The sequence below is a fragment of the Salinicola sp. MIT1003 genome (genome assembly GCF_001858555.1).
Taxonomy (GTDB): Bacteria; Pseudomonadota; Gammaproteobacteria; order Pseudomonadales; family Halomonadaceae; genus Salinicola; species Salinicola salarius.
The window spans coordinates 1-97,828 of sequence record NZ_MCAP01000009.1; the positions used below are offsets into that span (position 1 = coordinate 1).

77 protein-coding genes, 4 tRNA genes and 1 pseudogene are annotated in these 97,828 nt (G+C 63.2%); 56 read left to right on the forward strand and 26 right to left on the reverse strand.

All coding sequences use genetic code 11. From position 1 onward, the window contains the following. A pseudogene (locus BC443_RS19035) lies at positions 1-105 on the forward strand (IS481 family transposase); the annotation flags it as partial. Here BC443_RS19035 and BC443_RS04280 read toward each other — a convergent pair. Continuing rightward, entirely contained in the window at positions 84-365 is a 282-nt protein-coding gene (locus BC443_RS04280) for a DUF1153 domain-containing protein (protein ID WP_071230618.1), read from the reverse strand. The pseudogene BC443_RS19035 and the gene BC443_RS04280 sit on opposite strands and share 22 nt — an antisense overlap. Before the next feature lie 421 nt (positions 366-786). On the opposite strand from BC443_RS04280, the gene BC443_RS04285 reads away from it, so the two are divergent. The 4 genes from BC443_RS04285 to BC443_RS04300 all read left to right on the forward strand — a co-directional run bounded on the left by BC443_RS04285 (position 787) and on the right by BC443_RS04300 (position 6,117). After that, positions 787-2,250: an NAD-dependent succinate-semialdehyde dehydrogenase gene (locus tag BC443_RS04285; RefSeq protein WP_071230619.1), complete on the forward strand. Its 1,464-nt coding sequence runs from the start codon at positions 787-789 to the stop codon at positions 2,248-2,250. Positions 2,251-2,591: 341 nt separating this feature from the next. After that, a complete protein-coding gene (locus BC443_RS04290; protein ID WP_071230620.1) occupies positions 2,592-3,992 on the forward strand; it encodes an aminotransferase in 1,401 nt (466 codons plus the stop codon). A gap of 140 nt (positions 3,993-4,132) precedes the next feature. Continuing rightward, the gene (gene eutB / locus BC443_RS04295) at positions 4,133-5,119 is read left to right on the forward strand and encodes a hydroxyectoine utilization dehydratase EutB (protein ID WP_071230621.1); all 987 of its coding nucleotides are present in this window, start codon (positions 4,133-4,135) and stop codon (positions 5,117-5,119) included. A 50-nt stretch (positions 5,120-5,169) separates the two neighbouring features. Next, the gene (locus BC443_RS04300; protein ID WP_071230622.1) at positions 5,170-6,117 is read left to right on the forward strand and encodes a cyclodeaminase; all 948 of its coding nucleotides are present in this window, start codon (positions 5,170-5,172) and stop codon (positions 6,115-6,117) included. Positions 6,118-6,168: 51 nt separating this feature from the next. Here the strand turns inward: BC443_RS04300 and zwf are convergent, their stop codons facing one another. Beyond that, a complete protein-coding gene (zwf, locus tag BC443_RS04305; RefSeq protein WP_210766245.1) occupies positions 6,169-7,770 on the reverse strand; it encodes a glucose-6-phosphate dehydrogenase in 1,602 nt (533 codons plus the stop codon). A 173-nt stretch (positions 7,771-7,943) separates the two neighbouring features. On the opposite strand from zwf, the gene BC443_RS04310 reads away from it, so the two are divergent. The 6 genes from BC443_RS04310 (at position 7,944) to BC443_RS04335 (ending at position 15,458) form a co-directional block, all read left to right on the forward strand. Further along, entirely contained in the window at positions 7,944-8,267 is a 324-nt protein-coding gene (locus BC443_RS04310) for a YrhK family protein (protein WP_071230624.1), read from the forward strand. Positions 8,268-8,372: 105 nt separating this feature from the next. Next, on the forward strand, positions 8,373-9,788 hold the full coding sequence (locus BC443_RS04315) for an amidase (protein WP_071230625.1): 1,416 nt from the start codon (positions 8,373-8,375) through the stop codon (positions 9,786-9,788). Positions 9,789-9,904: 116 nt separating this feature from the next. Beyond that, positions 9,905-11,032 carry a lactonase family protein gene (locus BC443_RS04320; RefSeq protein ID WP_071230626.1) on the forward strand — a complete coding sequence of 376 codons (1,128 nt, stop codon included), beginning with the start codon at positions 9,905-9,907 and terminating at the stop codon, positions 11,030-11,032. A 784-nt stretch (positions 11,033-11,816) separates the two neighbouring features. Continuing rightward, entirely contained in the window at positions 11,817-13,529 is a 1,713-nt protein-coding gene (locus tag BC443_RS04325) for a thiamine pyrophosphate-dependent enzyme (RefSeq protein WP_071230627.1), read from the forward strand. 93 nt (positions 13,530-13,622) lie between these two features. After that, positions 13,623-14,558, forward strand: a complete 936-nt coding sequence (locus tag BC443_RS04330) for a DNA/RNA non-specific endonuclease (RefSeq protein WP_210766246.1) — start codon at positions 13,623-13,625, stop codon at positions 14,556-14,558. An 84-nt stretch (positions 14,559-14,642) separates the two neighbouring features. Then, the gene (locus tag BC443_RS04335; protein ID WP_071230629.1) at positions 14,643-15,458 is read left to right on the forward strand and encodes an MBL fold metallo-hydrolase; all 816 of its coding nucleotides are present in this window, start codon (positions 14,643-14,645) and stop codon (positions 15,456-15,458) included. On the opposite strand, the gene BC443_RS04340 is transcribed toward BC443_RS04335, so the two are convergent. Both BC443_RS04340 and BC443_RS04345 read right to left on the reverse strand, forming a co-directional pair. Then, positions 15,459-16,646, reverse strand: coding sequence for an HlyD family secretion protein (locus BC443_RS04340; RefSeq protein WP_071230630.1), 1,188 nt, complete (start codon positions 16,644-16,646; stop codon positions 15,459-15,461). Between the two features lie 37 nt (positions 16,647-16,683). Next, entirely contained in the window at positions 16,684-18,237 is a 1,554-nt protein-coding gene (locus BC443_RS04345; RefSeq protein ID WP_071230631.1) for a DHA2 family efflux MFS transporter permease subunit, read from the reverse strand. 434 nt (positions 18,238-18,671) lie between these two features. Here BC443_RS04345 and BC443_RS04350 point away from each other — a divergent pair, with 434 nt between their 5' ends. Then, entirely contained in the window at positions 18,672-19,520 is an 849-nt protein-coding gene (locus BC443_RS04350) for an oxidoreductase (RefSeq protein WP_071230632.1), read from the forward strand. Positions 19,521-19,612: 92 nt separating this feature from the next. Here BC443_RS04350 and fucP read toward each other — a convergent pair whose 3' ends face one another. Then, positions 19,613-20,911: an L-fucose:H+ symporter permease gene (gene fucP / locus BC443_RS04355; protein ID WP_071230633.1), complete on the reverse strand. Its 1,299-nt coding sequence runs from the start codon at positions 20,909-20,911 to the stop codon at positions 19,613-19,615. A 507-nt stretch (positions 20,912-21,418) separates the two neighbouring features. Between fucP and BC443_RS04360 the strand changes: the two genes are divergently transcribed. The 3 genes from BC443_RS04360 to BC443_RS04370 all read left to right on the forward strand — a co-directional run bounded on the left by BC443_RS04360 (position 21,419) and on the right by BC443_RS04370 (position 24,187). Further along, positions 21,419-22,663: an MFS transporter gene (locus tag BC443_RS04360; protein WP_071230634.1), complete on the forward strand. Its 1,245-nt coding sequence runs from the start codon at positions 21,419-21,421 to the stop codon at positions 22,661-22,663. A 57-nt stretch (positions 22,664-22,720) separates the two neighbouring features. Next, complete coding sequence (locus BC443_RS04365) at positions 22,721-23,227, forward strand: cupin domain-containing protein (protein WP_071230635.1); 507 nt, start codon at positions 22,721-22,723, stop codon at positions 23,225-23,227. Positions 23,228-23,299: 72 nt separating this feature from the next. Next, complete coding sequence (locus BC443_RS04370) at positions 23,300-24,187, forward strand: NAD(P)-dependent oxidoreductase (protein ID WP_071230636.1); 888 nt, start codon at positions 23,300-23,302, stop codon at positions 24,185-24,187. 111 nt (positions 24,188-24,298) lie between these two features. Here the strand turns inward: BC443_RS04370 and argC are convergent, their stop codons facing one another. Together argC and BC443_RS04380 are read right to left on the reverse strand one after the other, a co-directional pair. Continuing rightward, on the reverse strand, positions 24,299-25,300 hold the full coding sequence (gene argC / locus BC443_RS04375; RefSeq protein WP_071230637.1) for an N-acetyl-gamma-glutamyl-phosphate reductase: 1,002 nt from the start codon (positions 25,298-25,300) through the stop codon (positions 24,299-24,301). A gap of 62 nt (positions 25,301-25,362) precedes the next feature. Beyond that, entirely contained in the window at positions 25,363-26,583 is a 1,221-nt protein-coding gene (locus BC443_RS04380) for a pyridoxal phosphate-dependent aminotransferase (protein WP_071230638.1), read from the reverse strand. Between the two features lie 280 nt (positions 26,584-26,863). Here BC443_RS04380 and BC443_RS04385 point away from each other — a divergent pair, with 280 nt between their 5' ends. From BC443_RS04385 to BC443_RS04395, 3 genes are all read left to right on the forward strand, one after another. Next, on the forward strand, positions 26,864-27,745 hold the full coding sequence (locus BC443_RS04385) for a 3-keto-5-aminohexanoate cleavage protein (RefSeq protein WP_071230639.1): 882 nt from the start codon (positions 26,864-26,866) through the stop codon (positions 27,743-27,745). 97 nt (positions 27,746-27,842) lie between these two features. Next, positions 27,843-28,814, forward strand: coding sequence for an L-carnitine dehydrogenase (locus tag BC443_RS04390; protein WP_071230640.1), 972 nt, complete (start codon positions 27,843-27,845; stop codon positions 28,812-28,814). 17 nt (positions 28,815-28,831) lie between these two features. After that, the gene (locus BC443_RS04395) at positions 28,832-29,302 is read left to right on the forward strand and encodes a thioesterase family protein (protein WP_071230641.1); all 471 of its coding nucleotides are present in this window, start codon (positions 28,832-28,834) and stop codon (positions 29,300-29,302) included. Between the two features lie 155 nt (positions 29,303-29,457). Here the strand turns inward: BC443_RS04395 and BC443_RS04400 are convergent, their stop codons facing one another. Beyond that, positions 29,458-30,456: a GlxA family transcriptional regulator gene (locus tag BC443_RS04400; RefSeq protein WP_071230642.1), complete on the reverse strand. Its 999-nt coding sequence runs from the start codon at positions 30,454-30,456 to the stop codon at positions 29,458-29,460. A gap of 215 nt (positions 30,457-30,671) precedes the next feature. On the opposite strand from BC443_RS04400, the gene BC443_RS04405 reads away from it, so the two are divergent. From BC443_RS04405 to BC443_RS04435, 7 genes are all read left to right on the forward strand, one after another. After that, positions 30,672-32,042 (forward strand): nodulation protein NfeD, encoded by a 1,371-nt coding sequence (locus BC443_RS04405; RefSeq protein ID WP_071230643.1) that lies wholly within the window; start codon positions 30,672-30,674, stop codon positions 32,040-32,042. A 71-nt stretch (positions 32,043-32,113) separates the two neighbouring features. Next, positions 32,114-32,902, forward strand: a complete 789-nt coding sequence (locus BC443_RS04410; RefSeq protein ID WP_071230644.1) for a slipin family protein — start codon at positions 32,114-32,116, stop codon at positions 32,900-32,902. Positions 32,903-32,973: 71 nt separating this feature from the next. Next, complete coding sequence (locus tag BC443_RS04415) at positions 32,974-33,678, forward strand: HAD-IB family hydrolase (RefSeq protein WP_071230645.1); 705 nt, start codon at positions 32,974-32,976, stop codon at positions 33,676-33,678. Between the two features lie 231 nt (positions 33,679-33,909). After that, complete coding sequence (locus tag BC443_RS04420) at positions 33,910-35,187, forward strand: Nramp family divalent metal transporter (protein ID WP_247643222.1); 1,278 nt, start codon at positions 33,910-33,912, stop codon at positions 35,185-35,187. Between the two features lie 80 nt (positions 35,188-35,267). Next, positions 35,268-35,690 carry a manganese-binding transcriptional regulator MntR gene (mntR, locus tag BC443_RS04425; protein ID WP_071230646.1) on the forward strand — a complete coding sequence of 141 codons (423 nt, stop codon included), beginning with the start codon at positions 35,268-35,270 and terminating at the stop codon, positions 35,688-35,690. Between the two features lie 432 nt (positions 35,691-36,122). Further along, the gene (locus BC443_RS04430) at positions 36,123-37,610 is read left to right on the forward strand and encodes a SulP family inorganic anion transporter (protein ID WP_071230647.1); all 1,488 of its coding nucleotides are present in this window, start codon (positions 36,123-36,125) and stop codon (positions 37,608-37,610) included. Positions 37,611-37,677: 67 nt separating this feature from the next. Then, a complete protein-coding gene (locus BC443_RS04435; RefSeq protein WP_071230648.1) occupies positions 37,678-38,538 on the forward strand; it encodes a universal stress protein in 861 nt (286 codons plus the stop codon). 68 nt (positions 38,539-38,606) lie between these two features. On the opposite strand, the gene BC443_RS04440 is transcribed toward BC443_RS04435, so the two are convergent. After that, positions 38,607-39,212, reverse strand: coding sequence for a hypothetical protein (locus BC443_RS04440; protein ID WP_071230649.1), 606 nt, complete (start codon positions 39,210-39,212; stop codon positions 38,607-38,609). Positions 39,213-39,592: 380 nt separating this feature from the next. Between BC443_RS04440 and BC443_RS04445 the strand changes: the two genes are divergently transcribed. The 10 genes from BC443_RS04445 to BC443_RS04490 all read left to right on the forward strand — a co-directional run bounded on the left by BC443_RS04445 (position 39,593) and on the right by BC443_RS04490 (position 47,377). After that, positions 39,593-40,123, forward strand: coding sequence for a CinA family protein (locus tag BC443_RS04445; RefSeq protein ID WP_071230650.1), 531 nt, complete (start codon positions 39,593-39,595; stop codon positions 40,121-40,123). A 179-nt stretch (positions 40,124-40,302) separates the two neighbouring features. Continuing rightward, positions 40,303-41,367, forward strand: a complete 1,065-nt coding sequence (recA, locus tag BC443_RS04450; protein ID WP_071230651.1) for a recombinase RecA — start codon at positions 40,303-40,305, stop codon at positions 41,365-41,367. Positions 41,368-41,386: 19 nt separating this feature from the next. Next, a complete protein-coding gene (locus BC443_RS04455; RefSeq protein WP_071230652.1) occupies positions 41,387-41,881 on the forward strand; it encodes a regulatory protein RecX in 495 nt (164 codons plus the stop codon). Between the two features lie 435 nt (positions 41,882-42,316). Beyond that, a complete protein-coding gene (alaS, locus tag BC443_RS04460) occupies positions 42,317-44,920 on the forward strand; it encodes an alanine--tRNA ligase (RefSeq protein WP_071230653.1) in 2,604 nt (867 codons plus the stop codon). Between the two features lie 74 nt (positions 44,921-44,994). Further along, a complete protein-coding gene (locus BC443_RS04465; protein WP_071230654.1) occupies positions 44,995-46,239 on the forward strand; it encodes an aspartate kinase in 1,245 nt (414 codons plus the stop codon). 234 nt (positions 46,240-46,473) lie between these two features. Then, on the forward strand, positions 46,474-46,671 hold the full coding sequence (csrA, locus tag BC443_RS04470; protein WP_071230655.1) for a carbon storage regulator CsrA: 198 nt from the start codon (positions 46,474-46,476) through the stop codon (positions 46,669-46,671). A 217-nt stretch (positions 46,672-46,888) separates the two neighbouring features. Beyond that, positions 46,889-46,981: transfer RNA gene (locus tag BC443_RS04475), tRNA-Ser, on the forward strand. Between the two features lie 71 nt (positions 46,982-47,052). Then, positions 47,053-47,129, forward strand: a tRNA-Arg gene (locus BC443_RS04480). Between the two features lie 47 nt (positions 47,130-47,176). After that, positions 47,177-47,253, forward strand: a tRNA-Arg gene (locus BC443_RS04485). A gap of 47 nt (positions 47,254-47,300) precedes the next feature. Further along, positions 47,301-47,377: transfer RNA gene (locus BC443_RS04490), tRNA-Arg, on the forward strand. A 167-nt stretch (positions 47,378-47,544) separates the two neighbouring features. On the opposite strand, the gene BC443_RS04495 is transcribed toward BC443_RS04490, so the two are convergent. The 7 genes from BC443_RS04495 to BC443_RS04525 all read right to left on the reverse strand — a co-directional run bounded on the left by BC443_RS04495 (position 47,545) and on the right by BC443_RS04525 (position 54,816). Then, positions 47,545-48,537: a tRNA-dihydrouridine synthase family protein gene (locus tag BC443_RS04495; RefSeq protein ID WP_071230687.1), complete on the reverse strand. Its 993-nt coding sequence runs from the start codon at positions 48,535-48,537 to the stop codon at positions 47,545-47,547. Between the two features lie 278 nt (positions 48,538-48,815). Next, entirely contained in the window at positions 48,816-50,321 is a 1,506-nt protein-coding gene (locus tag BC443_RS04500) for a tripartite tricarboxylate transporter permease (protein ID WP_247643223.1), read from the reverse strand. Positions 50,322-50,403: 82 nt separating this feature from the next. Then, positions 50,404-50,952, reverse strand: coding sequence for a tripartite tricarboxylate transporter TctB family protein (locus tag BC443_RS04505; RefSeq protein ID WP_071230656.1), 549 nt, complete (start codon positions 50,950-50,952; stop codon positions 50,404-50,406). Next, a complete protein-coding gene (locus BC443_RS04510) occupies positions 50,949-51,962 on the reverse strand; it encodes a tripartite tricarboxylate transporter substrate binding protein (RefSeq protein WP_210766247.1) in 1,014 nt (337 codons plus the stop codon). The genes BC443_RS04505 and BC443_RS04510 overlap by 4 nt, the downstream gene beginning before the upstream one ends. A 113-nt stretch (positions 51,963-52,075) precedes the next feature. Next, complete coding sequence (locus tag BC443_RS04515; protein WP_071230657.1) at positions 52,076-52,606, reverse strand: chromate transporter; 531 nt, start codon at positions 52,604-52,606, stop codon at positions 52,076-52,078. Beyond that, positions 52,603-53,181, reverse strand: a complete 579-nt coding sequence (locus tag BC443_RS04520) for a chromate transporter (RefSeq protein ID WP_071230658.1) — start codon at positions 53,179-53,181, stop codon at positions 52,603-52,605. The genes BC443_RS04515 and BC443_RS04520 overlap by 4 nt, the downstream gene beginning before the upstream one ends. Positions 53,182-53,184: 3 nt before the next feature. Continuing rightward, on the reverse strand, positions 53,185-54,816 hold the full coding sequence (locus BC443_RS04525) for a gamma-glutamyltransferase family protein (protein WP_071230659.1): 1,632 nt from the start codon (positions 54,814-54,816) through the stop codon (positions 53,185-53,187). A 194-nt stretch (positions 54,817-55,010) separates the two neighbouring features. Between BC443_RS04525 and BC443_RS04530 the strand changes: the two genes are divergently transcribed. Further along, complete coding sequence (locus BC443_RS04530; RefSeq protein ID WP_083387217.1) at positions 55,011-55,748, forward strand: FCD domain-containing protein; 738 nt, start codon at positions 55,011-55,013, stop codon at positions 55,746-55,748. 20 nt (positions 55,749-55,768) lie between these two features. On the opposite strand, the gene BC443_RS04535 is transcribed toward BC443_RS04530, so the two are convergent. Together BC443_RS04535 and BC443_RS04540 are read right to left on the reverse strand one after the other, a co-directional pair. After that, positions 55,769-56,380 carry a YigZ family protein gene (locus BC443_RS04535; protein ID WP_071230660.1) on the reverse strand — a complete coding sequence of 204 codons (612 nt, stop codon included), beginning with the start codon at positions 56,378-56,380 and terminating at the stop codon, positions 55,769-55,771. 89 nt (positions 56,381-56,469) lie between these two features. Further along, entirely contained in the window at positions 56,470-56,943 is a 474-nt protein-coding gene (locus BC443_RS04540) for a LexA family transcriptional regulator (protein WP_071230661.1), read from the reverse strand. 261 nt (positions 56,944-57,204) lie between these two features. Here BC443_RS04540 and smc point away from each other — a divergent pair, with 261 nt between their 5' ends. From smc to BC443_RS04560, 4 genes are all read left to right on the forward strand, one after another. Then, positions 57,205-60,708, forward strand: coding sequence for a chromosome segregation protein SMC (gene smc, locus BC443_RS04545; RefSeq protein WP_071230662.1), 3,504 nt, complete (start codon positions 57,205-57,207; stop codon positions 60,706-60,708). A 207-nt stretch (positions 60,709-60,915) separates the two neighbouring features. Beyond that, entirely contained in the window at positions 60,916-62,223 is a 1,308-nt protein-coding gene (gene zipA, locus BC443_RS04550; protein ID WP_071230663.1) for a cell division protein ZipA, read from the forward strand. Positions 62,224-62,383: 160 nt separating this feature from the next. Then, complete coding sequence (ligA, locus tag BC443_RS04555; protein WP_071230664.1) at positions 62,384-64,420, forward strand: NAD-dependent DNA ligase LigA; 2,037 nt, start codon at positions 62,384-62,386, stop codon at positions 64,418-64,420. Continuing rightward, on the forward strand, positions 64,417-64,686 hold the full coding sequence (locus tag BC443_RS04560; RefSeq protein ID WP_071230665.1) for a YheU family protein: 270 nt from the start codon (positions 64,417-64,419) through the stop codon (positions 64,684-64,686). Before ligA ends, BC443_RS04560 begins: the two co-directional genes overlap by 4 nt. Positions 64,687-65,050: 364 nt before the next feature. Here BC443_RS04560 and BC443_RS04565 read toward each other — a convergent pair whose 3' ends face one another. Beyond that, a complete protein-coding gene (locus BC443_RS04565) occupies positions 65,051-66,364 on the reverse strand; it encodes a 2-hydroxycarboxylate transporter family protein (RefSeq protein WP_083387218.1) in 1,314 nt (437 codons plus the stop codon). 344 nt (positions 66,365-66,708) lie between these two features. Here BC443_RS04565 and BC443_RS04570 point away from each other — a divergent pair, with 344 nt between their 5' ends. Further along, positions 66,709-68,310, forward strand: coding sequence for an ATP-binding protein (locus BC443_RS04570; RefSeq protein WP_244179748.1), 1,602 nt, complete (start codon positions 66,709-66,711; stop codon positions 68,308-68,310). Between the two features lie 3 nt (positions 68,311-68,313). Then, positions 68,314-69,045 carry a response regulator gene (locus tag BC443_RS04575; RefSeq protein WP_071230666.1) on the forward strand — a complete coding sequence of 244 codons (732 nt, stop codon included), beginning with the start codon at positions 68,314-68,316 and terminating at the stop codon, positions 69,043-69,045. A 76-nt stretch (positions 69,046-69,121) separates the two neighbouring features. Here BC443_RS04575 and mnmC read toward each other — a convergent pair whose 3' ends face one another. From mnmC to BC443_RS04590, 3 genes are all read right to left on the reverse strand, one after another. After that, on the reverse strand, positions 69,122-71,176 hold the full coding sequence (mnmC, locus tag BC443_RS04580; protein WP_071230667.1) for a bifunctional tRNA (5-methylaminomethyl-2-thiouridine)(34)-methyltransferase MnmD/FAD-dependent 5-carboxymethylaminomethyl-2-thiouridine(34) oxidoreductase MnmC: 2,055 nt from the start codon (positions 71,174-71,176) through the stop codon (positions 69,122-69,124). A gap of 203 nt (positions 71,177-71,379) precedes the next feature. Further along, positions 71,380-71,679: a YciI family protein gene (locus BC443_RS04585; RefSeq protein ID WP_071230668.1), complete on the reverse strand. Its 300-nt coding sequence runs from the start codon at positions 71,677-71,679 to the stop codon at positions 71,380-71,382. Continuing rightward, positions 71,679-72,230, reverse strand: coding sequence for a septation protein A (locus tag BC443_RS04590; RefSeq protein WP_071230669.1), 552 nt, complete (start codon positions 72,228-72,230; stop codon positions 71,679-71,681). The genes BC443_RS04585 and BC443_RS04590 overlap by 1 nt, the downstream gene beginning before the upstream one ends. A 110-nt stretch (positions 72,231-72,340) precedes the next feature. Here BC443_RS04590 and BC443_RS04595 point away from each other — a divergent pair, with 110 nt between their 5' ends. Both BC443_RS04595 and BC443_RS04600 read left to right on the forward strand, forming a co-directional pair. Next, positions 72,341-73,264, forward strand: coding sequence for a PHP domain-containing protein (locus BC443_RS04595; RefSeq protein ID WP_071230670.1), 924 nt, complete (start codon positions 72,341-72,343; stop codon positions 73,262-73,264). A gap of 117 nt (positions 73,265-73,381) precedes the next feature. Continuing rightward, positions 73,382-74,002, forward strand: a complete 621-nt coding sequence (locus BC443_RS04600; protein ID WP_071230671.1) for an L-threonylcarbamoyladenylate synthase — start codon at positions 73,382-73,384, stop codon at positions 74,000-74,002. 12 nt (positions 74,003-74,014) lie between these two features. On the opposite strand, the gene BC443_RS04605 is transcribed toward BC443_RS04600, so the two are convergent. Then, positions 74,015-75,709, reverse strand: a complete 1,695-nt coding sequence (locus BC443_RS04605; protein WP_071230672.1) for a methyl-accepting chemotaxis protein — start codon at positions 75,707-75,709, stop codon at positions 74,015-74,017. A gap of 131 nt (positions 75,710-75,840) precedes the next feature. Further along, positions 75,841-76,728, reverse strand: a complete 888-nt coding sequence (locus BC443_RS04610) for an ion transporter (protein ID WP_071230673.1) — start codon at positions 76,726-76,728, stop codon at positions 75,841-75,843. Positions 76,729-77,045: 317 nt separating this feature from the next. On the opposite strand from BC443_RS04610, the gene BC443_RS04615 reads away from it, so the two are divergent. Next, positions 77,046-77,612 carry a heme NO-binding domain-containing protein gene (locus BC443_RS04615; protein ID WP_071230674.1) on the forward strand — a complete coding sequence of 189 codons (567 nt, stop codon included), beginning with the start codon at positions 77,046-77,048 and terminating at the stop codon, positions 77,610-77,612. 41 nt (positions 77,613-77,653) lie between these two features. Beyond that, on the forward strand, positions 77,654-79,537 hold the full coding sequence (locus BC443_RS04620) for a GGDEF domain-containing phosphodiesterase (RefSeq protein WP_071230675.1): 1,884 nt from the start codon (positions 77,654-77,656) through the stop codon (positions 79,535-79,537). 253 nt (positions 79,538-79,790) lie between these two features. On the opposite strand, the gene BC443_RS04625 is transcribed toward BC443_RS04620, so the two are convergent. Further along, on the reverse strand, positions 79,791-80,681 hold the full coding sequence (locus BC443_RS04625; protein WP_071230676.1) for a CYTH domain-containing protein: 891 nt from the start codon (positions 80,679-80,681) through the stop codon (positions 79,791-79,793). 188 nt (positions 80,682-80,869) lie between these two features. On the opposite strand from BC443_RS04625, the gene BC443_RS04630 reads away from it, so the two are divergent. The 6 genes from BC443_RS04630 to glrR all read left to right on the forward strand — a co-directional run bounded on the left by BC443_RS04630 (position 80,870) and on the right by glrR (position 88,826). Then, positions 80,870-81,550: a TIGR00153 family protein gene (locus tag BC443_RS04630; protein ID WP_071230677.1), complete on the forward strand. Its 681-nt coding sequence runs from the start codon at positions 80,870-80,872 to the stop codon at positions 81,548-81,550. A 55-nt stretch (positions 81,551-81,605) separates the two neighbouring features. After that, positions 81,606-82,874, forward strand: a complete 1,269-nt coding sequence (locus BC443_RS04635; RefSeq protein WP_071230678.1) for an inorganic phosphate transporter — start codon at positions 81,606-81,608, stop codon at positions 82,872-82,874. A 127-nt stretch (positions 82,875-83,001) separates the two neighbouring features. Next, complete coding sequence (gene argA, locus BC443_RS04640; RefSeq protein ID WP_071230679.1) at positions 83,002-84,312, forward strand: amino-acid N-acetyltransferase; 1,311 nt, start codon at positions 83,002-83,004, stop codon at positions 84,310-84,312. A gap of 824 nt (positions 84,313-85,136) precedes the next feature. Beyond that, a complete protein-coding gene (locus BC443_RS04645; protein WP_247643224.1) occupies positions 85,137-86,693 on the forward strand; it encodes a HAMP domain-containing sensor histidine kinase in 1,557 nt (518 codons plus the stop codon). Then, a complete protein-coding gene (locus tag BC443_RS04650; protein ID WP_139284240.1) occupies positions 86,678-87,214 on the forward strand; it encodes a hypothetical protein in 537 nt (178 codons plus the stop codon). The genes BC443_RS04645 and BC443_RS04650 overlap by 16 nt, the downstream gene beginning before the upstream one ends. A gap of 232 nt (positions 87,215-87,446) precedes the next feature. After that, complete coding sequence (gene glrR / locus BC443_RS04655) at positions 87,447-88,826, forward strand: two-component system response regulator GlrR (RefSeq protein ID WP_071230692.1); 1,380 nt, start codon at positions 87,447-87,449, stop codon at positions 88,824-88,826. Positions 88,827-88,954: 128 nt separating this feature from the next. Here the strand turns inward: glrR and xseA are convergent, their stop codons facing one another. Next, positions 88,955-90,337, reverse strand: a complete 1,383-nt coding sequence (gene xseA, locus BC443_RS04660) for an exodeoxyribonuclease VII large subunit (protein ID WP_071230682.1) — start codon at positions 90,335-90,337, stop codon at positions 88,955-88,957. Positions 90,338-90,629: 292 nt separating this feature from the next. Between xseA and guaB the strand changes: the two genes are divergently transcribed. The 4 genes from guaB (at position 90,630) to BC443_RS04680 (ending at position 97,755) form a co-directional block, all read left to right on the forward strand. Beyond that, positions 90,630-92,099: an IMP dehydrogenase gene (guaB, locus tag BC443_RS04665; protein WP_071230683.1), complete on the forward strand. Its 1,470-nt coding sequence runs from the start codon at positions 90,630-90,632 to the stop codon at positions 92,097-92,099. Positions 92,100-92,344: 245 nt separating this feature from the next. Beyond that, on the forward strand, positions 92,345-93,919 hold the full coding sequence (gene guaA / locus BC443_RS04670) for a glutamine-hydrolyzing GMP synthase (protein WP_071230684.1): 1,575 nt from the start codon (positions 92,345-92,347) through the stop codon (positions 93,917-93,919). A gap of 128 nt (positions 93,920-94,047) precedes the next feature. After that, positions 94,048-96,453, forward strand: coding sequence for a DEAD/DEAH box helicase family protein (locus BC443_RS04675; protein ID WP_071230685.1), 2,406 nt, complete (start codon positions 94,048-94,050; stop codon positions 96,451-96,453). A 45-nt stretch (positions 96,454-96,498) separates the two neighbouring features. After that, positions 96,499-97,755 (forward strand): class I SAM-dependent DNA methyltransferase, encoded by a 1,257-nt coding sequence (locus BC443_RS04680; RefSeq protein ID WP_247643225.1) that lies wholly within the window; start codon positions 96,499-96,501, stop codon positions 97,753-97,755. Positions 97,756-97,828: the final 73 nt, after the last annotated feature.

A 97,828-nucleotide genomic window follows, 5' to 3' on the forward strand; every position in this document is an offset into this window, starting at 1 on the left:
GCACTGCACCATCAATCACCCATTGCGATGATGAAAGAATGGCAGACTAAACGGCCTGACTTATTTACCAAGCGGGTGGTTAATCACACGGGACCCGACACATAGATCTGCAGATGGGCTTCGCCCAGTGCCTCCTTGGTCTCTCGGAGCTCGGACTCGTACTGCTCACGGATGTCCTTGGGGCGGGCCTTGAACCCGTTTTCCATGCTGCGCTGGGCTTCATCGATCCAGCCCTCGACCTCGGAGACAGTGAGATCGTACTGGCGAGCCACCTCAGCAGCCGTGGTCTTGCCCTTGAAGATATCCATGACCACGGTGGCCTTGCGCTTCGCGGTCCATCGCTTGATGGGGTTGTCGTCGCTCATCCTGTCCTCCTTGGCTGCACTATACCCTGTGCAGTTCTGGAGGGGGTCACTTCAAGGCAGCCGACGGCTCGGGCGTCATCGCTGGGCGATCGTACCTTCAAGTGGCTGAGTGGTTCCAGAGAGCTGGTAACACGATACGAGCGCCGGGTCGATATCCACTATGCACTGAGCTTGAAACGCGCTCTTTAATCTCATCTGAGACTCATCAACTGTCAAATGACGAGGTTTTCGGGCGCTATGCTCGGATACCAAAAAAACCGCAACTCCTGACCGAGCTTTCGAAAGAAAGCGTGCCGCTGATCAGTCGAGACAAAAAAATTCCGCGTCGCCGAATCGATACCATGATCGTACTCGCAGGATAGGCCACTTGTTCTGCCCCACCGCCGATAGCCTTTTTTGTCCAGAGCCAGCAGGAGGCGATATGAAACTCAACGATCCCCGGCTTTTCCGCCAGTATGCCTACGTCGATGGCAAATGGACCCACGGTAGCGAGGGCCGCGAGGAAGCGGTCGTCGATCCCGCCACCGGAGAAACCCTGGGCCATTGCGCCCTGCTCGAAGCGGCACAGATCACCGACACGGTGACGGCGGCCGAGAACGCCTTCGCCGAATGGCGGGCGATCAACGTCCACGAGCGGGCCGAGAAGCTCAACGCCTGGTATCGCCTGCTGCACGAACACAAGGAGGACCTGGCGCTGCTGATGACCCGCGAACAGGGCAAGCCGCTCGCCGATGCCCGCGGTGAAGTGGATTACGGCGCCAGCTTCATTCAGTGGTTCGCCGAGGAGGCCAAGCGCGCCTACGGCGTGACCATTCCCAGCCATATCCCCAACGCGGCGCTGGGCACGATCAAGGAGCCGGTGGGCGTCTCCGCGATGTTCACGCCGTGGAACTTCCCGCTGGCGATGATCACCCGCAAGGCCGGTGCCGCGCTGGCGGCGGGCTGCCCGGTCATCGTCAAGCCGGCCAACGAGACGCCATACTCCGCGCTGGCACTGGCCGAGCTGGCCGAACGGGCCGGGATCCCGGCGGGCGTGTTCAACGTCGTCACCGGCGATCCGGCGACCGTGTCCGAAGTGCTGTGCAACGACAACCGCATCCGCAACATCTCGTTCACCGGCTCGACCCGCGTCGGCAAGCTGCTGATGCGCCAGAGCTCGTCCAGCGTCAAGCGCATGTCGCTGGAGCTGGGCGGCAATGCGCCGTTCATCGTCTGCGACGACATGGACCCGGACGCCGCGGCGAAGGAAGCGGTCGCCGCCAAGTTTCAGACCGCCGGCCAGGATTGTCTCGCCGCCAACCGCATCTTCGTTCAACGTGGCATCTACGACGCCTTCATCGAGCGATTCGTGGCGCACATGGAGGCACTGAAAGTCGGCAACGGTCTCGAGGAGAACGATATCGGGCCACTGATCCACAAGCGGGCGGTGGACATGGCCAAGGGCATCGTCGAGGACGGTATCAGCAAGGGTGCGCGTCAACTGGGCGGCGCAGGCCAGGCCCCCGGCGAGAACTTCTTCATGCCGACGCTGCTGGCCGACATCACGCCGGAGATGCGCGTGTTCCGCGAGGAGACCTTCTCGCCGGTCGCAGGCGTCTGTGCGTTCGGCGATGACGACGAAGTCATCCGGCTCGCCAACGATACCGAGTACGGGCTGGCCGCCTATGTCTACACCCATGACGTGCGCCGGATCTGGAAGCTGATGCGCGGACTCGAGTACGGCATGGTCAGCGTCAACAGCGTCAAGATGACCGGCGCGCCGATTCCGTTCGGCGGCGTCAAGCAGTCCGGCCTCGGCCGTGAGGGCGGTGCGGCGGGGCTCGACGAGTATCTCGATACGAAGTATTACTGTCTGGGCAATATGCCGTCGGCCAGCTCTTCTTGAGCCAGCGCGGAATCGCTGACTGCGCGAGCGAATCGCCGCGTTGCCCGATACTCGAAGTCCTCACCTATAACCCATAGGCTCCGGCTTCTGCGTGTCGTGCGCCTTGCGCTTCGCCCGCTCGCCTAGCGCTTACGCGCTGTCTCGTGAACGGCGGCGTGGTGCCTGACGGTGTCGCGCCCACGCGTCGCTGACGTTGATGATGACCGGCTGGACGTCGCTGGCCGGTCCAGAGATAACATTCTACAAGCGGGTATTACACAAGGATCGCTCCGATCGCTGCGCCCGCCCCTGAAACGCCGTCCAGACAGATGGCGGCGTTTCGTTCTGGTTAAGGAAAGGTTATGACCGACACTCGTGCTCTGATCGAAAACGATCGCCGCCACGTTTTCCATGCGTCCACCCATCTGCGCGATTACGCTCAGGGCGATGCGCCGGGGCGCGTCATCACCGGTGGCAAGGGAATCTCCATCGTCGATCGCGATGGCCGCGAGATGATCGATGCCTTCGCCGGGCTCTATTGCGTCAACATCGGCTACGGGCGCACCGAGATCGCCGAGGCGATCTACGCCCAGGCCAAGGAACTGGCGTACTACCACACCTATGTCGGCCACTCCAACGAGCCGCTGATCGCGCTCTCAGAGCGCATTGCCAAGCTCGCCGGCAACGGCTTGAACAAGGTCTACTACGGCCTCTCCGGCAGCGACGCCAACGAGACTCAGATCAAGCTGGTTCGCTACTACCACAACGTCATCGGCCAGCCGAAGAAGAAAAAGATCATCGCGCGCCAGCGTGGCTATCACGGCTCCAGCATCGCTGCCGGTTCGCTCACCGGCCTGCCGGCGTTTCACCAGCATTTCGATCTGCCGATCGACGGTGTGCTGCATACCAAGGCGCCTTATTACTATCGGCGCGAGCGCGGCGACATGAGCGAGCGCGAATTCTCCGCCTACTGCGCCGAGCAGCTCGAAGCGATGATCCAGCGCGAAGGGCCGGACACCATCGGCGCCTTCATCGGCGAGCCGGTGCTGGGAACCGGTGGCATCATTCCGCCGCCGGAAGGCTACTGGGACGAGATTCAGGCCGTGCTCAAGCGCCACGACATCCTGCTGATCTGTGATGAAGTGGTCAGTGGCTTCGGCCGTCTGGGCAGCGAATTCGGCTTCCAGCACTACGGCATTCAGCCGGATCTGGTGACCATCGCCAAGGGGCTGACCAGCGCCTACCAGCCGCTTTCCGGCGTGATCGTCGGCGAAAGAGTATGGAAAGCGCTGGAAGACGGCACCGGCGAATACGGCCCGATCGGCCACGGCTGGACCTACTCCGGCCACCCGCTGGGCGCCGCCGCCGCGATGGCCAACCTGGACATCATCGAACGCGAGAATCTGGTGGGCAACGCCGCCGAAACCGGTGCCTACTTCAACGCCCAACTCAAGAAGACCTTCGGCGAGCATCCGCTGGTCGGTGATGTCCGCGGCGAAGGGCTGATGGCCGCGCTGGAATTCGCGCCCACCAAGGGCGAGTACACGCCGTTCGAGCCGTCGCTCAAGGTCGGCGCGCGCGTTGCCGCCGCAGCGCTGGAAGAGAACCTGATCGCTCGCGCCATGCCCAACGGCGACATCCTCGGCTTCGCGCCGCCGCTGGTGATCGACCGCGGCCAGGTCGACGAAGTGATCGCCCGCGCCAAGCGTGCCATCGACAAGGTGACCGACGAGCTGGCGCGAAGCGGTGATCTCAAGGGCTAAGTCGAAGCCATCGCCACATCGTCTTGCCATAGCCACATCGTCTTGCCATAGCCATATCATCTTGATGACACGACAAGCCTGCGGCAGGGTGGAGAGATCCACTCTGCCGCACTTGTCTTACCAACCGGGATTCCCCAACGATGTCCGACCCCGTCACGCTTCATGACATCTACCTGGCCCGAAGCCGCATCGCCGGCCAGGCAATGCGCACGCCGCTGATTCTCTCCCAGAGCCTGTCGGCGAGATTCGATGCCGAAGTCTATCTGAAACTCGAGACGCTACAGCCGAGCGGGGCGTTCAAGCTCAGGGGCGCGCTCAACAATATCGCGTCGCTGTCGCCCGCGCAGCTCGAGCGCGGCGTGACCACGGCCTCCACCGGCAATCACGGTCGCGCGGTGGCGTGGGCCGCGAAGCGTCTCGGTGCCCGCGCGATCATCTGCGTCTCCGAACTGGTGCCGGCCAACAAGGTGGCCGCCATCGAGGCGCTGGGTGCCGAAGCCCGCGTGATCGGCCGTTCCCAGGACGATGCTTTCGTCGAGGCACGACGGCTGGTGAGCGAGGAGGGCATGGCGCTGATCGAGCCCTTCGACGATCCGTTGATCGCGGCTGGCCAGGGCACCATCGGGCTCGAGTTGATGGAAGATCTTCCCGAATTGGACCGGGTGCTGATCGGACTCTCCGGCGGCGGTCTGCTGGGCGGCATCGGTCGCGCGGTGAAGGGGATCAACCCTAAGGTACGAGTCACCGGCGTGAGCATGCTCGAGGGCGCGGCTATGATCGAGAGCCTGGCCGCCGGCAAGCCCGTCGAGGTCGAGGAGGAAGCATCGCTGGCGGACTCGCTCGGTGGCGGGATCGGTCTCGACAACCGCTGCACCTTCGAGCTGGTCCGCGAGGTGATGGACGATCACCACCAGGTCTCGGAAGCGGCCATTGCCCGCGCCATGCTTCATTTCTTCGAGCAGGAGAAGATGCTGGTCGAAGGCGCTGCGGTGGTCGGGCTCGCCGCGATCGAGGAGCACGCCATCGATATCCGTGGCGAAAAGGTGGCGCTAATCGTCTCGGGCAATGGTGTGGATGCCGAGACGTTGATGCGGGCGAGGACACTGATCGACTATCCGGAACGCTGAAGGTCCGGACAACAAACGAATTCGAACGAATGGAATCAGGAGTCACTGCGATGGAACTCTACAACCGCGAACAGATTCAGAACGTCGTCACGCTCGATCATGCCGCTCTTGAAGCCGTCGAAGCCGGCTTTCGCGCGCTGGGCGAGGGCAATGTCGTCCAGCCGCCAATTCTGTCGATGGCAATCGAGGAGGCCAACGGCGAGGTCGACGTCAAGACTGCACATATCAAGGGCAACTCGCGCTTCGCGATCAAGGTCAGCCCGGGCTTCTTCGACAATCCGAAACTGGGGCTGCCGAGCCTCAACGGCCTGATGATTGTGTTCTCGGCGAAGACCGGGCTGGTCGAGGCGGTGCTGTTCGACGAAGGCTATCTCACCGATATTCGCACCGCGCTGGCCGGGGCCATCGCCGCGAAGCATCTTTCCCGCGCCGACAGCAAGCGCGTCACCGTGCTGGGGGCCGGGTTGCAGGCGGAACTGCAGGTCGCCGCGCTCAAGCTGGTACGAGACATCGACACGCTGGATGTCTGGGCGCGGGACGTGAAGAAGGCCGAAGCCTACGCGGCACGGATGCAGGAAACGTACGGGCTGACCGTGGCGGTGCATACCGATATCGCCGACGCCTGCCGCGAGGCGGACATCATCGTCACTACCACGCCGTCGCGGGAGCCCCTGTTGAGCGGCGAGCATCTGCGCGCGGGCGTCCATGTCACCGCCATGGGCTCCGATAGCCCGGAGAAGCGCGAACTCGATAGTTCGGTGCTGGAGCGGGCCGATCATTTCGTCGCCGATACCCGCACCCAGAGCGAGAGCAACGGTGAGCTCAAGGCCTACGCCGGCCACCAGCCGCCGTTCACTGTCAACGAGCTGGGCAAGGTGATCGCGTCCGGCAAGAGTCTGCGCGCGACGGATTCGCAGATCACCGTCTGCGATCTCACCGGTACCGGCGTGCAGGACACCGCCATCGCCGGATTCGCACTGGGCCGGCTGGTGTCGTGAGACGTTCGAAAGACGTATGAAGCGCTCGGCGGTCTCGCCGAGCGCCGAATCTCATGAAGGCGACTTCTCGCCACGTTTCGGTACCGGCGCCACGCCGGGGCCGGTGGGTTCGCCGACCTTGTGCCACAGGCGGCCGTCACGCTGGATCAGTTCATGGGCGCCGGTGGGGCCGTCGGTGCCGGCGGAGTAGCCTTCGATCCCGGACCTGCCGGACTCCGCTTCGCGGGACCAGGCTTCCAGAAACGGCTGCACGGCTCGCCAGCCGTTCTCGATGGTGTCGGCGCGCTGGAACAGCATCTGGTCTCCGGTCAGGCAGTCGTAGATCAACGTCTCGTAGCCGGTGACGGCAGGCAGGTCGAAGAAGTCCTTGTAGGCAAAGCCCATCTTGACGGTGTCCATTTCCAGCTCGGGGCCGGGCCGTTTGGCCTGGAAGTCGAACCACATGCCTTCGTTGGGCTGGATCTGGATGATCAGCCAGTTGGAGGCCATCCGCTCCACGTCGGTGTTGCGAAACTGCGCGTAGGGCGCTGGCTTGAAGCAGATCGCGATTTCGGTGTCCCGCGCGCTCATGCGCTTGCCGGTACGCAGATAGAACGGCACGCCGATCCAGCGCCAGTTGTCGACCATCACTTTCATGGCGACGAAGGTTTCGGTCTGGCTATCGGCGTCGACGCCTTTCTCCTCGAGATAACCGGGCACCTGGCGGTCGCCGAGCGTGCCTGACTCGTAGCGTCCGCGCGCCGAGTTGTGGGCGGCCTCATCCGTCGTCCAGGGGCGAATGGCGCCCAGCACCTTCGATTTTTCGCTGCGCAGGGCATCCGCGCCAAACGCGGCTGGCGGCTCGATGGCGACCATGGCGAGTAGCTGGAACAGGTGATTGGGCACCATGTCGCGCATGGCCCCGGCCTTGTCGTAGAAGGCGGCCCGCTCCTCGACGCCGACCGTTTCCGCGGCGGTGATCTGGATGTGATCGATGTAGTGGTTGTTCCAGAACGGCTCGAACAGCACGTTGGCGAAACGGGCGACGAGGATGTTCTGAACCGTCTCCTTGCCGAGGAAATGGTCGATCCGGTAGATCTGATCTTCCCGCATGACCTTGAGCAATTCGGCATTCAATTCCCGGGCTGACTCGAGATCATGGCCGAACGGCTTTTCGACGATGACCCGGCGATAGTTCCCGCCTTGCTCCGTCAGTAATCCGGCCTGACCCAATTGCCTTGCAATCTCGCCAAAGAAGCGGGATGCGGTCGCGCAATAGAAGATTGCATTGCCGCTGTCGGATGACGCAATCGCGTCCTCGATCTGGCGGTAAATCGCCTCGTCGGTGAAGTCGCCCTGCAGATAATGGAGCCGCTGCTCGAATTCGCGCCAGCGCGATTCGTCCAGTGCGCTGCCGCGGCCTTCCGAGTGGTGATCGGCGGCCTTGTCGGCAATGAACTGCTTGAGATGGGCGCGAAATCCCGCGTCGTCATGCTCGGCGAGATCGACGCCGACGATCCGCATGTTGGGATCGATCAGCTGATCCCGGTCCAGATTGTAGAGCGAAGGAATCAGCAGCCGTTTCACCAGATCGCCGCCGGCACCGAAGACGAACATCGTGGTGTTGTCGGCCGCTGGCGTCTGCTCGTACTGCGCTTGCATCGAATGGGACACGGACTTTCACCTCTTCATGTCGGTTGCCGGAGCAGGTCGTCTCGTTCGACTTCATCATGGAAGACAATCCGCACGGGAGCCAGTGAATCCGCTTCGAGCCGGGCGCTGCCTTTGCGGAGCACGGTGGGCTGAACCAGAATGTCGTGATCAATCTCGAAGGGAGCGAAAGTGACATGAACGAGAGGACACGACAGCGTGACGCCCATTCAAACAGCGCCAATGAACCACTGACTCTTCACTTCGGCCGGGATGAGCTGGTCATTCGCCAGCGCTATGAAGTCGTGAGCATCGTCAACGATATTCTGATCGGCATCTGGTTCGTGATCGGCAGCATTTTCTTCTTCTACGACTCCCTGACGTATGCCGGTACCTGGCTGTTCGTGATCGGCAGTATCGAGATGCTGATTCGTCCGGTCATCCGCCTGCTTCGGCGCCTGCACCTGCAGCGCATGAACGCCACCTCGTCCTCTCCGTCCGAGGCCGAGCACGATTTCTGAGGTGCTGAAAGTCATCACATCCTTCCGGTAGCGACGTTGCGCGCTTTTCAGAACGCCGACTAACCTTGGTGACATGAAACTCGTACCACAGGACGTGGAGGAATCGTGAGCGACACTGACCTTGGCAATCTGGACGCGGGAAAGCTGGAGCAACTCTATCGGTCCGGCGAGGCCTCGCCGCTGGAGGCGACGCGGGCGGCGCTCGATCGCATCGACCGCTTCAACGACGCCGTGAACGCCTACGTTCATGTCGACCGCGAGGGGGCCGAAAAGGCCGCCAAGGCGTCGGCAAGGCGCTGGGGGCAGGGCAAGCCGTTGAGCGCCATCGATGGCATTCCCGTATCGATGAAGGATCTGGCCGAGGTGGCCGGCATGCCGGCGCGCGGCGGTTCGCTGACCACGTCTGAAGCGCCGTGCGAGGAGGACTGCCCGCCGGCCCGAATGCTTCGCGAAGCCGGGGCGGTGATTCTCGGCAAGACCAATACGCCGGAATTCGGCTGGAAAGCGGTGACCGACAATCGGGTGTTCGGTGCCAGCTACAATCCCTGGGATACGCGCCTGACGCCGGGCGGGTCTTCCGGCGGGGCCGCTGCCGCTGCCGCGCTCAACATGGGCGTGCTGCATCAGGGGGGCGACTCCGGCGGCTCGATCCGCATTCCCGCCGCGTTCACCGGCGTCTTCGGCTTCAAGCCCACCTACGGCTGGACACCACAATGGCCGCCGGCGACAGAACCTTCGCTCTCTCATATCGGCCCGTTGACCCGCAGCGTCGAGGACGCGGTACGCATGCTCAACGTGATCGGGCGCTACGACTATCGTGACCCTTACGCCACGCGGGGCCAGCCGAAGGATTGGGGGGCCGATCTCGGCAAGGATCTGCGCGGGCTGCGCATCGCCTACTCGCCGACCTTGGGCTATGCCGAGGTCGATGACCAGGTCGCCGCTCGCGTGCGCGAAGCGGCTCGCAATCTCGAGCAGCTTGGCGCCGAGGTCGAGGAGATTCACCCGGGGTTCGAGTCGCCGATCGATATCTTCCAGAAGCTCTGGTTTACCGCGTCGCTGGATTTCTGGTCGAAATGCAGCGACCGGCAGCGCGAACAGCTCGATCCGGGCCTCGTTGCCAATGCGCGTACCGCGCAGCAGTGGAGCGCGCTCGACCTGTTCCAGGCGCTGGGTCGCCGAGCCAATTTCACCGAGGGCCTGGAGCGCTTCAATCAGGATTATCATCTGTTGATGACGCCGACCGTACCGATCGAGCCGTTCGAGGCGGGTCACGAAGTCCCGCCCGGCAGCGGCATGCGCGACTGGGAAGAGTGGGCGCCATTCTCCTATCCGTTCAACCTGAGCCAGCAGCCGGCGGCGTCCGTTCCCTGCGGTTTCACCGAATCCGGCCTGCCGGTGGGGTTCCAGCTCGCCGGTGGCAAGCACGATGATGTCCGCGTCCTGCGAGCCTGTCACGCCTACATGAAAGCCCATCCGCCGCGGTTTCCGCGCGTGCCCGATCCCGCGCAGAAGTTGTAGCGACACGATTGCAAGTTGGCTCGACTCGCTTGTCTCAACCAAAGGGGCATAGGGTTTGTATGACAATTGAGCTTGAATGAATAGACGAAACATTCAACCCGAACGGATGGAACCCAATGACTCGGACGACGCTCGCTGCACTAACTGCCGGATTTTGTTTGACGCTGCATGGGGTTGCCGCTCAGGCGGCGACTTACGTCTATGTCTCGAACGCGGGCGATGGCGTCATCTCCAGCTACTCCCTGGATCGCGACCGGGGAGCGCTGGAGCCGCTGGCGAAGACACCGACAGGTGGCGAGGTCATGCCGTTGGCGTTGAGTCCCGATCATCTTCATCTCTATGCGACGCTGCGCAATGAACCTCCCCAGGTAGTGAGCTTTCGTCTCGACCCCACCAACGGCGAGTTGAGCCGTCAGGGCGCGGGTTCTCTGCCGGCCAGCATGGCGAACGTGGACGTCGACCCCAGCGGTCGCTACCTGTTTGCCGCCTCCTATAGCGATGATCTGCTCAGCGTCAGTCCTGTCGATGCACAGGGCGTGATCGGTGATGCTCAGGCGACGCTGCCGACGGGCCAGCGCGCGCACGCCATGCACGCCTCGCCTGACGGTCGTTTCGCCTACGCCACCAACCTGGGCGAGGACCAGCTCGTGCAGTACCGCTTCGATGGCGCAAGCGGAAAGCTGTCCCCGTTGTCGTCGGCCGCGGTGTCGACCCCGTCTCAGACCGGGCCGCGTCACTTCGTGTTCTCGCCCGATGGACGCTTCGTCTATGTATTGGGGGAATTTTCCGGTGCAGTCACGACTTACGCCTACGACGAGCAGAGCGGTCAGCTCACCGCACTGGGCACGGCAACGGGCGTTCCAGCGTCCTCGAAGCTGATTCGCGGCATGGCCCGCGAGGACATTCCCGCCGGTGACGACACGCCACGTATCTGGGCGGCGGACATCCACACGACGCCGGACGGCCGCTTCGTCTATATCAGCGAGCGTACGCGCAGCCGCATCAGTGCCTTCGAGGCTGATCCGGATAGCGGCAAATTGACGTTCCTGCGCACCACCGAGGTAGAGAAACAGCCGCGCGGTTTCAACATCGACCCGAGCGGGCGCTTCATGGTCGTCTCAGGACAGCTCGACGATGAGGTGGGCCTCTACCGAATTGCACCGCAGACAGGAGAGCTGACCCGGGTCGACGAAGCGCCAACCGGCAAAAACGCCAACTGGGTCGAGATCGTCACCTTTGACTGAGCACAGGCCGTGGCGTAAACGCCGGTATTCCGTGAAGCCGCGCCATCCCGTGGCGAAGTCACACCACTGACCCGAACAGGCATCGCCACCTCGAGTAGAGAGTTCGTGCCAAGGAATCCCCGGTCGAATGATTCGATCGGGGATTTTGCGTTTGTTGCCCTGGTCGTCAGGCGCCACTGATGGCACAGGGCAAAAGGCGCTCCGTCACTGACGAATATCTCGAAGCGGGATGAATCCGGCCCATATCCTGCGTTTGCCATCGAAGGTCATGGCGGTCTGCATCGTGTCGATCTGCATATCGACGCGTTCTTCGCTCTGTATTCATTGAGCCCTGTAACCCAGGTTGTCCCGTCCGGCCATGCGAGGATGTCGCAAGGTCGCCGTCGCCTGTTCCCTCATGGCTCGATAGGTATCGTGCCTGCCTTCAAGCGCGGGAACGATGGAGCCCTGTACGTAGTGCGTGATCAGACCAGGCGCGTGGCAATGTCCGCTACGACTCTGGGTCCGCTACGACTCTGGTGACGAGAAACCGCTGGAGGCCTTCGATGGCTCTTTGAGCGACGGATGCACTCGATTGGCAAACTCGATCCGCCTGTCAATTCGATCGGACGGTAAAATCCGAGCGGCCAGCTACGCTTGAGGAGAGCGCCGCGAGAGTGAGTCGTCGTTCAGTTGTCTTTCATCCCCAGTTCATCGGGCCGCTATGGCATCGACTGCCGGAGACCATGCACCGAACCGTGAGTATGGCGCTGCTGGCTTTCGTTGCCGCGAAAGGAGTCGCATCATGAGCCATCAGAATGTTGCCGAGATCATCGTCGAAACCCTGGCCGAAGCCGGCGCCAAGCGCTGCTATGGCGTGGTTGGCGACACCATCAATCATTTTACCGACGCGATCCGGCGCAGCGATCTCGAATGGGTGCATGTTCGCCACGAGGAGGTCGGCGGTTTCGCCGCCGGTGGCGAAGCCTACATGACCCGGGAGCTGGCGCTGTGCGCCGGTACCTGCGGTCCGGGCACGCTGCACTTCGTCAACGGGCTGTTCGAAGCCCATCGCAGCGGTTCGCCGGTAGTGTTGATCGCTTCTCAGGTCGGCACCGCCGATACCGGCATCGGCTTCCCGCAGGATGTCGACCCCAAGCCGATCTACGAGCAGTACAGCGTCTTCTGCGAGACGATCATCAACCCCGACCAGGCGCGTAGGATGACAGCGTTGGCAGCACAGGCGGCGTTGTCGAAGAACGGCGTGGCGGTGCTGATCGTGCATGGGGACCTGTTCACGCAGAAACCGAGCCAGGATCTGCCCTATCGGGTGCATCGTTTCGATCCGATCGCTCGTCCGAGCGCCGAGGAACTGGTGCCGGCCATCAAGGCGCTCAACGCCGGCGGCAAGATATCCATTTTCGCGGGCTCCGGCTGTCAGCACGCGCGCAATGAGGTGATGGCGCTGGCGGCCAAGCTGAAGGCGCCCGTGGCGTGGACCTCGAGGGCCAAGGATTTCATCGAGCCAGACAACCCGTTCGAGGTCGGCATGACCGGCGTCTTCGGGCTGGCCGGCGGTTACCATGCCGTTGCCGAGTGCGACACCTTGCTGCTGCTGGGCTGCAGCTTCGCCTGGACCCAGTTCTACCCGGAGAAAGCGACGATCATTCAGGTCGATATCGATCCGCAGCAGATCGGCAAGCGACATCCCGTCGACGTCGGCCTGCTCGGCAGCGTGCGCGATACCTGTGCTGCGCTCGCCCAGATCGTCGACGAGCATAGCGACACGAAATGGCTGGAGCGGTGCCGCAAGAGCTATCACAAGGCACTGGAGCGCGATGCGCACGAGTCCAGCGACGACGGGCTGATCCATCCGCAGGAACTGACGCTGGCGCTCGACGAAGCCGCCCACGACGATGCCATCTTCACCGCCGATGCCGGCAGCCCGATGGTTTGGATGCTTCGGCACATTCGTACCAACGGGAAGCGCCGCACGCTGTCGAGCCTCGTCCACGGCACCATGGCCAATGCCTATCCCCAGGCGATCGGCATACAGAAGGCGTTCCCCGGGCGTCAGGTCATCGCCATGTGCGGCGATGGCGGCATGACCATGCTGATGGGCGATCTGCTGACGCTGAAGCAGGAGAAGATTCCGCTCAAGATCGTCGTCTTCAATAACAGCTCGCTGGGCTTCGTCGAGCTGGAGCAGAAGGTCGACGGCCTGCTCGACAGCTACACCGATCTGGAGAATCCGGACTTCGGGCTGCTGGCTCACTCCATCGGTCTGTGGGGTCGGCGGGTCGAGCAGGAGCACGAACTCAAGCACGCCATTGCCGAATGGCTGGCCCATCCGGGGCCGGCGATTCTCGATGTCAAGGTCAATCGCATGGAGCTGGTGATGCCGCCCAAGGTCGAGCCGGGGCAGGTGACCTCCACCGCGCTCTACTCGGGCAAGGCGGTGCTCAACGGTCGCATGAGCGATGTGGTCGATCTGATGAAGAGCAATTTCTGGAAGTAGGTCATGTTCCCCGGGCCTGTCAGCGTGTGGTAACGATCCGCTGACAGGCTGACGGCAATGCCCGATGAATTGTGGTTGGCCAGGAGAACCCGAATGAGCCAAGTCAATGATCGTCCCCGGTTGCGCGACATGCGTCGGCTGGTCGATAAGCGACCTTTCACGCCGACGGCGGCATTTGACCACCCGCGAGCGCAGGCGACATCCCTCGAGGAATTGGCTAATCGTCAGGGCTACGACAAAAACTTTCTGAGCAAGATCGTCGTTCCCCTGCCAGCGCCCGTGGGCGATCTCTTCGAGGATGTAACGCCAGTGGCCGGTAGCGAGGAAGGCAGCCTCGATTACACCCACTTCTCCATCGTGATGTCTCGCTCGCGAAGGCTGGCGATTTTCACTGCGCTCAATCTCGACGGACGTGAGCTGGTCGACGTGCCGCGAGAGAATGACGACTGGCGGTTCGATCCGCGGCTGGCGGAAGATCGGCAAGTTGGCGAATCGCTTTATGCCCGCAATCCACTGGATCGCGGGCATCTGGTGCGCCGGACCTCGGCCAACTGGGGCAGCGACGCCGAGCAGGCCAATGCCGATACCTTCCACTTCACCAACTGCACGCCGCAGATGGCTGGCTTCAATCAGCAGACGTGGCTGGGACTGGAGGATTATCTGCTCGAGCACGCCAGAGCGGACCGTCAGCGCATCAGCGTCTTCACCGGGCCGGTGTTTAGAGAAGGCGACCGCCGATATCGCGGCGTCCAGATCCCCGAAGCCTACTGGAAAGTGGTGGCGTTCATGGGTGAGGACGAGCGGCCCTCGGCCACGGCCTACATGATCGAACAGGCCGATGACCTGGACCAGCTAGGCTTCATGTTCGGGCAGTACAAGACCTACCAGCGCAGCGTGGCACGTATCGAGACGCTGACGCAGCTCGATTTCGGCGAGCTGGCGAATTTCGACGGCTTTTCCAACGAAGAGCGAGAGACCGGCACGCGTATCGAAGCCGAGATCCGCGGACCTTCGGACATCCGAATCTGATTCGCGGAGGCGAGCGGCGGGTGCCGTTCACTTCCAGCCACGTTGAACAGGGACGAGGGAGCGTCTTTCATCAAGGAGGTCGAAATGCGTAATCACGGTTTTATCTGCGCCACCTGCGGTGTGCAATATCCTTCTAGCGAGTCACCGCCGGAGCACTGCGCGATCTGCGAGGACGAACGCCAGTACGTGCCCATCGAGGGGCAGCAGTGGACGACGCCGAGTGAGCTGGCGGCCGGTCACAGCAACCTGTTCCGTCATATGGCGCCGGGCTTGACCGCCATCGGCACGGTTCCCCATTTCGCCATCGGCCAGCGCGCCTTTTTGTTGCGCACGCCAGCCGGCAATGTGCTGTGGGACTGCCTGACGCTGCTCGACGAGGCCACCATCGAAATCATCGAAGGGCTCGGCGGGCTCGATGCCATCGTGCTGTCGCATCCACACTACTTCAGTACCATGGCAGAGTGGGGGCAGGCGTTCGACTGCCCCGTTTACGTTCACGCGGCGGATCGTGACTGGGTCACCGTGCCGGATGCGCGCATCGAGTTCTGGGAAGGGGAGTCACGCGAGATACTGCCCGGTATCGACGTATATCGACTGGGCGGTCATTTCCCCGGTGCCAGCGTGCTGCACTGGCCCGAGCACGAAATACTACTGACCGGCGATACGCTACTGATCACGCCGGACCGCATGGCATCGTTCATGTGGTCCTATCCCAACAACATTCCGCTGGACGCGGGAACGGTCGAGAGCATTGCACAGCGTCTCAGGCCGATAGCGTTCGACAGCGCTTACTCCGCTTTCTGGGGTCGCGAAATTCTGATCGATGCCAAGCATGTCATCGAGGAATCGGCGCAGCGCCACTGTCGGGCGCTGCGGGGCCAGCCCAACGTCTCGACGTGATCAGCTCGCCGAATCGGTATCGGGTCGAGAAGTCGGCCGGGATTCGCCGTCACCGCTGATATCGATGTCTACCTCGACCATCATGCCGGGGCCAATGAGATCGATGGGGCCATCGTCGAAACGGATGCGCACGGGAATTCGCTGGGTGATCTTGGTGAAGTTGCCTGAGGGGTTGGGGTCCGGTAACAGCGCGAACTGGCTGGTGGCGGCACGACCGATGACGGCGACATGACCGCTGAAGGTCTGATCGGGAAAGGCGTCGACGGTGATAGCGACGGGCTGGCCGACGCGTAGCGCGCCGATGTCGGTTTCCTTGACGTTGGCCTCCACCCACAGCTTCGAGGGGTCGTGCATCATCAGGATCGGCTGGCCGGCACTGACGTACTCGCCCTGATCGATCAGCGTCTTGTTGATCACGCCGTCGATCGGGCTGTCGATCTGCAGATCGGCGATGCGAAGCTGCTCCTGCTCCAGTTTCGCCTCGGCTTCGGCCAGCTCCTGGCGGGCAATCTGCACCTGCTGGCGCAGTACGTTCGGATTGGGCAGCGGCATCTGCGAGCCATTGATGAAGCCGACCTGAGCATTGTCGGCTAGTGCCTGGCTGACCTGAACCTCCTGCTGGGCCTGGGCATGTTCGGCGAGCGCTGCCTGGTAAGCGTAGTAGTCCTGATCACGGCGCTGTTCGGAAACGGAGTGCTTCTTATACAGCGTATCGGAACGCCGGAAGTCCCGCTCGGCCTGGGTCAGCCGTGCTTGAGAGGCCTTCTCGGCGGCCTTGCTGGCCTCGAGCTGGCGGTGCGTCAGGTTCATGCCACCTTTGAGCTGCTTCTCGGCCATCGACAGCCGCGCTCTCTCGTAATCCAGCCGCGCCTGTTGCGTGGCCACGTTGGCCGTCAACGCCTCAAGCTTGCGCTGATCCGGCTTGTCGTAGAGGGTCGCCACGGCATCACCGCGATGCAGCGTATCGCCCTCGGTCAACTCGAACGTCGTTACCCAGCCGCCCAACCGGCTGCTGACGGTCACCTGATCGGCCATCACGCGCGCATCCTGGGCGCTGACGTGCGACAGGCGATGGGCGATGGCCAGGCCGATCCAGATCAGACACAGCACCACGACGATGGCGAGTATCAACAGTTTGCCGCTGCGTGGCAGGCGGCGCTTGGCGGGTCGAGCTGAGTCAGCGGTCATGGCGCAAACGGGTCCTTCGATGATCGAGTGAACGGAATCAGGTGCGAGGCAGGCCCCGCCAACGGCTGAGCAACAGCGAGGGCACGACGACGAGAAACAGGCTACCGATCAGAATCCAGAAGCCATCCTGATAGGCGAGGATCGAGGCCCAGATCGACTCGATGCGACCCATCAGATAACCGGCCATCGCCTGCTGCTGGGTATCGGGCACTCCCAGGCGGCCGACCAGTTCGGATAACTGGCCCAACTGCTGCCGAGCGATGGCGTTGTCGGCATTGACGCCGGCGTTCAGGTATTGGCCGTGAAAGGCGGTCTGTCGATCCAGAAGAATGACCAGGCCTGCCGTGCCCAGAGCGCCGCCCAGTTGCAGAGCGAAGTTGATCGCACCCGAGCCATGGCCGGTGAGATGGCCGGGCAAGCCCGCGATGGCGTTGGACAACGTCGGCGGCGGGAACGCGGCCATGCCGACCGATAGCACGGCCATGGCCATGGCGAGATAGAAAAACGAGGTGTTCCAGTCCATCTGCGCCATCAACCACACCGAGAGCAGCGCACAGGCCAGCCCCGGCAGGGTGATCCAGTGCGGTGGATAGCGGTCGCTTAGCCAGCCGACCAGGGGTACCAGCACGGCGAGGACCAGCGTCGAGGGCAGGAATATCTTGCCTGCGGTAATGGGACTGTAGTGCAGCACCGCCTGCACGAACTGGGGCAGCAGGTACATGATGCCGTAGAAGGTACCGCCGAACAGGCCCATCGCCAGCGTGCCGACGACGAAGGTGCGGTGGCCGAAGATCGCGAGATCCAGAAGCGGATGAGAGATCCGGTTCTGCCAGGCGACGAAGCCGGCGCCGCAGAGCGTGGCCAGCAGAACCAGTTCCGACACGCGCGGGTCGTACCAGCCCCAGCGTTGACCGTTGGAGAGCGCCGCCAGCAGCGAGAAGACGGCGACGAACAGCAGCACGACACCGGCCCAGTCGAACGGCGGGCGCGGTCCTTTGTGTTCCCGCGATGGCAGGAAGAAGAAGCCCATCACAATGGCCGCCGCGCAGATCGGCAGGGTCACGAAGAAGACGTAGCGCCAGGTGAAATGCTCCACCAGCCAGCCGCCGATTACGGTGGCCAGCGTCAACGGCAAACCCAGACACATGCCGTACATGGCGGTCGCCATGCCGCGACCTTCGGGCGGATAGGCCGCGAACAGCGCCTGCATCGCCACCGGCCGGATCAGCCCGGTCATGCCGCCTTGAACGATCCTGGCAGCGACCAGCGCGGCCATGCCCTGACCCAATCCCCCCAGGATCGAGGCGGCGATGAAGGCCAGCAGCAACCCGATGAAAGTCGCTCGTTGGCCGACGGCGGCAACCAGCCATGGCGCCACCAGCAGCGATACGGTCGTCGACGCCAGAAATCCAGTGGAAAGCCACTGGACCTGGGAGTCGCTCATGCCGAACGCCCCCTTGATGTAAGGGATGGCCACGTTGACGATGGTGATCGACATGCCCAGAGCTACCAGGCCCAGCATGACGGTAAGCGTGACCCAGAGCTTGTAGCGCGGGCCGTAGCGCTCGAAGAACTGCTCGACCTGCGTCATGCGTCGTCATCCCGGCTATCGATGGTGGAGGCCGTCCGGCGGGTGAAAGGCAATGGTTGTCCTTGTTCGTTTCGTTGACGCGATACCGTCCAAGGCCACGCGGGTAGACGAGGCAGTGAGCATCCAACCTGGGCAGGAAAATCGATCCGGAAGCCCCTGACAGGGCGTGGAGTCCGGCGTCTAAGAAAGCAGGCGAATCGATAACGCGTCTATTTTTTGCTCGCTAATCGATTATCCCGATTCAGTTGTCTGACTTTCAAGGTGCTTGCGACTAAGGTCGCGGAACGTGCTGATGCTTCGACATCGGCGCGGATGGCAGCGCGCAGGCGCCAATCGCTGCGGTATCGTCTACGCTGGGAATTCACGTTCATCGACGACGCCGTTCTGTCAGTGGCGTTTTCATTCTTCGGCGTCGTGTCTAAAGGAGGTGTTTCATGTCCATGCCCAATTCTCCCGTGTGGCTTATCACCGGGTGTTCCACCGGCTTCGGCCGCGAATTGGCGAAACTGATTATCGAACAGGGCGGGAAAGTCATCGTGACGGCGCGTTCCCGGGAGCGCGTGGCCGATCTGGTCGAAGGCGTCGAAGATCGCGCACTTGCGCAGGCATTGGATGTCACCGACGACGCGCAGATTCGCAAGGCCGTCGATGCCGCCGAGGCCAAGTTCGGGCGGATTGATGTACTGGTCAACAATGCCGGCTACGGTTATCAGGCTTCCTGCGAGGAGGGCGAGGATTCGGCCATTCGCGATCAGTTCGAGGCCAACGTCTTTGGCCTGTTCGCGATGACGCGAGCGGTATTGCCCGGCATGCGCGAACGCCGCGCTGGTCACGTCATCAACATCAGTTCGGTGGCGGGCTTCATCGGCTTTCCGGGTTCGGGCTATTACGCCGCCAGCAAACATGCGGTGGAAGGATGGTCCGACTCGCTCAAGACAGAGGTCGAGCCGCTGGGTATTCGTGTCACCTGTGTCGAGCCGGGGCCGTTTCGCACCGACTGGGCCGGCCGCTCCCTGCAGCAGACGCCGAGCCGGATCGACGACTACGCCGATACGGTCAAGGCGCGTATGGAAGGTACCAGCGGCAATAGCGGCAAGCAGCCGGGTGATCCGGTGCGCGCCGCCCAGGCGATGATCGATCTGGTGGCGCATCCCCAGCCGCCACGCCACCTGGTGCTGGGCGCTTGGGGCGTCGACAAGGTGATCGAAAACCTTGAGGAGACACTGGCGGAAATTCGCGAGTGGCGCGCGGTAGGCGAAGCGACCGATTATCCGGAAAGCTGAGCGGGAAATACCGACGGCAGTAGCGTGTCGGTAGACTGAGTGACCAGAAACGCCCCTCCATGGAGGGGCGTTTCTGGTTTACTGCCGAAGCGTTACGAAGCGGTCTTGGCTTCAGCCTGGACCGAGGGGTGCGGGTTGATGACCCGGGAGCCGCGGAAGCCGTAGAAGGCGATGAACAGGTAGCAGATCAGCGGCAGCACGAAGGCGTGATGGATACCGACCGTGTCGGCGATCGCGCCCTGGGCGACCGGGAGAATGGCACCGCCGACGATGGCCATGATCAAAAGGCTCGATGCCTTGCTGGTCAGCGGGCCGAGCTTGGCGATCCCCAGCGTGAAGATGGTCGGGAACATGATCGAGTTGAACAGCCCGATGGCGACGATGCTCCACATCGCGATGTGTCCAGAGGTCAGCATGGTGGTCAGCACCAGCAGCGCCGCGACGATCGCGAACAGGCCCAGCAGCAGGCTGGGACGGAATCTCTGCATCAGTACCGAGCCGATGAAACGTCCAATCATGGCGCCGCCCCAGTAGTAGGCGACATAGCTGGCCGCGCTGCTTTCACTCATGTTGCCGATTTCCGGCAGCGACAGATAGTTGATCATGAAGCTGCCGATGGAGACCTCGGCGCCGACATAGGCAAAGATGCCGATAACGCCGAATAGCACGTGAGGATGACGCAAGGCCTGGGCGGCGGTGACGTTCTCGGTCGGGCTGTCGTCGCTGGCCTGCTCCTTGAAGTTGGGCAGCTTCCACAGATAGACCACCACCGCGAGGATCGCGAGCACGGCAGCCAGCAGCAGATAAGGAAGCTGCACGCTTTGTGCCTGCTCGACCTTGTAGGCCATCCGGTCAGCGGCAGACATGTCGGCCAGCTCGCTGGCGCCCAGTACCGTCGCACCCAAAATCAGCATCCCGCCGAAATAGGGGGCCAGCGTCGTGCCCAGCGAATTGAACGCCTGCGCCAGATTGAGCCGGCTGGAAGCGGAGCCCTCCGGCCCTAGCAGGCTGACGTAGGGGTTGGCGGCGACCTGCAGCATGGTGACGCCGCTGGCCAGCACGAACAGTGCGGTCAGAAACAGCGGATAGGAAGGCGCTCTGGCGGCAGGGTAGAACATCACCGCGCCGATGGCGGCGATCAGAAGTCCGAGACTGATGGCGTTCTTGTAACCGACCTTGGCCAGCACCTTGCCCATCGGCAGCGACATGATGAAATAGGCACCGAAGAAGGTGAACTGGATCAGCATGGTCTGGGTGTAGTTCAGCGAGAAGACCGCTTTCAGGTGAGGAATCAGAATATCGTTGAGACAGGTGATGAAACCCCACATGAAAAAGATCGTCGTGACGACGACCAGCGCACTGCGATAGTTCGGCCGTTGCGTTTCGGGCATGATCGAAATCCTGTTGATGAGGCGTCCAGAGAACGGGCTGTCGACCCGAGGTTGATCGTGTCAGCACGCGTGCTGGAGCGAAATGATGCATTAAGGAAGCCAGCTTATAAAGCATGCGTTCATTATTAGGACGTTAATATGGAGAACGCCAGTCGGTGACTTATCGGCGATGACGAATGCCAATAACGGCATCGAGAGGTCGAGTTTCGTATTGTTTTTTCTTCTACTGGCGTCCGTTGGCCAAAAATCTCGGATGGCGTGATTATTGTCGTAAATTAACCACATCGTTTCGTTGCAATATGGGCTTTTTAGACGGGCGCGTTTGCGCGATCTTTGTGCCGTGCGTCGCTCATGAGAGACGCTCGGCCTGGCTGTCGCCGGAAGCGGGCTGAAAGACTGAACGGAGGGCGCGGTTCTGTTATTTTCAAGCGCTTGTTCATTGCGCTAGTCGTGGCGCTCATTTCACGGCGCCAGCCTCGCGGCGGCGCTCGTTCATCAGGTGGCGTCATGGCCCAGCGCTCGCGTGTGCAATCTTCTTTTCTCTCATCGATTTTTTCTTCGAACCTGCCTTGGGGCGCCTTGACGCTGCTGTGGCTGGTCGGTCTCTACATGCGGTTGCCGATTTTGATCGCGCCGCCGCTGGCCGGGGAGATTGCCGAATCGCTGTCGTTGGGCAGTGCCGCCGTCGGCGCCCTGACGACAGTGCCGTACGTGGTACTGGCGTTGAGCATGATGCTGGCGGTGCGATTCGCCCGGCGTATCGGCATGCTGCGCGCCCTGGCGTTGGCGCTGGCGGTCGTGGCAATTGGCTCCGGCGCGCGCGGGATCACGCTTTCCGCGCCCTTGCTGTTCGGCGCCTCGGTGGTCATGGGGCTCGGGCTGGCGGTCATGCAGGTGACGATACCGGCGCTGCTGCGGGACTGGACACCGGCCCATCTGGCCCTGGGCAGTTCGGTCTATCTCAACGGCATGACGGTCGGCGAGCTGATCGGCGCCGGGGGCACGCGGCCCGTCGTGCTGGCGCTGGCCGGGGGGAGCTGGCAGGTGGCGATGCTGCTGTGGTCGCTGCCGGCACTGGTGATCGTCGCGCTGCTGGTGTGGCGCCTGCGGCGGCGTCCGCAGCGCCCTGACGAAACCGCGATACCCGAAGACGCGCCGCGCCGCTCGATCTCGTTGCGCACCGCCCGTGTCTGGCTGATGGGCGTGCCGCTGGCAGCCTCGGTGGGGCTTTTCATGGCAACCAACGCCTACATGAGCAGCATTCTCGATGCCCGCGGGGAGGCGGATCTGTTGGCGCTGGCGTTGCTGCTCTACAACGCGAGCCCGCTGGCGGCCTCGCTCTCCATGCTGTGGCGGGGGCGACGCTGGGTCTCCCGCCGCTGGCCGCTGGGGCTGTTCGCCACGCTCGGCGTGCTGGGTCTGGCTGCCTTTCTGGCGCTGGAGGGATGGCCGGCGCTGGTCGCGCTGGTGATTTCCGGCTTCGGCATCACTCTCGAACTCACGCTGATCATGGCGCTGCCTCCGTGCCTGGAGCGAGGTGACGCAGTGGCCTCGCTGACCGCCGGCATGTCCTTCGTCGGCTACTGCCTGGCTTTCGTCATGCCGATGATCGGCGGCTGGCTGGCGGAACGGTTCGCCGACGCGAACCTGGCGCTCTGGCCAATGCTGCTGTTTGCCGCGCTGAGCCTCTGCGCGATCCCGCGCATGCCGATGTCGGCGAAGGGGGCTGGCGATTCCGCGGCTATCGCCTAGGTTCTAGGTGTCGAGCCTGGAGCTTGAAACCTGGAATCGAGAATCGAGGAGGAAACCATGACGATGCCCCAACCCGAGATGCGGGTTCTAAAACCGGATGCGGCCAGCGGCTTTCCCAACTCGCCGCTGCCGGTGCTGCTCTATCGCCAGATCCTCGATGGCTCCGAGGAGAACCCGGCGGCGCGATTCGAAGCGCTGTTCGACCGTAACCAGTGGCCGCCGCAGTGGCGGTACGGTCTCTACGATTTCGATCATTTCCACTCCACCGCCCACGAGGCGCTGGGCGTCTTTCGCGGCCGCGCGCATATCCGTCTCGGTGGCCCCAACGGTAGCGAGCACGATATCGCTGCCGGCGACGTGCTGGTACTGCCGGCGGGCGTCGGTCACGCCTGTCTCGACGCCAGCGAGGATTTCACCATGGTGGGCGCCTATCCGCCGGGGCAGTCATGGGAAGTGGAGCGCGGCGATCCCGGCGAGATCGAGGCCGCCTGCCGTCGGGTTGCCGCTGTCGCGCTGCCGGACGCCGACCCTGTCGGCGGGTCGCTACTGTCGCTATGGCAGTGAAACGGCCCCGCGCTTGAACAACGGCGGTATCGTCTATAGTTAGGAGCCTACATTTTTCCAAGGATCAACCCGATGTCCGATTCTCGTTCCGTCGCCGTGCTGGGCCTGGGGGCCATGGGGCATGCCTTCGCGGCCAATCTGCTGAAAGCCGATTTCGATGTCACCGTCTGGAACCGTTCTGCCGCCAAGGCTACGGATCTGGTCGAAGCGGGCGCGCGGCTGGCCGAGTCGCCGGCCGACGCCGTCGCGCACGCCCAGGCAATGGTCCTGATGCTGCCGGATTTCGCCGTGACGCGTGACGTACTGCTGGGCGGCGGCGGTGCGCTGGCCGCCATGCCCGCAGGTGCGACATTGATCCAGATGGGCACCCTCGGCGTGGCCGAGACCGACCGGCTGATCGCCGAGGCCGGCGAAGCGCGTGACGACGTCGTCTTCATTGATGCGCCGGTTTCCGGCACCAAGGCGCCGGCGGAGCAGGGCAAGATCGCCATCCTCGCCAGCGGTGATCGCGAGCGTGCCGGCGCCGTGGTCGAGCCGATCTTCGACGTGCTGGGCAAGCAGACCCACTGGCTGGGCCAGGCCGGCCAGGGCGCACGGATGAAGGTCGTCATCAACGCCTGGCTGATCTCGATGATGCAGGGAATCGCCGAAACCGCTCATCTTGCCGACACGCTCGGCGTCGCGGGCGACGACCTGTGGCAGGTGTTGGATGGCGGGCCGCTGGCCACGCCCTACATGAAGCTCAAGCTGGACATGATCGACAGCGGCGACTTCGATCCGCAGATGGCGATGCAGTGGGGGCTGAAGGACGCAGGACTGGCGTTGGAAGCGGGCGACGACAAGGCGCTGCCATCGCTGGCGCAGATCCGCAATCTCTGGTCCGATGCCGTCAGCGCCGGATACGGCGAGCAGGATATCGCGGCGATCCACGCCTATCTGGAGAAGTATCGGCGCCGTTAAAGCGGTGTCCTCAACTTCGGCGAGGCGCTGAACCGGCGGGCCGGACCTGCTCGAGTCCGGACCGGCGGTTTTCGTTTCAGACCTCGGACCTCGATCCTCGGATCTCGGACCTCAGACGCTCAAGCCCGTCGTCTCGTCCACGCCCAGGTGAACGTTCATGTTCTGCACCGCGGAGCCGGCGGCACCCTTGCCGAGGTTGTCGAGCCGCGATACCAGGCAGACCCGCTCTTCGTTGCCGAACACGAACAGGTCGACGCGGTTGGTCTCGTTGGCGCCCCGAACGTCGAAGAAGCCGTTGTCCAGGTTGTCGATCTCCTCGAAAGGCCTGACCTGGACGAACGGCTCGCCGGCGTAATGGGCGCGATAGGCGTCGAGCAGATCTTCCGCCCGCACCCCGGCCGGCAGATGGGAAAGCTGCAGCGGTACGTTGACCATCAAGCCTTTCAGAAAGGGGCCGACGATCGGCGAGAACACCGGCGGCCGGGCCAGGCGACCGTGCTGCTGCATTTCCGGCAGGTGCTTGTGGCCGAGCGCCATGGCATAGGGGCGCGGCGCGTCGAGACGGCCTTCGCTGCTGGATCTTTCTTCGATAGCGGCTTCGTAGTCCGCGATCATCTTCTTGCCGCCGCCGCTGTAGCCGGTCAGCGAGAAGGCGGAGAGCGGGTAGTCCGCCGGCAGCAACCCGGCATCCACCAGCGGACGTACCAGCAGAATGAACGCGCTGGCGTGACAGCCGACATTGGCGATGCGCTTGCTGGCGCGAATCCGCTCCCGCTGGCCGTCGCTCAGTTCGGGCAGCCCGTAGACCCAGTCGGGATCGGTGCGGAACGCCGTGCTGGCATCGATCAGGCAGGTCTCCGGATTCTCGACCATCGCCGCTGCCTCGCGGGAGGCCGCGTCCGGCAGGCACAGGAAGGCGACGTCGGCGGCGTTCAGCAGCCGTGCCCGCTCGGCCGGGTCCTTGCGCTTGTCGCTGTCGATGCGCAGCAGCTCGATGTCGTCGCGAGCCTGGAGATAGTCGAACAGCCGCAGGCCGGTGGTGCCTTCCTGTCCGTCGACATAGACCTTGAAAGAGCCCTTGGATGGGCGCTTGAATGAGTCCGGAGATGCCATGGGCGTTGTCCTGCCGTTGATCTTTGACGAGGTCGTGGTCGCGGTATTGTGCGGATTCGGGCTCAGCTTGTCATGCCGTTGAGCGGTCTGGCCGCCAGTCGGGATTCTCCCTGGCACTCCTGGGCGCAGCGCTCGATCCGCCGGCAGGCCTCGCGCAGACGCTCGGCATCCACGGTCAGGCTCAGGCGCACGAAGCCCGCGGCGGAGGCGCCGAAGGCCTCGCCTGCGAGTACCGAAACGCCGTGCTCGTCGAGCAGCCGGTCGGCGAAGGCGTGCGTGCCGAGCCCGGTGGCGCGGATATCGATCATCATGAACATGCCCGCGGCGGGCGGCAGCGTGGCGACGGTCTCGCTGTCGCGCAGCATCTCGACCACGGCATCGCGGCGTTCCCGGTAGGTATCACGCATCGCGGCCAGCGCTGCCGGCGGTTCGTCCAGCGCGGCGATGGCGGCGTCCTGAATGAACGGCTGGCATCCGTAGAGCATGCACAGGGCGAGATTGACCAGGTGCGACATCAGCTCTCGGGGGCCGACGACCCAGCCGAGCCGCCAGCCGGTCATGGCGTGGGACTTCGACAGGCTGCTGATGACCACGGTGCGCTCGCGCATGCCTGGCAGGCTGTCGGGGCTTACGTGTTCGCCGTCGAAGATCAGATCGGCATAGACCGCATCGACGATCAGCCACAGATCGTGTTCGCGACAGAGCGTGGCGATCGACTCCCACATCGCCGGGGACAGGCACTGGCCGGTGGGGTTGTGCGGGCTGTTGAGCAGAATCGCCTTCGTGCGCGGCGTGATCGACGCCTCGATGGCGGCTACCCGCGGCTGGAAACCGTCGTCGGCGGACAGCGGCACCCACACCGGCACGGCGCCGGTGGCCTGCACCACGGCCTCGTAGGTGACGTAGGCCGGCTCGGGAATGATGACTTCGTCACCGGGATCGAGCAGGCACTGGGCCGTGGCGTAGAGACCGCACTGCGCCCCCGCGAGCACGGCGACGTGGTCTGCGTCGGTCTCGGCATGGCCACCGTGGCTGCGGTGGAAGGCGGCGATGCGCTCGCGCAGGGCGTGCTTCCCCTGCACGTCCGCGTAATGGGTCGCGCCACTGCGCAGGCTGGTGACGGCGGCCTCGACGATGGAAGGCGGCGTGTCGAAATCGGGATCGCCGACCGACAGGATGATGACATCTTCGCCGCGGGCCTGACGCGCCTTGGCGCGGAAGTGGATGTTCCAGGCGCTGGCGCCTTCGCCGGCGATGCGCTGTGTCAGTGCGGAATAGGACATGGCGGTTCCGTGTTGCGGACAAGGATATCTTGGCAGCCTAACGGTTCGTCGGCTTGGCGAACAGAGCGTCCAGCCCATGCAGTGGCGGTAGCGTTATGCAACGAAAGTTTTACAGGATACGAATTGCCGGTTGTCGCTTCCGGTCAATGTTGCGGCGTCTCATGACAAAACGTGGGCCCGCTCGGCACCCACAATGAGAGCCATCGCAACGCACCTGCCGGTGCGCTCATACACTGCCCCGTGCCGGGATCGGCTCGGGGCCGGACCGAGAGGCTCCTCCATGAATCGCGACGTCATCCTCACCTGTGCTGTCACCGGTGCCGGCGATACTGCCGGCAAGCATCCGGATCTTCCGATCACCCCCAAGCAGATCGCCGACAGCGCGCTGGACGCCGCCCGTGCCGGGGCCAGCATCGTTCATCTGCACGTTCGCGATCCGGAAACCGGCGGCGTCAGCCACTCCACCGATCATTTCCGCGAAGTCGTCGAGCGCATCCGCGAATCCGATGTCGATGCGGTGATCAACATCACCGCCGGCGGCGGCGGCGACCTGTTCCCCGAGATTCGCGACGGCGTGATTCATGGTCTCGAAGGGACCGACCTGCAGACAGCGGCCGAGCGCCACGAGCCGGTGGGCCAGCTGCTGCCGGAGCTGTGCACGCTGGACTGCGGCAGCTTGAACTTCGGTGACATGGTCTACCTCAACAGCGCCGATTGGCTGCGCGAGCATGCGCGTCTGATCCAGCAGGCCGGGGTCAAGCCGGAGCTCGAGTGCTTCGACCTGGGCCACGTCTGGTTCGCGCGGCAGCTGGTCGACGAAGGACTGATCGATGGCGATCCGCTGTTCCAGCTCTGCCTGGGCATTCCCTGGGGCGCCGAAGCGGACACCGAGACCATGCTGGCGATGCGCAACAAGCTGCCGGAGAACGCGATCTGGTCGGCGTTCGGGATCGGCCGCCAGCAGTTCCCGATGGTGGCGCAGTCGGTGCTGCTCGACGGTCACGTGCGGGTCGGCCTGGAAGACAACCTCTATCTGAACAAGGGCGTGTTTGCGACCAACGCGCAACTGGTCGAGCGGGCCGCGACCCTCGTCGAGAATCTCGGTGGCAAGGTGCAGACGCCGCAGCAGACCCGTGAGTCGCTGGCACTGCGCAAGCCCTGATCCCTACTGATGGTCCCCAGGGTTCGCGCCCACGGAACCGGCCGTCGGCATCGTCCGGCGGCCGCTACCTTTTCCCTACCCGATTTCGAGAAATGTGATGAACGCTACCACGCTTCCCAAGACCGTCGCCGTGATCGGCACCGGCGTGATCGGCAACGGCTGGATCGCCCGCGCCCTGGCTGCCGGCTGCCGTGTGACCGCCTTCGATCCCGATCCCGCTGCCGCCGCGCGCACTCGCGCTTTCGTCGAGCGCGCCTGGCCGTCGCTCGAGCGGCTCGGGCTTGCCGATGACGCCGATTCGAAGGCGCTGACCTTCGTCGATTCGCTGGAAACCGCGGTGAAGGGCGCCGAGCTGATCCAGGAGAACGTCCCCGAGCGACTGGCGCTCAAGCACGACGTGCTGAGCCAGCTCGACGCGCTGGCCGAGCCGGACGTGGTGATCGGCTCCTCGACCTCCGGCATCAAGCCGAGCGATCTGCAGTCCGCCTGCCAGAAGGCCCCGGGCCGCGTGATCGTGGCGCATCCGTTCAATCCGGTCTATCTGCTGCCGCTGGTGGAACTGGTCGGTGGCGAGCACACCGCGCCGGTGGTGATCGAGCGCGCTCAGGCGCAGTACGCCGCGCTGGGCATGCGTCCGCTAGTGGTGCGTCGCGAGATCGAAGGTCATGTCGCCGATCGTCTGATGGAGGCTCTGTGGCGCGAGGCGCTGCATCTGGTCAACGACGGCGTCGCCACTACCGAGGAGATCGACGCGGCCGTGGTCTACGGCTGTGGTCTGCGCTGGTCGCTGATGGGGACGTTCCTCACCTTCCACCTGGCCGGTGGCGATGGCGGCATGCGCCACATGCTGCACCAGTTCGGGCCGGCGCTGAAACTGCCGTGGACCAAGCTGGAAGCACCCGAGCTGACCGACGAACTGATCGAGAAGGTAGCCGATGGCTGCGAGCATCAGGCGGCCGGACGCAGCGTTGCCGAGCTCGAGACACGCCGCGATGCGTTTCTCACCGAGTTGCTCGAGCTGACCCAGAAATATTGGCCGGAAGCCGAAGGGCTCCAGGGTCGAATCTGATCAACGAGGCGTATCCGATGAGCGAGACGACGACCGAACCGCTGTTCAAGACCCGGGTGCAGGACGCCTGGGTCGATTACAACGGCCACATGAACGATGCCGAATACGCCAGGGTCTTCTCGCTGGCGGTGGAGGCGCTGATGGATCGCGTCGGTCTCGACGAGGCCGGCCGTGCCGAGCACGGCTACACGATCTACACCCTCGAGACGCATCTCTGCTACCGCCAGGAAGCGCATCGTGGCGAGGCGCTGGCGGTGGCGCTGACGCTGCTGGACAGCGACGCCAAGCGTCTGCACCTGCTGTTCACGCTGACCAATGTCGATGGCGATACGCTGGCGACCAGCGAACAGATGCTGATGGGGATCGACGTGGCCAGCGGCCGCCCGGCACCGTTTCCCGAGCCGGTGGCCGCGAGCGTCGAGATGCTACCGAAAGCCGGAGACGAATGGCCGAAGGCCGCCGGCCGCAGAATCGGGATCCGACGCTGATTGGTCACCAGCCGTTGGAAGCACCATCGACCCCGCTGGAAACCGCGGGGTCGATGCGTTCCAGATAGCATCCCTGCAGCCAGCGGCGTGAGATCGGCACCAGCGTGGCGGATGCCCCGGCGCGAAGGTTGCTCTAAAACGCCATTTTCTTGCGGTTATTGGTCGCGATCGATCGTGGATGAAGGCGCCGCGGCGGGGCGGCGAGTATCGCTCGGCGCTTGGGCATAGCGCTGGCGATAGGCGCGGGAGAAGCTCGAGGCCGAACTGAAACCGCAGGCCAGGCCGATGCTCAGGATGTCGCGGTCGGTTTCTTCGAGCAGATGACGGGCGCGGTCCAGGCGCAGTTCGAGATAGTAATCCCGCGGGCGCTTGCCGAGTTCCTCGAGAAACAGGCGCTGAAGCTGACGCAGCGACAGGCCGATGCGTTCGCTGAGCGCCGTCATCGACAGCGGCTGCTCGAGATGCTGCTCCATCAGCGCAACGGCATCGACCAGCGGGCGGCGGTGCGTGCCCAAGCGTTTCGCCAACGGCAGGCGTTGATGGTCCTGGCGCGGGCGCAGGCGGGCGTGGATCAGCTGTTCGGAAATAGCGTCGGCCAGGTCCTGGCCGTGGCGACTGGCGATAATGCTCAATGTCATGTCCATGGCGGCGGCACCCCCGGCGCAGGTGAAGCGGCGGTTGTCGATCTCGAACAGCGATTCCACCGCGTCAAGCCCCGGGAAGCGCTCGCGAAAGGCGGGCAGGCTTTCCCAGTGCAGCGTCAGGCGATGGCCGTCGAGCAAGCCGACTTCGGCGAGGATCAGCGGGCCGGTATCGATGCCGCCCAGCAGACAGCCTTCGCTGGCCTGGCGATGCAGCCATTGCGACAGGCGACGCGACAGGTCGCGCTCCGGCTCGAAACCGGCACACACCGCCAGGGTCGGCAGGGAAGGGGCATCGGCCAGGCCGCAATCGACGAGCAGGGTCATGTCGTTGCTGGCGGTGACCGGCTGGCCGTCTTCGCTGATCAGCAGCCACCGGTAGAGCTCGCGGCCAGCCAGTCGATTGGCGATTCGCAGCGGCTCCACCGCGGAGAAGAACGCCATCATCGAAAAGCGCGGGACGAGGAGAAAGCCCACGGGCTCGGGGAAGGGGCCTGCGTAGTCCAGGCGCATGATTCGTTACTCCGAAGCGGCGGAACACAGCGGTGGACTTGGGGGATCCGTACGACTGCTGCGCTCATGATGGCAAAAAAACCAAGGGGAAACACGAGGAGCGGGAGCCGCGCCGCCGATACCGGCGCTTGTCCTGGATACGCTCGGACGTCGGCGAGCCGATACGACACCATGATCCAGCGGCACGAACACGGGAAACTGGCTACGCTGCGAACATGATCGATTCCACGAGCCACTCTCGCAGATTCCTGACGCGCCGACAGCGCTGCGCCTGTTGGCTCGTCTGTCTCTTGTTGGGCGGCATCCTGGCAATGACGGCGCTGGCCCAGTCGCCGGCCGCGAATCGGGCGCTGGTGCTCACCCTCGACGACAGCATCAATCCGGCGACGCGGGATTACGTCGAACGCGGCATCCGTCGCGCCGAGTCGATGGACGCCGAACTCCTCGTCGTCGAACTCGACACGCCCGGCGGTCAGGTCGAGTCGATGCGTCGGCTGGCGCAGACGATCCTCGCCGCCAGGGTGCCGATCGCGACCTATGTCACTCCGAGCGGGGCGCGGGCAGCCAGCGCCGGCACCTATCTGCTCTATGCCAGCCCCATCGCGGCGATGACGCCGGGCACCCATCTCGGTTCGGCCACGCCGGTGACCCTGGGCGGAGAGACGCCCGAGGACGCCAACAGCCAGGCGATGCGCCAGAAGATGATCGAGGATGCCGTGGCCACGATTCGTGGCTACGCCGAACGTCACGGCCGCAACGCCGACTGGGCCGAGCAGGCGGTCCGCGAGGCGGCCAATCTCGGCGCGAAGGAGGCGCTCGAGCGCAATGTCATCGACGTGGTGGCCGTGGATCTCGATGATCTGATGGCGCAGTTGGATGGCCGGCAGGTCGAGCTGGAAGACGGGATGCGAACGCTCTCGACTGCACAGATCGAACTCGTTCGCGAAGCGCCGGACTGGCGCACGTCGCTGCTGTCGCTGATCGCCAACCCCACCGTGGCCTACGGCCTGCTGCTGATCGGCTTTTACGGGCTGGTGTTCGAACTCGCCAGCCCCGGCACGCTGGTGCCGGGCGTCATTGGCGGCATCAGCCTGATGCTGGGGCTGTTTGCCTTTCAGGTGCTGTCGATCGATCTGGCCGGCCTGGGGCTGGTGCTGCTGGGGCTGGCCATGATTGTCGGCGAGGCCTTCCTGCCCAGTTTCGGCGCGCTCGGCGCGGGCGGTATCGCCGCATTCGTGATCGGTTCCATTCTGCTGATGGACGAGGCCAACAGTGCCGTGGCGTGGCCGCTGATCGGCGGCACGGCGCTGGTGGCGGCCGGCTTCCTGCTGTGGGGCGTGATGCGCCTGATGGGAGTACGGCGACGCATGCCCTTGACCGGCCGCGAGGAGTTGATCGGTGCCGAGGCCGTGGCGCTGGGGGATTTTACCGCCGGACGCGGCAAGGTGCTGCTGCACGGAGAGCGCTGGCAGGCGCGTGGCAAGGGGCCTATCCGGAAAGGCGACAGGCTGCGCGTCATGGCGCTGGACGGCTTGACCGTCAGCGTGGAACCCACGAGCGTCGAGCGTTCCCCGACGTCGATTTGAAACCGATATGCCGAAGCCTTTCGATATCAGGCTGAAGAAGCGGCAATCGGTTTTCCCATGGAGGAGACGAGATGATGTTCGCCTATCTGGTACCTGTGGTACTGCTGATTCTGCTGTTGCTGGCCTCGATCCGGATTCTGCCGGAGTACCGTCGCGGCGTGGTGTTTTTTCTGGGCCGCTTTCAGGACGTCAAGGGTCCGGGGCTGTTCTTTCTGATTCCGGTGGTGCAGAAAATGGAGGTCGTGGATCTGCGCGTCATCACCATGGACGTGCCGGAACAGGATGTCATTTCCCAGGACAACGTCACCGTTCGCGTCAACGCGGTGCTCTATTTTCGCGTCGTCGATCCGCAGAAGGCGATCATCCAGGTCGAGCATTTCGTCAATGCCACCAGCCAGTTGGCCCAGACCACGCTGCGTTCGGTACTGGGCAAGCACGATCTCGACGAGATGCTCTCCGAGCGCGACAAGCTCAACGACGACATTCAGGAGATCATCGACGCCCAGACGGAGGCGTGGGGCATCAAGGTGGCCAATGTCGAGATCAAGCACGTCGATCTCGACGAGAGCATGATTCGCGCCATCGCCCGTCAGGCCGAGGCCGAACGCGAACGCCGGGCCAAGGTGATCCACGCCGAGGGCGAACAGCAGGCGGCCGAGAAGCTGGTCGAGGCGGCCGATATCATGTCGCGCAACCCGGCGGCGCTGCAGCTGCGCTATCTGCAGACCATGAGCGACATGAGCAACAAGAACGCCTCGACCATCGTCTTTCCGCTGCCGATGGACATCATGGAGGCGTTCAAGACCATGGCGGGATTCGATCCCCGAAAGTCCGACTCCAGGCCGCCGGAAGAGATCTGACTCCGGGTCACCGTGTCGGCGGGAGCGTGTATGCTTGAGATTCATTCCGCCGATAGAACAGGGAGTCCCGCTTGGCCACGTCACAACCTCCTTCGCCACACCGGCCATCCGCGCTCGCCATCTTCGATCTCGACGACACGCTGCTCGACGGCGACTGCACGCATCTGTGGCTCGAGTGGATCATCGATTGCGGCTGGGTCGAGGATGGCGAGGCGCTGCTGGCACGGATGCGCGAGCACGACAGACAGTACCACGCCGGTACGCTGAACATGACCGACCATCTGCGTTTCACGCTAGCGCCGCTGGTCGGCCGTTCCCGTCAGGTCGTGCGGGAACAGGTCGAGGCGTTCGTCGATGCCAGGGTGCGTCCGCGCCTGATGCGGGAAGGGGTGGAACGGCTCCAGACACACAGCCGGGATGGACACGCCACGCTGGTGATTTCCGCCTCGATGCACCATCTGGTCGAGCCCATCGCGCACGCCGTCGGCGCAGACGGTGCGCTAGCCTCGCTGCCCGAGTTCGATACCGACGACCGCTTCACCGGCGAGCCGACCGGCATCCAGACCTACCAGCGCGGCAAGCTCGAGGCGTTTGCCCAGTGGCTCGACGCTCACGACACCGGCTTCGCCGAAGGCTGGGAGACCTGGGGCTACAGCGATTCCTTCAACGATCTGCCGTTGCTCGAGTTCGTCGATCATCCGCATGCCACGCAGCCGGACGAGCGTCTGCAGGCAACCGCCGAGGCGCGGGGGTGGCCGATCCTGCGGTGGCGCTAGTTTTCTTGCGACTCCAGATTGCGGCTGGAAGCCGCCTGGGCCTGCCCGTTGTCGCGACGCAGGGTCATCGGGCTTGGGTGAGATAACCATGGGAATCAATCGTCCTGATTGAAATAACTCATGACGGGACACCGTTGCGTCGTTGGTAACTGGGGTATATTTTGTCAACCAAGGTTTAACTTGATAACCAGGGGATCATCACCTTGGCGTTGACCATCTCCAGAGGCAATCGTGTCCAACTCCTTGACCCAAGCCCGTGACGAACATCTGACGGCGCCAGCAGCTTCCCGGCGTCGTTCGACGCTGTCGCGCTTTCTGCCGTTCTTCGGGCCGGCAATGATCGCGGCGGTGGCCTATATCGATCCGGGCAACTTCGCCACCAACATCGAAGCCGGCTCGCGCTATGGCTACGTGCTGCTGTGGGTCGTGCTGTGGGCCAACCTGATGGCGATGGTGATCCAGACGCTGTCGGTGCGGCTGGGGCTGGCAACCGGCAAGAATCTGGCGGAGATGATTCGGGAGCGCTATCCGCGGCCGCTGGTCTGGTTCTACTGGGTCCAGGCCGAACTGGTGGCGATCGCTACCGATCTGGCCGAATTCCTCGGTGCCGCGCTGGCGTTCAACCTGCTGTTCGGCATGACGATGCTCGAAGGGGCGCTGCTGACCGGGGCGATCACCTACGCGGCGCTCTACATGCAGCGTTTCGGCTTTCGCCTGCTCGAGATCATCATCGGCAGCATGCTGCTGGCGGTGGCTGCCGGGTTCGTCATCCAGATCGTCATGGGGCGCCCCGAGGCCGCGCCGGCGCTCGAGGGCTTGCTGCTGCCCGGGTTTCCGGATGGCTATGCGGTATTTCTCGCCGCCGGCATTCTGGGCGCGACGGTGATGCCGCACGTCATCTATCTCCACTCGTCGCTGTCGCAGCGACGCGTCGCGACCCATACCGACGAGCAGCGTCGCCGTGCCATGCGCTACTACCGGTGGGACGTGGTGATCGGAATGGGAATCGCCGGTGTCATCAACCTTTCGATGCTGGCACTGGCCGCTTCGGTCTTCTTCGGCAACGGGCGTACCGGCGTCGCCACGATCGAGCAGAGCTACCAGTTGCTGGCGCCGCTGATGAACCAGGAGCTGGCGAGCACCCTGTTCGGCTTCACGCTGCTGATGGCCGGGTTGTCCTCGTCGATCGTCGGCACCCTGGCGGGGCAGGTGGTGATGCAGGGCTTCGTCGGTTTCACCATCCCGCTGTGGCTGCGGCGCCTGATGACCATGCTGCCGGCGATCGTGGTGATCATGCTGGGATTCCCCGAGCAGCAGGTTCTCGTCGCCAGCCAGGTGGTGCTGAGCTTCGGGATCCCCTTCGCGCTGATCCCGCTGATCCACTTCACTGCCCAGCACCGTCTGATGGGCAATCTGACCAGTCGCCCCTGGGTGACCGGGCTGGGATGCGTCATTGCGGCAGTCATCATCTTGCTGAATGGTTATGTGTTGGCCTTCGAGTTGCTGTAGGCTCTCTAGGTAGGACGCGCGCGGGCGGACTCCTGAACGACCCCCGCCGCCCATCATTTCTGCCCGTCGACGAGAACACCATGTCAGCAACGCCACGCCCACGTTATGCCCGCTTCGAGCGCACGCGTCTCGATCACCAGCAGGAGCTGGTGGAAGATTACGTGGAGGAGATCGCGCAGCTGCACCGCGACCACGGCGAGGCCCGGGCCAGCGATCTGGCCGAACGGTTCGGCGTCAGTGCCGCTGCGGTCTCCAAGGTGATCGCCCGGCTCAAGCGTGACGGTCTGGCCGAGGCGCGCCCGTATCGCGGCGTCTTTCTGACCGAGAAGGGCAGCGAACTGGCCGAGAAGGTCGAGGCGCGCCACCAGCTGGTGCTGTCGACACTGCTGGCGCTCGGTGTACCGCCCCATGTGGCCGAAGCCGATTCCGAAGGGATCGAGCACCACTGCAGCGATGCCACCGTCGAAGCCATGCAGCGCTTTCTCGAAGTGCATGATCGCTGATACGCCGATACTTTCCTGATCTGCCGATAGCCGTTCCCGGGAATTCCGTCTGGGAACCTTTCGACGTTGGTGGTAGACTCCTGCGCGCTGAAACTTTGATCATTCCACGACGCGCTCGACAGGTCGCTCCCATGCAAGACCGCATCGACAACACCATCGCTGGCATGACGCCACCCTAGCGTAACGCCCCACCCCGGCGTGCCTCTTGCGCGCGCTTCGCTGTCTCCGATACCCCTGTATCTGCACGACGGCATGTTCTTGTTCGACCCATTCAAATCAAACTCTTGCCGCGACTGCGTGGCCGTCGTTCGACTGCACGCTGTATCGATCCCGTCGACGACCGGGCGATACCGGTGGCCATTCCGCTTTGGCTGACGGGCGGATCGGCGCGATCGGCAACGGCCTATCGCGGCTCATGACAGGGAACTGCCCATGTTAGAAACGATAAAACAGCACTGGTTTTCCAATATTCGCGCCGATGTGCTGGCCGGCACCGTCGTCGCGATGGCGCTGATCCCCGAGGCGATCGCCTTCTCGATTATCGCCGGCGTCGATCCCAAGATTGGTCTCTATGCATCGTTTTCCATGGCGGTGGTGATCGCTTTTGCCGGCGGTCGGCCGGGGATGATCTCTGCCGCCACCGGCGCCACGGCGCTGTTGATGGTGACCCTGGTGCGCGATCACGGTCTGGAGTACCTGCTGGCGGCAACGCTGCTGACGGGGGTGCTCCAGATCGTGTTCGGCTATCTCAGGCTGGGCGAGCTGATGCGCTTTGTGTCGCGCTCGGTGGTCACCGGTTTCGTCAATGCCCTGGCCATCCTGATCTTCATGGCGCAGCTGCCGGAGCTGACCGGCGTGACCTGGCATGTCTACGCGATGACGGCGGCCGGGCTCGGCATCATCTACCTGTTTCCGTACCTGCCGGTGGTCGGCAAGATGTTGCCATCGCCGCTGGTATGCATCGTGGTGCTGACGATCGTCTACATGGTCAGCGGCATGGATATCCGTACTGTGGGCGACATGGGCGAGCTGCCGGATTCCCTGCCGGTGTTCCTGTGGCCCGACGTGCCGCTCAATCTCGATACGCTGATGATCATCCTGCCGTATTCGCTGGGTATCGCCGTCGTCGGCCTGCTCGAGTCGATGATGACTGCAACGATCGTCGATGAACTGACCGATACCTCGAGCGACAAGAACCGCGAGTGCAAGGGGCAGGGCATCGCCAACATCTTCTCCGGCCTGCTCGGCGGCATGGCGGGCTGCGCGATGATCGGCCAGTCGGTGATCAACGTGAAATCCGGTGGACGCACGCGTCTCTCCACGCTGGTGGCCGGTGTCTTTCTGCTGATTCTCGTCGTCTTCCTGGGCGACTGGGTCTCGCAGATTCCGATGGCCGCCCTGGTCGCGGTGATGATCATGGTTTCGATCGGGACGTTCAGTTGGGAGTCGATCGTCAACCTGCGCCGCCACCCGATGTCGACGAACATCGTCATGATCGCCACCGTCGCCGTCGTCGTTACCACTCACAACCTGGCGATCGGTGTGCTGGTCGGCGTGCTGCTGGCGTCGCTGTTCTTCGCCAACAAGGTGGGGCAGATTCTCTACATCGGGAGTCGCATGGACGATGACGGCAAGACGCGCAACTATGAGGTCGTGGGACAGGTGTTCTTCGCATCATCGACCCGCTTCAATGCCGGCTTCGATTTCAAGGAGGCGGTCGAGCGCGTCACGATCGACGTTTCCCGCGCCCACTTCTGGGATATCACGGCGGTCGAGGCGTTGGACAACGTGGTGATCAAGTTCCGCCGCGAAGGCGCCGAGGTCGAAGTGGTGGGCATGAATCAGGCCAGTGCCACTCTGGTCGATCGTTTCGGGGTGCATGACAAGCCGGATGCCGTAGAGAAGCTCATGGGTCACTGACCCCGATTATCGGGCCGAGCTGGCCCGCTTTCGATCATCAACCAAGAACGGCTGAAAGGAGAATCCCATGAGTGAACGTCAGGTTCTGGCCTGCATCGACGATTCGCGTCACGCTTTCGCGGTGTGCGCCGCGGCTTCCTGGGCCGCCGAACGGATCGGCGCCCCGCTCGAGCTGATGCACGTGCTGAGCAAGGCGCCATGTCTCGGCGCTACCGATGCCAGCGGGCAGATCGGACTCGGAAGCCGCGAGCACCTGCGCGAACAGCTGACCGAGCTCGACGAGCAGCGTGCCAGGCTGGCTCAGCAGCACGGTCGCGAATTGCTGGAAGCCGCCCGCGGCCAGGCCGAGCGCCTGGCCCCGAATACCACGGTCTCCACTGCGCTGCGTCACGGCAATCTGATCGAATCCCTGGTCGAGCGTGAGCCTCAGGCACGCCTGGTCGTGCTGGGCAAGCGCGGCGAGTCGGAGGATGAAACGCTAGAACATCTCGGCGGCAATCTGGAGCGGGTCGTGCGCACGCTGCATACCCCGATTCTGGTGACGCCTCCGGAATTCCAGCCGCCCTCGAGACTGCTGCTGGCTTTCGACGGTGGCCGGACGACCCGCAAGGGCGTCGAGATGATCGCCGAGAGCCCGCTGCTCAACGGTCTGATCTGTCACGTGATCATGGTCGGGGCCGGTACCGACGATCAGCGAGCCCAGCTCGAGTGGGCGCTGAATCGGCTTCGCGAGGGGGAAGTCGACGCCCAGGGCACGATTCTGGCCGGCGACGTCGACGAGATGCTCGCCGACTACGCCGACCAGCATCGGATCGACCTGATGATCATGGGAGCCTACGGCCACTCGCGGATTCGCCACCTGCTGGTCGGCAGCACCACGACGGCCATGCTGCGCCATGCGCGGACGGCAACGCTCATTCTGCGTTGATATTGGTACCGCACTGACTGGGGTACCTGTAACCGACCGATCGCCACGACGCTCGTCGTGGCTTCCGATCAGACGTCGTGGCGGGAGGGCGGCGCCGGCTGATGTTGCAGAAAGCGCGACAGCCGCTCCGCCTGACTCTCGCCGACCTGACACAGCTGCCAGGCGATTTCGGCGTACTGCATGAGTGTCGGCAGCATTAGCTGCAGGCGATGTGCGTCGTTCTCGTGGCGCTGTGCCTCGGCGTCCAGCCATTCGAAGAGTTGCGCCAGGCGAGTGTAATTCACGTCACCCCGGCCGCTGTTGCCGCGCAGGGCATCGACCGCCAGACAGCGCATGACGCTGCGCTTGTTGGGATCGAGACCCTCCTTGTCCAGCAACGCTTCGGCATGCTGTACGAACTGGCTCATCAACTGGGACAGTTCGGCCGCTTCCAGCTGGCGGCGCACCGCATCCTGGCTTTCGATCAGCGCCTGCTGCTGGCGCGTCAGCCCTCTCACCAGAATCACCAGTTGCACGCAGAGCCAGCCGGCCAGTACCAGCGTCAGTAGATACAGGCCCAACGGTGCCAGCGCATCGGCCGGCAGCGGCCAGCGCAGGTCGCTGGCGAGCACGCCGCCAGCGGCCAGCGCCAGCAGCATGATGATGATCAGAGCGATGGAAATGCCAGATTTCATGCGATGTCCATAAAAGAGGGGCGTCTAGAAGAGGGCGCCTAGAAGAGAGACGTCGTCTCCATGACGCTTTATCGGCGCTGGATGGCGATCCTTGAGCATTGTCTAAAATGGGTCTTCATGCGTCCCGTACAGGGAGGCATTGCACACGTGGCCAATTCGAATGTGGGTCCATCCTCTGCATTGCACGAATGCCGATTCTCCGCATACTGAATGGCAGTCGGCTTCCTGCGGTCATTCGGCGCTTTCATTCAGATACGATCATCCGGAGAGCGTTTCGAGAATCGTGCCGCCGATAGGACAACCATTGTCATTGACAGAAGCGTGTCGGGATTAGAAGAAGCGTGTCGGGATTAGAATCGGGATTAGAAGAAGGAGAGGTCATGTCACTGGAATCCACGGTGCCTTCCGAGGTCCAACTGGGATGCGACGAGCTGTCCCGGCGTCTGGGCGAAGCCTGTCTGGCACGAGGCGTTCGGGTGACAACGGCGGAATCCTGCACCGGGGGCGGCGTCGCCAGCGCCATCACCGCGATCGCCGGTAGTTCCGCTTATTTCGAAACCGGTTACGTGACCTATTCCAATGCCGCCAAGCAGCGCCTGCTGGGAGTCTCGAACGTGACGCTGGAGACGCACGGCGCCGTCAGCGAGGCGACCGTGCGCGAAATGGTCGCTGGCGCCTGCCGTGACAGCGGCGCGGAGCTTGGCGTTGCGGTCAGCGGCATTGCCGGCCCGGAGGGTGGCAGCGCCGAGAAGCCGGTGGGTACGGTGTGGTTCGCCTGGGGCGATGAAAGAGACCAGCATGTACGCTGCCTTCGCTTGCCCGGCGATCGCCAGGGCGTGCGTGAGCTGGCCGTGTCGGTGGCACTGGCCGGGTTGATAGAATTGCTGTCGCAAAGTGGCCCTGAGGCATGATCCGCATCGGCGACGACGCTGACGTCGCGACCGTTATCAGAACTTGATCGAAAAACTTCGAACGGGGATAGGCGCGCGACGGTTTTTTCGCCATACTACTGTCTAATCATACAGTATGTGAGCCGAGCGCCGTGACCGGCGTTGCCCCGTCTCACCCTGCGCATTCATAGGAGACGTTCATGGCACAGGACGAAAACCGCAGCAAGGCACTCAATGCGGCTCTGTCACAGATCGATCGCCAATTCGGCAAAGGCACCGTGATGCGCCTGGGTGACACCCCGCGTACCGCGATCCCGGTAGTCTCGACGGGCTCTCTGGGGCTGGATATCGCACTGGGTGTCGGCGGCCTGCCTTACGGCCGTGTCGTCGAGATCTTCGGCCCGGAATCTTCGGGCAAGACGACGCTGACGCTGTCGGTCATCGCCCAGGCGCAGAAGGACGGCAAGACCTGCGCCTTCATCGATGCCGAGCACGCACTCGATCCCAGCTACGCCGAGAAGCTGGGCGTCAATCTCGACGACCTGCTGGTATCGCAGCCCGATACGGGCGAGCAGGCGCTGGAAATCTGCGACATGCTGGTGCGCTCGGGTGGTGTCGACGTCATCATCATCGACTCCGTGGCGGCCCTGACGCCGCGTGCCGAGATCGAAGGGGAAATGGGCGACTCCCACGTTGGTCTGCAGGCGCGTCTGATGTCACAGGCGCTGCGCAAGATCACCGGCAACATCAAGAACGCCAACTGCATGGTGGTGTTCATCAACCAGATCCGCATGAAGATCGGTGTCATGTTCGGCAGCCCGGAGACCACCACCGGTGGTAACGCGCTGAAGTTCTACTCCAGCGTGCGCCTCGATATTCGTCGCATCGGCTCGGTCAAGCAGGGCGACGAGGTCACCGGCAACGAGACCCGGGTCAAGGTGGTCAAGAACAAGGTGGCGCCCCCGTTCCGGCAGTCCGAGTTCCAGATCCTGTACGGCAAAGGCATCTACCACGCTGGCGAGGTCATCGATCTCGGCGTCCAGTGCAATCTGGTGGACAAGGCCGGTGCCTGGTACAGCTACAAGGGCAGCAAGATCGGTCAGGGCAAGGCCAATGCCGCGCAGTATCTCGAGGAGCATCCCGAGACGATGACCGAGATCGAAGACCAGATCCGGGCCCAGCTGCTCGCCACGCCGACGACGCAGGAAAAGGCGCCCGAGGCTGCCGCTGCCGAAAGCGACGACGCCAACGATTCGTTGCTGTAAGGCTTTCCGGGAGCTACGGATGTTCGGTAACGGCGGCGGCGAGCCCTCAGGCGGCGCCAGGTCCCGCGAGGTCTCCCCCCGGGACATGGCTATCCAGTATCTGGCCCGGCGCGAGTACTCTCGCGCCGAGCTGGTGAGCCGGCTGAGCGCCAAAGGCGTCGACGGCGACGATATCCATCGCGTGCTGGGTGATCTGGCCGATGAAGGTCTGCAGTCCGATGCACGCTTTGCCGAAATCTTCGTGCGCTCGCGTATCGCGCGGGGGCAGGGGCCGGTCAGGATTCGCGTCGACATGGGCCAGCGCGGCATCGCCGAATCGCTGATGATGTTGGCTCTTGAGGCGGAGTCCCCCGATTGGCGGAGCCTGGCTTGCGAAGCACTGGCCAAGCGTTTCGACGGCCCTGGCGCAACGCCACGGGAACGCGCCAAGCGCGAGCGCTTTCTGGCCGGGCGCGGCTTCGAATTCGATCAGGTTCGCCACGCCATGAGGCATGCCTGGAACGACGGAGCGTGATCTTCGGTTCCTGAAGTTCGGCCTTCTGGATCTCTTTCGCGGGGTCGCTCACAGCCTCGTGCCACTGGTTCAAAGCGGCACGATATCTCGAACGTTCCACCGCTTCTCTTCCCGCATCTGCTCTCCTCCCCACGCCATCTTCGGATGCCTCGTCTTCCGGTTTCCCGTCAGGCCGGCGAACCGTCTCCGGTACGTCTGATATCGCTTTTCCCGGCGAAACGCATCCGGTTTCTTCGGCGACTGGCAGCGAAGAGGCCGAGTTGTCGAATCCCGCCGACAGTGGCGTCGCACTCGACAGACTATCGGCCCTCCACGTTATACTAATGCGCTTTGCGATGGCCGGAGAGGTGTTGATAGCGCCTTTCCGTTGCCGGATTTTGCGTCGCCACGTGGTCTGCTAGCCGCCGTGGACGCGCCTATCGCCACGGATTGTTTATGAAAAGTGCAGATATCAGACAGGCTTTCCTGAGCTTCTTCGAGGAGCGCGGACACACCATCGTGCCTTCCGCCTCCCTGGTGCCGGAAAACGACCCGACGCTTCTCTTCACCAACGCTGGCATGGTGCCGTTCAAGGATGTGTTCCTTGGTCGGGATCCGCGTCCTTACGTGCGTGCCACGTCGGCACAGCGCTGCGTGCGCGCCGGCGGCAAGCACAACGACCTGGACAACGTCGGCTACACTGCCCGCCATCACACCTTCTTCGAGATGATGGGCAACTTCAGCTTCGGCGACTATTTCAAGGCCGATGCCATCCGTTATGCCTGGACGTTCATCACCGAAGTGCTGGGTTTGCCCCAGGACAAGCTCTGGGTCACCGTCCATATCAGCGACGATGAAGCGGCCAGAATCTGGATCGAAGACATCGGCGTCGATCCGGCGCGTCTGTCGCGTCTGGACGAAGACAACTTCTGGCAGATGGGCGACACCGGCCCTTGCGGACCCTGCTCGGAAATCTTCTACGATCACGGTCCCGAAGTCTGGGGTGGCCCGCCGGGCAGCCCGGAAGAGGACGGCGATCGCTATATCGAAGTGTGGAACCTGGTTTTCATGCAGTTCGACCGTGACGCCTCCGGCAAGATGACGCCGCTACCCAAGCCGTCGATCGATACCGGCATGGGCCTGGAGCGCATGGCGGCGGTGATGCAGGGCGTGCACTCCAACTACGAAATCGATCTGTTCCGGAACCTGTTGAAGGCCGCGGCCGAGCTGACCGGCCACGGCGATATCAAGACGCCTTCGCTGCGCGTCATCGCCGACCATATCCGCTCCTGCGCCTTCCTGATCGTCGACGGCGTGCTGCCGTCCAACGAAGGGCGCGGCTACGTGCTGCGTCGCATCATTCGCCGTGCGATACGCCATGGTCACAAGCTGGGCGCCAGCGAGCCGTTCTTCCACAAGCTGGTCGCGGCGCTGGATGCCGAGATGGGCGAGGCCTATCCCGAACTCCATCAGGCTCGCGATCAGATCGAACGCGTGCTGCTAAAGGAAGAGCAGCAGTTTGCGCGTACCCTCGATCACGGCATGGGGCTGCTCGAAGAGGCGCTTTCCGCGCTGGAAGGCAATGTCCTGGCGGGCGAGACGATCTTCAAGCTCTACGATACCTACGGCTTCCCCTACGACCTGACCGCGGACGTCTGCCGCGAGCGTGGTGTCACGCTCGACGAGGCCGGCTTCGAGCGTGAGCTGGAGGCGCAGCGTCAGCGCGCGCGGGCCGCCAGCCAGTTCGGCGGCGACTACGGTGCCGCGCTCGAACTCGAAGGCAGCACCGAGTTTACCGGTTACGACCGTCTCGAGGATTCGTCGACGGTAACGGCGATCGTCGATGAAGAGGGCAATGCCCTCGACGCGCTCGAGGCGGGCCAGAAGGGCGTCGTGGTGCTGGATCGCACGCCGTTTTACGGCGAGTCCGGCGGCCAGGTGGGGGATACCGGCTATCTGCAGGCCGGTGGCGGCCGTTTCCAGGTCACCGATACCCGCAAGCAGGCCGGACATCATCTCCACGAAGGCATCATGATCGACGGCCGTTTGGCCGTGGGCGAGGTACTCACGCCCCAGGTGGACGCCACGCTGCGTCAGGCCACCATGCGCAACCATTCGGCCACTCACCTGCTTCACGAGGCGCTGCGCCTGACGCTCGGCGACCACGTGCAGCAGAAGGGCTCGCTGGTCAGCGCCGAGCGGCTGCGTTTCGATTTCAGCCATTTCGAACCGGTCACGCCGGAACAGCTGGCGCAGATCGAGCGTATCGTCAATGCTCAGGTGCTGGCCAACGCGCCGACGCAGACCGAATTGATGACGCTCGACGAGGCCAAGGCCAAAGGGGCCCGCGCGCTGTTCGAAGCCAAGTACTTGGATAGCGTGCGCGTACTGACGATCGGCAGCGACGACTTCTCGATCGAGCTCTGCGGCGGCACGCATGTGGCGCGCAGCGGCGATATCGGGCCTTTCCATATCGTCTCGGAGTCGGGCACGGCCGCTGGGGTGCGCCGCATCGAGGCGGTCACCGGCGAGGGCGCTCTGGCCTGGTTCGATGCCCAGTCGCGGGAGCTCAATGCGGTCGGCGAACGGCTGAAAGCCAAGCCGGAGCAGGTCGTGGAACGCCTGGATGCCGTGCTCGAGCGTCAACGCTCGCTGGAAAAGGAGCTCGAGCGACTCAAGGCCAAGCTGGCGAGCGCGGCAGGCAACGACCTGCTGGCCGAAGCACAGGACGTTGCCGGGGTTCGGGTACTGGCAACGCAGGTCGAGGGAATCTCGGGCAAGGAGCTGCGGAGCCTGCACGATCAACTCAAGCAGAAGCTGGGCTCGGGAGTCCTGGTGCTGGCGACGGCTCAGGATGGCAAGGTCAGCCTGATTGCCGGCGTGACCGACGACCTGACCGCCAAGGTCAAGGCCGGCGAGCTGGTCAATCACGTCGCTGCGCAGGTGGGCGGCAAGGGCGGCGGGCGAGCCGACATGGCGCAGGCCGGCGGTAGCGATCCGGCCCAGTTGCCGGCTGCGTTGAAAGCTGTGCAAGACTGGGTTGCCGCGAAGCTGGGCTGAGCGCAGCCGAGCTAAATGCATTCACGGCCGGCGCCAGCGCCGGCCGACAACGCTAGGGAGCGATAAGCAGACTCATGGCGCTATACGTACAAAAGTTTGGAGGTACATCGGTCGGCTCGGTCGAGCGGATCAAGGCGGTAGCCGAGAAGGTCAAGCGGGACCGCGACGCGGGGCATCAGGTCGTGGTTGTGGTGTCGGCAATGAGCGGCGAGACCAACCGGCTCATCGAACTGGCCAGCCAGATCAACGAGGACCCGACGCCTCGCGAGATGGACATGCTGGTCTCGACCGGGGAGCAGGTCACCATTTCGCTGCTGGCCATGGCCTTGCATCAGCTGGGCGTGCCGGCGACCTCCTATACCGGTGCTCAGGTAGGAATCCGTACCGACAGCGCGCACACCAAGGCGCGGATCCAGCGCATCGAGACCGATGAGATTCAGGACGATCTGAACGATGGTCAGGTCGTCGTCGTCGCGGGTTTCCAGGGCGTCGACGAGGAAGGCAACATCACCACGCTGGGGCGCGGCGGTTCGGACACGACCGGTGTCGCCCTGGCCGCGGCCCTGAATGCCGATGAGTGCCAGATCTACACTGACGTCGACGGCGTCTACACCACGGACCCCCGTGTCTGCTCCAAGGCTCAGCGCCTGGAGAAGATTACGGTCGAGGAGATGCTGGAACTCGCCAGCCTGGGCTCCAAGGTGTTGCAGATCCGCGCCGTGGAGTTCGCCGGCAAATACAACGTACCGTTACGCGTGCTTTCGAGTTTCGAGGAAGGACCGGGCACGCTGATCGTGGCAGACGAGGAATTCGAATCGATGGAAGAACCGCTCATTTCCGGTATCGCCTTCACGGCGAACGAAGCCAAGCTGACCCTGCTCAATACTCCTGATGTGCCCGGCGTGGCCTCGCGCATCCTGGGGCCGATCGCCGATGCCAATATCGAAGTCGACATGATCGTGCAGAACGTGGCCCCGGCTGGCGACTACACCGATTTCACCTTCACCGTGGCCAAGGGCGACTACAAGCAGACCATGCGGATTCTGCAGAATGACGTCATCCCGGCGCTCGGCGGAGGGGAGCTGCGTGGTGACGAAAACATCGCCAAGGTCTCGCTGGTCGGTGTCGGCATGCGTTCTCACGCTGGCGTCGCGTCCAGGATGTTCCGGGTGCTCTCCGAAGAGAACATCAACATCCGCATGGTATCGACATCCGAGATCAAGATCTCCGTGGTGATCGACGAAAAGGCAATGGAACTTGCCGTGCGCGCATTGCACACCGCTTTTGGCCTCGATAAAGACAGTATTCAGAGCGAATAGCTGAATAACACCTTCAACAATGTCTCAGGCGTTCTACGCTAAGGGTGAGTTGGAAGGAAGTGAAAGGAACATGCGTTCTTTCAACGTTGCCGCGGGTTTGCATGGAACGGCGTCATTGGCCTGAAGGCTCGTATGACGCATAATCGCTTCTCGGGTAAATGAAAGGCCTGTCTGACAGGAGGCCCGAGAGCGTGACCCGAGAATGGAAGAAGGTCCTGAGAAGGAGATCAGATAATGCTCATCCTGACCCGTCGCGTGGGAGAGACTCTCATGATCGGCGACGACATTACCGTCACGGTTCTGGGAGTGAAAGGGAATCAGGTGCGTATCGGCGTGAATGCGCCCAAGGATGTGGCCGTCCACCGTGAAGAGATCTATCAGCGCATTCAGCGCGAGAAATCCGAAAACGAAGACGGCGATCCTGGCGCGTGAGTGCTGGATAGGCGCTTTGGTTCCGTCTGGGCTGGTGAAGTCGTCCCCTTTATCGGCTCGGGCTACCCCTGAAGACCTTCTTCGTCCACAGGTATCAGCCTTCTATACTTGGCTTTCTGGTAACTTCTTCATCCTCTAAGGTTTTTTTCGAAAAAAGTTTGTCTGTTGGCTGGACAACACTCATCGGAATCGGTAATCTACGCGCCGTGCTGATCGGGGAGAGGTGGCCGAGTGGCTGAAGGCGCTCCCCTGCTAAGGGAGTATAGGGTTTATAGCCCTATCGAGGGTTCGAATCCCTCCCTCTCCGCCATTTCCGGGAAATCGGAAACCGCGATCAACACAGTGTGAAGAAAGACAGTGTAAAAGAAGTTAGTGGATCAAGCGCCCGTAGCTCAGCTGGATAGAGTACCTGACTACGAATCAGGTGGTCGGAGGTTCGAATCCTCCCGGGCGCGCCACTCACTGAAGTCGGGTAAACCGACATTGCTGCTTCACAAGATTTCAAGCGCCCGTAGCTCAGCTGGATAGAGTACCTGACTACGAATCAGGTGGTCGGAGGTTCGAATCCTCCCGGGCGCGCCACTCACTGAAGTCGGGTAAACCGACATTGCTGCTTCACAAGATATCAAGCGCCCGTAGCTCAGCTGGATAGAGTACCTGACTACGAATCAGGTGGTCGGAGGTTCGAATCCTCCCGGGCGCGCCATATAGACGAAAACCCCCGCACTCATGTTCTCATACAGGGTGCGGGGGTTTTTGTTTGTCGGGTATTTGATCGGCGGTATCTGGCCGATCGCGGCCGAACGCCGCCGGGGCTTCGGCGCGCCGGCCACATATGGCGGTTTAGCCGGCTGGAGACGGTGAGGACGCTTTCTAGGCGAGCGCTGTCGAGGTGTCGCTAGTCGATGGCGGAGCCGGCTCGGAGGCGTTCAGGCCCGCGAGGAAGGCATCCAGTGCTGTCTCCCGGCGCAATGCCATGAAGCGCGTCGCCGCCTCCGTATCTCGGCCGCGCATGATGTTCAGCCACTGCTTCAACAGTGACACGATCACCTTCTCCGGCATTCCCGCGCTTCGTTTTGCCTCGGCATAGCGGTTCAGCATGGCGCTACGTACCGACCACGGCGTAGCGGGCAGGCGCTCGCCGCCCGAGATCTGCCAATGACGGATACGCCGTGCCAGCCAGGGGTCTGCCAGCATGCCGCGGCCCAGCATCACATCACGGCAGCCCGAGAGCGTGCGCGCCTTCCAGTAATCCTCCAGCGACCAGATATCGCCATTGGCCACCACCGGCACGCTCACGGCGGTTCGAATCCGGGCTATCCATTCCCAGTGAGCCGGCGGGCGATAGCCCTCGCGTCGCGTTCGGGCGTGAACGACCAGCTCGTCCGCACCGCCGGCTTCGGCCGCTTGCGCGCAGGCCAGGGCCAATTGCTTGTCATCGAAGCCGAGGCGCAGCTTGGCATTGACCGAAACGCCGAATCGCTTCCCGACATCCGATACCGCCGCGACGGCAGCGTAGACGCGCGCTGGCGTACGCAGCAGCGACGCACCGCCATCGTGACGGTTGACGGTCTTGGCCGGGCAGCCGAAGTTGAGATCGAGCCGCGTCGCCCCCTGTGCGATCGCCTGTTCGGCATTGGCCGCCAGTGCCTGCGGATCTGAGCCGAGCAACTGCAGCGTGACGGGCGTGGCCGAGGGCGTGATCGGCCCGCACGAACCTGCTGTCGCCAGCTCGGGGCAGTGGCGCAGAAACACCCTCGGCGGCAATTTCGCATCGACGACCCGCACGAATTCGGTGACACACCAGTCCAGCGCGCCGTCCTCGCTCAACAGCGCACGGGTGTCGGCATCGATGACACCCTCCATTGGCGCCAGACCGATTCGGCCTGTCGCCGAGGCGGCTCGGGAAAACGGCGTTTCGCCACGAAAATTGAGCGTGTCGCCACGAAAAGTGGCCGTATCTGGATAGGGGAAAGGCTGTGCCATGCGACCTCCGATGATCGGTCGCCATGTTAGGGCCTATTGCCGTTTCATGCACGGCCGCGCTGAACCGGCATCAGGCCCTGGCACATCTCTCGCTGAGCGCGAATGAAAAGATGAACGGATGAGCGGTACGCCCAGTGCGGGAGTACCGCTCGCTTCTGTCAGGCGCGGGCGGCGGCTCGTTGCTGGAGGATGCGTCGGGCGGTAAACGCCACCGACAGCACGGCCAGAATCAGGAGCCCGGCCGAAATCGGCCGCGTGAAGAACAGCGTCCAGTCCTCGTCGGCCATCAGTGCGCGACGCAGATTGGTCTCGGCGATCGGCCCGAGAATGACGCCGAGCACCAGCGGCGCCAGCGGATAATCGAGCTTGGCCAGCAGATAGCCCACCAGGCCGACGCCGATCAGCAGGTAGAGGTCGGTAACCCGGTTGTTCAGCGCCAGCGCGCCGACTGCGCAGCAGACCAGTACCACCGGTACGATGATCGACTTGGGAATCTCGGTGATCCGCAGAAACCAGCGCATGCTGATCAGACAGAAGGCCAGCACCATGCCGGCGGCCAGGAACATCGCCAGAAACATGCCATAGACCAGGTCGGCGTTGTCCATGATGAGTCTGGGGCCCACGCTGACACCTTGAACCATCAAGGCTGCCATGAGTACCGCATCGACGGCGCTGCCGGGAATGCCCAGCGCGATCATCGGGATCAGACCGCCGCCGGCCGTCGCGGAATTCCCGGATTCGGAGGCCACCACGCCGTCGGCTATGCCGGTACCGAAGCGTTCCGGTGTCTTCGAGGCGCGTTTGGCCTGATCGTAAGCGATCAGATTGGCGATACTGCCACCGGCGCCAGGTACGGCACCGATGACCACGCCCAGCATCGAAGAGCGCAATAGATTCACCGGACGGCTCAGCACTTCACGCATCACCGCGAAGGGGTGAAATCGTATCTTGCCGCCCACCAGCGCTTTTCCCTGATGGAGTTCTTCGGGATTCTCGACTTCGCTGGCGAGTTGGCTGACCGCGAAGATGCCGATCAGCACTACCAGGAACGGAATACCGGCAGCCAGCACGTCGACACCGAAGGTGAAGCGGGGAACGCCCATCATCGGATCCTGGCCCACGGTCGCGATGAAAAGTCCCAGCAGGCTCATCATCAACCCCTTGAGGATCGATTTGCCCACCAGGCTCGCCACCACGGTGACCGCGAACAGAATGAGCGAGAAGTACTCCCAGGGGCCGAGTTTGACCGCGATCATCGCCAGCGGCGGGGCGGCGACGATCAGCACCACGGCACTGACCAGGGCGCCGAAGAACGAGGCCCAGATACCCAGCGCCAGCGCCCGTCCTGGCTCACCCTTGCGCGCCATCGGGTAGGCATCGAAGGTAGTCGCGACGGCGGAAGGGGTGCCGGGAATGCCCAGCAGGGCGGCACTGATCAACCCGCCCGAGCCACCGCCGACATACACGGCAAGCATGGTGGCCACGCCCTGAAGCGGCGACATGGTAAAAGTCACCGGCAGTGTCAGCACGATCGCCATGGTAATCGTGAAACCGGGAATGGCGGCGGCCACGACACCTGCCACGACGCCAATCATCATGCTGACGAGGGTCGCCAGCGAAAACAGTTGTTCGACGCTGCTGAGCAGCGCATCTGTCATCGGCATGGAAAGCTCTCTTGATCCCGTTGATCTTGTTCGATTCGGATCGGCAGTTCCGGGCGATCGACCCGGGGTTACCGGCTTCGGATTACCACAGGCGTCCCGGAGGTAGCGAAATCAGGAACACTTGGCTGAACAGCAAGTGCAGGCCAAGACCGAAGACGACGGCGATGATCGCGGCGATCAACAATCGGCGGCCGCGACGAGCCCCCAGAATGAACTGGACCGCGAGCAGGAACAGCAACGACGCCAGAGCGAATCCGATCCACGGCATGAGCAGTGCGTAAACGGAAAATGCCGCCAGCGTCGCGAAGGCCAGGCGTCGCTGCAGGAACCACTGTCTTGCACCGACGCTCGCCGATCGGTCAGTGTTGCGCAGCGCCGTCATCGACTGCACCACGATCGCCAGGTTGAAGATCACCAGCGCCCCGAGAACCAATCGCGGGAACGAGCCGGCACCCAGCGGTTCCCACATCGATGATGGCAAGTCGCCGGCCTGCACGAACAGCCCGAGGAATAGCGCGGCCAGGGCGATGTTGAAAATAACGTTGGCGAGCGCCTTGCCGCGCTCGCTGCTGGCCTCCCGCGCAGGGCGGGAGACCATCTCGGCGTTATCGTTCATCTTGCCAGCGTTCATCTTGCCAACTTTCCAGAGAGGCGCTTGATCGTTGCGTCGACGTCAGAGAGATAGTCGGCGTAGGCCTGAGGCCCCATGAAGTCGACCTCGGCGCCGGTGTTATTGACCCGCTTGATGAACTCGGGATCTTTGGACATCGCTTCGAAGCCCTGAGCCAGCGTCTCTACCTTGGCCGGGTCGATCCCCTTGGGAGCAACGATGCCGCGGTTGATGCTCAGGTTGAGATTGTCGTAGCCGAGTTCCTTGAAGGTCGGTACGTCGGGCGTCTGCTTGAGGCGCTCCTTGCTGCCGACGGCCAGGAAGCGCAGATCCCCATTCTTGACGAACTCCAGACTCGACGAGATATCACCGATCGAGGCGTTGATATGGCCGCCGACCAGCGCGCGAATGCGAGCGCCGGTCCCCTCGAAGCCGACGTATCGGAACTGTGCCCCGATGGCGTCCTCGATCATCGCCGCGTGCACGTGAGGAATGCCGCCGAGCGTGGCGCCAACGCGAATCTCGCCCGGGTGCGCTTTGGCATATTCGGCGAAATCCTCGAAGGTCTTCCAGTCGCTGTCGGCATTGACCACCAGATACTGGGGCGATGAGGCCAGCGAGGCGATCGGCTGGAAGTCGTCCCAGTTGAGCTGAGTCAGGCCGGTGGCGTTGGAGGCCATCAGCCCTTCATGGATCTGGCCCACGGTGTAGCCGTCGGGATCTTTCTGCGCCAGCTCCTTGAGGCCGATGGTGCCGCTGACGCCAGGCATGTTGATCACCGGCATCGGCTGGCCGAGATCTTTCGGCGCAGCGTTGGAAATGATGCGCATCAGGGCATCGCTGCCGCCGCCGGGTGACCAGGGCACGATGAACTCGATGGCATGGTCGGGATAGTCGTCGGCTTGTGCGAGCTGGCTGGTCGCCAGTCCGGTCGCGCCGAGTCCCAGCGTCAGAGAGGCGATCGCGCCACTGGAGGCGAGCATTCGGCCCAGCTTGCCCTGGGCGGCATTACGGAGTACGTCGTAGAACATGAGTTGTCCTTGTTTGGCTTGTAGATTTTGACGTCGTATCGAATTTTTCCGTTAACTTTCTTCGCTTCTTGTATTGCTGCTTGTCGAGGACGCAAGCGCTCGCGCTTCGGCCTCTACCCGAGCAGTAGCCCTCCATAGATCAGTCCCAGAAGAACGGCCCACACCGGATGGAGCTTGAGACGCCAGAGCATCACCACGGCGATCGCGCCGATGATGACGGTGTGAATCCAGCCGGAGTCACTGACGCCTTCGTTGAGGAACGACCAGGTGAGATAGCCCATCAGTACCATGATCACCGGTCTGACCCACTGGCTCATCGACTTGACCTTGATCGAATCCCGGTAGCGATACAGGGTCCCCAGCGCTACCAGCATCAGGATCAGTGAAGGGGCAACGGTGGCGAACGTGGCCACCAGTCCGCCGCCGATGCCGGCCACGTCATAGCCGATATAGCCGGCCATTTTTGTAGCGATGGGGCTGGGCAGGGTATTGCCCAGCGCCAGCGTCTCGGCGAACTGCTGGGAAGTCATCCAGCCATAGCGGCCAACGACTTCGTTCTCGACCAGCGGAATGATCGCCGGCCCGCCGCCATAGCCGATGATGTTGGGAATGAAGAAGGCGACGAAGAGATCCCAGTAGATCATGACTTCGTCTCCCCGCTGCGCTTGCGCCACCGTTCCGGTCGCAGCAGTGCGGCAATGAGGATCGCGCCAATCACCAGGCCTGGATGAATGCCGAGTCCATAGATCAGGCCGCCGGCAATCGCCCCCATGATCAGGGTCGCGATCCAGCCGAGCACGATGCGGGATTTCTGGAAGAAGTCCCAGGTGAGCTGGGCCATCATCACCATGACCACCGGAATGACGCCTTCGCTCATGCCCTGGATCCAGCGCTGATCGCGGTAACGGGTGAACAGCCCCAGCAGTACCACCATCGCCACGATGCACGGCACGATGACCGCCAGAACGGCATTGAGGCAGCCGACCACGCCGCCGACCCGATAACCGATGGTGCCGGCCATCTTGGTGGCGATGGGGCCGGGCAGGGTGTTGCCGATGGCCAGCACGTCGCCGAACTCCTCATCGTTCATCCACTGATAGCGAGTGACCGCCTCGGCGCGAACCAGCGGAATCATCGACGGCCCGCCGCCGAATCCGAGCAGGCCGATGCGCAGGAACGCCACGAACAGATGACGCTGGGTTGTCAAAGACGAAGACATGGATCAGAACACCGCGATGCTGGAGTCGGTGCGCGGCTCGGTGCCGCCGCAATAAACCCCGCTTCGAGGGTCGCGCAGGATGATCTGGCCGCGGCCATAGGCGGTACTGTCCACGGCCATGGTCATCTGGTGGCCGCGTGCCGCCATCTCGCGGATCACGTGAAGCGGATAGCCGGGTTCGATGCCGATCTTGCGTCCACCCATCCACTGCCAGCGTGGCGCATCCAGCGCCGCCTGCGGATTGAGATCGAAGTCGACCAGATTCATGACGACCTGCATGTGTCCCTGGGGCTGCATGAAGCCGCCCATGACGCCGAACGGGCCGAGCGCGGTATCGCCCCGAGTCAGGAAGCCCGGGATGATGGTATGGAAAGTGCGCTTGCCGGGCGCCAGCACGTTGACATGATCCGCCTCGAGGCTGAAGCCGTGGCCCCGGTTCTGCAGCGAGATACCGGTTTCGGGCACCACGACGCCGGAGCCGAAGCCGTGATAGTTGCTCTGGATATAGGAGACCATGTTGCCATCGCTGTCGGCGGTCGCCAGATAGACCGTACCGCCGGCCTGCGGCTGGCCGGGTTCGGGGTCGATGGCATTCTCGCCGATCAGGCGGCGGCGGGTATCGGCATACTCGTCGCTGAGCAGCGAAGCGACGCTCGTGCGCATGTACTCGGCCTGGGTGATGTGATGGTGGCCATCGGTGTAGGCCAGCTTCATCGCTTCCAGCTGACGATGCAGCAACTGCGGGTCGTCGCGGACCGTGACATCGAACCCTTCCATCATGCGCAGGGCCATCAACGCGACCATGCCCTGACCGTTGGGCGGAATTTCCCAGACGTCATAGCCCCGGTAGTTGACCGAGATCGGCTCGACCCATTCGGGGCGATAATCCGCAAGGTCGTCGGCGCGAAGGTAGCCGCCCGTCGCTTGCGAGAACGCATCGATCTTCTGCGCCAGTTCGCCGCGGTAGAAGCTTTCGCAGCGGCTCTCGGCCAGAGCTTCGAGGGTTCTGGCCTGAGCTTCGTTGCGATGGAGTTCACCAGGGCGAGGCGCATGCCCTTCGGGTGCGAAGGCCTCCAGCCACGTCGCAATGGCAGGATCGCTTGCCTTGGCACGAAATTCGATTTCGGCGCGTTGCCAGAGCTGGCTGATCACCGGCGAAACCGGGAAGCCTTCCCGGGCGATGCGGATCGCCGGCGCCAGCAGGGTGGCGAAATCCAGCTTGCCGTACTGCTTCGACAGCTCGGCCCAGGCAGCAGGAATGCCGGGGACGGTGACCGGCGTCCAGCCGTGCAGCGGCATCTCGTCGTGGCCGGCGGCCTTGACGGCTTCCGGCGTCAGCCGCTTCGGCGCGTGGCCGCTGGCGTTGAGACCGTGGAGCTTGCCATGGCCGTCGTTGCCTTCTGCAATCCAGACCAGGGCAAAGGCATCACCGCCGATTCCATTGCCGCTGGGTTCGACCACGGTCAGCACCGCTGCCGTCGCGATGGCGGCATCGATGGCATTGCCGCCCTGGGCCAGCATGTCTCGCCCGGCCTGGCTGGCCTGGGGCTGCGATGCCGCGACCATGCCGCGATCGGCATAGGTGGCGCTACGGCGAGAGGGATAAGGATTGTTGTGGTCGAAAGTGAGGGACATGGCGTTTCTCGATTATTTTGAGCCGATTCATCGTAAGGCGCATCGCTGAATGCGAAGGTCATACGGTAAATTGATGTTAATCGTTTATGATGTAAAAAATCGATTTTTTACTATGGCGTCGAATTCTTGTGCAGGTCAAGACCTGAGTCGGCAAGATAGTGAGTTTCTGTCACTGGATCGGAAGGTCAGCACTTATGAGAGCTGAAGCACCCACCGCCAACACGACGGCCAGCCAGCTGTACACGGCCTTGAAGCGCGATTTGATCGATGGGCGTTTCGCCGCCGGGCAGAAGCTGGCGATCACCACGCTCAAGCAACGTTACCGGGTCGGGCTCAGCCCGCTGCGCGAGGCGCTCAATCGATTGGCTGCCTATGGCCTGTTGGTGCAGGAAAACCAGCGTGGCTTCCGGGTTCCCGCATTGACGCGTGCCGAGCTGGACGACATCGCCGAACTGAGGCAGCGTTTCGAAGGGCAGGCGCTGGCGCAGGCGCTCGAGGCGGGCGACGATGAATGGGAAGCCGGCCTGCTGGCGGCGTTTCACCGTCTCAAGCGGGCCGACGAGACGCCGGATCAGCTGGAGCACTGGGAGCAGATGCATCTGCAGTTCCATCGTCATCTGCTGGAGCCCTGCGGTTCACCCTGGCTGTTGCGTTTCATCGAACAGTTGCACGACCAGTTCGATCGCTACCGGCGCATGGCGCCGGCCAACAATGCGGTGCGAGAGACACTCAACGACCAGCACGGCCAACTGGTCGATCTGGCCATGGCGCGCGATACCGCCGCGGCGCGAGCGCTGCTCGAAGAGCACATACGGCTCTCCTACGAAGTGGCGCAGGGGGCTTGCCAAGAAAACGAGACGAGCGAAGGGAAAGGCGGGGCGACAGGGAAAGGCGGAGCGACAGGGAAAGGCGGAGCGACAGGAAAAGCATGACGATGATCACAACGGCGTGATCAGAGCTGCACGAGTGCTCCTTTCAGGCGCCGCTCCAGCACGGCCAGCGAAATGCTGTCATCGGCCGGCCACTCCAGTAGCAGACGCGCCCCCTGGCTATCGTAGTCGGCGCTGACCACCGGGATGTCGTGCTCCGCCAGCCAGCGGCGGGCTTCCGCTTCGTTGCTGAAATCGACCTGGATCGTCACGTCGCGACGCTCGGTGAATTCGCGCCGGGGCAGGGTATCGAGTGCCTTGAGCACGGCCTGGGTGTAGGCGCGCACCAGCCCTCCGGTTCCCAGCTTGGTACCGCCGAAGTAGCGCGTCACCACCGCACCGATCTGCCCCAGTCCGCTGCCTTCCAGCGCCTGAAACATGGGGCGTCCGGCGGTGCCGCCCGGCTCGCCGTCATCCGAAAAGCCGATCGCGATCTGCTCGCCGGGCGCGCCGGCAATGAAGGCGGAACAGTGGTGGCTGGCATCGGGATAGGTCGAACGCGCGTCGTTCAGCAGCGTGTCGAAGGCGGCGTTGTCGGGTGCGTGACAGAGCCAGCAGATGAAACGGCTCTTCTCGATCTCGACGGTATTGGCGTGTCGCGCACGCGGAGCAAGATCGGGAATCGGGTAGCGCATGGAGATCTCTTGGCTGACTCGGCTCAAGCCTTTCGCTCGGCCTGGAAGATTTTCGCCCGGCCTGGAAGACTTGGGGCGATTCCGGGGAATCAGGCCACCTGGGGTGGGTTGCGCATCACGCCCATGACCAGGCCGAGTACCTGCACATCCTCGTTCTTCAGGTAGATAGGCGGCATGCTGTCGTTGGCGGGCTGCAGGCGGACACCAGATTTCTCAATGAACAGCTTCTTCAGTGTCACTTCCTGATTGTTGATCAGGACTACCGCCGTTTCGCCGTTTTCGGCCGACTCATAGCGCTCGATGATGATGACATCGCCATCGAAGATGTTGCTGTCGATCATCGAGTCGCCGCGGACGCGTAGCGCATAGGTGTTTCGACGGACCAGCTTCGCGGGGACATGAACCGTGGCGTCGTCGAGGCAGGCTTCCATCGGCAGCCCGGCGGCGACCTGCCCGAGCAGGGGAATCTCGACCAGATCGGTGGCATCGATGGGTTCCCAGTTGCCGTCGATCAGCGGCAGGTTCGGCTGGCGCTGCAGATAGCTCGGTGCGGCGTTTGTCATCGTCTTCTCCCGAGGTGGTGTCGACATCATAGCAAGGCAAACGGCATCGGCAAGTCGGCCCGGTGTGAGCGGTAGTCGTTCGCCTTCGCCATGGCGGCATTGCTCGGCGGGCGGCTGGATGGCGTCGAGATCGATGGCGCCAGGACATTGACGCTGGATATCGACCACACGGTGCCTTAGGCTCTGCCGAAACCGGCGATGGCGGGCTACCGACCGGGTAGTTCGCCATCGCCATATCGGTTCAGGAGCTCGATTCCCTGCATGCGTCTCAAGTCCATCAAGCTGGCCGGCTTCAAGTCGTTCGTCGATCCGGTCACGGTGCCGTTCGACAGCAACATGACCGCCATCGTCGGACCCAACGGCTGCGGCAAGTCCAACGTCATCGATGCCGTGCGCTGGGTCATGGGCGAGTCCTCCGCCAAGACCCTGCGCGGCGAGTCGATGACAGACGTCATCTTCAACGGTTCCACCGGCCGTTCTCCCGTCGGCCAGGCCTCCATCGAGCTGATCTTCGACAATCGCGACGGCGATCTCGGCGGTGCCTATGCCGGCTACAACGAGATCGCGGTCAAGCGCCAGGTCACCCGCGAGGCCCAGTCCAGCTATTTCCTCAATGGCCAGAAATGCCGCCGCCGCGATATCGCCGACATTTTCCTGGGCACCGGGCTCGGGCCGCGTTCCTACGCGATCATCGGCCAGGGCATGATTTCCCGGCTGGTCGAGGCGCGGCCGGAAGAGCTGCGCAACACGCTGGAAGAGGCGGCGGGAATCTCCAAGTACAAGGAGCGCCGGCGAGAGACCGAAAACCGCCTGCGGCGCACCCAGGAGAATCTCGAACGTCTCGACGATATCCGCGAAGAGCTCGACAAGCAGCTCGAACGGCTCAAGCGTCAGGCCGAAGCGGCCAAACGCTATCGCACGCTGAAAGAGGAAGAGCACCGCCTGCGGGGAGAGCTTGCGGTACTGCGGGAACGCGCGCTGCGCAGCCAGCAGCGCGAAGAGGAGGCGCGCGTGCGCGACTGCGAGATCCAGGTCGAGCGCGAGATCCTCGGCCAGCGCCAGTGCGAAACCCGGTTGGCGGAAGGCCGAGAGGCCCACGATGCGGTGGCGGCGGAGCTGGAAACGCATCAGGCCGAGTTCTACCAGACCGGCGCCGATATCGCCCGGCTGGAGCAGTCGCTGGAACACGCCCGGCAGCGTGAGCAGCAGCTCGCCGACGATCAGGAGAGCGCCCGACGCGAGCGCGATGCGCTGGCGCAACTGGTCGAGCAGGACGAGGCGCGCCGTGCGGAACTCGACACGCGACTCGAGACGCTGCTGCCCGAAGCCGAGATCGCGGATGAATCGCTGCTGACGCTGGAGTTGCAACTGGAAGAGGCCGAGGCCCGGGCCGACGAGCACCGGCAACAGTGGGAAGCGTTCAGCGAGCGGGACCGGGACGCTCATCACCGGGCCGAGCGTGAGCAGGAGACGATCCGGCGTCTCGAACGCCAGCTCGAAGAGGCGGCCCGCCAACTGGAGCGGCGCCGGCAGCAGCGATCCGAACTGCCGGATGTCGGTGATCTGGAGGCGGAAAGAGACGCGCTCCGGGAAGCCCTGGCAATGCTGGACGAACGGCAGCAGGCGCTGGAGATTCGTCGCGAAACGCATCGGCAGTCCCGCGAGCGGGCTCGGCAAAGCCAGGCCGAGGCGCAGGCGGCAAGGGACGGCGAACGCGAGCGTCGACATCGCTGCCAGGGAGAGATTGCCTCGCTGGAGGCGCTGATCGATGCGGCGCTCAACGATGACGACGCCAGTCTGGCCGAACAGCTCGGCGATCACCCGCTGGGCAACGCGCCGCGAGTCGCCGAGCGTCTTCAGGTGACGGCGGGCTGGGAGCGCACCGTGGCCTGGGTGCTCGCGCCGTGGCTCAAGGCGCGTCTGGCGGATCCGGGAGCAGTACGTGAACCGCTGAATTCACTGACCAGCGGAGAACTGCCGGTGGTGTCGGAACAGGCACCGGAGGCCGCGCCTTCCCGATCGCTGGGCGCCCGGGTCGAGGGCGCCGGCGCGCTGTCGACGCTGCTGTCGGCGATCCATTGCGTCGAGGATCCGGAAGCGGCCTGGCAGATGGCCGCCGACCTTCCCGCGGGGCAGAGCGTGATCACGCAGGATGGCCTGTGGCTAGGGCGGGGCTGGGCCCGGCGTCTCGGCCGGGACGACGCCAACGCGGATAGCGTCCTGCTGCAGCGACAGCGCCGCGATGCCCTGATCGAGGAAATCGCGACGCTCGACGCCACGCTGGCCGAGCATGAAACAGGGATCGCTCGCTGGCAGGCCGAACTCGAGGCCAGCGAAGCGGCGCTGGAATCCTTGCGACAGGACGAACGCGAAATCGCCCAGCAGCGTCAGGCGCAGTCGACCCGGCTGGCGACGCTGGAAAGTCGTCTCGAACATGTCGCCTCGCGGCTGCAGGAGTTCGATGCCGAGCAGGCCCACGGACAGGAGCGACACGCGGAGCAGGAGCTGGAACTGGAGAACGCGCGGGAGCGCTGGCAGCAGGCGCTCGATCAGGTCGAGGCCAACAGCGCCGAGCGCGACGCGCTGCAAGCGGCCCGCGAACAGAGCCAGTCGCGGCTCGCGGAGCTGCGTCAGCAACAGCAGCAGACCCGCCAGACCCAGCAGCAACTGGCGCTCGAACGTCAGCGTCTCGAGGCCCAGCGCGGCGAACTTCGACAGCAGGCCGAGCGCAGTGGGGAGCAGCTGTCGCGACTCGACGAACGCGTCGAACTGCTGCGGGAACAGCTGGAAACCTTGCGCGAACCCGACGACGATCAGCGTGAACGGCTGGCGCAATTACTCGAGACGCGATCCCGACAGGAGGCCACGCTCAACCGCTGCCGGGATCGCGCCAACCAGATCGGCGAAACGCTGCGCCAGACCGAGATAGAGCGTCAGCAGCACGAGCGCAACCTGGAAGGGCTCCGCCAGCGGTTGCAGGAAGGCCGGATGCAGGTGCAGGCGTTGACGCTCAAGGCGGATGCGCAACAGGAGACGTTGGCGGAGCAGCAGCAGGACGCCCGACACTTACAGGAAAATCTCGATCCCAATGCCACGGAATCCGCCTGGCAGACCCGTCTGGAAGAGACCGGCGAACGCATTCGGCGGCTCGGCGCCATCAACCTGGCGGCTATCGAGGAGTACGAGCAGCAGGCCGAGCGCCGCGATTATCTCGAAGCCCAGCACGCCGAGCTGAGCGAAGCGATCGAAACGCTGGAGCGCGCGATCAAGCGTATCGATCAAGAGACACGCACCCGTTTCAAGCAGACTTTCGAAGAAGTGAACCAGGGCCTGATGGCACTTTTTCCCCGAGTCTTCGGCGGCGGGACTGCATGGTTGACGCTCACGGGAGAGGATTTGCTGGAAACGGGCGTGGCTATCATGGCGCGCCCTCCAGGCAAGAAAAACAGCACCATTCATTTGCTGTCCGGCGGCGAAAAAGCGTTGACGGCGCTGTCGCTGGTGTTTGCCATCTTCCAGCTCAATCCGGCCCCTTTCTGCATGCTCGACGAAGTCGACGCGCCGCTCGACGATGCGAACGTGGGGCGCTATGCGAAACTGGTCAAGGAAATGTCAGAGAGCGTGCAATTCATCTTCATCACGCATAACAAGATTGCCATGGAGGCGGCAGAGCGTTTGATGGGCGTGACGATGCAGGAGCCGGGGGTGTCACGCCTGGTATCGGTGGGCGTGGAAGAAGCGGCATCGATGGCGGATACATCCTGATACTGGCGAAAATAGCCAAACCGGCTTACGGCGTAATAGGATATCGCGCACGGGATGAATTGAAGGGTGATTGCTGGTGGGCAAAACTTCGCTTGACAAAGAAAAAAAGTGGCCCATTTTTGACAAATCACGCTATGCTAGTGCGGACATGCATGAGCATGTTGTCCTCTTCCAGCATAGTGGCACCGCGAACAGGCAAGACGACCCATGGAACTAAGAGAGTGGCTGATCATCCTGGGGCTGGTTTTGGTGGCGACCATCGTGATCGATGGTTTCCGTCGTCTTCAGCGCCAACGTCGGGTTCCACGCCTCGATCAGACGATCGAAGACAGTGAGATCGACGGCGGATCCGAAAGGGATCCGGAGCAGGCGGCCCGCGAGGCCGAGGTCAACTGGGAATTGCCCAATGGAGGGGCACGTGTCGTACGTCCGGCGACGTTTGAACGCAGCGGCAACGGCTCGGAGCCGATCAGGCCTTCCGAACCCAAGCGGCAGGCGCGAATTCCGAAAGAGGAACTGCAGAGCAGTATCGTCGATCGCCGAACGCGCTCTTCGTTTGCCGACAAGCAGCACAGTGTCGATGTGCAGCAAAAGTTCAAGAATGCCGTTCGTGCCGGTGCCAAGCGTGTCAGTGATTCGGCGCATCGCCTGAGTCACCGACGCGACGATGCCAGACGCGACGATGCCGGCCGTGAACCGGAAGCAGTCAGTCGCGACGCCGAAGCGGCGCGGATTCAGAAAGCTGAACGCCATCAGGAACCGAGTCCGGCGTCTCGGGAGGCCGATGCCGCCGATCACGCCAGCCGCCTGAAGATCACGACGCTGGTGCCGCCGGAAGGTGCGCCAATGGCGTATGACGGTGACCGTGGAGCCGATGAGGTGCAACCGGTCGATCAGTCCGAGCCGACCCTTGCGGAACGCCGTGTCGAACCGGAGATGGCCGAACGGCCCGTCGCGCCAGCCGAGGAGCTCAGCGTGTCGCCACGACACGACGTCGTGACGCCGCATCCGGCGGTGGAGCGCGCCAAGCGTCACCACGTGAGTGCCGCCCGCGCTCGCGAGACCCTGTCGCACGCCGAAGAGATCATCGTCATCAGCGTATTGGCGAGAACCGACGACGGATTCGACGGTGCCGACCTGCTCAACCTGATGCTGGCCTGCGGCCTGCGTTTCAGCGAGATGGGCATTTTCCATCGCTACGAGACCGAAGCCGATGACAGCGAGCTTCAATTCTCGATGGTCAACGTGGTCAAGCCGGGCGTCTTCGATCTCGACAGCATGCAGGAAATCGTGACGCCGGGGGTTTCCTTCCTGATGCCGCTGCCGGGCGCCAACGACACCGCGGCCGCTTTCGAGGCGATGCTGGAAACCGCAATGGTGCTGGTGCGTAACCTCGGTGGCGAACTCAAGGACGAGAATCACAGCGTGATGACCGCCCAGACGATCGAGTTCGCGCGCCAGCGGGTGCAGGAGTTCGAGCGTCGCCATCGGCTGCATCGCTATCAAGCCAATTGAGTTGGCAAAGGCTCGAACCGAGCCGAACTTGACGACGGGGCCCTTCGAGGCCCCGTCGTCGTTTCGGAGCTCGGGCTGGGTCCGGCCCTGGCGTTACGGCAGCCGTCACCGGCTTCCGCTACAATGCGGGTCACTTTGTGCAGCGATCGAATCGAGCGTCATGAGCCAGATCCCCCAAGCGGTCCTCGAACGGGCCGATGCCCTGCGCCAGCAGTTGGACGATGCCAACTACCACTATTACGTCGAAGATCAGCCGCAGATACCGGATATCGAGTACGACAAGCTGCTGCGCGAGCTGCAGTCGCTGGAAGCCGATCATCCCGAACTGGTGACGCCGGACTCGCCGACGCAGCGCGTCGGTGCCTCGCCAGCCGAACGCTTTCGGGAAGTGACGCACGCCGTGCCGATGCTGTCGCTCGATAACGCGTTCAGCACGGAAGAGCTCGAGGCATTCGTCAAGCGTGTCGCCGACAAGCTCGAAAGCGATCCGGAGACGCTGAGTTTCTGCTGCGAACCCAAGCTCGACGGGCTGGCGGTATCGCTGGTCTACGAGAACGGCCGGCTGGTCCAGGGCGCGACGCGCGGCGACGGGCGGACCGGCGAAGACGTCACACTCAACCTGCGTACGCTCCACTCCATTCCCCTCAAGTTGCGCGGCAAGTCGGTGCCGTCGCTGATCGAGGTGCGCGGCGAAGTCTATATGCGCCATTCGGGTTTCGAGGCGATGAACCAGCGCGCGCGGGAGAACGGCGACAAGGTCTTCGCCAACCCGCGCAACGCCGCTGCCGGCAGCCTGCGGCAGCTGGATTCCTCGATCGCCGCCAAACGGCCACTCGAATTCTGCGCCTATCAGGTCGCACGGCTCGAGGGCGACGATAGCGCGCAATCCCATTCGGATTACCTGAAGCGATTGCGCGAGCTGGGCTTTCGCACCAGCCCGCTGCTCGATGTTGTCGAGGGTGCGAGCGGTGTCGTCTCGTTCTGCCGGACGCTGGGCGAGCAGCGCGAGACGCTCGACTACGACATCGACGGCGCCGTGCTGAAGGTCGACAGCCTGCGCGATCAGCGCGAGCTGGGCTTCGTCTCCCGCGCGCCGCGCTGGGCCATCGCCTACAAGTACCCGGCCCAGGAACAGACCACGACGCTCAACGACGTGGCGTTCCAGGTCGGCCGCGTCGGCACGCTGACGCCGGTGGCCAAGCTGGAGCCGGTGCAGGTCGCCGGCGTGACGGTCTCCAATGCCACGCTGCACAACATGGACGAGGTCGAGCGGCTTGGTGTGCGTATCGGCGATACCGTAATCGTGCGGCGAGCCGGCGACGTCATTCCGCAGATCGTCGGTGTCGTCGAGTCGCAGCGCCCGGAGGGGACCCGCGCCATCGAGATGCCGACGGCCTGCCCGGTCTGCGGCTCGCAGATCGAACGACTGGAAGGCGAGGTTGCGGCACGCTGTTCCGGTGGCCTCTACTGCCCGGCGCAGCGCAAGGAGGCATTGAAGCACTTCGCCAGCCGGCGCGCGCTGGATATCGACGGTCTCGGCGAGAAGCTGATCGATCAACTGGTCGAGCGCGACTGGGTCAAGACGCCGGCGGATCTGTTCCGGCTCAGGGCCGAGCGGCTGGCCGAGCTTCCCCGGCTGGCGGAAAAGTCCGCCAACAATCTGGTCAACTCCCTCGAGGCAGCCAAGCACACCACGCTCGCGCGTTTCGTCTACGCCATCGGCATCCGTGAGGTGGGCGAAGCCACGGCGGCCAGCCTGGCGCGCCACTTCGGTACGCTCCAGGCGCTGCGCGAGGCCTCCCTGGAAGCCTTGAAGGCCGTCGACGACGTCGGCCCGGTGGTGGCCCACCATATCCATACGTTCTTCCGACAGGCGCACAATCAGGAGACGCTGGACGATCTGCTGAAGGTGGGCGTGACCTGGGAAGAGGAGGATATCGGCGAACGGCCGCAGCCGCTGGCAGGGCAGACCTGGGTGCTGACCGGCACGCTGGAGGCGATGACCCGTGACGAAGGCAAGGAACGCCTGCAGGCGCTCGGCGCCAAGGTTGCCGGCAGCGTCTCGAAGAAGACCGCCACCGTCGTCGCCGGCCCCGGCGCCGGCAGCAAGCTGGCCAAGGCCGAAGAGCTGGGCGTCGAGGTGATCGACGAAGCCACGTTCATCGAACGGTTGAAGGCATGGGAGGCAGGAACATGAGTGGACGCTTCATCGAAGTCCCGCACCGCATGCTGCCCGCGGAGACGCTGGATGCGCTGCTGGAGACGTTCGTCACGCGGCAGGGATACGACACCACCGATGTCGCGACGGACATGCATGACTGGGTGCGGGATCTCAAGCGACAACTGGAGCGGGGCGAGCTGTTGATCGTTCATGACCTGCAGACCGAGAGCACCGAAGTGATGACCCTGACCCAATGGCGCAGCTTCGGGCGGGACCTGGCCGATGACGAGGAGGAAGGCTAAACGGTGTATCCGTTTTGCCAGGTGACTAATTCGAGCAGCATTTGCTTACCACTGACCGAGCATCAACCGCCCTTTTGCTCATTATTGCGAGGGGCAAGCCCCTCGCGCTCCCCTTTCTTGACGCCCCAGACGGCGAGACCCTGAACGCCAACCGCCCGCGCTCGGGTCGGCGCGAAAGGGCATCCTGCCCAACGCGCCTCTCGCGTCATCCATGACGCGAGACCCGGTGCGGCGATCGTCGTTCAGCGCCGTTCTGGAAGGCGTCATCGGGTGGGGAATTCAAGCGTATCGGTTTATCAGCAAACCAAAACGGCGCCTCCGTTCTTGAGAACGGGGCGCCATTGTCGTTGCGGTCAGAGCCGGTTCAGGTGAAGAATAGCGGCACCACGATGCTCGAGATGAGCAGGATCAGCGCACCACCGAGGCGTGACGAAATCTGCGCGAACGGCATCAGTTGCATGCGCTTGGCAGCGGAGAGCACGGCCACGTCCCCGGTGCCGCCCATGTTGGCCATGCACAGCCCGGCAGTGATCGCGGACTCGATCGGGTAGAAGCCGACCAGCTTGCCGACCAGGCCTGCGCCGAAGGCTGCGCCGGCGACGACGGCAAAGACGATCAGCACGTAGGTGATGGAGATGGCGTCGATCACTTGGCCGAGATCGGTGTAGGCGATGCCGATGCCGAACAGCAGGGCAAAGGTCCAGTTCTTGGCGACGAACTGGAACCACTGCGCCGCGGCGTCGTTGATCGATTCCGGCACGACGTTGGCGATCTTGAGAACGGCGACCAGAATGATCATCAGTGCGTACGGATGCAGCGGAATGAATCCGCCCAGAATCTCGCCGGCGACGAAGAAGGTGAGCGCAGCGACGACGCCGATACCCAGCTTGGAGAGGTCGGGTTTGCTCTCGCGCTCTTCGATTTCCACGCCCGGCATCATCTGGCCGTTGCCGGTCAGGCTCGGCATGCGGTTGGCCAGGCCATTGAGCAGGCCGGCGATGATGATGGCGAAGACGTTACCCAATGCCAGTGCCGGTACCAGAATGGAGATGTAGTAACTGGCCGGCTGACCCAGCAGTTGCTCGTAGATCTGGCTCATCGGTACCGCACCGGCGCCCATGCCGCCGCCCATGATCGGCAGGGCGATGACCACGACCGCGTCCTGCGGCGAGAAGCCCATCACCCAGCCGACGGCGATCGCGAACAGTGCGGCGAACAGCACGGCGCAGATCAACGGCAGGGCATAGCGCGAGCCAACCTTGACCAGCACACGGGAGTCCATGCCCAGAATGCTGCCGGTGATCAGCGCGGCGATGTAGAAGTTGAGGAAGCCGCCGCCCTTCATGAACTGGGTCACGTTGTCGACGACGCCGGTCGGCAGCCACTGGACGTAGACCAGCGCGGCGGCACCGAAGATGGCCAGGATCGCACCGCCGCCGAGATAGCTCTTGACGATCGGCAGCCGATCACCGATGAAGCCCATGAGTTCGCCCAGGATCATCATCACCAGCAGGGCGCCGATCATCCCGGTCGGGATCGTGTCCGTCGCCATGGAAAGGATCAGAATGAGGGTGGCGATGGCGAAAAGCGGTAGGGGAATGCCGAAGATCGGCGTCGACAGCCAGCTGTCTCGACGGCCGGAATCGGCGTGTGCAGTTTGCGTCACGGTTGAAGTCATGGTTGGCTCCCCATGGATTCTCGCCCAAAGGGCGGTAAGCGGGATTCTTGCCCGGTGGGCAGTACGGTGCCGAGGATAGAGACCTCACGGTGTCGACCAAGTTTTAGGAAATTATTAAAGCCTTTATAAACTATTGAAAGAAACGTGCTTGAAGGCTGCACAGGCCTGGTCTGGAGGGTATACCACCATGGTCTAAAGCCATGGCGGTTACCGGCTGGTTACCTCAAGGGGCAGCTGGCGGGTCGGTATCGCAAAGAGGAGTAGTGGAAGATGTCCGAATTGGCTCGACGCGGCGGCAGGCCTTTCGAGATCGGGTCCATGCGCCCGGCTGGTGGGAACGTGGCGTGAAACGGCTACGTCTGAGTGCCCAGATATTCATCCTGGTCGCCAGCATGATCGTGCTGACGCTGGGCGTGGCGCTGTTGTTGTTCAACTACCAGCTGCGCGCCAATCTCGAGGACACCCAGGGCGAGAGGGTGATGGGGCTGGCGACGGTGCTGGCCGACCGCAGTGATATCAAGGCGGCGCTCTCCGCCCGCCCCATCGTCCACGACCCCGATTCCGCCCTGCGTCAGCAGATCGAGAGACTGCGCGAGCGCCTGGGGGTGGATTTCATCACCGTCATGGATCTCGATCATCTACGCCTGACGCATCCCGATCCCGACGAGGTCGGGCGGCACTTCCGGGGTGGCGACGAAGACCCCGCGCTGGCCGGGGAATCCTACGTCTCTCGCTCGGAGGGCACGCTGGGCGTCAGCATTCGCGGATTCTCGCCCGTGCTCGATGCCGGCGGCACGGTCATCGGTGCCGTCTCGACCGGGGTCACGCTCAGCCGTGTCGGCCTGTTGCTGGCCGAGCGGCGCCAGGGTTTGCTGCTGGGTATTTCACTACTGATGCTGATCGGGGCCTCGGGCGCCTGGTGCCTGGCGCGCTATATCAAGCGGATCCTGCTGGGATTCGAGCCGCACCAGATCTCCCAGTGGGTTCGGGAGCGTCAGGCGATGCTCTCCTCGCTGCACGAAGGAGTTCTGGCGATCAATGGCGAGGGAGAGATCACGCTGGTCAATCCGGCGGCCTGCCAATTGCTGGGTTCCTCGGCGGCAGAGGACGGTGCGGGGATTCCGGCCGCGACGCTAAAGGAGCTGTTCGACAGCGGCGTTTCCTCGCTCGACCGCCGGCTGACGCTGAACGGGCGAGCGCTGATCGTCAATCGGGTGCCCATTCGCGGCGAACGCGGCGCCGACGGGAGCGTGGTGACGCTGCGAGATCGCAGCGAAGTGAATCGGCTCGCCGAAGAGCTGACCGGCGTCAGCCGATACGCCCAGGCACTGCGTGCCTCCACCCATGAATTCAAGAACCGGTTGCACGTCATCCTGGGGCTCGTGCAGTTGCGTGATCTGGGGCGCCTGGAGCGTTATCTGCGTGAGCTGGACGACACCCTGATCGCGCCGGCAGCGGCCCGGATCGCCGGGGTCAGGGATCCGGTCCTGGCCGGCTTTCTGCTGGCCAAGGGCAGCGAGGCCAGAGAGCGGCGAGTGGCGTTCGAGATCGATCTGGAAAGCGAGATTCCGGCGCCCGACGAAAGCGAGACCATCCATCTGCTGGTATCGATCATCGGCAATCTGGTGGAGAACGCGTTCGAGGCGGTGGCCGGGCGCGAGGCGCCCCAGGTGAGCCTGACACTGGGCGTCGACGCCGGCGCGCTCTCGCTGCACGTGTCGGACAACGGCAAAGGCATGGCCGAGGATCAGCAGCGGCTCGCCATGGAGCAGGGGGTTTCTTCCAAGGGCGAGGGTCGAGGCTATGGGTTGGCCATGGTCAAGACGCACGTGGAATCGCTCGGTGGCTCGCTGGCTCTCTATTCGACGCTGGGGCGTGGCACGCTGATCGAGGTGACAGTACCCTATGCGATGGCGGTAACGCGGGTAACCGACGGAGTGACGTGATCCATGCGCGTATTGGTAGTAGAAGATGATCCGATGGTGATGCGGCTCAATGTCGAGTTTCTCAATCGCATTGACGGCATCGATCTGGTGGCGCAGTGCGAAGACTTGCCGGCGGCCAGAGACTTGCTGGCGCGGGAGTCGGTGGATCTGCTCCTGCTCGATGTCTATCTCCGCGGGCATAATGGCCTCTCGCTGGTGCGCGACCTGCGTCGCCAGGCCAGGGATATCCAGATCGTGCTGATCACGGCGGCTTCGGAAATGGAAACCGTGCGTGAAGCCAAGCATCTCGGCGTCAGCGACTATCTGGTCAAGCCCTTCGAGTTCGAGCGCTTCAAGGAGGCCCTGACCCGCTGTCTCGATACCCACCGGCGGCTGTCCCGGCTGCCGGCGCGCGCACACCAGCGCGATCTGGATGCGCTGTTCCGTCGCGACTCGGTCGCTGCCCAGCCGGCCCGCCCCGGCGACCTGCCCAAGGGGCTGACGACCAACTCGCTCGCCCAGGTGGCGAGAGCCGCCGCCGAACAGGACGGCGAACCTTTCACCACCGAGGCGCTGAGCGAGAACACCGGCATGTCGCGGGTATCGGTGCGCAAGTACCTCAAGCATCTGGTGGATCGCGGCGTGCTCGAGGAGTCCTTCCATTACGGCCAGATCGGCCGCCCCTCCTTCACCTACCGCTGCCTCGATGGCGAGACGCTGGCGCATCTGGGAGAGGCCGGCATGCCGGGCTCGTGAGGCCAGCAAACCTGATTGACGATTCCCTTGGGCAATACGGCGTCAATCGGCGGCTCCCCGGAACGCAGAGGGCGTCTCAGCGCCCGCGAATCAGGTCGGCAATGATGCGTCGACCGGGGTGGAGGTGATCCACCAGCTCGCGTTCCAGCGGCATTGGTTCATCGTATAGCCGCGAGGCGATCAGTTCGGCACACAGCGGGGCGCTGACCATGCCGCGGGAGCCGTGCGCGGTCGTGACCCACAATCCCGGATAGTGGCTGCCGGGGCAGTCGAAGCGGCGCCTGGCGTCCTTGCCCAGCGCGGCGTAGTCGCTGCGCCAGCGTGCGACGTCCGGCAGCGGCCCGGCGTAGGGCGTCTTGTCCGGGCTGGCGGCACGAACGCTGGCGCGGCCGCCGCAACTGACAGGATTGATTCCGGCAAACTGGCGGGCCAGCGTCGGAGCCGTCCGGGTCAGCTCGTCGAGATTGCGGCGATGATCCGATTCGCGCAGCGTCGTATCGGCATCGTGGGGCGAGAAGGTCGCGCCGAAGGTGAGCATTCCGTTGCGGGCCGGCATCACGTAGCCCTCGGCGCAGAGTACGCGCTCCAGGGCCGGACCGTTGCCGGACTCGGCCTGCTGCGGTAGCGCCAGGGTGGACACCTGGCCGCGAACCGATTGCAGCGGCAGGCCATCGAGCCAGTCGCGGCTGGCGTGGCCGGTGGCGAACACGACCTGGTCGACGCACAGCGGGCTCTGGCCCAGCTGCAACTGCCAGCCGCTTTCCGTCTCCCGCAGTGAACGAAGTTCGGCCTGGCGTATTTCGACGCCGGGCGTCGCGGCGAGGTGACGACACAGCGCCACCGGATCCACCCAGCCCGCCTGGGGATAATGGAGGGCAGCCTCTTCCAGATCGATGCCGGCGAGTGACGTGGCGTCGGCGGGCTCGCTGGCGGAGACGACCGTCGACGGCAGATCGTAGAGGTCCAGGAACCGGCGCTGGCGTTCGATGCCACGCGCGTCCCCGGCCAGTTGCAGCAGCCCGCAGTCCGACCACCAGCGGCGCTGGGGATCGAGGCGCGCCAGCCAGCGCTGCGTGTAGAGCAGCGCGGCGAGATAGAAGCGGCTCTGGAGATTGGGTTCCACCGCCAGTTTGACGTAGAGCGCGGCCTGAGGATTGCCGGATGCCCCGGCCGCGATGCCCGCGCGATCCACCAGCGTCACCCGACTGCCCCGGCGCGCCAGTGCCGCCGCCACGCTGGTGCCGGCGATACCGGCGCCGATCACGGCCACGTGCGCCGCCGGCCGAGCGGGCGGCGGCTGGAACCAGGGGGTCGCCGCTCGAGCGGAAATGGTCTCGGACGCAGGTCGCGTCGACTCGGACGCAGGTCGCATCGATTCGTCCCGCTCGCCGCGCAGCATCTCCCGCTTGCGGCCGAAGCCCGGCACCTTGCGCCAGTGGAAGCCGGCCGCGGCCAGGCCGCGGCGAACGAACCCCGCGCAGGTGAAAGTGGCAAAGGTCGCCCCCGGCCGGCTGGCGGCGGCCATGGCCTCGAACAGCTCAAGGCGCCACATGTCGGGATTCTTCGACGGCGCGAAACCGTCGAGGAACCAGGCGTCGACCTGGCCGTCCAGCTGCGACAGGCAGTCCGCGGCATCGCCGAAGTGAAGGTCCAGGATGACGCGGGCATCCAGCTGCAGGCGGTGGACACCAGCCACGGCCGGGGGCCACTGCTCGAGCAGCGAAGCGGCCCGGGACGACAGCTGCGGCCAGCTGCGCCAGGCGCGTTCCAGCGCCTCGCGGGTGAGCGGATGCTTCTCGGTCGAGACCAGATGCAGCCTGGCCTCGGCAGGAGCGTTCTCATCGAAGCACGCCCAGGCGCACAGCATGTTGAGCCCGGTGCCGAAGCCGGTCTCGCCGATCGTGAACGGCCGCCGAGCCCGCCAGGCGGCCAGGCGTCGTGGCAGATCGTTGTTGTCGATGAAGACGAAACGGCTCTCCTCGCGGCCATCCTGACGCGAGAAATAGACATCGTCGTAAGCGGTCGAGAAGGGAGCCTCGACGTCGCCATCGTCGACACGCCAGTCCAGTTCGGCATGTCGGATGGAGTAGCGGATGGCATGGCGATGAGGAGGAACCGAGTTGCCGGTCATGGTTTCCACGTCCAGCGCCGCCAGGCAATCGCTTCAGGAAAGCCAGGCGGCGAGCTGTATAAAAATTGAACACTTTCCGCCAGGCGGCGGCTTGTCGGCGGCACGGAAAGACGTCCGCGGGATCTTAACAGTGTTATCCACAGCCATTGTGCAAAACCGTGACGCGAGCGGTTGTGGATAACGGGGCGACGGGTGCGTCCGACTTACGGCAGAACCCGCTTGAACGGCTTGACTTGCACTTGTGAGTAGACGCCGGCCGCGACGTACGGGTCGGCGTCGGCCCAGCGCTGCGCGGCTTCGAGCGATCCGAACTCGGCCACGATCAGGCTGCCGCTGAAGCCGGCCTTGCCCGGATTGTCGCTGTCGATGGCCGGATGAGGCCCGGCGAGCACGAGTCGGCCTTCGTCCTTCAGCGCTTCCAGACGCTCGAGGTGCGCCGGGCGAACCGAGAGCCGCTTTTCCAGGCTGTCGTCGACATCGTCACTGATAATGGCGTATAGCATCAGGAACCTTCCTCCGATTGTGATTGCGAAAGATGGCGGGCCAGGAACAGGGCCTGCCCGACCACGAACAGCAGCGTCAGTCCCAGCATGCCGAAAAGCTTGAAGTCGACCCAGGTCGCCTCGTCGTAGTAGCTGAAGACATAGACATTGAGCGCCGCCATGGCGAAGAAGAACAGCACCCACGCCAGATTGAGCCGCCGCCACACGGCCGCGGGCAGCGCTACCGCCTTGCCCATCATCCGCTGGGTCAGCGTCTGCCCGCCGAACAGCGGAGACAGCAGAAATGCGACGCCGAACAGTGCATTGATGACGGTGGGTTTCCACTGAATGAAGGCCGGGTTGCGAAACGCGATGGTGGCGCCGGCCGAGGCGATCACGATGATCGAGGTGATCAGCAGCATCTTCTCGATGCGGCGCTGACGCCACCAGACGATGCCCAATTGCGCCACGGTAGCGGGAATCAGCACCATCGTTGCCATGATGATGTCGCCGCTCAGGTGGTACACGGCGAAGAAGATCGCGATGGGCAGAAAGTCGAACAGCAGTTTCATACGGGCTAGGCCTCTGGCGGGTGGTGGCGGCGCAGACGTTTGACCCGGCTCGTCGCGCCCGTCACCATAGTCGATCTATTCTGACAAAGACGCTGGCTGGCGTCATGCCCATGAGCGTTTTTCCCACCGATGATCGCGAGACTCGTTCGTTGACGCTGCCAGAAACGCTGGAAAGCGTTCGCGGGGTCGATCTGCACCTGCACTCCACGTCTTCCGACGGCAAGCTTTCACCCACCGAACTGGCGGACCTGTGCCATGCCCGCGGGATGACGCACGTCGCGCTGACCGACCACGACACGCTCGATGGCGTCGAGGAAGCGCGACAGCGATGCCGTCACCATGGCATCCACCTGATGGCGGCCGCCGAGCTCTCCTGCCAGTGGCGGGGCATCGCGCTTCACATCGTGGCGCTGTTGCCCCACGGCACCTCCCGCGCCCTCGATGCCGGCCTGGCGTCGCTGGCCCACGCCCGCGAGCTGCGATCCCGAGAAATTGCCCACCGTCTGGAAAAGGTCGGCCTGGACGACGGGCTCGCCAGGGCGCGGCGGGAAGCCGGAAGCGAGCGCCCGCTGGGGCGGCCGGACTTCGCGGCAGCGCTGGTCTCCGCCGGTGTGGTGCCGGATATCAAGACGGCGTTCAAGCGCTACCTTGGCGCCGGCAAGCGCGGCGACGTCAGGATGCACTGGCCGGAGCTGGCGACGGTGGTCGGCTGGATTCGCGACGCCCAAGGCATCGCCGTCGTTGCGCATCCGCTGCGCTACGGCATGACCCGGCGCAAGCGGGACCTGATGTTCTCGGCCTTCATCGAGGCCGGCGGCGAGGCGGCGGAGCTGGTCAGCGGCTACCAGAATCCGGATACGACCCACGATCTGGCCCGGCAGCTCGACTTCCATGGCCTGTACGGCTCGATCGGCAGCGATTTCCACTATCCCGGCGGTGCGCTGTCGCCGGGAACGATCAGCCCGCCGCCGCGTTCCCACGTCAAGCCGGTGTGGTGTCATCCGTCCCTGCGAGGCTTTGCCTGCGGCGAATGACGCGGCGTCTGTTACGCTGAAAGGCGGTGACGCTCGGAAAAGCGAGGGTCATCCTACGGACGACCGCTGTCATGCGTGTCGTGGCGGGTTTCCAAAGCGGTTTCAGGAGAGCGTGCAATGACCCAATTCTTCCAGATTCATTCGCAGAATCCGCAGAAGCGCCTGATCGATCAGGCCATCGAGATCCTGCGCCAGGGCGGCGTGATCGCCTACCCCACCGACTCCGGCTATGCGCTGGGTTGCCGGCTGGGCGAAAAGAAAGCGATCGAGAAGATCAAGTGGCTGCGCCAGCTCGACGACCGCCACAACTTTACCCTGGTGTGCTCCGACCTGTCGGAAATCGGCACCTACGCCAAGGTCGACAACAGCGTGTTCCGCCTGCTCAAGTCGCATACGCCCGGCGCCTACACCTTTATTCTCACCGCCACCAGCGAAGTGCCGCGTCTGCTGTTGCATCCCAAGCGTCGTTCGATCGGTGTCCGGGTGCCGGACCACAAGATCACCCACGCCCTGCTCGATGCTCTCGGCGAGCCGCTGATGAGCGTGACGCTGATTCCGGTGGGAGAGACCTTGCCGATGACCGACGCGGAAGAGATCCGCGAGCGCTTTGGGGCGCATCTGGAGCTGATCATCGACGGCGGCGCCTGTCAGCTCGAACCGACCACCGTGGTCGACCTGCGCGAGATCCCGCCGGTGATCGTCCGCGAAGGGCGGGGCGATTCCGAAGCCTTCCGTTAAGCGAAATCTCTATCAAGCCGGTAACGGTTCAGGGGCCTTGTGCCTCGTATCGGCGACCGACCTCGAGTCGACGGTCGAGTCCGTATCGGCGGGCGCGGCAGGGGAGAGCGGTTCCGGTAGGAGTGTCGCGGCTGCGGCAGCGGGTGGCGGTGCCATCAGCTTGAACGCGTCGCAGCGTTCCTGCTGGCGCTGAGCGCGGTCGTCGAGATCCCGCGTGGCGTGGAGCGTTCGCTCCGCCAGCGCGACATTGCGCTGGGTGGCGGCATCGATGGCGTTGATGGCCTGGTCGATCTGGCGAATGCCGTCGCGCTGTTGCTGGCAGGAGAGGGTGATGCCGTCCAGCAGCTCGCTGAGCTGCTGACTGGAGCCCATGGCCGTGGTCAGCGTTTCCCCGGCGTCGACCAATACGCGGGTGCCTTGCTGTACCTGGCGATGCGTGCCTTCGATCTGCTCGCGAATCGTTCCGGCGGCCTCGGCGGAGCGAGCCGACAGGCGGCGAACCTCTTCGGCGACCACCGCGAATCCGCGCCCCTGCGTGCCGGCCCGGGCGGCCTCGACCGATGCGTTGAGCGCCAGCAGGTTGGTCTGGAAAGCCAGCGAGTCGATCATGGCGATCACTTCCAGCGAGGCCTCGGAGCGAGCCCGGGCAGCTTGCATTTCACTGATCGCCGTCGAGACCTGTTCTCCGCTGGAATCGATCCGGCGCTGGTTTTCCGCCGACAGGGCCCGCCCCTGATCGGCATGCTCTGCCGTGTGCGAGACGGTCGCGGTGATCTCTTCCATGCTCGCCGTGGTCTGCTGCAGCGCCTGGGCCTGCTGTCGGCTCTGATCGTTGAGGGCGTGGCTGGCGTCGGTCAATCCCAGCGCGTCGTCACGTAGTGCCCGGCTTCCCTGCTGCAGCTGAGAGACCAGATCCAGCAGCGCGAGCTGCATGGCATCCACGCCGGATTTGAGCAGTGCCATTTCGCGCACGCCGCGGGTCGACAGGCGCGTGCCGAGATTGCCCTGGGCGATATCGGCGCAGTGCCGTCTGACTTCGCCAAGCGGGCGCAGCAGATGGCGCTGGAACAGGTAGAAAGCAAGCAGGACCAGCAGCGCGGTGACCGCTGCGGTCGCCGATAGCCCTAGCTGCAGGTGACGAACGTTGCGTGCCATGGCCTCGGCGCCCGACGCCGCGTTGGCGTTCGCGGCGGCGGTCAGCGTTGCGAGACTGGCATCCAGCGCCGCGGTCAGGTCGCTGGCTCGCTGCACGCTGGCCTGGTACGCCGAGACGTCCCAGGCCTTGAGCGAGTCGAAACCGGGCTGTATGCCGTCTTCGATCAGTGCCTGGAAACGGCTTTGCAGGTCGCGATTCGTTCGGCTCTGCTCCGAAGAGGGGTTGCCCGTCGGGGAAAGGTCGGCAAGCCGCTGTTTCGCGTGGTCGAAGGTGGCTTCGGCCTGTGCCCAGGTCTTCTTGGCGGGCTTGACGCGCAGGCGGTTGTAGTCGGTCTGGTAGCTGTCCAGCAGGACGCGGGTCTGCATCAGCGCCGCGTAGATCTCGCGCGCGGTGCCGAGCTGGACGACATTGAGCGCATGGACGGAATCGAAGGCATCCCTGGCTTGCTTCATCGCCAGGTAGCTGCCGCCGCCAATCAGCGACGTCAGCAGGGCGAAGAGCAGCAGCATGGCGATGAGGCCGCCCCGCAGCGTGAAACGAAACGATTTCATGACAGACTCCCGATGAATACACACCGCTCGAGGCGGGCTCGAAGGAGTCTGTCGCGGTCATGTCACAGAATGATGACAACGGTAACGTTTCTCTGGCCCAAGGTCAGTGCGACAGGGGCAGTGCGACAGGGTCAGTGCGACGGTTGGTCGTCGTTGGCCGGCGTCTCGTCCTCGTTGCGCGCGTTCGGGTCCGGCGTCTCTTCATTGAGCCAGGTCCCGCAGAAGCGGCAATATCTGGCGTCGCGCTCGTGACCTTCGCGGCCGCAGCCCGGGCAGGCTTCCTCGGAATAGCGCTCGCGCTGGATCGAGCGAATCACTTCGGCCGAGAAGACCCCGGTCGGCACGGCGATGATCGAGTAGCCCAGGATCATCATGAAGGCGGAGATGAACTGCCCCAGTGGTGTCACCGGGGCGATATCGCCGTATCCCACCGTGGTCAGCGTGACGATCGCCCAGTACATCGAACGCGGCATGCTGGTGAAGCCCGCCTCCGGCGGCTCGATCATGTAGATCAGAGCGCCGAAGATCGTGATGATCAACAACACCGTGGTCAGAAACAGCAGGATCTTGCGCTGGCTGCGCTGCAGCGCCTGCATCAGCATGCGGCCCTCGCCGACGAACTCCATGAGCCTGAGAACGCGGAACACGCGCAGGACGCGCAGGACGCGCACCACCAGCAGCGATTGGGCGCCGGGTATCAGCAGGCTGAGCCAGGTCGGAAGAATCGCCAGCACGTCGAGAATGCCGTAGAAACTGCGCAGATAGCGCCAGGGCCGTTCGAGACAGTAGAGCCTGAGCGCCAGCTCCAGCGTGAAGATCAGCGTGAAGCCCCATTCCATGACATAGAAAATGTCTCCGAAGCGTTCATGCAGCCCCGGCACGCTGTCGAGGAAGACGGTCCCCACGCTCACCAGAATGAGGGTGATCAGCGCAATGTCGAAAGCCTTGGCCTGTGGCGTGTCCGATTCGAAGATGATCTGGAATAGCCACTTGCGTAGCGATGAGTCGCCCGATTGCATCGATTGAGTTCCCGTCCCTGGTGTTGAGTGGCGCCGTAGCGCGCGCCTGGCAATTCGTTTACGGCACATTTCAGTTCTCGGCGTGGATACCGATAATACTAAGATTACTTAGAATTGCTGGATGTCATTGGCCGTCAGCTCATGCGCATTTGAAGTTCGTCGAGTCATTGCGTTGTACCGGTACTATTTTCAGCCACCTGTCCCAGCCACCTGTCCCAGCCACATGTCCCAGCCACATGTCCCAGCTACATGTCCCAGCCACATGCGATGTATCGGAACCATGCCCAGGCATAAACTGACGCGAGGGTAGTATTTTCATGATCGGGTTGATTCAACGTGTTCTCATTGACCATGTCGAGGCCAACTACGGCGAAACGGCCGTACAGGTGATCGCGGAGCGGGCAGGCGTGCCGTCGCCTGGACGACGTATCGACACGGATTACGACGATGCCGATACGCTGGCGTTCTTCGCCGCGGCCGGCGATTACCTCGAACTCGATCATGAGGCGCTGATGGCGCTGTACGCCGATCTGTTCATCCAGTGGACGCGCCGACACTACCCCATGTTCTTCTCGATGGCCGAATCGGCGCAAGCCCTCCTGGGGCGCCAGCCGGCCATCCATGCGTCCCTCGGCGCCGGTGTGCGTGACCCCAAACTGCGTAGCCGGGTGAATGACAAGTTTCGGGTCGTCGAACAGAGCGCTTCGTGGCTGGTCATCGAGTACCGCTCGCCGAATGGGCTCTGTTCGCTCTACCGTGCCATCTTCCCCCGGGTGCTCGAGGAGTATGGTCAGACCGGCGAGCTGGTCGAGACGTGCTGCCGGCATCGCGGTGACGATTGCTGTCGATTCGAAATGACGTTTGCGGAAGAGGCAGCGGCATGAGAAGAGGGCCTGGGGGTTCGGACGCGTGCGAGCGGCACCTGATGGCAGAAGTCGAGTCCATCAGCAACCAGCTATGTCAGGCCGTGGACGGCAATTTCGAGTTTTACGTCCATACCGACAGTGATGAAATCGCGGTGCAGAAGCTGGCTCAGCTCAATAACTTCGTCCTCGATTCGGTACGACGCACGATCCGGGATCTTCAGGCCTCACGCGACGAGCTCGAAACCCGCGTCGAGGAGCGGACGCAACGGCTGAACCTGGTACTGACCGCCACCAACGATGGTATCTGGGAGTGGGATATCGCCAGTGGCAACATCACGTTGTCGCAGCGCTGGTCCAGCATGCTGGGGTTGCCGTATGCCGCAGGGCCGCAGCATCCCGATGAATGGTTGCGTCGGGTTCACGACGACGACCGCGCCAAGGTCCAGCGGTCGCTGTACCAGCATCTGGACGGGTTGACCTCGTCGGTCAATGTGGAATACCGCATTCGCGACGCTTACGGCGGCTGGCGCACGATGCTGTGCCGAGGGTTATGCCAGCGCGATGATCGCGGTGTGGCGATTCGCATGGCCGGCACCCAGACCGACACCACCGAACAGCGTCTCGTTGATCCGCTGACGCTGCTGCCCAACGGCGATTATCTCGACCTGCTGCTGCGAGAACGCCTGTCGCGGTCACCGCAGTCACCGTTGGCGCTGGTCAAGTTCCAACTGCTCAATGTGGCCTCGCTGTTCGAAGGCGTGGCGGTCGAGGAGGCCATCACTGCGCTACGGGGTCTGGTTCAGCAGATGCGCCGCCAGTTGCCCCCGCAAGTGGCTTTGATCGCCTTGCCGGAACATACCTTTGCGATGATTTTCGAGATCAATGACGCCGAATGGCTCGATTACGCCCTCGAGCCGCTGGAGGCGCTGCTTGCGCAACCAGTGGAGATAGACGGGCAGCAGGTCTGGCTGTCGCATGTCAGCGGAGTGGCGGTATTGAGCCCGTCAGAGCCGGTGAGTGTCGACGAATGGCGCCATCGGTCGCGTCTGGCCCTGGCCAATGCACGCCAGTCGGATATCGGCTCGCGGCGCTATTACAGTGAATCGCTGCGGCAGTGGGAGCGACAGAACAGCCAGGCCGAGCAGTTGATTCGCGGGGCGCTGGCGACTCGCGGGGTTCGCTGCTTCGTGCAGCCGATCATCGATGTTTCGAAGGGCGAGGTGCGCTGCTTCGAGGCGCTGATGCGCCTGCAGGCGCCCGGCGGGAAAATCGTGGCGCCTGGCAGCTTCATCGAAGTCGCCGAGCGTTCCGGATTGATCTCCCCGCTATGGGAAGCGCTGATGAAGCAGGCATTGCCGATGCTCAAGGACGATGCCATCCGTCAGCGCTTCGGCGACCGCTTTCTGTTGAGCGTCAATCTCTCGACGCGCCAACTGATGGACCCGAGCCTTCTCGACACCCTGCTCGAGGCATTGGACCACCACGGGATTCCCTGTCATCGACTCCAGATCGAAGTCACCGAGACCTCGGTGCTCAGCGATCCGGTCAAGGCGTTTCGCATTCTCGACCGGATCCGGGCTGCCGGCATCCGTGTGGCGCTGGACGACTTTGGCAGCGGCTATTCTTCGCTGGCGCAGCTGACCTCGATGCCGATGGATACGGTCAAGATCGATCGCGAGCTGGTCACGGACGTCACCACCTTGCCGCGCAAGCGTCATGTGCTGTCGGCAGTGATCGCGCTCTGTCAGCGCCTCGACTATGGCATCGTCGTGGAAGGCGTCGAGGAGTGCGAAACCCTGAAGCTTCTGTGTGAATGGGGTGTCACCGACATTCAGGGCTATGTCTACGCCCGGCCGCTATCGCTGGATCGGCTGGTCGATGACTTCCCGTCACTCAAGCCTTGTCGGCCTGACGTTGATGCCGAGAGCGCTAGGGTCTGTTGACGTTTCAGCGCGAACCGCGTTGCTGCGCCAAATGGCGCCAGGCCAGGCGCGGGATGCAGAGAAGGGTGGTTCCCTTTTCCAATCCCGCAACGCCGCATGGCGCCATTTGCCGCGCAACCCGAAGGGCCGGGCCAGTTTTTGCACGGTGCTGCGTTATTCGTCGTTCATTTGGAATGACCAAACTACGCTCCTCACGCCTTGCCCCGCACAAAAACTGGCTCCGGCGCGGCCGTGCATGAAACGTCAACAGACCCTAGGGATCCTGACGCCTGAGAGCCAGCCAGTCCTGGCCGCCCCAGGGTACGACCCCTTGGTTCAGGGCGGTGTGAATCCGCTCGATCGCCGGAATGCGGTCGTCATGTCGACGAGCGACTTCCCGCCACTGGCGAACGAGCCGTTCGCACTGTGCTTCGGCGCTGGCGAGCCAGGCAGCATGCTGGCTGTCCTGCCAGTTGTCGATCGCGTCGATCAGCGTATCCACGGAGACCTCCCGGGGCGAAGACGGCTCGGGCCATCCGCTGCCCAGGCAGGCGGCACGGCTGGCCTTGCTGTGGTTGGCCGGGCGCGCCGGTAGCGGCGTCGCCTCCGGAGTCGACGGTTCGCACAAAGCCTGCGCCAGCTCCCAGAGCTGCTCGGGGCGCCCGCGCTTGAGTTCGAGCTCGAGTTCGCAGATCGGCAAACTGGCATCGCCGGCGTGAATGGTGCCCTGATCCAGCGCTATCTCGATATCGCTGCCCTCGGCCTGGTAACGCCAGAGCCGACGCTCGAAATCCGTGGTGAAAACCGGGCGCAGCGTGGCCAGATCCAGATCGGCGAGGGCAGGGTGCTCGAGGGCGCGCAGCCCGTTCACATCGAGGCCCACGGCATTGCACTCGGCCTCATCGATAGACCACTCCCATTCGCCCCGGCTCGACAGCCCACCGCGGCTCTCTGCGGCACTCTTGAGAGTCTGCAGACGTTGCGCTCCCTGGCGACGGACCCGCAGCGCGACCCGGCGCGACTGCAATATCGCCTCGGCGGTGTCGTAATACTGGTTGCCCAGGGAGACCGTGCGCGAGGCCATCTTCCTCAACAGGGGGTGATCGATCAGGCGGGCAGGACCCTCGGGCGACAGTGCCAGTTTGAGTTCGATCTCGTCGCTCATGCATGCTCCGCAGTGATTGTCTGTTCTTGAAGGAACGGCCATCCTGAATTGAAAGACCGTCCTGGACAAAAGACGAACGCTGTCTCGAATACAAGACAGGACGTCGGTATCAACATGAATTTTTCATGACGCATCCAGATGCAATCATTATACTGACGCCGCCACTTCCAACGCATCCAGGCCACGTTATGGTGAGTACCAATCCGTTCTCGGCGCTGTTTGGACGATCGCCGTTCCAGCCGCTTCTGGCTCATATCGTCAAGACCAGCGAGTGCGCCAGCCAGTTGTTGCCATTCTTCGATGCCGCGCTGGGTGGTGATTGGGAAGAAGCGCGCAAGCACCGCGAAGCGATCACCCGTCTCGAACACGATGCGGATGAGCTCAAGACGCAGCTGCGCCTCAATCTGCCCAATACCATGTTTCTGCCCGTCTCGCGCTCCGATCTGCTGGAACTGATCAGCGTCCAGGACAAGATCGCCAACAAGGCCCGGGATATCACCGGCATCATGCTGGGCCGGAACATGATCATTCCCGAGCCGCTGGCGGAGCCGATGCGCGACTATCTGCGTACCGCCGTGGCCACCGTCGACCAGGCGCGCAAGGCGCTCGAGGAGCTCGAGGATCTGCTCGAGTCCGGTTTTGGCCGCAATGTCTCCGATGTCATGCAGGAACTGATCAAGGAGCTGCATGATCTCGAACACCAGGCCGATGACCAGCAGATCGATATTCGTCGCCAGCTGTTCCAGCTCGAGGCGGAATTGCCGCCGGTCGATGTCATCTTTCTCTATAAAATCATCGAATGGATCGGCGAGCTGTCCGACCGCGCCGAGCGCGTGGGCAGCCGCCTGCAGATACTGACGGCCCGCTGATCGCGGGCTTTGTCATTCTATGCCTTCGTCACGCCACTCAAGCGAATAAAAGCCTATGTCCATCATTGCGCAATACGGTGATGTCTTCATCATTCTTGCCTGTGTCTTCGGTTTCTTCATGGCATGGGGGGTTGGAGCGAACGACGTCGCCAACGCCATGGGAACCTCGGTCGGCTCCAAGGCGATCACGATCAAGCAGGCGATCATCATTGCGGTGATCTTCGAGTTCCTCGGCGCCTGGTTGGCCGGCGGGCAGGTCACCGAAACGATCCGCAAAGGCATCATCGACCCGGCCCTGCTCGAGAATGACCCGCAGATGCTGGTCTACGGCATGCTGGCTTCGCTGCTTGCTGCCGGCTCCTGGTTGCTGATCGCCTCGTTGAAGGGGTGGCCGGTTTCCACCACGCACTCGATCGTCGGCGCCATCGTCGGTTTCGCGGTGGCCGGGCTGGGCGTGCAATCGGTCAGCTGGGGCGCGGTGGGAACGATCGCGCTCAGTTGGGTAACGTCGCCGCTGATCGCTGGCGTGTTCTCCTTCATGCTGTTCCGCTCGGTGCAGGTGCTGATCTTCGACAACCCCGATCCGTTCGCGGCGGCCAAGCGCTATGTGCCGGGCTATATTTTCCTGGTCGGTTTCATCGTCTCGATGGTGACCCTGGTCAAGGGGTTGTCCCACGTTGGCCTGCAGCTGACCTTCGGCGAGAGCCTGCTGCTGGCGGTGGCGTTCGGCGTGATCATCATGATGTTCGGCCTGCTGCTGGAAAACCGGATCAACCGCGGTGACCGCCGTGCCCGCAGCAACTACGACTTCTCCAGCGTGGAGCGCATCTTTGGCGTGCTGATGATGTTCACCGCCTGCGCCATGGCCTTCGCCCACGGCTCGAACGACGTCGCCAACGCGGTCGGTCCGCTGGCGGCGGTGATCAGCGTGGTCGAGAACGGCGGCGGTGTTTCCGGCGCTGCCGCCATGCCCTGGTGGGTGCTGGTGCTCGGCGGCGGCGGGATCGTGGTCGGCCTGGTGACCTACGGCCACAAGGTCATCGCCACCGTCGGCACCGGCATCACCGAGCTGACCCCGAGCCGCGGTTTCGCCGCGACGCTCTCCGCCGCGTCGACCGTGGTGCTGGCCTCCGGCACCGGCCTGCCGATCTCGACCACGCACACCCTGGTCGGTGCCGTGCTCGGCGTGGGCCTGGCGCGCGGCATGGCTGCACTCAACCTGCGCGTGCTCGGCTCGATCGTGCTCTCCTGGCTGATCACGCTGCCGGCGGGTGCGCTGCTGTCGATCGCCTTCTTTTTCATGTTCAAGGGCATGTTCGGCTAAAGCCGATTCGCATCTACCGACCCGTAGCCGCCGGTGCTGGTCTACCGACCCAAAGACGCTCTGGTATAGTTCGAGGCAGACCCCTCGCGGGTCATGCCTCATAGCCCACAGCCGGAGCGTCTAATCCTTGGACTCGCGTTTTCCCTTCGTCGACTGGTTTCGTCATTCATCGCCTTACATCAACGCCCACCGCGGCAAGACCTTCGTCATTCTGGTCGAAGGCGAGGCGATGGCGTCGTCGCGACGTGGCCAGCTGCTGCAGGATCTGGCGTTGCTGCATACGCTCGGCGTTCGGGTCGTGCTGGTCTATGGCATCCGGCCGCAGGTCGGCGCCGCGCTGGAAGCGGCCGGGATCACGCCGGTGCGCATCGGCGGGCGCTGGGTCGCCGATCGCCAGGTCATGGATCACGTCGAACGCATTGCCGCGGTAAACCGTCTCGAACTCGAAGCCCAGCTCTCGCTGGGGTTGCCCAATACGCCGCTGCATGGTGTCGAACTCACCGCCGTCTCCGGCAATCTGGTGACGGCGAAGCCGCTGGGCGTGCGCGGCGGGGTGGATTTCGATTACAGCGGCGAAGTCCGCCGCGTGCGCAGCCAGGCGATCGAGAGCCTGCTCGCCGGCGGCAATCTGGTGATCCTGCCGCCGCTGGGATACTCCCGCACTGGGGAAGTCTTCGATCTCGACGCCTCGGAGATCGCCCAGCATGTCGCGGTGTCGCTCAAGGCGGATAAATTGATCCTGCTGGGTGAATCGGCCGGGCTGCACGACGACAGCGGCCAGTTGCAGCGCCAGCTGACACCTGACGAAGCCGACACCCTGCGCGAGCGGGCGACACCCGGCAGCGAGCTTGCCCGCCATCTGGGCGCGGCCTGCGGCGCGGCCCGTCACGGTGTCGGCCGTACCCACCTGCTTTCCTGGCACGATCACGACGCCCTGCTTGGCGAGCTGTTCACCCGCGACGGGGTCGGCACCATGATCACCCAGAACCGCTACGAGCAGTTGCGGCAGGCGGTGCTGGACGATGTCGGCGGCCTGCTCGCGCTGCTCAAGCCGCTCGAGGCCAGCGGCATGCTGGTGGCCCGGACCCGGGAGCGGCTGGAGCACGAGATCGAGGATTACATCGTGATCGACCGCGACGGCATGGCGATCGGCTGCGCGGCGTTGCACAGTTACGCCGACGCCAGAATGGGCGAACTGGCCTGTCTGGCCGTGCACGACGACTATCGGCGTGGTGCCCGGGGCGAGACGCTGCTTGCCGAGATCGAGCGTCGCGCCCGGCGACAAGGGCTCACTGAGCTGTTCGCCCTGACCACGCATACCACGCACTGGTTCGTCGAACGCGGCTTCTCCCTGGCCACGCCGGAAGCGCTCCCTGCTTTGAAGCGCGAGACCTATAACCAGGCCCGACGCTCCAAGGTCTTGCTGAAGTCGCTCTAGAGCGACACCCCTGACCGCGTAGATTGCGCTTTGGCGTATCCAAATGGAGACGCTTTAACTTTTTGATTTTTCTCTTATATTCTGAATAGGGCAAAAAGGTGTCTGCTTATGGAGACGTTTTTGAGCCCGTTTTTGCGTTTCTTCGGGGCAGAGACGGCCGGCAATCCGTTGTCGAATAATTTGCCGTATTTAAGCTATTGATTTAAATAGTTTTTTATAAAACTGGCACGGCTGTCGCAATACTGTTCATCGAGAGCGACGAGATGATCTCTCCGGAAGTCATCTCGGCGGATCTTTTCAGGCCCCCAACTACCCTGTGCAGGGCCTGGCAAGATTCGACAGCGTCTGCTCCACGCGATGTGTGACTTAGGTTGCGATGAGACGGGTGCGGCCCATCGGGCAAGGAGATGCACCATTAGGGCAAGGATGCCCCGGCAAGGATGCCTTCCCCCTCGAAAGAGGGGACCCATTGCGACCGGTCGCAGCGTTTTTCGAAACGTTTTTTTCGTAATCACGCTTTCGGAAAGCCAGGCGACCGGTTCAGACACGAAGCAGCGGCTCGCCGCCACGATATTCGATAGCCCCTGAATGGCCGAATCGAATACCGGCTTCGGGGCCTACGGGGCTCTCGGGCCCTTCAGGCCAGGGGAGCGATCTCGAATGACTGATTCAGGCAGTGTTTCAAGGTCGTTCTCGACCCTTCAGTTCCCTGCGTACCTTGGGCCGGCTCTGCCGGCCTTCTTTTTTTGTGCAGTTTTTTCGAGCCCACGCCAGTGTGGCCCAAATTAGACATCGATAATAATGCTATTCTTGCGGAACGATCCATGACCCCGATGGGCATCCTGCATAGAGCGATTTTCATGACCACCAAGCTCTCCCGACGCTGGCGTCCTCGCTCGCTACTGCAACTCGTGTTGCTGGCCTTCGTCGTCGTCATGTTGCCGATAGCGGTGCTGATGTTTCAGGCCGGGCAGGCGTTATCGCAGCTGTCGACGCTTGCCGACCAGAGCGCCCGGGAAGCCGTCGAAGAGACGCGCCGGGCACGCATGTTGAGTACGCTGGCGCTGCAGATGGAGCGCAGCGCCCGCCAGTACGCAGTCATCGAGGAAGAAGGGCTGCGCGACATCTACGACCAGAAGGTTCGACAGTTCGGCGAGCTGCTGCAACAGCATGAGTCGTTGATGCGCAATAACCCGGATTTTCAGTCGCTGGCCGAGCGCTACCAGCAGTTGCGCTATCTGCCCCAGGCCTCGGTGGAGGATATGAGCGCGTTTCTGGAGCGCTTCTCCGGTTTTGCCTCGGAGTCCGATGCGGTCAGGAAAGCCACCAACGATCTGATCGACACGCGCATCGCCAATATTCGCGAGCAGGCGGATGCGGTCAAGGCGCGGCTGTGGATGCAGACCGCGGCGCTGGTTTCCGCCAGCCTGATGCTGATGCTGTTTTTCACCTGGTTGATCACGCGTCCCATCCGCCAGCTCGAACGGCGTATCTTCGGTTTGGGCAGCGGCGAATGCAGCGACACGCCGATCCGTATCCAGGGGCCGGCGGAGCTGGTCCAACTGGGTGACCGGCTGACCTGGCTGTCCGGGCGGCTTTCGGAGCTGGAAGCCCAGAAACAGCAGTTTCTGCGCCACATGTCGCATGAGCTGAAAACACCGCTGACCAGCGTCCGGGAAGGGACCTCGCTGCTGTCCGACGGTGTGGCCGGCGAGCTCAACGAGCGCCAGAGTGAAGTCGTCAGGCTGATCGACGAGAACGGGCAGGAACTGCAGACGTTGATCGAGCAGTTGCTGGACTACAATCTGTTGCAGAACAGCCGCCGAATGAAAGTCACCTCGTTCGATGTCGCGACGGTGATCCAGGAAGTGCTGTCCAAGCACCGGCTGGCGCTCGACAACAAGGGGATGCGCGTCAAGAGCCCGCATCATCCGCTGAAATGGCAGGCGGACCGTGAGCGAACGGCGCGCGTGCTGGACAATCTGATCTCGAATGCCATCGCCTATGGCGACGACGGTGGTCAATTGGTGATTCGTGTCTCGAACCAGCATGATTGGTTGGTACTGGATGTCGCCAACAGCGGCGAGCCCATTGCCGAAGCCGATCGCGAGCACCTGTTCGAAGCCTTCTACCAGGGCAGCGTGAGACGCAAGGGCCCGTTGAAGGGATCGGGCATCGGGCTTTCGGTCGCCGCGGACTGCGCCAAGTTGCAGGATGGCCAATTGGCGCTGGTGGACGATGCCGAGCTGCCGGTCTGCTTCCGTCTTACCCTGCCGTGGGCGGATTTCCCGACGCATGGAACGCAATACGAAAATGACGCCGCACCGGACGAGACGCTGCCGGGCGGTGATTCAAGGAAGGAAACATGGTCAGTCAAATGAGAACGACGCTTGCCCTGTTCGGCGTGATGGCGCTGGCAGGCTGTCAGTCCCTTACCAGTGAGCCCGTGCCCTACGGTTGCGGCGAGATCCCGACCTACGCCGATAACGTATGCCTGGTCGATACCTGGGTCGAGTTCGGCCTGCAAGCGCAGCGCGGGGATGACGACTGGCGCGAAGAGACCCTGGCCAGGGTCGGCCAGGGCCGCATGGACCAGAAGGCCGTGCGCGCCGTGGTGCTCTCCTGGGATGGCCCCGGTGAATGGCGGGAAGCCTCCGATCTCTACAAAGCCTCCATCGACGCCGCGCCTTCCCGATTGCAGCCGCTGCTTCGGCAATGGCTGAACGGTCTGGAAGCGCGGCGACAGCTCTATGCGCAGCGGGGTGCGAGCCAGGGCGGCCGGCGCGACGACACGCAGGCACTGAAAGACGAAAACGAGAAACTAAAACAACAACTCCAGGAGATGTCGGACAAGCTGGATGCATTGACCGACATCGAGCGGACCATCAACGCACGCGATTGATCTCCGAGGACGCTCGCGACCGATCTTCAAGACAAGATCCCCGCGAATATCAACACACACGTAAAACCAGGCCATCCGTGCGACCCAGGCGATACCGGCGTCGCACGACCGCGTCACATCGAGCGTGACACGCCTTTATCGGCATCGATAGGGTGAAGCGGTGGCAGGAGGTGCCCATCCCATGTCATTGAATATCGAAACACCCAAGACCCGACCGGTGAGAACCCCGGCCATGCAGCCGGGCAAGAGCAGCAACACCGCCCACATTCTCCTGGTCGACGACGACACCAGCCTGCTCAAGCTGCTGGGCATGCGTCTGGAAAGCCGCGGCTTCCGGGTGACCACGGCGGAGAGCGGTCGCGAAGCGCTGACCCACATCGAAGAGACCTCGCCGGATCTGGTGCTTTCCGATCTGCGCATGGACGAAATGGATGGGCTGACCCTGTTCCACGAGCTGCAGCGGCGGGTGCCGGGTATTCCGGTGATCATCCTCACTGCCCACGGTTCGATACCGGATGCCGTCAGCGCCACCCGTCAGGGCGTGTTCAGCTTCCTGACCAAGCCGGTCGATCGCGACGAACTGTTCGAAGCGATCGACGAAGCGCTCAAGCAGACTCCGACCACGCGAGGCGAGGGCGGCGAAGCGTGGCGTTCGAAGATCATTACCCGCAGCCCGCAGATGGAGCGCGTGCTCGAACAGGCCTACATGGTCGCCGCCTCCGATGTCAGCGTGCTGGTGACTGGCCCCAGTGGTACAGGCAAGGAGCTTCTCGCCAACGCCATGCATCAGGCCAGCTCGCGTGCCGACAAGCCGTTCGTGGCGATCAACTGCGGCGCACTGCCCGAGCAATTGCTGGAAAGCGAGCTGTTCGGTCACGCCCGCGGCGCCTTCACCGGCGCGGTCAGCCAGCATGAAGGGCTGTTCCTGGCTGCCGACGGCGGCACCCTGTTCCTCGACGAGATCGGCGACATGCCGCTACCGCTGCAGGTCAAGCTGCTGCGCGTATTGCAGGAGCGCCAGGTTCGCCCGCTGGGCAGCACCAAGTCGTTTCCGATCGACGTGCGGATCATCTCCGCCACCCACCGCGATCTCGACCGCGCCATGCACGAAGGCGACTTCCGCGAGGATCTCTACTACCGCCTCAACGTGGTCAATCTCAAGCTGCCGCCGCTGCGCGAGCGGGCCGAGGATATCCCGCTGCTGGCCAAGCACATGGTTTCCCAGGTGTCGGCGCGGCATAAACCGTTCGTCAAAGGCTTCTCGCCGGAAGCGCTCAACCTGCTCGCCTCCAGCGGCTGGCCCGGCAACGTGCGCCAGCTCGTCAACGTGGTCGAGCAGTGCGTCGCCCTGACCAGCACGCCGATGATTCCGGAAGCGCTGGTGTCGCAGGCGCTGGCCGCCGAGGAGAACGCGCTGCCCTCGTTCAGCGAGGCGCGCGCCGGGTTCGAACGCAGCTACCTGATCAAAGTGCTCAAGATCACCGAAGGCAACGTCACCCAGGCAGCGCGCATCGCCGGACGCAACCGCACCGACTTCTACAAGCTGCTCGCGCGTCACGATCTCGATCCCGGCTCTTTCAAGCCGAGCGCGATGCCGGATCCGGCTGGCTGACGCCGCTCGCAATCGAGTGCAGGAAAGTCGAAAGCCACCGCCGGCGATGAATGAATTGCCGGCGGTGGCTTTTTGCCAATGGCCTGTCGTCGATTACCGAGCGGCAACCGCTCTGTCTTCTCGATGTATCAGCGCTTCAGCCGCCGCTTCACTTCCAGCTTCAGGCGGCCTTCGCCGAGACGGGCCGTCAGCGTCTGGCCGGGCTGGGTCTGGCTGGCGGCGCGGACGACTTGGCCGCGGTCGTCCTGCAGGATCGAATAGCCCCGGCCCAGGACGGCCAGCGGGCTGACCGCATTGAGCTCGCGGGCGATTCCCTGCAGGTTCTGGCGCTCCTGCTGCAGTTTCCGCCGCTGACCGGCTTCCAGCCGCTGCCGGAGCTGTTCGACCCGTTCGCGAGCCTGGCGCAGCGTCCGGCTCGGGTCATGCAGCGTGAAGCGCCGAGTGACCGCCTCCAGCCGCTGGTGATCGCGTTGCAGGCGCTGGCGCATCGCCAGTTGCAGCCGGCGATCCAGCCCCGCCAGATGCTGACGCTGCTGAGCGAGGCGTTCGCCGGGATGGCGCAGCCGCGCGCGCAGATGATCGAGCCGCTGGGACTCGGCGTTGAAGCGCCCGCGCCAGGCCTGATGAAGCCTTCTCCGCTGCTGATTCAGCGTCGCCTCGAGATCGCGGCGATCCGGCACCAGCCGCTCGGCGGCGGCGGAGGGCGTCGGCGCGCGCACGTCGGCGGCGAACTCGGCCAGCGTCACGTCGACCTCGTGGCCGATGGCGGCCATCACCGGCAACTTCGAATGGAAGATCGCCCGCGCCAGATGCTCGTCGTTGAACGCCCACAGGTCTTCCAGGCTGCCGCCGCCACGGGTGATCAGGATCGCGTCGAACGGGTCGCTTGCGTCTTCCCGCCGCGCCTGACGATTGGTTCTCACCTGACGATTAATCAGGGCCAGCGCCCGGATCAGCGCCGGCGGCGCCTCCCGGCCCTGCACCGGCGACGGAAATACGCTGACGCGGACCATCGGCCAGCGCGCCCGCAGCACCGCCAGCACATCGCGAATCGCCGCGCCGGTAGGGGAGGTGATCAGTGCCAGATGCCGGGGCGGGTAGGGCAGCGGCCGGGCATTGGCGAACACGCCTTCGGCGGTCAACTGCCGCTTCAGTCGCTCGTAGGCCGCCATCAGCTCGCCTTCGCCGCTGGGCTGCACGGCATCGACGATTAACTGGTAATCGCCCCGCGGCTCGAAGATCGACACCCGCCCGCGGACCTTGATCCGGTCGCCATCCTTCAGCGGCGTGCGGGAAAGGCTCGCCCGGTTGCGGAAGAACGCGCACCTGAGCTGCGCCTTGGCATCCTTCAGCGTGAAGTAGATGTGGCCGGAAGCGGGCCGCGCCAGCCCGGAAATTTCCCCCTCGACCCAGCAGTCGCCGAAGCCGCGCTCCAGCATCTGGCGGGCCTGGCGGTTGAGGTCGCTGACGGAGATCGCCTGCGGCGATGGCGTTGTCGTGAACGCGGACATGGCGTGATCCGGAAAGAGAACGTGTGAATGACGAATGGCGGCCAGACTAACACGAAGCCGCCCGGCATCGCCCCGACTCGACGACACGACGCGACCCGCGACTGCCATTGAGCAGCGTCGGCCAAGCGACTATAATGCGCGATTAACTTTTCGCGGCTCCCGGTTCATTGCCGAGTCCACACTGCAAGAACGGTCCCCACGGGCTTGTCCCAGGGCATTCACCTTCAAGGACCATCGCGGTGCCGCAGGCTGTCACAGGCTCCCCACCACCTGCCAAATTGGGTTTCCGACCATGCTACGTATAGCGCAAGAAGCTCTTACGTTCGATGACGTATTACTCGTACCCCGCTACTCGGATGTCCTGCCCAGAGACGTCGACCTCAAATCCCGCCTGACCCGCAACCTGACCCTGAACATTCCGCTGCTCTCTTCGGCCATGGATACCGTGACCGAAGCGCGTCTGGCGATTGCCATGGCCCAGGAAGGCGGCATCGGCATCATTCACAAGAGCATGTCGATCAACCAGCAGGCCGCCGAGGTCCGCAAGGTCAAGAAGCACGAGAGCGTCATCGTCAAGGACCCGGTCACCGTCGGTCCCAACGCCAAGCTGCAGGACCTGCTGGAGATGGCCTCCGAGTACGGCTATTCCGGCTTCCCGGTGGTCGAGGGCGAGACCCTGGTCGGCATCGTCACCGGGCGTGACATGCGCTTCCAGCCGGATCACAGCGACAGCGTCGAAGCGATCATGACCCCGCGCGACAAGCTGGTCACCGTGCTCGAAGGCACCCCGCTGGACGTGATCAAGTCCAAGCTGCAGGAAAACCGCATCGAGAAGATCCTGGTCGTCGACAAGGACTTCCACCTGCGCGGCCTCGTCACCGTGCGTGACATCGAAAAGGCCCGCACCTACCCGAACGCCGCCAAGGATGCCGATGGCCGCCTGCTGGTCGGCGCCGCCGTCGGCACCGGCCCGGAAACCCCGGACCGCATCGCCGCACTGGTCGAAGCCGGCGTCGACGTACTGGTCGTCGATACCGCCCACGGCCATTCCAAGGGCGTCATCGAGCGCGTGCGCTGGGTGAAGGAGCACTACCCGGACCTGCAGGTGATCGGCGGCAACATCGCCACCGGCGAAGCTGCCGTGGCGCTGGCCGAAGCCGGCGCCGACGCGGTCAAGGTCGGCATCGGCCCCGGCTCCATCTGCACCACCCGCGTCGTCACCGGCGTCGGCGTTTTGCAGATCACCGCCGTCGCCAACGTCGCCGAAGCGCTCAAGCCATTCGGCATCCCGCTGATCGCCGATGGCGGCGTGCGCTATTCCGGCGATATCGCCAAGGCGATCGTCGCCGGCGCCAGCACCGTGATGCTCGGCAGCATGCTCGCCGGCACCGAGGAAGCGCCGGGCGAAGTCGAACTGTTCCAGGGCCGGACCTACAAGGCCTATCGCGGCATGGGCTCCATGGGCGCGATGTCCCAGACTCAGGGCTCCTCGGATCGCTACTTCCAGAGCAAGGACGAAGGCGTCGAGAAGCTGGTGCCGGAAGGCATCGAAGGCCGCGTGCCCTACAAGGGCCAGATGAGCGCCATCGTCCACCAGATGATGGGCGGCCTGCGCGCCTCCATGGGCTACACCGGCTGCCACAACATCGACGAGATGCGCACGCTGCCGGAGTTCGTCAAGATCACCGGCGCCGGCATTACCGAGTCGCATGTACACGATGTGCAGATCACGAAAGAAGCTCCTAATTATCGCGGAGCTTAAGAAACCTTCTGCGCTCGCTCAGGCTTTGTTGAACGGCGGCTCGATATGCTCATTTACAACCACGTAAACTTCGCTATCTCGCCGCCGTTCGCCTCCCCTGAGCATCGCTCGAAAGGTTTCTTCTCATGGTCGAGTTCGTCTTGCATGGGCTCGACCATCGAATCAGTTTCTAGCCATTTCCGGCTTCATCAGCGGCGCCTAACAGCGCCGTTGCTTGTTTTAGGTTCACTTCCAGGGCTCATCCGATGACCGACATCCATTCGCACAAGATCCTGATCCTCGACTTCGGCTCCCAGTACACGCAGCTGATCGCCCGCCGCGTGCGCGAGATCGGCGTGTTCTCCGAGATCCGCGCCTTCGATATCACCGAAGAAGAGATCCGCGAATACAATCCCAACGGCATCATCCTCTCCGGCGGGCCGGAATCGGTCTCCGAGCTGGGTTCGCCGCGGGCGCCGGCATGCGTGTTCGAGATGGGCCTGCCGGTCTTCGGTATCTGCTACGGCATGCAGACCATGGCCGAGCAGCTCGGCGGCGCCACCGAAGGCTCCAACAAGCGCGAGTTCGGTTACGCCCAGATCAGCGTCGCGGCGGAAGACGACCTGCTCGGCGGGATCATGGATCATGTCGGCCACGACGGCGGGGCGCTGCTGGACGTGTGGATGAGCCACGGGGACAAGGTCGCCCGGGCGCCTGCGGAATTCACCGTTACCGCCTCCACGCCGAGCTGCCCGATCGCCGCCATGACCTGGCCGGAAAAGCGCTTCTACGGCGTGCAGTTCCATCCGGAAGTGACCCACACCCTGCAGGGCCAGCGCATTCTCGAACGCTTCGTGCTGGATATCTGCAAGGCGGAAAAACTCTGGACCCCGGCGCAGATCATCGAAGACCTGACCGAGCGCGTGCGCGACCAGGTCGGCGACCGCCACGTGCTGCTCGGCCTTTCCGGCGGGGTGGATTCCTCCGTCGTCGCCGCACTGCTGCACAAGGCGATCGGCGATCAGCTCACCTGCGTGTTCGTCGACAACGGCCTGCTGCGCAAGGACGAAGGCGACCAGGTGATGGACACCTTCGCCAGCCACATGGGCGTCAAGGTGATCCGCGTCGACGCGGAAGACGAATTCCTCACCAAGCTGGGCGGCGAGAACGACCCCGAGGCCAAGCGCAAGATCATCGGCAACACCTTCATCGACGTGTTCGACCGCGAAGCCGCCAAGATCGACGGTGTCGAATTCCTCGCCCAAGGCACTATCTACCCGGACGTGATCGAATCCGCCGCCAGCAAGACCGGCAAGGCCCACGTGATCAAGTCGCACCACAACGTCGGCGGCCTGCCCGAGACCATGAAGCTCAAGCTGGTCGAACCGCTGCGCGAACTGTTCAAGGACGAAGTGCGCAAGCTCGGCCTCGAGCTCGGCCTGCCGTACGACATGGTCTACCGCCACCCGTTCCCCGGGCCGGGCCTCGGCGTGCGCATCCTCGGCGAAGTGAAAAAGGAGTACGCCGACATCCTGCGTGAAGCCGACGCCATCTTCATCGAAGAGCTGCACAACTTCGACTGGTACCACAAGACCAGCCAGGCGTTTGCCGTGTTCCTGCCGGTCAAGTCCGTCGGCGTCGTCGGCGACGGCCGCCGCTACGAGTGGGTTATCGCCCTGCGCGCTGTCGAAACCATCGACTTCATGACCGCCCGCTGGGCTCACCTGCCGTATGAGCTGCTGGAAAAGGTCTCCAACCGCATAATCAACGAGATCAGCGGCGTATCGCGGGTGACCTACGACGTGAGCAGCAAGCCGCCGGCGACGATTGAGTGGGAGTGAGTATTTAAAAAGTATTGTTTTAACCAAGAACCCGCTACCGAGCGGGTTCTTGTTACTAGTTAGTACCGAAATTCGGCACATAGTTTGTTGTTGAGCTTCTATACACACTCTGGCCTGTGGGGCACGTGATGGATAAGAATAAGCTGAGCGAACGAGACATCTGCACCAAGTTCGTTACCCCCGCTATTCAGCAGGCTGGTTGGAGTCATCAACAATTTCGCGAAGAAGTGCGTCTTACTGAAGGCCGTGTTCTTGTGCGCGGCAAGCTGGCAATACGAGTAAAGAATCCTGAAGCCAAGGGTGGCCCCAAGCGCGCTGACTTTGTACTCTATGCCAGGCCTAACATTCCAATAGCAGTTATTGAAGCGAAGCAGGCAAGGTTCTCCATCGGTCATGGTATGCAGCAAGCCTTGGCCTATGCTGAGATGCTAGACGCACCGTTTGCCGTTAGCAGTAATGGTGATGGCTTCATGCTTCATGACCGCACTGGCTTATCGCAGCCTGTTGAGCGTGAACTTTCGCTCTCCGAATTTCCTGCCCCTAGCGACCTTTGGAAGCTTTATGAGCAGTGGAAAGGTCTTGTCGAGCCGTCCGCCGTCAAACTGATTGAGCAGCCGTTTTACGTTGATGGTAGCGGCAAAAGGCCTCGTTACTACCAGCGCGTTGCCATTAATCGCGCTATCGAGGCGATCGCCAAGGGTCAGCAGAGGGTGCTGTTGGTTATGGCTACCGGTACGGGTAAAACCTATACGGCGTTTCAGATCATTTGGCGTCTTTGGAAAAGTAAAACTAAGAAGCGTATTCTATTTCTTGCTGACCGCAATATCCTCGTAGACCAGACCATGCAGCAGGACTTTGCTCCTTTCGGTGAGGTGATGCACAAAGTCACTAATCGCGAAGTCAAAAAGAATTACGAAATCTATTTGGCGCTTTATCAGGCCGTGACGGGGCGGAAAGAGTGGAAGCAAATCTACCGTCAGTTCCCTGCCGATTTTTTCGACTTGGTTGTGATCGACGAATGCCATCGCGGCAGCGCGGCGGATGACTCCGCTTGGCGTGACGTGATCGGTTACTTCAGCAGTGCCACTCACCTAGGCCTGACTGCAACACCGAAGGAAACCAAGGAGGTGAGCAACATCACTTACTTTGGTGAGCCAATCTACACCTATTCACTCAAGCAAGGCATCGAAGACGGGTTCCTTGCGCCATATAAGGTCATTCGCATTGCCTCTGACGTCGATGCTGTGGGGTATACCCCTGACCAAGGTAAGATCGACAAACTTGGTCAGGCTGTCGAACAACGGCAGTACAATACGAAGGATTTCGATCGTAATCTGGTACTGGAAAAACGCACTCGCTTGGTCGCCAGCAAGGTTTGGGAATACCTGAGTACTATCGACCCGATGGCTAAAACTATCGTCTTCTGTGACGATCAGGATCATGCAGAACGCATGCGGCAGGAACTGGTAAAGATCATCCCGGCAGCTGCCAGTAACCGCCGTTACGTGATGCGCATCACCGGAGACGACAACGAGGGCAAGGCCCAGCTCTCATACTTTATCGACAACGACGAGCCTTATCCCGTTATTGCTACTACTTCCAAGCTGCTCACAACTGGGGTGGATGCCAAGACTTGCAAGCTCATTGTGCTGGACCAGAGCATCAACTCAATGACCGAGTTCAAGCAGATCATTGGTCGCGGTACCCGGCTACGCGAAGACTACCAAAAGCTCTACTTCACCATCATGGATTTTAAAGGTGCCACACGCCTGTTCGCCGACCCCGATTTTGATGGCGAACCTGTAGTGATCTACGAACCCAAACCCGACGAACCCGTGGTGCCGCCTGAAACCTCTACACAATCCGGGGCCGACGAGCCTGAGCCCATAGATGGCGATGATAGCTCGCCAGGTGGTGACATCGGCGGGAGTGGTGTTAGCGAAGGCCGCCGCAAATACGTTATCGATGACGTGGATGTGAGCGTCGCTGTCGAACGCTCCCAATACCTTGATGCGGATGGCAAGCTTATTACCGAAGACTACCGCGCCCTGCTCAAGGATGACATCAAGAAGGCGCTGCAGGCCGAGTTCACCAGTCTCACCGAATTCTTGCGCCGCTGGAACAGTGCAGAGCGCAAGCAAGTCGTGCTGGAAGAGCTGGCAGGGCACGGTGTACCTCTGCACATTTTGCAACAAGCCGTACCCGATGGCTACGAGCTGGACGCCTTCGATCTGGTCGCCCACGTCGCCTTTGACCAGAAGCCACTCACCCGTCGCGAGCGGGCCAACAATGTGAAAAAACGCGATGTGTTTGGCCAGTATGGTGAGCAGGCCCGGGCCGTGCTCGCAGCTCTACTTGACAAGTTCGCCGACCACGGCGTGCAAGATATCGAAGACGCCAAAGTATTGGAACTGCCTCCGTTCGATCAGCTTGGCAGTAAGACACAAATCCGGCGCGGCATATTCGGCAGCATCGAGCAATATACACAAGCCGTGCAGGTGCTTGAAAAGGCGCTATACGACGACCACGGATAGAGGCAAGCCTGACCCATTTAGGCTTCGCGGAAAGAGAGCAGTGCGATGAATCTCAGCAGTACTATCAAATCCATCCAAGACATCATGCGCAAGGATGACGGTGTCGATGGCGATGCCCAGCGTCTAGGCCAGCTAACCTGGATGCTCTTCCTTAAGGTTTTCGACCAGCGAGAAGAAGAGTGGGAAGACGACAACCCGAAATACCGGTCTCCATTGCCTGAGCGCATGCGTTGGCGCAACTGGGCTGCCTACGTGGCCGGGCCTGATGGTAAGAAAAAACCACAGATTGCTGCCAGCGAGGTGAACAGCTTCGTCAACAATGAACTGTTCCCTAATCTCAAGGATCTGGACGCCAACGCTGGCCCTCAGCATAAGGTCATTCGCAGTGTTTTTGAGGATGCTAACAATTACATGAAGTCTGGCACCCAGTTACTAGCCGTGATCGAGAAGCTGGAAGAAGTCATTAACTTCCACGATTTCAAGACCCGTGCTAACTTGGGTGACGTCTACGAGCAATTACTCAATGACCTGCGCGGTGCGGGCAACGCCGGTGAGTTTTACACTCCGCGCGCTATTACCCAGTTCATGATCGATCGCGTCAATCCTAGCCTTGCCAAGCGGGAGGCAGTAATGGACCCGGCCTGCGGCACGGGTGGCTTCTTGACCGCCGCCATTGACCACCTGCGTAACCAAATAACAGTTAGCTCTAGTGCCGAAGACCAGCGCGCCATTGAAGAGCTCATTCGCGGAATCGAGAAGAAACAGCTCCCGCACCTACTGTGTACCACGAACATGCTGCTACACGGTATTGATGTGCCTAGCCAGATTGAGCACAAGAACACGCTAGGAATCGGTTGGAACGAGTGGAGCGCCCACAGCAAGGTTGATTGCGTCATCACCAATCCCCCCTTTGGCGGCTACGAAGATGACGGCGTCGGTAGCGATTACCCAGCTGACCTGCGTACTCGTGAGACGGCCGACATGTTCATGGCACTCATCATTAAAAAGCTCCTGAAGGATAACGGCCGCGCCGCCGTGGTACTGCCCGATGGCTTTCTGTTTGGCGAGGGCACAAAGGCCACGCTGAAGAGGCTACTGCTCCGCGACTGCAAGCTACATACTATCGTGCGCCTGCCCAAAGGTGTGTTCGCACCTTATACTACCATCAAGACCAATCTACTGTTCTTCACCAAGGGTGCCACAGTGGATGACGGTAAAGAGCACTTCCACACCGACACCATCTGGTACTACGCGCATCCTTACCCGTCGGGCTACAAAAGTTACAGCAAGACTAAGCCCTGATCTTGCCCATCAGCAGTGGACACCCCGTTAAGACAGTACACTGAGACGAGGTGACCCATGACAAGGCAAGCTC

Coding starts and splice junctions, on each gene's coding strand:
- BC443_RS04280 (WP_071230618.1), bottom strand. CDS start 365: ATGAGCGACGACAACCCCATCAAGCGATGGACCGCGAAGCGCAAGGCC.
- BC443_RS04285 (WP_071230619.1), top strand. CDS start 787: ATGAAACTCAACGATCCCCGGCTTTTCCGCCAGTATGCCTACGTCGAT.
- BC443_RS04290 (WP_071230620.1), top strand. CDS start 2,592: ATGACCGACACTCGTGCTCTGATCGAAAACGATCGCCGCCACGTTTTC.
- eutB (WP_071230621.1), top strand. CDS start 4,133: ATGTCCGACCCCGTCACGCTTCATGACATCTACCTGGCCCGAAGCCGC.
- BC443_RS04300 (WP_071230622.1), top strand. CDS start 5,170: ATGGAACTCTACAACCGCGAACAGATTCAGAACGTCGTCACGCTCGAT.
- BC443_RS04310 (WP_071230624.1), top strand. CDS start 7,944: ATGAACGAGAGGACACGACAGCGTGACGCCCATTCAAACAGCGCCAAT.
- BC443_RS04320 (WP_071230626.1), top strand. CDS start 9,905: ATGACTCGGACGACGCTCGCTGCACTAACTGCCGGATTTTGTTTGACG.
- BC443_RS04325 (WP_071230627.1), top strand. CDS start 11,817: ATGAGCCATCAGAATGTTGCCGAGATCATCGTCGAAACCCTGGCCGAA.
- BC443_RS04330 (WP_210766246.1), top strand. CDS start 13,623: ATGAGCCAAGTCAATGATCGTCCCCGGTTGCGCGACATGCGTCGGCTG.
- BC443_RS04335 (WP_071230629.1), top strand. CDS start 14,643: ATGCGTAATCACGGTTTTATCTGCGCCACCTGCGGTGTGCAATATCCT.
- BC443_RS04340 (WP_071230630.1), bottom strand. CDS start 16,646: ATGACCGCTGACTCAGCTCGACCCGCCAAGCGCCGCCTGCCACGCAGC.
- BC443_RS04345 (WP_071230631.1), bottom strand. CDS start 18,237: ATGACGCAGGTCGAGCAGTTCTTCGAGCGCTACGGCCCGCGCTACAAG.
- BC443_RS04350 (WP_071230632.1), top strand. CDS start 18,672: ATGTCCATGCCCAATTCTCCCGTGTGGCTTATCACCGGGTGTTCCACC.
- fucP (WP_071230633.1), bottom strand. CDS start 20,911: ATGCCCGAAACGCAACGGCCGAACTATCGCAGTGCGCTGGTCGTCGTC.
- BC443_RS04360 (WP_071230634.1), top strand. CDS start 21,419: ATGGCCCAGCGCTCGCGTGTGCAATCTTCTTTTCTCTCATCGATTTTT.
- BC443_RS04365 (WP_071230635.1), top strand. CDS start 22,721: ATGACGATGCCCCAACCCGAGATGCGGGTTCTAAAACCGGATGCGGCC.
- BC443_RS04370 (WP_071230636.1), top strand. CDS start 23,300: ATGTCCGATTCTCGTTCCGTCGCCGTGCTGGGCCTGGGGGCCATGGGG.
- argC (WP_071230637.1), bottom strand. CDS start 25,300: ATGGCATCTCCGGACTCATTCAAGCGCCCATCCAAGGGCTCTTTCAAG.
- BC443_RS04380 (WP_071230638.1), bottom strand. CDS start 26,583: ATGTCCTATTCCGCACTGACACAGCGCATCGCCGGCGAAGGCGCCAGC.
- BC443_RS04385 (WP_071230639.1), top strand. CDS start 26,864: ATGAATCGCGACGTCATCCTCACCTGTGCTGTCACCGGTGCCGGCGAT.
- BC443_RS04390 (WP_071230640.1), top strand. CDS start 27,843: ATGAACGCTACCACGCTTCCCAAGACCGTCGCCGTGATCGGCACCGGC.
- BC443_RS04395 (WP_071230641.1), top strand. CDS start 28,832: ATGAGCGAGACGACGACCGAACCGCTGTTCAAGACCCGGGTGCAGGAC.
- BC443_RS04400 (WP_071230642.1), bottom strand. CDS start 30,456: ATGCGCCTGGACTACGCAGGCCCCTTCCCCGAGCCCGTGGGCTTTCTC.
- BC443_RS04405 (WP_071230643.1), top strand. CDS start 30,672: ATGATCGATTCCACGAGCCACTCTCGCAGATTCCTGACGCGCCGACAG.
- BC443_RS04410 (WP_071230644.1), top strand. CDS start 32,114: ATGATGTTCGCCTATCTGGTACCTGTGGTACTGCTGATTCTGCTGTTG.
- mntR (WP_071230646.1), top strand. CDS start 35,268: ATGTCAGCAACGCCACGCCCACGTTATGCCCGCTTCGAGCGCACGCGT.
- BC443_RS04430 (WP_071230647.1), top strand. CDS start 36,123: ATGTTAGAAACGATAAAACAGCACTGGTTTTCCAATATTCGCGCCGAT.
- BC443_RS04435 (WP_071230648.1), top strand. CDS start 37,678: ATGAGTGAACGTCAGGTTCTGGCCTGCATCGACGATTCGCGTCACGCT.
- BC443_RS04440 (WP_071230649.1), bottom strand. CDS start 39,212: ATGAAATCTGGCATTTCCATCGCTCTGATCATCATCATGCTGCTGGCG.
- BC443_RS04445 (WP_071230650.1), top strand. CDS start 39,593: ATGTCACTGGAATCCACGGTGCCTTCCGAGGTCCAACTGGGATGCGAC.
- recA (WP_071230651.1), top strand. CDS start 40,303: ATGGCACAGGACGAAAACCGCAGCAAGGCACTCAATGCGGCTCTGTCA.
- BC443_RS04455 (WP_071230652.1), top strand. CDS start 41,387: ATGTTCGGTAACGGCGGCGGCGAGCCCTCAGGCGGCGCCAGGTCCCGC.
- alaS (WP_071230653.1), top strand. CDS start 42,317: ATGAAAAGTGCAGATATCAGACAGGCTTTCCTGAGCTTCTTCGAGGAG.
- BC443_RS04465 (WP_071230654.1), top strand. CDS start 44,995: ATGGCGCTATACGTACAAAAGTTTGGAGGTACATCGGTCGGCTCGGTC.
- csrA (WP_071230655.1), top strand. CDS start 46,474: ATGCTCATCCTGACCCGTCGCGTGGGAGAGACTCTCATGATCGGCGAC.
- BC443_RS04495 (WP_071230687.1), bottom strand. CDS start 48,537: ATGGAGGGTGTCATCGATGCCGACACCCGTGCGCTGTTGAGCGAGGAC.
- BC443_RS04500 (WP_247643223.1), bottom strand. CDS start 50,321: ATGCCGATGACAGATGCGCTGCTCAGCAGCGTCGAACAACTGTTTTCG.
- BC443_RS04505 (WP_071230656.1), bottom strand. CDS start 50,952: ATGAACGCTGGCAAGATGAACGATAACGCCGAGATGGTCTCCCGCCCT.
- BC443_RS04510 (WP_210766247.1), bottom strand. CDS start 51,962: ATGTTCTACGACGTACTCCGTAATGCCGCCCAGGGCAAGCTGGGCCGA.
- BC443_RS04515 (WP_071230657.1), bottom strand. CDS start 52,606: ATGATCTACTGGGATCTCTTCGTCGCCTTCTTCATTCCCAACATCATC.
- BC443_RS04520 (WP_071230658.1), bottom strand. CDS start 53,181: ATGTCTTCGTCTTTGACAACCCAGCGTCATCTGTTCGTGGCGTTCCTG.
- BC443_RS04525 (WP_071230659.1), bottom strand. CDS start 54,816: ATGTCCCTCACTTTCGACCACAACAATCCTTATCCCTCTCGCCGTAGC.
- BC443_RS04530 (WP_083387217.1), top strand. CDS start 55,011: ATGAGAGCTGAAGCACCCACCGCCAACACGACGGCCAGCCAGCTGTAC.
- BC443_RS04535 (WP_071230660.1), bottom strand. CDS start 56,380: ATGCGCTACCCGATTCCCGATCTTGCTCCGCGTGCGCGACACGCCAAT.
- BC443_RS04540 (WP_071230661.1), bottom strand. CDS start 56,943: ATGACAAACGCCGCACCGAGCTATCTGCAGCGCCAGCCGAACCTGCCG.
- smc (WP_071230662.1), top strand. CDS start 57,205: ATGCGTCTCAAGTCCATCAAGCTGGCCGGCTTCAAGTCGTTCGTCGAT.
- zipA (WP_071230663.1), top strand. CDS start 60,916: ATGGAACTAAGAGAGTGGCTGATCATCCTGGGGCTGGTTTTGGTGGCG.
- ligA (WP_071230664.1), top strand. CDS start 62,384: ATGAGCCAGATCCCCCAAGCGGTCCTCGAACGGGCCGATGCCCTGCGC.
- BC443_RS04560 (WP_071230665.1), top strand. CDS start 64,417: ATGAGTGGACGCTTCATCGAAGTCCCGCACCGCATGCTGCCCGCGGAG.
- BC443_RS04565 (WP_083387218.1), bottom strand. CDS start 66,364: ATGACTTCAACCGTGACGCAAACTGCACACGCCGATTCCGGCCGTCGA.
- BC443_RS04575 (WP_071230666.1), top strand. CDS start 68,314: ATGCGCGTATTGGTAGTAGAAGATGATCCGATGGTGATGCGGCTCAAT.
- mnmC (WP_071230667.1), bottom strand. CDS start 71,176: ATGACCGGCAACTCGGTTCCTCCTCATCGCCATGCCATCCGCTACTCC.
- BC443_RS04585 (WP_071230668.1), bottom strand. CDS start 71,679: ATGCTATACGCCATTATCAGTGACGATGTCGACGACAGCCTGGAAAAG.
- BC443_RS04590 (WP_071230669.1), bottom strand. CDS start 72,230: ATGAAACTGCTGTTCGACTTTCTGCCCATCGCGATCTTCTTCGCCGTG.
- BC443_RS04595 (WP_071230670.1), top strand. CDS start 72,341: ATGAGCGTTTTTCCCACCGATGATCGCGAGACTCGTTCGTTGACGCTG.
- BC443_RS04600 (WP_071230671.1), top strand. CDS start 73,382: ATGACCCAATTCTTCCAGATTCATTCGCAGAATCCGCAGAAGCGCCTG.
- BC443_RS04605 (WP_071230672.1), bottom strand. CDS start 75,709: ATGAAATCGTTTCGTTTCACGCTGCGGGGCGGCCTCATCGCCATGCTG.
- BC443_RS04610 (WP_071230673.1), bottom strand. CDS start 76,728: ATGCAATCGGGCGACTCATCGCTACGCAAGTGGCTATTCCAGATCATC.
- BC443_RS04615 (WP_071230674.1), top strand. CDS start 77,046: ATGATCGGGTTGATTCAACGTGTTCTCATTGACCATGTCGAGGCCAAC.
- BC443_RS04620 (WP_071230675.1), top strand. CDS start 77,654: ATGGCAGAAGTCGAGTCCATCAGCAACCAGCTATGTCAGGCCGTGGAC.
- BC443_RS04625 (WP_071230676.1), bottom strand. CDS start 80,681: ATGAGCGACGAGATCGAACTCAAACTGGCACTGTCGCCCGAGGGTCCT.
- BC443_RS04630 (WP_071230677.1), top strand. CDS start 80,870: ATGGTGAGTACCAATCCGTTCTCGGCGCTGTTTGGACGATCGCCGTTC.
- BC443_RS04635 (WP_071230678.1), top strand. CDS start 81,606: ATGTCCATCATTGCGCAATACGGTGATGTCTTCATCATTCTTGCCTGT.
- BC443_RS04645 (WP_247643224.1), top strand. CDS start 85,137: ATGACCCCGATGGGCATCCTGCATAGAGCGATTTTCATGACCACCAAG.
- BC443_RS04650 (WP_139284240.1), top strand. CDS start 86,678: ATGGTCAGTCAAATGAGAACGACGCTTGCCCTGTTCGGCGTGATGGCG.
- glrR (WP_071230692.1), top strand. CDS start 87,447: ATGCAGCCGGGCAAGAGCAGCAACACCGCCCACATTCTCCTGGTCGAC.
- xseA (WP_071230682.1), bottom strand. CDS start 90,337: ATGTCCGCGTTCACGACAACGCCATCGCCGCAGGCGATCTCCGTCAGC.
- guaB (WP_071230683.1), top strand. CDS start 90,630: ATGCTACGTATAGCGCAAGAAGCTCTTACGTTCGATGACGTATTACTC.
- guaA (WP_071230684.1), top strand. CDS start 92,345: ATGACCGACATCCATTCGCACAAGATCCTGATCCTCGACTTCGGCTCC.
- BC443_RS04675 (WP_071230685.1), top strand. CDS start 94,048: ATGGATAAGAATAAGCTGAGCGAACGAGACATCTGCACCAAGTTCGTT.
- BC443_RS04680 (WP_247643225.1), top strand. CDS start 96,499: ATGAATCTCAGCAGTACTATCAAATCCATCCAAGACATCATGCGCAAG.